Source organism: Woeseia sp. D3-10 (genome assembly GCF_055809415.1).
Genome location: NZ_JBVVTW010000007.1, coordinates 1,210,226 through 1,325,568 on the forward strand (window position 1 = coordinate 1,210,226; position 115,343 = coordinate 1,325,568).

Annotated in this window: 104 protein-coding genes and 1 pseudogene (2 of these 105 running past the window's edge); 43 read left to right on the forward strand and 62 right to left on the reverse strand. The window is 57.9% G+C overall.

Annotated elements, in window-relative coordinates; translation table 11 throughout:
• Together deoC and deoD are read right to left on the reverse strand one after the other, a co-directional pair.
• On the reverse strand, nt 1–367 hold the beginning of the coding sequence (deoC, locus tag AC0L8N_RS06215) for a deoxyribose-phosphate aldolase (RefSeq protein WP_473670061.1). Its footprint begins 545 nt before the window's first position; 367 of the gene's 912 nt are visible here — the first part of the coding sequence; it begins with the start codon at nt 365–367; the stop codon falls past the left edge of the window.
• Nucleotides 368–378: 11 nt separating this feature from the next.
• Nucleotides 379–1,101, reverse strand: a complete 723-nt coding sequence (gene deoD, locus AC0L8N_RS06220; RefSeq protein WP_473666703.1) for a purine-nucleoside phosphorylase — start codon at nt 1,099–1,101, stop codon at nt 379–381.
• A gap of 222 nt (nt 1,102–1,323) precedes the next feature.
• On the opposite strand from deoD, the gene AC0L8N_RS06225 reads away from it, so the two are divergent.
• The 4 genes from AC0L8N_RS06225 to AC0L8N_RS06240 all read left to right on the forward strand — a co-directional run bounded on the left by AC0L8N_RS06225 (nt 1,324) and on the right by AC0L8N_RS06240 (nt 8,963).
• Complete coding sequence (locus tag AC0L8N_RS06225; RefSeq protein ID WP_473666704.1) at nt 1,324–1,707, forward strand: cupin domain-containing protein; 384 nt, start codon at nt 1,324–1,326, stop codon at nt 1,705–1,707.
• Between the two features lie 108 nt (nt 1,708–1,815).
• A complete protein-coding gene (locus AC0L8N_RS06230) occupies nt 1,816–4,035 on the forward strand; it encodes a TonB-dependent receptor (RefSeq protein ID WP_473666705.1) in 2,220 nt (739 codons plus the stop codon).
• A 335-nt stretch (nt 4,036–4,370) separates the two neighbouring features.
• Nucleotides 4,371–5,450 (forward strand): endonuclease/exonuclease/phosphatase family protein, encoded by a 1,080-nt coding sequence (locus tag AC0L8N_RS06235; RefSeq protein WP_473666706.1) that lies wholly within the window; start codon nt 4,371–4,373, stop codon nt 5,448–5,450.
• A 270-nt stretch (nt 5,451–5,720) separates the two neighbouring features.
• Nucleotides 5,721–8,963: a TonB-dependent receptor gene (locus AC0L8N_RS06240; protein WP_473666707.1), complete on the forward strand. Its 3,243-nt coding sequence runs from the start codon at nt 5,721–5,723 to the stop codon at nt 8,961–8,963.
• A 70-nt stretch (nt 8,964–9,033) separates the two neighbouring features.
• On the opposite strand, the gene AC0L8N_RS06245 is transcribed toward AC0L8N_RS06240, so the two are convergent.
• Complete coding sequence (locus AC0L8N_RS06245; protein WP_473666708.1) at nt 9,034–10,635, reverse strand: bifunctional metallophosphatase/5'-nucleotidase; 1,602 nt, start codon at nt 10,633–10,635, stop codon at nt 9,034–9,036.
• 308 nt (nt 10,636–10,943) lie between these two features.
• Between AC0L8N_RS06245 and AC0L8N_RS06250 the strand changes: the two genes are divergently transcribed.
• Together AC0L8N_RS06250 and AC0L8N_RS06255 are read left to right on the forward strand one after the other, a co-directional pair.
• Nucleotides 10,944–11,750, forward strand: a complete 807-nt coding sequence (locus AC0L8N_RS06250) for an HAD family acid phosphatase (protein WP_473666709.1) — start codon at nt 10,944–10,946, stop codon at nt 11,748–11,750.
• On the forward strand, nt 11,747–12,142 hold the full coding sequence (locus tag AC0L8N_RS06255) for a cytidine deaminase (RefSeq protein WP_473666710.1): 396 nt from the start codon (nt 11,747–11,749) through the stop codon (nt 12,140–12,142). Before AC0L8N_RS06250 ends, AC0L8N_RS06255 begins: the two co-directional genes overlap by 4 nt.
• A 3-nt stretch (nt 12,143–12,145) precedes the next feature.
• Here AC0L8N_RS06255 and AC0L8N_RS06260 read toward each other — a convergent pair whose 3' ends face one another.
• The 5 genes from AC0L8N_RS06260 to add all read right to left on the reverse strand — a co-directional run bounded on the left by AC0L8N_RS06260 (nt 12,146) and on the right by add (nt 17,738).
• Entirely contained in the window at nt 12,146–13,006 is an 861-nt protein-coding gene (locus AC0L8N_RS06260) for a ribokinase (RefSeq protein WP_473666711.1), read from the reverse strand.
• A 76-nt stretch (nt 13,007–13,082) separates the two neighbouring features.
• Nucleotides 13,083–14,309, reverse strand: a complete 1,227-nt coding sequence (locus AC0L8N_RS06265; RefSeq protein ID WP_473666712.1) for a NupC/NupG family nucleoside CNT transporter — start codon at nt 14,307–14,309, stop codon at nt 13,083–13,085.
• A 105-nt stretch (nt 14,310–14,414) separates the two neighbouring features.
• Nucleotides 14,415–15,725, reverse strand: coding sequence for a thymidine phosphorylase (gene deoA / locus AC0L8N_RS06270; protein ID WP_473666713.1), 1,311 nt, complete (start codon nt 15,723–15,725; stop codon nt 14,415–14,417).
• 21 nt (nt 15,726–15,746) lie between these two features.
• Nucleotides 15,747–16,649 carry a phytanoyl-CoA dioxygenase family protein gene (locus tag AC0L8N_RS06275; RefSeq protein ID WP_473666714.1) on the reverse strand — a complete coding sequence of 301 codons (903 nt, stop codon included), beginning with the start codon at nt 16,647–16,649 and terminating at the stop codon, nt 15,747–15,749.
• Between the two features lie 93 nt (nt 16,650–16,742).
• Entirely contained in the window at nt 16,743–17,738 is a 996-nt protein-coding gene (gene add, locus AC0L8N_RS06280) for an adenosine deaminase (protein ID WP_473666715.1), read from the reverse strand.
• A 113-nt stretch (nt 17,739–17,851) separates the two neighbouring features.
• On the opposite strand from add, the gene AC0L8N_RS06285 reads away from it, so the two are divergent.
• From AC0L8N_RS06285 to AC0L8N_RS06300, 4 genes are read left to right on the forward strand one after another with little or no spacing between them, the layout of a single operon-like run.
• Nucleotides 17,852–19,342 carry an amidohydrolase family protein gene (locus tag AC0L8N_RS06285; protein WP_473666716.1) on the forward strand — a complete coding sequence of 497 codons (1,491 nt, stop codon included), beginning with the start codon at nt 17,852–17,854 and terminating at the stop codon, nt 19,340–19,342.
• Between the two features lie 60 nt (nt 19,343–19,402).
• On the forward strand, nt 19,403–20,200 hold the full coding sequence (locus tag AC0L8N_RS06290) for a bestrophin-like domain (protein WP_473666717.1): 798 nt from the start codon (nt 19,403–19,405) through the stop codon (nt 20,198–20,200).
• Nucleotides 20,201–20,219: 19 nt separating this feature from the next.
• Nucleotides 20,220–20,591, forward strand: a complete 372-nt coding sequence (locus AC0L8N_RS06295) for a cupin domain-containing protein (protein ID WP_473666718.1) — start codon at nt 20,220–20,222, stop codon at nt 20,589–20,591.
• Nucleotides 20,591–20,920: a hypothetical protein gene (locus AC0L8N_RS06300; protein ID WP_473666719.1), complete on the forward strand. Its 330-nt coding sequence runs from the start codon at nt 20,591–20,593 to the stop codon at nt 20,918–20,920. The genes AC0L8N_RS06295 and AC0L8N_RS06300 overlap by 1 nt, the downstream gene beginning before the upstream one ends.
• A gap of 39 nt (nt 20,921–20,959) precedes the next feature.
• Here AC0L8N_RS06300 and AC0L8N_RS06305 read toward each other — a convergent pair whose 3' ends face one another.
• The 16 genes from AC0L8N_RS06305 to AC0L8N_RS06380 form a co-directional block, all read right to left on the reverse strand.
• Nucleotides 20,960–22,165 (reverse strand): phosphopentomutase, encoded by a 1,206-nt coding sequence (locus AC0L8N_RS06305; protein ID WP_473666720.1) that lies wholly within the window; start codon nt 22,163–22,165, stop codon nt 20,960–20,962.
• A gap of 25 nt (nt 22,166–22,190) precedes the next feature.
• Nucleotides 22,191–23,387: a NupC/NupG family nucleoside CNT transporter gene (locus tag AC0L8N_RS06310; RefSeq protein WP_473670063.1), complete on the reverse strand. Its 1,197-nt coding sequence runs from the start codon at nt 23,385–23,387 to the stop codon at nt 22,191–22,193.
• A 102-nt stretch (nt 23,388–23,489) separates the two neighbouring features.
• A complete protein-coding gene (locus tag AC0L8N_RS06315) occupies nt 23,490–23,834 on the reverse strand; it encodes a cytochrome C oxidase subunit IV family protein (protein WP_473666721.1) in 345 nt (114 codons plus the stop codon).
• Between the two features lie 22 nt (nt 23,835–23,856).
• Nucleotides 23,857–24,534: a heme-copper oxidase subunit III family protein gene (locus tag AC0L8N_RS06320; protein WP_473666722.1), complete on the reverse strand. Its 678-nt coding sequence runs from the start codon at nt 24,532–24,534 to the stop codon at nt 23,857–23,859.
• Nucleotides 24,535–24,547: 13 nt separating this feature from the next.
• A complete protein-coding gene (locus tag AC0L8N_RS06325) occupies nt 24,548–25,213 on the reverse strand; it encodes a cytochrome c oxidase subunit 3 (RefSeq protein WP_473666723.1) in 666 nt (221 codons plus the stop codon).
• A 32-nt stretch (nt 25,214–25,245) separates the two neighbouring features.
• On the reverse strand, nt 25,246–26,997 hold the full coding sequence (locus AC0L8N_RS06330; protein ID WP_473666724.1) for a cytochrome c oxidase subunit I: 1,752 nt from the start codon (nt 26,995–26,997) through the stop codon (nt 25,246–25,248).
• Between the two features lie 59 nt (nt 26,998–27,056).
• Nucleotides 27,057–28,409 carry a c-type cytochrome gene (locus AC0L8N_RS06335; RefSeq protein ID WP_473666725.1) on the reverse strand — a complete coding sequence of 451 codons (1,353 nt, stop codon included), beginning with the start codon at nt 28,407–28,409 and terminating at the stop codon, nt 27,057–27,059.
• A gap of 328 nt (nt 28,410–28,737) precedes the next feature.
• Nucleotides 28,738–29,139, reverse strand: coding sequence for a hypothetical protein (locus AC0L8N_RS06340; protein WP_473666726.1), 402 nt, complete (start codon nt 29,137–29,139; stop codon nt 28,738–28,740).
• Nucleotides 29,132–29,683 (reverse strand): RNA polymerase sigma factor, encoded by a 552-nt coding sequence (locus AC0L8N_RS06345; RefSeq protein ID WP_473666727.1) that lies wholly within the window; start codon nt 29,681–29,683, stop codon nt 29,132–29,134. The genes AC0L8N_RS06340 and AC0L8N_RS06345 overlap by 8 nt, the downstream gene beginning before the upstream one ends.
• A gap of 15 nt (nt 29,684–29,698) precedes the next feature.
• Entirely contained in the window at nt 29,699–30,622 is a 924-nt protein-coding gene (locus tag AC0L8N_RS06350; protein WP_473666728.1) for a hypothetical protein, read from the reverse strand.
• 91 nt (nt 30,623–30,713) lie between these two features.
• The gene (locus AC0L8N_RS06355; protein ID WP_473666730.1) at nt 30,714–32,441 is read right to left on the reverse strand and encodes an amidohydrolase; all 1,728 of its coding nucleotides are present in this window, start codon (nt 32,439–32,441) and stop codon (nt 30,714–30,716) included.
• A gap of 1 nt (nt 32,442) precedes the next feature.
• Complete coding sequence (locus tag AC0L8N_RS06360) at nt 32,443–34,131, reverse strand: amidohydrolase (RefSeq protein ID WP_473666731.1); 1,689 nt, start codon at nt 34,129–34,131, stop codon at nt 32,443–32,445.
• Between the two features lie 217 nt (nt 34,132–34,348).
• Nucleotides 34,349–36,775, reverse strand: a complete 2,427-nt coding sequence (locus AC0L8N_RS06365; protein WP_473666732.1) for a zinc-dependent metalloprotease — start codon at nt 36,773–36,775, stop codon at nt 34,349–34,351.
• Nucleotides 36,776–36,805: 30 nt separating this feature from the next.
• Nucleotides 36,806–38,119 (reverse strand): aspartate aminotransferase family protein, encoded by a 1,314-nt coding sequence (locus tag AC0L8N_RS06370; protein ID WP_473666733.1) that lies wholly within the window; start codon nt 38,117–38,119, stop codon nt 36,806–36,808.
• A 19-nt stretch (nt 38,120–38,138) separates the two neighbouring features.
• Nucleotides 38,139–38,891, reverse strand: a complete 753-nt coding sequence (gene pssA / locus AC0L8N_RS06375) for a CDP-diacylglycerol--serine O-phosphatidyltransferase (RefSeq protein ID WP_473666734.1) — start codon at nt 38,889–38,891, stop codon at nt 38,139–38,141.
• Nucleotides 38,892–39,040: 149 nt separating this feature from the next.
• Nucleotides 39,041–39,886 carry a PDZ domain-containing protein gene (locus AC0L8N_RS06380; RefSeq protein WP_473666735.1) on the reverse strand — a complete coding sequence of 282 codons (846 nt, stop codon included), beginning with the start codon at nt 39,884–39,886 and terminating at the stop codon, nt 39,041–39,043.
• A 704-nt stretch (nt 39,887–40,590) separates the two neighbouring features.
• Between AC0L8N_RS06380 and pepF the strand changes: the two genes are divergently transcribed.
• Complete coding sequence (gene pepF, locus AC0L8N_RS06385) at nt 40,591–42,477, forward strand: oligoendopeptidase F (RefSeq protein WP_473666736.1); 1,887 nt, start codon at nt 40,591–40,593, stop codon at nt 42,475–42,477.
• Between the two features lie 68 nt (nt 42,478–42,545).
• On the opposite strand, the gene AC0L8N_RS06390 is transcribed toward pepF, so the two are convergent.
• Together AC0L8N_RS06390 and AC0L8N_RS06395 are read right to left on the reverse strand one after the other, a co-directional pair.
• A complete protein-coding gene (locus AC0L8N_RS06390) occupies nt 42,546–44,084 on the reverse strand; it encodes a M48 family metalloprotease (protein ID WP_473666737.1) in 1,539 nt (512 codons plus the stop codon).
• 22 nt (nt 44,085–44,106) lie between these two features.
• On the reverse strand, nt 44,107–44,592 hold the full coding sequence (locus AC0L8N_RS06395; protein WP_473666738.1) for a cupin domain-containing protein: 486 nt from the start codon (nt 44,590–44,592) through the stop codon (nt 44,107–44,109).
• A 144-nt stretch (nt 44,593–44,736) separates the two neighbouring features.
• Between AC0L8N_RS06395 and AC0L8N_RS06400 the strand changes: the two genes are divergently transcribed.
• Complete coding sequence (locus AC0L8N_RS06400; RefSeq protein WP_473666739.1) at nt 44,737–45,426, forward strand: endonuclease/exonuclease/phosphatase family protein; 690 nt, start codon at nt 44,737–44,739, stop codon at nt 45,424–45,426.
• Between the two features lie 39 nt (nt 45,427–45,465).
• Nucleotides 45,466–45,879 carry a GNAT family N-acetyltransferase gene (locus AC0L8N_RS06405; RefSeq protein WP_473666741.1) on the forward strand — a complete coding sequence of 138 codons (414 nt, stop codon included), beginning with the start codon at nt 45,466–45,468 and terminating at the stop codon, nt 45,877–45,879.
• Nucleotides 45,880–46,118: 239 nt separating this feature from the next.
• Here AC0L8N_RS06405 and AC0L8N_RS06410 read toward each other — a convergent pair whose 3' ends face one another.
• Together AC0L8N_RS06410 and AC0L8N_RS06415 are read right to left on the reverse strand one after the other, a co-directional pair.
• A complete protein-coding gene (locus AC0L8N_RS06410) occupies nt 46,119–47,870 on the reverse strand; it encodes an amidohydrolase (RefSeq protein WP_473666743.1) in 1,752 nt (583 codons plus the stop codon).
• Nucleotides 47,871–48,076: 206 nt separating this feature from the next.
• Nucleotides 48,077–48,769, reverse strand: a complete 693-nt coding sequence (locus AC0L8N_RS06415; RefSeq protein WP_473666744.1) for a FadR/GntR family transcriptional regulator — start codon at nt 48,767–48,769, stop codon at nt 48,077–48,079.
• Between the two features lie 439 nt (nt 48,770–49,208).
• Here AC0L8N_RS06415 and AC0L8N_RS06420 point away from each other — a divergent pair, with 439 nt between their 5' ends.
• Nucleotides 49,209–50,450 (forward strand): MFS transporter, encoded by a 1,242-nt coding sequence (locus AC0L8N_RS06420; protein WP_473666745.1) that lies wholly within the window; start codon nt 49,209–49,211, stop codon nt 50,448–50,450.
• A 2-nt stretch (nt 50,451–50,452) separates the two neighbouring features.
• Nucleotides 50,453–51,031 carry a thioredoxin family protein gene (locus tag AC0L8N_RS06425; protein ID WP_473666746.1) on the forward strand — a complete coding sequence of 193 codons (579 nt, stop codon included), beginning with the start codon at nt 50,453–50,455 and terminating at the stop codon, nt 51,029–51,031.
• 71 nt (nt 51,032–51,102) lie between these two features.
• Here AC0L8N_RS06425 and AC0L8N_RS06430 read toward each other — a convergent pair whose 3' ends face one another.
• Together AC0L8N_RS06430 and AC0L8N_RS06435 are read right to left on the reverse strand one after the other, a co-directional pair.
• On the reverse strand, nt 51,103–51,303 hold the full coding sequence (locus AC0L8N_RS06430; RefSeq protein WP_473666747.1) for a hypothetical protein: 201 nt from the start codon (nt 51,301–51,303) through the stop codon (nt 51,103–51,105).
• Nucleotides 51,304–51,497: 194 nt separating this feature from the next.
• A complete protein-coding gene (locus AC0L8N_RS06435; protein ID WP_473666748.1) occupies nt 51,498–51,770 on the reverse strand; it encodes a hypothetical protein in 273 nt (90 codons plus the stop codon).
• 103 nt (nt 51,771–51,873) lie between these two features.
• On the opposite strand from AC0L8N_RS06435, the gene AC0L8N_RS06440 reads away from it, so the two are divergent.
• Nucleotides 51,874–52,365 (forward strand): MarR family winged helix-turn-helix transcriptional regulator, encoded by a 492-nt coding sequence (locus AC0L8N_RS06440; RefSeq protein ID WP_473666749.1) that lies wholly within the window; start codon nt 51,874–51,876, stop codon nt 52,363–52,365.
• 19 nt (nt 52,366–52,384) lie between these two features.
• Here AC0L8N_RS06440 and AC0L8N_RS06445 read toward each other — a convergent pair whose 3' ends face one another.
• The 10 genes and pseudogenes from AC0L8N_RS06445 to AC0L8N_RS06490 all read right to left on the reverse strand — a co-directional run bounded on the left by AC0L8N_RS06445 (nt 52,385) and on the right by AC0L8N_RS06490 (nt 63,121).
• The gene (locus AC0L8N_RS06445) at nt 52,385–53,302 is read right to left on the reverse strand and encodes an NAD(P)H-binding protein (RefSeq protein ID WP_473666750.1); all 918 of its coding nucleotides are present in this window, start codon (nt 53,300–53,302) and stop codon (nt 52,385–52,387) included.
• Nucleotides 53,303–53,332: 30 nt separating this feature from the next.
• Complete coding sequence (locus tag AC0L8N_RS06450) at nt 53,333–53,980, reverse strand: cupredoxin domain-containing protein (RefSeq protein ID WP_473666751.1); 648 nt, start codon at nt 53,978–53,980, stop codon at nt 53,333–53,335.
• Nucleotides 53,981–53,985: 5 nt separating this feature from the next.
• Nucleotides 53,986–55,659: a multicopper oxidase domain-containing protein gene (locus AC0L8N_RS06455; RefSeq protein WP_473666752.1), complete on the reverse strand. Its 1,674-nt coding sequence runs from the start codon at nt 55,657–55,659 to the stop codon at nt 53,986–53,988.
• Nucleotides 55,656–56,351 carry a hypothetical protein gene (locus AC0L8N_RS06460; RefSeq protein ID WP_473670249.1) on the reverse strand — a complete coding sequence of 232 codons (696 nt, stop codon included), beginning with the start codon at nt 56,349–56,351 and terminating at the stop codon, nt 55,656–55,658. The genes AC0L8N_RS06455 and AC0L8N_RS06460 overlap by 4 nt, the downstream gene beginning before the upstream one ends.
• Nucleotides 56,290–57,750: a Na+/H+ antiporter NhaC gene (nhaC, locus tag AC0L8N_RS06465; protein ID WP_473666754.1), complete on the reverse strand. Its 1,461-nt coding sequence runs from the start codon at nt 57,748–57,750 to the stop codon at nt 56,290–56,292. The genes AC0L8N_RS06460 and nhaC overlap by 62 nt, the downstream gene beginning before the upstream one ends.
• An 82-nt stretch (nt 57,751–57,832) precedes the next feature.
• Nucleotides 57,833–59,140: a M28 family peptidase gene (locus AC0L8N_RS06470; RefSeq protein WP_473670065.1), complete on the reverse strand. Its 1,308-nt coding sequence runs from the start codon at nt 59,138–59,140 to the stop codon at nt 57,833–57,835.
• A gap of 111 nt (nt 59,141–59,251) precedes the next feature.
• Nucleotides 59,252–59,911, reverse strand: a complete 660-nt coding sequence (locus tag AC0L8N_RS06475; RefSeq protein ID WP_473666755.1) for an SDR family oxidoreductase — start codon at nt 59,909–59,911, stop codon at nt 59,252–59,254.
• Between the two features lie 10 nt (nt 59,912–59,921).
• On the reverse strand, nt 59,922–61,013 hold the full coding sequence (locus AC0L8N_RS06480; RefSeq protein WP_473666756.1) for a PQQ-dependent sugar dehydrogenase: 1,092 nt from the start codon (nt 61,011–61,013) through the stop codon (nt 59,922–59,924).
• A 36-nt stretch (nt 61,014–61,049) separates the two neighbouring features.
• Nucleotides 61,050–61,598 (reverse strand): RidA family protein, encoded by a 549-nt coding sequence (locus tag AC0L8N_RS06485; protein ID WP_473666757.1) that lies wholly within the window; start codon nt 61,596–61,598, stop codon nt 61,050–61,052.
• A gap of 45 nt (nt 61,599–61,643) precedes the next feature.
• Nucleotides 61,644–63,121: pseudogene (locus AC0L8N_RS06490) on the reverse strand (Na+/H+ antiporter NhaC family protein).
• A 276-nt stretch (nt 63,122–63,397) separates the two neighbouring features.
• On the opposite strand from AC0L8N_RS06490, the gene ggt reads away from it, so the two are divergent.
• Nucleotides 63,398–65,110, forward strand: coding sequence for a gamma-glutamyltransferase (gene ggt, locus AC0L8N_RS06495; protein WP_473666758.1), 1,713 nt, complete (start codon nt 63,398–63,400; stop codon nt 65,108–65,110).
• Between the two features lie 46 nt (nt 65,111–65,156).
• On the opposite strand, the gene AC0L8N_RS06500 is transcribed toward ggt, so the two are convergent.
• The 3 genes from AC0L8N_RS06500 to AC0L8N_RS06510 are packed head-to-tail and all read right to left on the reverse strand — an operon-like array spanning nt 65,157 to nt 68,158.
• Nucleotides 65,157–66,797: a M28 family metallopeptidase gene (locus tag AC0L8N_RS06500; protein WP_473666760.1), complete on the reverse strand. Its 1,641-nt coding sequence runs from the start codon at nt 66,795–66,797 to the stop codon at nt 65,157–65,159.
• Between the two features lie 13 nt (nt 66,798–66,810).
• Nucleotides 66,811–67,689, reverse strand: coding sequence for a c-type cytochrome (locus AC0L8N_RS06505; RefSeq protein WP_473666761.1), 879 nt, complete (start codon nt 67,687–67,689; stop codon nt 66,811–66,813).
• Between the two features lie 19 nt (nt 67,690–67,708).
• Complete coding sequence (locus AC0L8N_RS06510) at nt 67,709–68,158, reverse strand: c-type cytochrome (RefSeq protein WP_473666762.1); 450 nt, start codon at nt 68,156–68,158, stop codon at nt 67,709–67,711.
• Nucleotides 68,159–68,342: 184 nt separating this feature from the next.
• Between AC0L8N_RS06510 and AC0L8N_RS06515 the strand changes: the two genes are divergently transcribed.
• The 4 genes from AC0L8N_RS06515 to AC0L8N_RS06530 all read left to right on the forward strand — a co-directional run bounded on the left by AC0L8N_RS06515 (nt 68,343) and on the right by AC0L8N_RS06530 (nt 72,711).
• Nucleotides 68,343–69,635, forward strand: coding sequence for a TPR end-of-group domain-containing protein (locus AC0L8N_RS06515; protein WP_473666763.1), 1,293 nt, complete (start codon nt 68,343–68,345; stop codon nt 69,633–69,635).
• Nucleotides 69,636–69,687: 52 nt separating this feature from the next.
• A complete protein-coding gene (locus AC0L8N_RS06520; protein WP_473666764.1) occupies nt 69,688–70,185 on the forward strand; it encodes a GNAT family N-acetyltransferase in 498 nt (165 codons plus the stop codon).
• Nucleotides 70,186–70,197: 12 nt separating this feature from the next.
• Nucleotides 70,198–71,226 carry a histone deacetylase family protein gene (locus AC0L8N_RS06525; protein ID WP_473666765.1) on the forward strand — a complete coding sequence of 343 codons (1,029 nt, stop codon included), beginning with the start codon at nt 70,198–70,200 and terminating at the stop codon, nt 71,224–71,226.
• 69 nt (nt 71,227–71,295) lie between these two features.
• Entirely contained in the window at nt 71,296–72,711 is a 1,416-nt protein-coding gene (locus AC0L8N_RS06530; RefSeq protein ID WP_473666766.1) for a Na+/H+ antiporter NhaC family protein, read from the forward strand.
• A gap of 374 nt (nt 72,712–73,085) precedes the next feature.
• On the opposite strand, the gene AC0L8N_RS06535 is transcribed toward AC0L8N_RS06530, so the two are convergent.
• From AC0L8N_RS06535 to AC0L8N_RS06545, 3 genes are all read right to left on the reverse strand, one after another.
• Nucleotides 73,086–74,060, reverse strand: a complete 975-nt coding sequence (locus AC0L8N_RS06535; RefSeq protein WP_473666768.1) for a serine hydrolase domain-containing protein — start codon at nt 74,058–74,060, stop codon at nt 73,086–73,088.
• A 134-nt stretch (nt 74,061–74,194) separates the two neighbouring features.
• The gene (gene dapF, locus AC0L8N_RS06540) at nt 74,195–75,034 is read right to left on the reverse strand and encodes a diaminopimelate epimerase (RefSeq protein WP_473666769.1); all 840 of its coding nucleotides are present in this window, start codon (nt 75,032–75,034) and stop codon (nt 74,195–74,197) included.
• Nucleotides 75,027–76,160, reverse strand: coding sequence for an amidohydrolase (locus AC0L8N_RS06545; protein WP_473666770.1), 1,134 nt, complete (start codon nt 76,158–76,160; stop codon nt 75,027–75,029). The genes dapF and AC0L8N_RS06545 overlap by 8 nt, the downstream gene beginning before the upstream one ends.
• A gap of 120 nt (nt 76,161–76,280) precedes the next feature.
• On the opposite strand from AC0L8N_RS06545, the gene AC0L8N_RS06550 reads away from it, so the two are divergent.
• Entirely contained in the window at nt 76,281–76,985 is a 705-nt protein-coding gene (locus AC0L8N_RS06550) for an alanyl-tRNA editing protein (RefSeq protein ID WP_473666772.1), read from the forward strand.
• Nucleotides 76,986–77,128: 143 nt separating this feature from the next.
• Nucleotides 77,129–78,445, forward strand: a complete 1,317-nt coding sequence (locus AC0L8N_RS06555; RefSeq protein ID WP_473666773.1) for a DUF418 domain-containing protein — start codon at nt 77,129–77,131, stop codon at nt 78,443–78,445.
• Nucleotides 78,446–78,493: 48 nt separating this feature from the next.
• On the opposite strand, the gene AC0L8N_RS06560 is transcribed toward AC0L8N_RS06555, so the two are convergent.
• From AC0L8N_RS06560 to AC0L8N_RS06580, 5 genes are all read right to left on the reverse strand, one after another.
• Entirely contained in the window at nt 78,494–79,486 is a 993-nt protein-coding gene (locus AC0L8N_RS06560; protein ID WP_473666774.1) for a DUF1028 domain-containing protein, read from the reverse strand.
• A gap of 45 nt (nt 79,487–79,531) precedes the next feature.
• Complete coding sequence (locus tag AC0L8N_RS06565; protein WP_473666775.1) at nt 79,532–79,906, reverse strand: hypothetical protein; 375 nt, start codon at nt 79,904–79,906, stop codon at nt 79,532–79,534.
• Nucleotides 79,907–79,999: 93 nt separating this feature from the next.
• A complete protein-coding gene (locus tag AC0L8N_RS06570) occupies nt 80,000–80,530 on the reverse strand; it encodes a DUF937 domain-containing protein (RefSeq protein ID WP_473666777.1) in 531 nt (176 codons plus the stop codon).
• 28 nt (nt 80,531–80,558) lie between these two features.
• Complete coding sequence (lysM, locus tag AC0L8N_RS06575) at nt 80,559–81,005, reverse strand: peptidoglycan-binding protein LysM (RefSeq protein ID WP_473666778.1); 447 nt, start codon at nt 81,003–81,005, stop codon at nt 80,559–80,561.
• A 102-nt stretch (nt 81,006–81,107) separates the two neighbouring features.
• Nucleotides 81,108–81,776, reverse strand: a complete 669-nt coding sequence (locus tag AC0L8N_RS06580; protein ID WP_473666779.1) for a 5-formyltetrahydrofolate cyclo-ligase — start codon at nt 81,774–81,776, stop codon at nt 81,108–81,110.
• 327 nt (nt 81,777–82,103) lie between these two features.
• On the opposite strand from AC0L8N_RS06580, the gene AC0L8N_RS06585 reads away from it, so the two are divergent.
• The 10 genes from AC0L8N_RS06585 to mscL all read left to right on the forward strand — a co-directional run bounded on the left by AC0L8N_RS06585 (nt 82,104) and on the right by mscL (nt 89,739).
• On the forward strand, nt 82,104–82,304 hold the full coding sequence (locus tag AC0L8N_RS06585) for a dodecin family protein (RefSeq protein WP_473666780.1): 201 nt from the start codon (nt 82,104–82,106) through the stop codon (nt 82,302–82,304).
• A gap of 183 nt (nt 82,305–82,487) precedes the next feature.
• The gene (locus AC0L8N_RS06590; protein ID WP_473666781.1) at nt 82,488–82,895 is read left to right on the forward strand and encodes a DUF4332 domain-containing protein; all 408 of its coding nucleotides are present in this window, start codon (nt 82,488–82,490) and stop codon (nt 82,893–82,895) included.
• Nucleotides 82,896–82,974: 79 nt separating this feature from the next.
• On the forward strand, nt 82,975–83,301 hold the full coding sequence (locus tag AC0L8N_RS06595) for a hypothetical protein (protein ID WP_473666782.1): 327 nt from the start codon (nt 82,975–82,977) through the stop codon (nt 83,299–83,301).
• A 265-nt stretch (nt 83,302–83,566) separates the two neighbouring features.
• The gene (locus AC0L8N_RS06600) at nt 83,567–83,857 is read left to right on the forward strand and encodes an Hpt domain-containing protein (protein WP_473666783.1); all 291 of its coding nucleotides are present in this window, start codon (nt 83,567–83,569) and stop codon (nt 83,855–83,857) included.
• Between the two features lie 185 nt (nt 83,858–84,042).
• Nucleotides 84,043–84,759 (forward strand): response regulator transcription factor, encoded by a 717-nt coding sequence (locus tag AC0L8N_RS06605; RefSeq protein ID WP_473666784.1) that lies wholly within the window; start codon nt 84,043–84,045, stop codon nt 84,757–84,759.
• A gap of 2 nt (nt 84,760–84,761) precedes the next feature.
• Nucleotides 84,762–85,322, forward strand: coding sequence for a hypothetical protein (locus AC0L8N_RS06610; protein ID WP_473666785.1), 561 nt, complete (start codon nt 84,762–84,764; stop codon nt 85,320–85,322).
• A 25-nt stretch (nt 85,323–85,347) separates the two neighbouring features.
• Nucleotides 85,348–87,051: an OmpA family protein gene (locus AC0L8N_RS06615; protein ID WP_473666786.1), complete on the forward strand. Its 1,704-nt coding sequence runs from the start codon at nt 85,348–85,350 to the stop codon at nt 87,049–87,051.
• Between the two features lie 5 nt (nt 87,052–87,056).
• Complete coding sequence (locus AC0L8N_RS06620; protein WP_473670067.1) at nt 87,057–87,575, forward strand: Rab family GTPase; 519 nt, start codon at nt 87,057–87,059, stop codon at nt 87,573–87,575.
• Nucleotides 87,572–89,131: an ATP-binding response regulator gene (locus tag AC0L8N_RS06625; RefSeq protein ID WP_473666787.1), complete on the forward strand. Its 1,560-nt coding sequence runs from the start codon at nt 87,572–87,574 to the stop codon at nt 89,129–89,131. Before AC0L8N_RS06620 ends, AC0L8N_RS06625 begins: the two co-directional genes overlap by 4 nt.
• Nucleotides 89,132–89,322: 191 nt before the next feature.
• Nucleotides 89,323–89,739, forward strand: coding sequence for a large conductance mechanosensitive channel protein MscL (gene mscL / locus AC0L8N_RS06630; protein ID WP_473666788.1), 417 nt, complete (start codon nt 89,323–89,325; stop codon nt 89,737–89,739).
• 184 nt (nt 89,740–89,923) lie between these two features.
• Here mscL and AC0L8N_RS06635 read toward each other — a convergent pair whose 3' ends face one another.
• A complete protein-coding gene (locus tag AC0L8N_RS06635) occupies nt 89,924–91,012 on the reverse strand; it encodes a GGDEF domain-containing protein (protein ID WP_473666789.1) in 1,089 nt (362 codons plus the stop codon).
• 389 nt (nt 91,013–91,401) lie between these two features.
• Between AC0L8N_RS06635 and AC0L8N_RS06640 the strand changes: the two genes are divergently transcribed.
• The 3 genes from AC0L8N_RS06640 (at nt 91,402) to AC0L8N_RS06650 (ending at nt 94,102) form a co-directional block, all read left to right on the forward strand.
• Nucleotides 91,402–92,700 carry a phosphoribosylglycinamide synthetase C domain-containing protein gene (locus AC0L8N_RS06640; RefSeq protein ID WP_473666791.1) on the forward strand — a complete coding sequence of 433 codons (1,299 nt, stop codon included), beginning with the start codon at nt 91,402–91,404 and terminating at the stop codon, nt 92,698–92,700.
• Between the two features lie 93 nt (nt 92,701–92,793).
• Nucleotides 92,794–93,306 carry an Mpo1 family 2-hydroxy fatty acid dioxygenase gene (locus AC0L8N_RS06645; protein ID WP_473666792.1) on the forward strand — a complete coding sequence of 171 codons (513 nt, stop codon included), beginning with the start codon at nt 92,794–92,796 and terminating at the stop codon, nt 93,304–93,306.
• Nucleotides 93,307–93,376: 70 nt separating this feature from the next.
• Nucleotides 93,377–94,102 (forward strand): DUF4412 domain-containing protein, encoded by a 726-nt coding sequence (locus AC0L8N_RS06650; protein WP_473666793.1) that lies wholly within the window; start codon nt 93,377–93,379, stop codon nt 94,100–94,102.
• Between the two features lie 29 nt (nt 94,103–94,131).
• Here the strand turns inward: AC0L8N_RS06650 and AC0L8N_RS06655 are convergent, their stop codons facing one another.
• From AC0L8N_RS06655 to AC0L8N_RS06670, 4 genes are all read right to left on the reverse strand, one after another.
• Nucleotides 94,132–94,902 carry a hypothetical protein gene (locus AC0L8N_RS06655; protein ID WP_473666794.1) on the reverse strand — a complete coding sequence of 257 codons (771 nt, stop codon included), beginning with the start codon at nt 94,900–94,902 and terminating at the stop codon, nt 94,132–94,134.
• Between the two features lie 214 nt (nt 94,903–95,116).
• A complete protein-coding gene (locus tag AC0L8N_RS06660) occupies nt 95,117–97,180 on the reverse strand; it encodes a peptidase domain-containing ABC transporter (RefSeq protein WP_473666795.1) in 2,064 nt (687 codons plus the stop codon).
• A gap of 44 nt (nt 97,181–97,224) precedes the next feature.
• Nucleotides 97,225–98,472, reverse strand: a complete 1,248-nt coding sequence (locus AC0L8N_RS06665; protein WP_473666797.1) for an HlyD family secretion protein — start codon at nt 98,470–98,472, stop codon at nt 97,225–97,227.
• 189 nt (nt 98,473–98,661) lie between these two features.
• Complete coding sequence (locus AC0L8N_RS06670) at nt 98,662–100,044, reverse strand: M20/M25/M40 family metallo-hydrolase (protein ID WP_473666798.1); 1,383 nt, start codon at nt 100,042–100,044, stop codon at nt 98,662–98,664.
• A 184-nt stretch (nt 100,045–100,228) separates the two neighbouring features.
• On the opposite strand from AC0L8N_RS06670, the gene AC0L8N_RS06675 reads away from it, so the two are divergent.
• Nucleotides 100,229–101,395, forward strand: a complete 1,167-nt coding sequence (locus tag AC0L8N_RS06675) for a type III PLP-dependent enzyme domain-containing protein (RefSeq protein ID WP_473666799.1) — start codon at nt 100,229–100,231, stop codon at nt 101,393–101,395.
• Nucleotides 101,396–101,398: 3 nt separating this feature from the next.
• Nucleotides 101,399–103,984, forward strand: coding sequence for a M16 family metallopeptidase (locus AC0L8N_RS06680; RefSeq protein WP_473666800.1), 2,586 nt, complete (start codon nt 101,399–101,401; stop codon nt 103,982–103,984).
• Nucleotides 103,985–104,034: 50 nt separating this feature from the next.
• Here the strand turns inward: AC0L8N_RS06680 and AC0L8N_RS06685 are convergent, their stop codons facing one another.
• Nucleotides 104,035–106,566 (reverse strand): CehA/McbA family metallohydrolase, encoded by a 2,532-nt coding sequence (locus AC0L8N_RS06685; protein WP_473666801.1) that lies wholly within the window; start codon nt 106,564–106,566, stop codon nt 104,035–104,037.
• Nucleotides 106,567–106,587: 21 nt separating this feature from the next.
• On the reverse strand, nt 106,588–107,517 hold the full coding sequence (kce, locus tag AC0L8N_RS06690) for a 3,5-dioxohexanoate:acetyl-CoA acetone transferase (protein ID WP_473666802.1): 930 nt from the start codon (nt 107,515–107,517) through the stop codon (nt 106,588–106,590).
• A gap of 488 nt (nt 107,518–108,005) precedes the next feature.
• Here kce and AC0L8N_RS06695 point away from each other — a divergent pair, with 488 nt between their 5' ends.
• From AC0L8N_RS06695 to AC0L8N_RS06705, 3 genes are all read left to right on the forward strand, one after another.
• A complete protein-coding gene (locus AC0L8N_RS06695; RefSeq protein ID WP_473666804.1) occupies nt 108,006–108,995 on the forward strand; it encodes a LysR family transcriptional regulator in 990 nt (329 codons plus the stop codon).
• 38 nt (nt 108,996–109,033) lie between these two features.
• Complete coding sequence (locus AC0L8N_RS06700) at nt 109,034–110,365, forward strand: aminotransferase family protein (protein WP_473666805.1); 1,332 nt, start codon at nt 109,034–109,036, stop codon at nt 110,363–110,365.
• An 89-nt stretch (nt 110,366–110,454) separates the two neighbouring features.
• Complete coding sequence (locus AC0L8N_RS06705; RefSeq protein WP_473666806.1) at nt 110,455–111,801, forward strand: metal-dependent hydrolase family protein; 1,347 nt, start codon at nt 110,455–110,457, stop codon at nt 111,799–111,801.
• A gap of 199 nt (nt 111,802–112,000) precedes the next feature.
• Here the strand turns inward: AC0L8N_RS06705 and AC0L8N_RS06710 are convergent, their stop codons facing one another.
• The gene (locus tag AC0L8N_RS06710) at nt 112,001–112,228 is read right to left on the reverse strand and encodes a hypothetical protein (RefSeq protein WP_473666807.1); all 228 of its coding nucleotides are present in this window, start codon (nt 112,226–112,228) and stop codon (nt 112,001–112,003) included.
• 254 nt (nt 112,229–112,482) lie between these two features.
• Between AC0L8N_RS06710 and AC0L8N_RS06715 the strand changes: the two genes are divergently transcribed.
• Nucleotides 112,483–113,199, forward strand: a complete 717-nt coding sequence (locus tag AC0L8N_RS06715; RefSeq protein ID WP_473666808.1) for a hypothetical protein — start codon at nt 112,483–112,485, stop codon at nt 113,197–113,199.
• The gene (locus AC0L8N_RS06720) at nt 113,199–113,429 is read left to right on the forward strand and encodes a helix-turn-helix transcriptional regulator (protein ID WP_473666809.1); all 231 of its coding nucleotides are present in this window, start codon (nt 113,199–113,201) and stop codon (nt 113,427–113,429) included. The genes AC0L8N_RS06715 and AC0L8N_RS06720 overlap by 1 nt, the downstream gene beginning before the upstream one ends.
• Before the next feature lie 73 nt (nt 113,430–113,502).
• On the opposite strand, the gene AC0L8N_RS06725 is transcribed toward AC0L8N_RS06720, so the two are convergent.
• The 3 genes from AC0L8N_RS06725 to AC0L8N_RS06735 form a co-directional block, all read right to left on the reverse strand.
• Complete coding sequence (locus AC0L8N_RS06725) at nt 113,503–114,438, reverse strand: SPFH domain-containing protein (protein WP_473666810.1); 936 nt, start codon at nt 114,436–114,438, stop codon at nt 113,503–113,505.
• Nucleotides 114,439–114,462: 24 nt separating this feature from the next.
• Nucleotides 114,463–114,909 (reverse strand): NfeD family protein, encoded by a 447-nt coding sequence (locus AC0L8N_RS06730; protein ID WP_473666811.1) that lies wholly within the window; start codon nt 114,907–114,909, stop codon nt 114,463–114,465.
• 95 nt (nt 114,910–115,004) lie between these two features.
• A protein-coding gene (locus AC0L8N_RS06735) for a YaiI/YqxD family protein (protein ID WP_473666813.1) crosses the window boundary here: on the reverse strand, nt 115,005–115,343 show its 3' portion. It continues 117 nt past the right edge of the window; the window shows 339 of its 456 coding nt (coding positions 118–456); the start codon falls outside the window, past its right edge; it ends in the stop codon at nt 115,005–115,007.

Sequence of the window (115,343 nt, forward strand, 5' to 3'; positions counted from 1 at the left end):
TGTGCCGCGGTGCCATGCCACTGGGGAACGCCGTCGCAACCGATGCCACGTTAATGCCGCTGTCACCCAGTGCTTTTTTGGCGATGCCTACCATCGTCGGGTAAACACAAATAGCCGCCACGTAGGGCAAACCCGGCAACTGGTCGTGCAAATGCATGGCCTTCTGGCACAACTGACGGACTTTGCCCGGCGTATCCTGACCCTCGAGCGTGGTCAGATCGATCATGCTGAGGATCATTTTCAACGCCGCGTTCTTGGACTCCGTCTTGATCGAGCGGGTCTGGAAGCGAGCGACGCGTTCGTTGACTCCAACTTCATCCACTCGCGTCACCTGACTCAGGTCAGGCAACGGTACCAGCGCCGGCATAGTGGCAACACTCACCGAGGATCTCCACTCATGCGCACCGTTTCCAGGGCCACCGTGATCATCTCGTCAAAGGTGTTCTGGCGCTCGTCAGAGGACAACGCTTCTCCGCTGACGATGTCATCACTCACCGTGCAGATCGCCAGTGCCTCGACGCCATGTTCGGCAGCAATTGGGTAAATTCCGGCCGCTTCCATCTCCACACCGAGCACGTTGTACTTCGCCATCGTTTCGAACATTTCAGGCTGCGGCGTGTAGAAGAGATCGGCCGAAAAAATATTGCCTACGTGATAACGCACTTTATTATCTTCGGCGGCACGAACGGCATTGGCGACCAGCGAAAACGTTGCCAGGGGTGCGAAATCAAAGCCACCGAAGCGCATCCGGTTTACATTCGAATCAGTAGACGCACCCATCGCGATCAGCACATCGCGCAGCTTGACGTCTGGGTGGGTCGTGCCGCAGCTGCCGACGCGGATCAGGCGCTTCACGCCATACTCGGTAACGAGCTCAGTGCAATATATAGAGGCCGACGGTATACCCATGCCATGCGCCATGACCGATACCGGCGTGCCGCGATAACTGCCGGTGTAGCCCCACATGTTGCGCACATCCGTGACGCGGCGTGGTTCGTCCAGCCATTTTTCGGCGATGTACTGCGCGCGTAGTGGGTCGCCCGGCATCAATACCGATGGCGCAAAGTCACCAGGAGCCGCATTCATGTGTTTAGTTGCCATTGCTACTCGCCTGCTTGCCGCGCCGCAAAGCGCGTTCTGTCAAAGATTGGCCGGTGCCAGCCGGATTCGGCGGCGCCGGAGGCAAATCATAGCACCGCCGTGCCCACGACCGACCGCGGCCCGCCACGCGACCGGCAACCTTACGCCGCCGCTGCAGGCATGGGAAGCCCGCGGCGATTCGCATTACCATAGGGCTGATCAGCCGCTCAACGAGAGGATTCAATGACAAACCCACTGCTCCCCGCCAACGCCAGCAGCGAATTCCTCACCCGCGAGCGCTGTTACATCACCGAGCTGCTTAACGTTGCTGACGAACCCCGTCTGTCACTCGCACGCTGCCGCGTTGAGCCCGGCGTAACCACTGAACGGCACAGTCTGGCCGTTGACGAGTGGTATTTCATCGAGCAGGGAACCGGCCGGATGGAAATTGGCGACAGCGCCCCGTTTGCTGTCGGGCCCGGCGACACCGTCGCTATCGACCGGGGTGTCGCACAGAGAATCCACAACAATGGCCGTGCCGACCTCGTATTTCAGTGCATTTGCCTGCCGCGCTTCGAGCCCAAGCACTACCGGCCGCTGGAGGCCGAGAAACCCAGTCGTGGGTAAATAACCACAAGCGAACTGCCGGGCCCGTCAGCCGCAAATGCGCAAAAATATGGCCAAATTACGGATCAGGAAGGCTATACTTCCGCGATCTTTTCAGGGAGATAAACAATGCGTGGTATGAACCCAACAATTGCTCGCCGATCGCTCGCGGGCAGCGCTGCAGCACTTGTTCTGCTGGCCGGAACGGCGGGCCTGAGCCCCGTCGTCGCGCAGGAACGCGCAGACCGGAGCATTCTCGAAGAAATCACGGTAACCGCACAGCGACGTGAAGAGAATTTGCAGGATGTGCCGTTTTCGGTGTCCGCGTTACGCGGCGACCGGTTCCAGACACTGGTTGAGGCCGGCGAAGACATCCGCGCCCTCGCCAACCGCGTCCCCAGCCTGTACGCCGAGTCATCGAACGGCCGTCTCGCGCCCCGCTTCTACATGCGCGGCCTTGGCAATACCGATTTCGATCTCGCAGCATCACAATCGGTTTCGATCATCATGGACGAGGTGGTGCAGGAGAATGTAATCCTGAAGAGCTTCCCGCTGTTTGATATCGAGCGGGTCGAAGTTCTGCGTGGGCCGCAAGGCACACTGTTCGGCCGCAATACCCCGGCGGGTATCGTCAAGTTCGATACCCGCAAGCCAACGAGCGAACTGAATGGCTACGTCAACGCGACGATCGGCAGTCTGGGCACTGCCAACATCGAAGGCGCGGTGGGCGGCAGTCTGACCGAGTCGAACAAGCTCATGGGCCGGTTTTCAGTTATCAATCAGAATCGCGACGACTGGATCAGCAACGGCTTTACCGGCGAAAGCGATGTCATGGGCGGCTACGACGAAACGGCGTGGCGCGCACAACTGCTGTACGAACCCAGCGACAATCTGAGTGCGCTGTTGAACGTGCATGGCCGCAGGTTGAGCAACGCCACAGCGTCAATTTTTCAGGCCAATATCATTGGCCCCGGTGACAACAGTCTGAACGAGAACTTCGTGCGCGACGTGGTGTACTTCGACGAGGGTGACAATAACCCACAGGACGCCGACGCCCTTGGCTTTGGCCTGAAAGTCGACTGGGACTTTGGCAATGACATGGTCCTGACCTCGATCACCTCGCACGAAGAAGTGGAGAACAGCAGTTACGGCGACATCGATGGCGGCAACATGGTCAGCGGCCCCGGCTTCATTCCGTTCCCCTCGCAAACCCGTGACGGACTGGATGATCTGGAACAAATCACCCAGGAATTCCGTCTGGCATCCAACGCCCGCGACAACGTTTTCTGGCAGACCGGGTTCTTCTACTTCAAATCGGATTTCACGGTAAACACCGAACCGTTCTTCGTTCCGGCAACGGAAGTAAGACACAAGAACGAGGCATGGGCCGTGTTCGGTCAGGTTGCGTGGGATCTGTCGGACAGCACAACGCTGACCGCCGGCATTCGTTACACCGACGACGAGAAAGAAATGACCACCGGCTCAACACCCAACCCGCAGCCACTGGTCAAAGTCGGCGATGAGCAGGTGAGCTGGGACATCAGCCTGATGCACGCGATGAACGACAGCGTCAGCGTCTATGCCCGCGTTGCCAACGGCTTCCGCGCACCGTCAATTCAGGGACGCAACATTGCGTTCTTCGATGCGAACCCGTACTCGGTTGCCGATTCCGAAACGATTATCTCGACCGAAGTCGGCTTCAAGTCAGAAGTTAACGACCGTGTCCGTATCAACGGCGCCGTGTACTACTACACGATTGACGATCAACAACTGTCAGCTATCGGTGGCAACACAAATTCCAACGTACTCGTCAATGCAGACAAAGGCGTTGGCATCGGTACGGACATCGACGCCGAGTTTGTCCTGAGTGACAGCTTCGTCATGACCATTGGTGCAAGTTACAACGACACCAAAATCGACGATGCCAACCTCGTCACCGCCGTCTGTGCTCAGTGCACTGTACTGGACCCGCTGGACGGCAACGGCTTTGCCATTCTTGACGGCAATCGTTTTCCGCAGGCACCGGAGTACCAGTTCAACATTACGGCCCGCTACAGCACGCCGGTCGGCGATGATGACGAACTCTACTGGTACGCCGATTACGCCCATCAGGGCGACGCAAACTTTTTCCTCTACGAGTCCGCCGAATTCCGTTCCGGCGACATCTTCGAGGCAGGGTTACGTGCCGGCTATATCGCGAACAATGGCCAATGGGAAGTTGCCGCGTTCGCCCGCAACATCACGGACGAAGAAAACCTGAAGGGCGGCATCGACTTCAACAACAACGCTGGCTACGTCAACGAGCCTCGTATCTTCGGCCTGAACTTCCGAATGAACTTCGGGGAGTAATTTTTCTCGCAGTTATTGAAGCCCGGCAATCGCCGGGCTTTTTTTTGCTCTTTTGCTGCCATGCCAGCAGCAACCGTTGCGCTCTGATCAGCAACGTCTGCATTCATGGCGAGTCACGATCCTCATCATGAGCGGACGCTATTCCACCGTGCTTCGAGTGATCGGCACTCGTCGGCGCCAGTATTGCAGCGACATGCGCTGCGCAGTCGCGGCTGCCTGCGCGCTGTCACACAACGACCGATCATGCGGTCCGCACCGGAAAACTCGCACAACCACTATCTCCGCCGCACTATTTGCGTAGACTATCGCAACCTTGCTTTGCCGTGGAGCTGACCATGAACGCTGCGTACCGACTACTATGCTGCCTCGCGATAACGACAATGCTGGGCGCGTGCCAATCAGTAACGCAACGCACGTCATCGGCGTCCACGCCAGCCGTTACCATCATGACCTTCAATGTCGAGAATCTGTTCGACAACAGCGACGACCCAGGCAAAGACGACGCCACTTATCTGCCGCTGGCCGCAAAGCAAAACGACGCACACCGGCGGGGCTGCGCCACGATCGAAGTCGATCGCTGGCGCGAACAGTGCCTGTACTGGGACTGGAGCGACGAACTGGTCGAGCGCAAGCTCGCCTCTGTCGCGGCTGCAATTCTGCAGGTCGACAACGGCCGCGGTCCGGACATCCTCGCCCTGCAGGAGATCGAGAACATCCGCATACTTGAGCGCCTGCGTACCGAGTACCTGGACGATGCCGGGTACCTGCCTGCCATACTGATTGAAGGCGACGACCTGCGCGGTATCGACGTCGCCTTTCTGAGCCGACTGCCGTTGACCACCGAACCGCAATTGCACCCCATTGCTTTTGATGCTGAATTTGCATCGCGGGTAGCCGATACGCGCGGCATTCTGCAGGCTGATTTTCAACTCCCGGACGGTTCGGTACTTACCGGGTTCGCCGTGCATTTCCCGGCGCCGTTTCACCCAACCGGCATGCGCATCTCGGCCTACAACACGTTGAATGCACTACGCGCCGGGTTACCGGACAATCGCGCAGCATTCGCCGCCGGGGATTTCAACACGACGTCGACGGAGGACGCGCAGGAAAAAATGCTGGATCGTTATGCCCGCCCCCACTGGCAGGTCGCCCACGACCTTGGCTGCGGTGACGACTGCCGCGGCAGCGCGTACTATGCGCGCGACGATACCTGGTCCTTCCTGGACATGCTGCTCTGGTCGCCCGCCGATCGTGGCAAAAACGCAACATGGGGCATTCGCGCGAATTCTGTCAGACTTGCCAACAGGGCCCGCGGTCAACGCCATGATAATGGCACGCCAGCCCGGTTTGATCCGACCGGCGGACCCGGCGTTTCCGACCACTGGCCGCTGCAAATGACTGTAGAACCAAGGTAAAAACAGTGTCTTGCAATGCTTTGATCCAGTGCTGTCAAGGTTCGGCGCGAGCGATACGTATGCCGGCCACAGAATGCCTCACAGCGACAGCGCCGGGCACTTATTGCGCCTCCCGATAGGCTGCGTTAGATTTACAACAAAATCACGTGCCGGGTTCCAACTGCCCGCACTTTTCAATGATCGAGCGATTCGCTTTTAGCGACCTAAATGACATCCGGTTGTAACACTGCAATCGCAAAATCGCGCTCCTTTCACTCTCAGGGATCCAAAATGAAGAATACGTTCAGGCTCTTCGGCTTTGCAGGACGGCTGGCAGCCGGATTATTGCTGCTTGCTGTTGCAATGCCTCTTACCGTGAATGCGCAGGAAACCACTTCCTCCATTCGCGGCAAGGTACGCGACGCCGCCGGTACGCCGGTCGCTGGCGCGTCAGTCGTCGTGCGCAATATGCGTACCGATGTTGTCTACAACTACGAATCAAACAGCAGCGGCACTTTCTTCGCCAGCAACTTGCCCGTTGGTGGACCGTACCTCGTTACGGTTAACGGCGTGCGCAGCATAGAAGTTGCCAGCATTTCTCTGGGTGACATCTACAACCTCGCGGTTGACTTGCCGAGTGGTGGCGCTGTCGAAGAAATCGTTGTAACAGGCCAAGCCGTGCAAGGCGTCGATGTCGCCGCCGGCCCAGCCGCAACCTTTACCAGCTACGACATTGAAACCTCGGTTAACTTCAACCGCGATATCGTCGACGTCTACAGCATCGACCCGCGTCTTAACCTGGACAACCAGGACGACGGTTTCGAAATCAACTGTGGCGGCAAGCACCCACGCTTTAACAGCGTCACGCTGGACGGCATCAGCCAGAACGACCGTTTCGGCCTGAATACCAATGGCTACTCTACTGCTGTTGGCATGCCATTCCCGTTTGATGCAATCGAGCAGGTCGCTGTGGAACTGGCACCGTTCGACGTCACCTACGGCGGTTTCTCGGCTTGTAACATCAATGCCGTTACCAAATCCGGCACCAACGAGTGGCAAGGCAACGTCTTCTACGAGTACACCAGTGACAGCCTGCGCGGCGATACAGTCGTCGTCGACGGCGTCGACCGTGACCTCAGCACGCCGGCCTTCGATCAGACCAAAATTGGCTTCTCAGTGGGCGGCCCGATCCTGAAAGATCGTCTGTTTGTATTTGCCGCTTATGAAGAATCAGAAGACCCACGCTTTCTGGCCCGCGGTTTCGCCGGCTCCGGCGTTGGTGAAGTTCGCGACTGGCTGAGTGAAGACGACTTCAACCGAATCTCCGATATCGCGAATACGGTGTACGGCTATGATCCGGGCGGCATGCCAGGTGACGGCGTTCAGGAAGCCGAGAAATACATGGTACGTCTCGACTGGAACATCAACGACAGTCACAACCTGGCCGTGATCTACAACTATTTTGATGGCTTCCAGGATCGTGATTCCGACGGCGACAGCAGCGAGTTCGAGTTCGCGAACCACTTTTACACCAAGGGCGCCGAATCCAAGACAACCACTGTCAAGCTGTTCTCTCAATGGACGGACGCTTTCTCAACCGAAGTGTTCTTCAGCCAGAATGAGATGAATGACTCGCAGGTTACCGTCGGTCCGCAGGACTTCGGCGACTTCCAGATATCAATCGGCAACGAAACCGTGTATCTCGGCGCGGACGATTCCCGCCAGGCGAACGCGCTCAACACCGATTCCGATTTCTTCAAGATCAGCGGCCAGTTCCTGCTGGGTGACCACGTCATTACCGGCGGTTACGAGCGTGAAGAACTGACGATCTTCAACCAGTTCGTGCAGCATTCACGCGGTGGTGAATGGGACTTCTTCGACGACAGCGGTTTCGCCAACAACCCGGCGGCGTGTGATGCGTTGACAGCGCAAGGTCGATTTGATGACGCCGCTTGTTCAATTTCAGGCATTGATCGTTTCGAACTGGGCCGCCCAAGCCGTATTTACTATGGCAGTGGTGGTGGCACCAACGACCCGGCTGACGCAGCGGCTCTGTTCAGCAATACAACAAACAGCCTGTACCTGCAGGATGAATTCTTCTTTGATGAATTCGACCTGACCGTCGTCGCCGGTGTTCGTTATGACTGGTTCGAAAGCAGCGACCGCCCGAACTTCAACCAGGCCTTTACTGACGCCAACGGCGTACGTAACGACGGTAATATCGACGGCCTCAGCCTGATCATGCCGCGCCTTGGTTTCACCTGGGGTGCACGTGACGACCTGAGCATTCGCGGTGGTGTTGGCCTGTACTCTGGCGGCAACCCGAACGTCTGGCTGTCCAACGCCTGGTCGAATGACGGCCTGACCAACGTGCAGCTGAGCCTGAGCAACTTCGATGCGGCCAACTCCGTACTGGATGGCACCATCCCATTGACCGGAGCCCGTCCGGGTTACGACGTGCCGCAGGCACTGTTTGACCAGGTCGCGGCTGTCACGCCGGCCAATGCCGTAAACCGTGGCCTCGTGCTGATCGACCCGAACTACGATCAGCCCCGCGAATGGAAAGTTGCAATCGGTGCTACGTACGACCTGCCATGGTTTGACATGGTTCTGGATGCCGACTACCTGCACACAGTGCAGAAAAACTCAGCCATCTACGTTGACCTGTCTCAGGAAGTCGTTGGCCAGACCATAACTGGTCAGCCTATTTACGACTTCACCAACGGTCAGGACAACCTGATGCTGACGAACTCCACGGCTGATGGCTCATCCGACGTGTACTCGTTCTCGCTGCGTAAGAACTTCGATTGGGGTCTGGACATGATGTTGGGCTACGCCTACACCGACGCGGAAGACGTCAACCCGATGACGTCATCGGTCGCCGTCTCCAACTTCGAGAATCTGGCAACCAACGACATCAATAACCCGATCGCGGGCACTTCGAACTACGTGGTTCCACATCGCCTGACGTTCCGTGCCAGCTACGCGAACGAGTTCTTTGGCGACAACACCACGCGCTTCACAATGTTCGCGTTTGCCAGCGAAGGCCAGCCGCAAAGTTACGTCATGGGTGGCAGCGGCCTGGAAGGCGACGGCTTCTTCGGCCGCCACTTGCTGTACGTACCAACAGGCCCGACGGACCCGAACGTCCAGTTTGATGCTGGCTTCGATCAGGCGGCATTTTTTGCCTGGGTCAACGACAAAGGTTTGAGCTCAGGTCTGCAGGATCGAAATGCGCAGCATGCCAAGTGGACCACCCGGTTCGACTTCAAGGTTGACCAGGAATTCCCGAGCTTCGGTAACACGCGTGGCCGCATATTCGCCAAGGTCTACAATGTCGGCAATCTGCTGAATGACGAGTGGGGTCGGGTTAATGACGCCCAGTTCTTCTCAGTGCAGATCATCAATTCGGACGTCGATGCTGGCACCGGCCAGTATATTTTCAACACTTTCAACGATCGCACGATCGAAGATGTGTTGGAGAGTCGTTCGCTGTATGAAATCCGTTTCGGTATCGAGATAGACTTCAACTAAAGAGCGGGTGCAAGACGAGAAAGGGCGGCCATTGGCCGCCCTTTTTTTTGCGTCGCGATTTAAGTGTTACTCAATGCAGCCAGCATGCGCTGCGCTCGTCATTGAGAATCACGATACGCGGCTGCTTCGGATCGGGCTCCGAGCCTATCGCCCTGCCCTCCGCCTGCGCGCGGACTATCCCGTCGACAACCAGGTACTTCAGTTCCGAGGCGGCTAGCGATACATTACTGGCGGCTGAAAAATCGTAGCCGTCGCCGCCGTTATACAGGTAGTCAGGAGCCACCAGTGTGTACTCTTGGTCTGGATCAATCTCCTGCCAGCCATTGTCGACGGGTACCTGCAACGAGACCACACGCTCACCTTCCGGACGGCGCCGGTCAGCGCAAATTCGGTAGCCGGATACTTGCGGGAAGTAACCCTTGCTGGGACCAGCACCGCGATAGCCTGCTTCCATCAACGCACGAAAATCCGCACCCGTCATCGTCATGTGGCGAAGAAAAGACGAAAAGCCGAACGTACGACCTACATCCTCGAATGTAATGTCGCCAATGATGTAGTCATCAATACGCAAGGTACCGCCGTTGAGGAACGCCAGATCGGCATGTGGCTCACCGAAAGCAGGCCGCATCTGATCGGCAATGAAAGAGCCCCAGTTACTTTCTTCATTGCGTACCGCCGTCTCGCGGGCATCCAGCGGCACCGCCGCCACGCCGATCTTGGCTTCAAGGTAAGGGATCAATGCCAATAACTCTTTGCGCCATTTGTCCGCGATGGGCTGGTACTCAAGGTCGCTCGCAATGCTGTCATCAACAGCAATTTCACGAGTTACAACGTCAATGCCCTGGTTCGCATTGCGACTAACGTCCACCCGCCAAATAGTGCGCGCGTTTGATGCGCCTTTTATGATGGTCGCGCGATCCGGACTACCCTGCTCAAACTCAGCTTCGTGTTCATGTCCGCCGGCGATGATCTGCAGCTTGGGATGCCTGGCCCGCAGCGCCGCAATATCGCGATCCTGCTCAAGGTTCAGGTGCGTTAGCCCGATGATGATGTCAACGTCCTGCTGTTCCAGCGCGCCCAGCGTGCGTTCGGCCTGAGCAAGGTAGTCGATATCCACCGGCACATAATCCCGTTCGTTGCCGCCGTGCTCTGCGTGCACCGTCAGCGAGAGAAACCCGACCCGTATACCGCTCATCTCGACTACGTAGGACTGGCGCAAGCGCTCATCGACCACCTGATCGCCGGTTTCGAAGCGCAGATTGTCGCCTATCCAGTCGAAGCGCGACTGCCGTACCGCTGCCTTCAGCACGTCCGCACTTCGGTTGTCGAATTCATGATTTCCCGGCACGACGTACATCGGCGCAAGATCGTGCATGAAATTCATCGCCTCTATCATTTGCTCCCCATCCCACAACTGACTCTCGAGCGAGGGGTAGATAAAATCGCCGCCGTGCAGCAGTCGCACATCACGTCCTTCATCGCGCAACTGGCGAATAAGCGTCACAACCCGGCCGAAGCCACCACGATAACCGTCTTCTACCGCATCAATCCGGTAGGTGTCGTTCAGATGCAGAAACGTTATGTGCTCTGACGAGTCATTGCTCGTTTTGGACACGGCACAGGCCGACAAAATCGTCATGGCCATCAATAGAAATACGGCTAATTTTCTCATCTCAGCTCCTGTCAGATCGCTGAATACAATTCCAATAGTCGTGAATTGTGCCCGCGCCCCCGGCGAATAGCGATTGCGTGCCGGAGTAGCGAGTGCAATCCGGCATACGATACGCGTAGCATGACGTGTGAGCGGCGCTGCGTCGGACCCGGGCCACAGGCCTGCGGGATCGCCGCCGGAACAGGCGGCTATTGCAGCACTGACGGTTGCTGGCCGCGCTCGCCAGCGCCATGCTAACCTGAACAACTGCACACCCAACACCGCTTGCACAACCTCGCGTGGAGACCTGCCGCACTATGAGAGAAATAATGAAACGGGCGCTCGCCATAGGCACCGCTGCCATCGTCGCGAGCGGCTGCGCTACCGCACCACTGGCCGAGCCAGAACCGTATTCACACCCAGGCATCTGGTGGGTTCAGCAGTCCGCCGAATTCGAAGCAGTCGCCGCGCAGATTTATCGCAATGCGGGTGACGACCTCGCCGCCAAGGTCAACGACCGTTCCTGGAGCGCGTTGCCCGATCAGACCAACGCCGAAGACCTGCCACCGGCGATTATTTTCGATGTCGATGAAACAGTCGTGACCAATGCGGATTTTCAATTGGTTCTGGTCCCACCGTTCAGCGACGAAAAACTCAATGCGTGGAACGCCGCCAACAGAGCAACTGGCATACCAGGCGTCGCCGAGTTCGCCGCGAAAGCGCGCGCCATGGGTGTGGAACTGTTTTTCGTCACCAATCGACCGTGCATCAGAGACGAGTCCACGGGCGAAGCATGCCCGCAAAAAGCCGTCTCCACCCAGGACGTAGTCGAAGCCGGAATTCCGGTAACAGAAGAATTCGTCATGCTGTCGGATGAAAGGCCTGCCTGGAACAGAGAAAAGAAAAACCGGCGTGATGAAATCGCAAAAAACTACCGCGTCATCATGCTGATCGGAGACGATCTCGGTGACTTCATCCCCTGTTCCCGGCGCCGTGCCGTCAGCCCCTGTACGTCAGGCGCCACCGCACAGAGCCGACAACGCGCGACAGCGCAGCATCGTGAATACTGGGGCAACGGCTGGTACATATTGCCGAACCCGATGCACGGTTCCTGGACCACGGTTCTCTCCCAATGAACGATCAGGACCTGATTGACGCTGCCAGCACGGTTCGGGAACGCGCCTACGCGCCCTATTCCGGTTTCTACGTGGGTGCAGCGCTGCTGGACGAGTCCGGAAAACTGCACGTCGGCTGCAATGTAGAAAACTCGTCTTTCCCGCTCGGCTCCTGCGGCGAAGCAGGTGCTATCAGCGCAATGATTGCAGCCGGTGGCAAGAGCATTGCAGCTATTGCCGCCGTTGGCGGCCGCACTGTACTGGAAACCTGCACGCCATGCGGTGGCTGCCGGCAACGTATCGCCGAGTTTGCCAACGAAGACACCCGCATCCTGCTGTTGGATGAGTCCGGAGACGTCGTCAGTTATTCAATGAGTGAGTTGTTGCCGGCGTCGTTTCGCCTCAACGAATAATTCCTAGCTCGCAAGCAATGCCAGGGCGGCGTCGCGGCTTGGCAATGCGGCCTGCGCACCTTGCCCGGTGGTTGAGACAGCGGCAGCCGCGCATGCGAACCGCAGAGCCTCGCCAGCCTCCCGGCCCTCCGCAAGTCCCAGCGTCAGTGCGGCGGTAAAACAATCGCCGGCGCCTGTGGTATCAATCGGCGTTACCTCTGGCGCTGTCGACGTTGCCACGACCTCTCCTTGACGGTAGAGAACAGCGCCGCGGCTGCCAAGGGTCGTCGCGACCAATCCGCTCAGTCGGCGCAAGAGGTCACCGTAGTGTTTCGCTTCGCCTTCGTTGACCACCATCAAGTCAGCACGCTGCAATACGGCCTCCGGCACTGCCGTCACCGGCGCAAGATTAACGCACAAGAAACCTTCAAAACTGCCCGCAATGGCGGCCAGCGTTTCAACCGGCACCTCCAGCTGACAGATCAGTGCGTCAGCCTTTGGCAGTTGCAGTTTGTCGGCGAACAATCGGCGATTGGCGCCGGGCGCGACGACAATCTGATTCTCGCCGTTGTCGTCAACGGCAATCAACGCAACGCCTGTCGCGTAACTGGAATCAACGATGACGCCAGAGAGATCGACAGCCCCGGCACGCAGCAACGCCAGTGCCTCATCGGCCATGGCGTCATTGCCGACGCAGGCAAGCAGGCTGACATCCGCCCCAAGGCGGCGAGCAGCGAGAGCCTGGTTCGCGCCTTTGCCGCCCGGCGATCGTGCCAGTTGACCGTTGGTTATTGTTTCACCCGCCTTCGGCAAGCGCGCGACACGAGCGATCAGGTCAAGATTCACGGACCCCACAACGACGATCCGCGTAGCTCGCGCACTCATCCGTTGGCGAGCTCAGCAACAGCCACCTGGCCAACGCGGCACCGAAAACGCGAAGTCACCATTTTTTTCATTAATATCAGAAGCTTAAAAGAAGTCCGGCGAGCGCCGCACTGAGCAAATTGGACAGTGACCCGGCAGCAACCGCGCGCAGTCCAAAGCGTGCTATGAGTTCACGCTTTTCCGGTACCAGACTGCCCAAACCTCCGAGCAGGATAGCGATTGACGATAAGTTCGCAAAACCACACAACGCGAAAGTCGTCACCGCTACCGTGCGTTCGCTGGCACCCGCGAGGTAGTCGTTAAGATGACTGAAGGCGACGAATTCGTTGAGTATCAACTTTTCGCCGAACAAGGCCCCCGACAATTCCGCTTCGTCCCACGGCACACTCAACAGGAACATCAGCGGCTGGAACAATTTTCCGAGCAATAGCTGCAGCGTAATGCCCTCGAAACCGAACCAGCCAGCAATGCCGCCGACGATGCCGTTGAACAAAGCAATCAATGCGACAAACGCTACCAACATCGCCCCGATGTTTACGGCGAGTCTCAGCCCGTCACTCGTGCCCACTGCGGCGGCGAGAATGACATTCGCGTGCTTGCTTTCTTCCATTTTCAGCTTGTGGTTGGCGTTGCTTATCGCCGCGTCTTCGGTATCCGGCATCAGAATCTTCGCCATCAGCAAACCACCGGGTGCCGCCATGAAGCTGGCCGCCAACAGGTATTTGAGTTCGGCGCCCATGAACACGTAGCCAGCAAGCACTGTACCGGCGACCGACGCAACGCCGGACACCATGACCGCAAAAAGCTGCGGCTCCGTGAGGTTACGCAAGTACGGCTTGATGACGAGCGGCGCCTCGGTCTGACCAACGAAAATATTGGCCGCCGCGTTGAGTGACTCCACGGGTCCGGTGCCGATTACCCAGCGCAGACCGCCGCCTACCAGCTTTACCACCCACTGCATGATCCGCAGGTGATAGAGCACCGACATCAGGGCAGAGAAGAAAATTATGGTGGGCAAGACGTTGATGGCAAAACTGAAGCCAACCACATCCCCGGCCAGCGGTCCGAACACCATGTCGATACCCGCTTTCGAGTAGTCGATAACGGTCTGTACGCCATCGCTCAGTGTAAGGATAACGAGCTTTCCCCACTCCGAATACAGGACGAAAGCGGCAACGACAATTTGTAGTGCCAGGGCAGCGCCAACAACACGAAAGTTGATCGCGCGCCGGTTAGTGGACAGGAGAACAGCAATCGCCAGAATGAAGACGATGCCCACGATGCCGATCCAGTTCTCTAACATAGCTGCCCCCTGCCAGGTTCGGTCCCGGCTTTGTTAACTATTGTTCCCGGATACCGCCTGACTAACGGGCGGCAGTGAACAGGATAACCGCTGCCGGGTGGCAGGTCATGCCGCGTCGATCGTTCGGCAGACGACCGCTCGGGCCTCGGGTGGTTCCGGTGAAACGACAGCAGCTGCACGTACCTGCTGAATGGCCTGTGCTGCTTTCTCCGCGGTTGACGCATGGACCATCGCGACCGGATGTTCCCTGTCGATGGCGTCACCTATCTGCAGGAAATCGGAAAAGCCGACCGCCAGATCGAGCGCCTCACCCAGCACCCGGCGTCCGCCACCCAGCTCAATGATCGCGTTGCCAATGGCGTGGGTATCCATGCTATGCAGATAGCCTGCCTGCTCGAGATAAACGGGTTGAATAAATGGCGCTGTCGGCAGGTGATGTTCGAACCGGTCAATGAAGTCAGCTGGCCCGCCAAGTTCGGCAACCATGCGCGCGAAGCGTTCGGCGGCCGCACCGGAGCGAATTGCGTCATCGACGCGTTTCACGGCGCTGGCGGCATCATGTTCGACGCCGGTCAGAAGCAACATCTGGGAAGTCAGCGCACGAACAACTTCGTCCAGCCTCGCCTCAGCTCCTTCATTGCGCAGATAGCGTACCGACTCCGCGATTTCCAGCGCATTGCCGGCCGTGTAGCCGAGAACCTCGTTCATGTCGGTGATGACGGCGTGAGTCTTGAGGCCCGCGCGAGCCGCCGTGCCAATTATTGAACGCGACAGCTCTTCCGCGCGCGACATGGACTGCATGAATGCGCCGCTGCCGACCTTGACGTCCATAACCAGACCATCGAGGCCAGCCGCAATTTTCTTGGACAATATCGATGCCGTAATCAATGGCACCGATTCCACCGTGGCCGTGACATCACGAATGGCGTACAAACGTCGATCGGCTGGCGCAAGGTCCGCTGTCTGGCCAATGATCGCGCACCCCACAGACGCCACTACCTTGCGAAACAATGCGAAGTCCGGCGTTGCCTGATAGCCAGGGATACTCTCGGCTTTGTCCGTCGTTCCGCCTGTGTGACCGAGGCCGCGGCCTGAAATCATCGGCACATAGCAACCGCAGGCTGCCGCGATCGGTGCGAGCAGAAAACTGACTTTGTCACCGACACCGCCGGTCGAATGTTTGTCAACTACCGGCCCGTTCAGGCCAGCATCCTGCCACTCAAGCACGCTGCCCGATTGCGCCATCGCAATCGTGAGCAATCCCGCTTCGTCGAATGACATTGAATTCAGAAAGATGGCCATCGCCAGCGCCGAGACCTGCTCTGCCGGCAAAGAACCGTCGGCAAGTCCGTCAACCAGGAACTGAATTTCTTCCGCCGACAATTCGCCGCCGTCGCGTTTTTTTTCGAATGACATTTGTGAATAGCATGAGGTTCCTTAGCGAAAGCCGCGCAACGGCAGAGTTGCCGGGCGCTGCAGCCAGTTGTCTGCGGGATAGTCACAACGCCTGTCAATTGCGTGCAGGGTGTAAGCATGGCGCGACGCTGCGGAATGATTGGGGCCGCTGAGGTGCGGCGCACGACCATCGAAAATAACCAGCGCACCCGCCTTGGCTTCGGCCGGTAGCTTACGCTCTTCCGGCCATGGCGTAGCGTCAAGTGTATCGGTTCTGAGTTGCGTTGCACTTACCCGGAAGTTGCGCTTCTTTAGCGACCCTTTGTGTTCGCCCGGTATAAAGTACATGCAGCCGTTGTCCACAGTAGCGTCTTCAAGTGCAAACCAGAAACCGGTGCAAGACTCGGGCTCTGTGTACAGGTACGTTGAATCCTGGTGACAAACCACTTCCCCACCGATTCGTGGCGGCTTGAAAATATACATCGACTGAATAATGGCCGGGTCGGTCATCCCCAAACTGTCGCTCAACATCGCCAGTTTTTCCGTGTGCGAGAAGCGTTGAAACAACGGATCAAGGTCGTGCATCGCATGCCCCATTTTATTGAGGCAGTGTTCTTTGGCTTGCCGAAGCTGGCCATCTTCGGCAAACGCATCACTCTCCAGGAAGAATCGGATTTTGTCTCCTGAGTCGATAAAAAAGGTGTCATCAAGCTGCGTTTGGTCGGTAGTCGAGAACACGCTGCGGACACTTGCCGGATCAAAGTGTGAAACAAGCTGCAGCGCCCGGTCGCGCAGCTCTGCGCATTGCGTTATCGAAACGAAGTCTTCGAGAATCAAGACGCCTGCCATGCGGTAGGCCGCCAGCATCTCATCGGTCAGGTAGCCATCGACGGGGGCGGTGTAGCGCGGCAATGCACTGATTGTCGATTCAGAGTTCAGGGCCATGGCGCATTAGTATAGGAATCAACTCTGCGGCGCAATAAGCACGCATACGCCATTCGGGGCCGAACACTTGTTGTCGTTGAGGTCATATTGCCGTCAAGCCCGTACCGGTGGCCAGACTGCCGCACGCCGTTCGGCGCTGATAAAACTGGCGGCAGCTGCCTGATCGTTGCACGCCGCAAATTCATCTTCGGTGTACCCGTGCTCCCGGGCTAACAAGCGGTATTCGTGAGTGAGGTCGATACCGAACAGACTTGGGTCATCCGAATTGACCGTGACCTTGATTCCCGCATTCTGCAGCCGTCGGATCGGGTGTTCCGCTGTAGAATTCACCGAGCTCGTCAGCCAATTGCTGGTCGGACAGACCTCAAGCACAACACCGTTGTCACGTACGAGTTGCAGGATGGCAGGATTGTCGATGATGTGAATGCCGTGGCCGATCCTTTCAGCACCGAGCATGTTGATCGAATCCTGCACCTGCTGAGCACTACCGGGCTCTTCGCCCGCATGTACTGTCAGCCGCAACCCAGCGCGTCGGGCGATATCAACCAGCGGCCGATAAGCATCGAGTGGGTGGGTATCGCGATCAGCAAAATCAATTCCGACAAAACTGTTTGCATGCTCAGCCATGAAGGCAACCGTGCGTGCTGCATCCTTTAGCGGCAAAGTTTTCTGCACAATGCCGATAAGTCCTACAGCCAGCGACGGATGCTTAGCACGGGCGAGGCCGCGCAGTATCGCGCCGTGAATCTTATCGAACGTCAAACCCGGCTTGCCGGCCGCGATGAAGTCCGGTGAATAGCGAAACTCCATGATGCGGATATTCTGTGCCCGGGCATCTTCACAAGCCTCGAAGGTAAGTCGCTCAATGACTTCTTCGTTGCACCAGATTCGCTGAATATCGACGAACCGTTCCAGTGCGACCTGCAAATTTTCGAGCGGCCGGGTAAGCAACCAGTCGTTATGAAAACGCTGCGGATCAGTCGGCATGTCGATGCCCAGTGACTTGCCGATCTCCATAACCGTCCGGGTGCGAAAGCAGGCTTCGAGATGGCAATGCAACTCGACTTTCGGAATCTCAGCAACTTTCATCGGGCGCGCATACTCCGCAGGGTGGGTACTGACGCTACCGGGTAGCGCTTCAGGTGGCACGGGTTAGAATACCTTCTTTGCGATCGTCGGCGCACGGCAGTTAGGAATCCACTATGCTTAAGAAGTTCCGATTTAGTAAGACCTTTCAATGGCTTATCCCGATTTCCACAGCATTTATCCTGACCGCCTGTAGTGGTGAAGACCGCAACCAGGCCGCGCCTGCTGAGCAGGTCTCGACTGCACAGACGGCCAGCGACAACGAAAACGCCATCGACCTGATTGTCGCTGGCAAGTACGTAGTCACGATGGATACTGCCGGCACGGTCATTGTCGACGGCGCTGTGGCTGTTGATGACGGAGTCATACTCGCCGTCGGGCCTGCTGCCGACATCGATGCACAATACATTGCCAAAGAGCGTTTGAATGCCGATAACCGGGTCGTCATGCCCGGACTTATCAACGGCCATTCCCATGCCGCAATGACTCTGCTGCGGGGCCTCGCTGATGATCTGGCCTTGATGGACTGGCTGACCAACTACATATTTCCAGCAGAAGTCCAGTTCGTTGATTCCGAATTTGTCCGTATCGGCACCGAGCTTGCCTGCTGGGAAATGATTCGCGGCGGCACAACCACGTTCGTCGATATGTATTACTACCCCGATACGATTGCCGACGTCGTGGATCGCTGCGGCATGCGCGCACTGATTTCGACGACCGTCATCGGCCAGCGCAGCCCGGACGCCGAGGGCGCCAGCGACGGAATCGAAAAAGGCCTGGAATTCGTCAATCGCTGGAAGGACCGCAACGGCCGGATCACACCCATTTTCGGTCCGCACGCGAACTACACGACCAATGCCGAACAATTGCAGGCAACCCGCGCCGCAGCGAACGACGCCGGCGTCGGTATCAGCATCCATTTGTCCGAGTCGCCCTATGAAGTGCAGTACTCCAAGGACACCTACGGAAGCACGAGCATCGAATTTATGGACAGCATCGGCTTTTTTGATGGACCCACTATTGGTGCCCACGTGGTCTGGCCGACAGCCGCGGAAATTCCAATCCTCGCCGAACGGGGTGTTGGCGTAATTCACAACCCGACCTCAAACATGAAGATCGCCTCGGGTATCGCGCCCGTGACCGAGATGCTGCGCGCAGGCGTGCACGTTGGACTCGGTACTGACGGCGCGGCAAGCAATAATGACCTCGACATGTGGGAGGAGATGCGACTGGCCTCGTTCCTGCAAAAAGTGGATCGCATGGATCCCGAGGCGTTGTCAGCAGAAACCGTACTGACGATGGCAACCCGGGGCGGTGCCGAGGCGATCGGCCTTGCCGGCCGCATTGGCGAATTGCGACCGGGCCTGCGCGCAGACCTTATCCAGGTGTCTTTCGATGACGTGCACTTTGTTCCCACTTACGATGTCATATCGCACCTCGTGTTTGTGGCTGACGAACAGGATGTTGTCGCCACGGTGGTCGACGGCCAGGTATTGATGCTCGAGGGCCGCTTTCTGACCCTCGATACGGCACGAATCAAGCGTGAAGCGACGGAGCTTGCAACCCGTATTCAGCAGGCACTTGCAGAGCGGAATGCAAACAAGTAGCCCGGGGCCTGGTGCCATCGATCGTGTCCGCAGCCGTGTAAAATCGGAGCTCACAAAACTATGGATGAACTGATGTACGACCACAGCAGCATTTTGATTTGTCTTCTCTTGCTGGCGGCAATGGTGGTCGGGCTGGAGCTCGGCTTCCGCGGCGGCAATAGATGGCAGGAACGCATAGGCGACGGACAACGAAGCCAGCTGAATGCCGTGCAAGGTTCACTGCTAGGCCTGCTGGCATTGTTACTGGGCTTCACGTTCTCACTGGCTTTGCAGCGCTTTGATGATCGCAGCAAAGCCGTCGTGGATGAAGCCAACGCGATAGGCACAGCCCTGCTACGGGCCAGCGTACTCGATACCGCCGTGTCGGCTGACGCCACTTCCAGCCTGCAGAACTACCTCGAACTGCGGGTACGCTCAGCCGGAATCTCGCTCGACCATCATGACGAACGCGACGAACTGCTCGCCCGCTCCGAACAGGTCCAGGCCGACCTGTGGTCGCAGGTGCAACGTGCCCTGCTGGTTGATGACCGACCTATCACGACAGGCCTGTATCTGCAGTCCTTGAATGAGATGTTCGACTCCTATGGCAGGCGCGACGCGGCTTTGGCCCGCCACGTACCGGAAGCGGTGCTGTTCCTGCTGTTCCTGACTTTTGTCATGGTCAGCACGATCGTCGGCATTACCTCTGGCGCACACGGTGGCCGGCCACCCCTGTCCATGGTTGCCATGGTGACGCTCATTGTCATGCTGGTATTTATCATTATCGACCTTGACCGGCCACGGCGCGGCGTTATCGAAATCGACCAGAGCAGTCTGACCAAACTACTGCAGCCCACCAGCGTGCGCGCGAGCCCCTGATGGGTCAGCAGCAGCCGGTATGACTATGGAGAAATTCGCCCTGCACGAAAAGCTCTCCTGCTTTGATGACGTCTGGTCACCGAAGATCGTTGCCGAAATGAACGGCCAGTACGTCAAGCTGGCGAAGGGGCTGGGTGAACTTGACTGGCACAGTCATGAACACGAAGACGAGTTCTTCATGGTGGTCAGTGGTCATCTGGACATCCACCTGCAGGACCGCGTGGTGGCGCTCGACCCGGGCGAATGCTTTGTTGTCCCACGCGGCGTACTGCACCGGCCCGTTGCTGTTCACGGCGCTGAAATACTTCTGATCGAGCCGAAGAGTACACTGCACACTGGTACGCAGCGGACGGCACAGACCGTTGCAATCGAAGATCAGGAGTGGATCTGATGAAAGCCTTGAGAATAGCCGGGCTCGCCGCAACAGCATTGTTTTCGGCCAGCTGCGCAAGCAACACGACACCGGACGAACCTATCGTGTGGTCTGCAGAATGGTTCCAGTGTGACAGCCGCTTCGAATGCATTGCTGTTCAGGATGCCTATTGCAAACACACCGCCGTCAACTCGAACTATTCGCTGGTGTATCAGGACTGGGCACGACAGCAGGTTGAGAGTATTGGCGAAATCGCACCCTGCGATCGCGACAGCGAACAGGATCGTATGCCTATCCCCGCCGTTTGCCACAACAACACCTGTGAACATCCTGGCCACGTCAAATAGCCATTGTCCGCGGATGAGCAGACGATCAGCAGCGTCCGGCTAAGACTTCAGAAAACTCGTGCCGTAGTCCATTTTCTCGAGATCAAAGAACGTCGCGAGACTCTGACCGATATCAGCAAATGTATCGCGCAGGCCCAGGGAACCGGGCGTTACCGCCGCACCGTAAGCAAGCACGGGAATGTGCTCGCGGGTGTGGTCAGACCCTGGCCAGGCAGGATCGCAGCCATGGTCAGCACAGATGAGCAATAAGTCATCGTCTTTCATTTCAGCCAGCAACTCGGGCAATCGCGCGTCGAAGTACTCCAGCGCTTCCGCGTAACCCTTGGCGTCGCGGCGATGACCATAGAGCATGTCGAAGTCGACGAAGTTGGTAAACACGATCGAACGATCCGACGCCTCCGGCAGAGCCGCCAGGGTCGCATCGAACAATGCCGCGTTGCCAGTCGCCTTGATCTTTTTGGTGATGCCCTGATGCGCGTAGATATCGCTGATCTTGCCGATGCTGATCACTTCACCGCCCGATTCAGCGAGCTTGTCCAGCACTGTCGGCGCTGGTGGCGGCGTGGTCAGATCCCGGCGATTGCCGGTACGGACAAAGTTGCTGCTGTCGGTGCCGATGAACGGCCGGGCGATGATTCGACCGATGTTGTATTCATCAACCAGCTTGCGGGCGATGTCGCACAACGCGTACAAACGCTCGAGACCGAAGCTCTCCTCGTGGGCCGCAATCTGAAACACGCTGTCTGCTGAGGTATAGAAAATCGGCTTGCCGGAGCGCATATGCTCTTCGCCGAGTTCGGCAATGATGGTCGTACCCGAAGAATGGCAATTGCCGAGGTAACCGGGCAGCTCAGCCTGAGCAACCAGCGCATCCAGCAATTCGGTTGGGAAAGTATTCGTCAACTCGGTGAAATAGCCCCATTCGAACAACACGGGTACACCGGCAATCTCCCAGTGCCCGCTTGGCGTGTCTTTGCCACTCGACAGTTCCGCGGCATGGCCGTAGGCGCCAATGATATCGACGTTGGTTTCCGTGCCAGCGGGGAACGCACCGGCACTGTCACGGGCAGCGTGCAGTAAGCCCAGGCGCGCGAGGTTCGGCAGGCGGAGCGCCTTGCCCGTCGTTTCCAAATGGAACTTCGCGATACTTCCCAGTGTATTAGCGCCAACATCGCCGAACTTGTCGGCATCTGCTGTGGCACCAATCCCAAAGGAGTCCAGTACCAGAATGATGGCCCTAGCCATGGTCTCTCCTGTGTTGGCCGCGCGCCTATTGCAGCGAGTAGAACAGACCTGCCAGCGACGCGCTCATCAAGTTGGCTAGTGTACCCCCAATAACCGCACGGAGCCCAAACCGGGCGATGTCACGGCGCCTTGAGGGTACGATACTGCCCAGCCCACCCAGCAATATGGCAATAGACGCCAGATTGGCGAAGCCGCACAAGGCGAAGGTGATTATCACCTGCGTTTGCGCTGAGAGCGTTTCTTTGAGCTGCACGAAATTGGCGTACGCGTAGAATTCGTTGATCACCATTTTCTGGCCGATCAGGCTGCCGGCAACGTTCGCCTCGTCCCAGGGCACGCCCAGCAGATAGGCGATGGGCGCGAACAATTTGCCGAGCAGGAATTGCAGTGTGAGGTCCTCGAACCCGAACCAGCCGCCTATGCCACCCAACAAACCGTTCAACAGGGCAATCATTGCAACGAAAGCCAGCAGCATGGCACCGACGTTGAGCGCCAGTGTCAGCCCGGTTGCAGCTCCGTTGCCGATAGCCTCGAACACGTTAACCGCGCGCTCGTCGTCGCCGGTCTCGGCCGGGTCGAACCGCTCTGCCGCCGCTGACGTTTCCGGCATCATCAACTTGGCCATGAGCAAACCACCGGGCGCAGCCATGAAACTTGCGGTAATCAGGTATTTGAGGTCCACACCCATGGCCGCGTAGCCGGCCATTACGGCACCCGCGATCGTGGCGCAGCCACCGGTCATCACGGCGAACAATTCTGAGTCACTCATTCGCGCGAGATAGGGCTTTACGACCAGCGGCGCTTCTGTATGACCTACGAATATATTGGATACAGCCGACATCGACTCCGTTTCGCTGGTACGGAGCAGTTTGTGCAGCAAACCACCCAGCGTGCCAACGACGCGCTGCATGATGCCAAGGTAATAAAGTAGCGACATTAGCGCTGAGAAAAACACGATGACCGGCAGTACATTCAGAGCGATAGTAAAGCCCAGACTCTCGGCGGTCTTACTGCCGAACACGAAAACGATGCCGTCATTGCCATAGTTAATAACGTGTTGAACACCGTTTACGACCCACTGCAATGCACTGCGCCCTGACGGCACGTACATGATCAGGCCAGCAATGCTGACCTGCAAAAAAAAGGCGATACCTACGGTACGCAGATTGATCGCGCGCCGGTCTGTAGACAACACGACTGCGATCATCAGCAGCGCCACCATGCCAAGTAGTGCTATCAAGTGCTTATCCCCGCTCGGTCAAAAAAAAATCGCCGGACAGCGTAAGCCTGTCCGACGATTTCCATGATACGGCGTCTGGCGCCGTTAGTGGTGCAAACTTTCCGGAACGAAGCTACTTTCACCGAAGAACTCGATGCGGGTAAGGAACGTGTAATCCGCCTCCAGTGACATAAGCCCGATCAACACCAGAATTGCCACCGGCGGTACCAGAATGGCGAGCTGCAATGCCCTTCTCTCCCATTTCATGTGCATGAAAATAGCGGTGATGAAACCCGCCTTGATGAACATGAACACGAGTATCAGTGTCCAGCGCAGGTACCCCTGATAGCCGATGTAGTCGACCATATAGGACAAGGTGCTGACGACGAACAGCAACCCCCATATCCAGAAGTAGATCGCCAGCGGATGTTGTTGATCTTCTTGCGCCATGGAAAACAACTCCTGTCGACAATTACCAGAGATAGAAGAAAGCGAAAATGAATACCCAGACGAGATCAACGAAATGCCAGTACAGCCCGACAATTTCGACGATCTCGTAATTACCGCCACGCTTCTCGTAGAAACCGTTCTTGACCCGGAACGCAATCACCAGCAAATAGATGACTCCGCCAGTAACGTGCAGACCGTGAAAACCCGTGATCATGAAGAAACTCGAGCCGAATTGCGCTGCACCCATGGGGTTGGCCCACGGCCGGACGCCTTCGTCGACAATCAACTTGGTCCACTCGAATGCCTGCATACCAACGAAACTGGCGCCCAGCACTGCGGTTGCAATCATGAGCCAGAAAGTTCGTTTGCGGTCTTTGCGATAGCCCATGTTGACCGCCATCGCCATCGTGCCGCTCGAGGTGATGAGGATGAAGGTCATGATGGCTATCAGGACAAGTGGAATCGGGTCGCCACCGAAACTGAGCGCGAAGACTTCGCTGGGAATCGGCCATGGATCGGCCGCCGACATACGCACAGTCATGTAACCAACGAGGAAGCAACTGAAGATAAACGTATCGGACAGCAGGAATATCCACATCATTGCCTTGCCCCACGGCACGTGGAACGCCTGCTTGTCGGCAGAGAAGTCCTGAACGACTCCTGATCCTTCCGCGGTAGTACTCAACGCAGCTTCCGACATGTTCTATTCCTTATCAGGTTGTTAACAGCAGCCCGAACAGTACGATCCAAACCAGCAACAGGTAGTGCCAGTACACCGTGCAAAGCTCAACACTCAATCTGACACTGTCCGCATCTGCGCCGCCAAACACACGGATCAATGACCGCGCCCAGACCCAGACGCCACCCAGCAGATGAAGCCCGTGCAGTGCCGTCAGCAGATAGAAAAAGGCATTCGCCGGATTGCCATTGACCGTGACACCCGTCGTATAAAGACCGCGCCAGGCAGTGAGTTGTCCGATCAGAAAGAGCAGCGTGAACGTGCCAGCCAAGAGCAGGCCGGGTTTCAGTCGCGCACTGCGGCCTGCCACTGCCGCATTGCGGGTCCAGTGATACGCGATACTCGACAGCACCAGAAAACCTGAGTTGACCCAAAGCAATTGCGGCTCGGTCAGCGGGACCCAGTCAGCGCCCATGCGCATGCGAATCGTGTAGGCACTGATAAACAAGGCAAACAACGATGTCGCCACCGCAAGAAACGTGGTCAGGCCGATGGTCTTGGCGTTGGTTTCCAGCGAGTTGCCGCTGACCGCATCATCTGCGGCACTGGACACCCAGGGTTGCGTACCCAGCGTCTGGCGCAAGAGCCAGCCAATCACGGTTGCCATGATCGCAGCAAGAAAAACCAGTGTAATTGTCATGAGTTCAGGCCTGATTCCGGGTACGTGATTGCTTAGTGTTCAGAGCCAACCGGAACAACGCTGGCCGGCACGTTTTGCGGCGTGAAGTCCTGTTCCTGGCCCGGCACGCTGTAGTCGTAAGCCCAGCGATGCACTTCTGGCAGATCATGCCCCCAGTTACCGTGCTTCGGCGGCGTGTCCGGCGTTTGCCATTCCAGTGTGGTCGCGCCCCACGGATTGCCGCTCGCTTTCTTGCCGTGTTTCAGGCTCCAGAATATGTTGATAAAGAACAGAACCTGGGTCAGCGCAACAATGATCGCCGAGATGGTGATCGCCGCGTTCAGATCGTGCGCAGATTCCGGCATGAAGTCAGTATTGCCCATCGCGAAGTACCGTCGCGGCACACCAAGAAAACCAAGGTAATGCATCGGCAGGTAGATGGAATAGGTACCGAGGAAGGTCAGCCAGAAATGCCAGCGGCCCAGTGTTTCATTGAACATGCGCCCGGTAATCTTCGGGTACCAGTGATAGATCGCGCCGAACACCACGAGAATAGGCGATACGCCCATCACCATATGGAAGTGGGCGACGACGAAGTAAGTGTCCGACAGCGGCAGATCGACAACGACGTTACCCAGGAAAATGCCGGTCAAACCGCCGTGTATGAACGTAAATATAAAGCCGATGGCAAACAGCATTGGCACGCGCAGGTGAATGTTGCCCTGCCACAGCGTCAACACCCAGTTGTAAACCTTGAGCGCCGTAGGCACCGCGATAATCAGCGTAGTGGTTGCAAAGAAGAAACCGAAATACGGATTCATGCCGCTGACGTACATATGATGCGCCCAGACGATAAAGCTCAGCCCGCCGATGGCCAGAATTGCCCAGACCATCATGCGATAGCCGAAGATGTTCTTGCGCGCGTGTGTCGCCAGTAAGTCCGACACGATACCGAAGGCCGGCAGCGCAACGATGTACACCTCCGGATGACCGAAGAACCAGAACAGGTGCTGGAACAGAATCGGCGTCCCACCAGTATGTTCCACCTGCTCGCCAGCCGCGATCATCGCGGGCATGAAGAAACTGGTGAGGATGGTTTTATCCAGCAACATCATCAACGCGCTGACTAAGAGAGCCGGAAACGCCAGCAAGCCAAGTATTGTCGCCATGAAGATGCCCCACACCGACAAGGGCAAACGCATCAGCGTCATGCCGCGGCAGCGTGCCTGCAGCACCGTGGTTATGTAGTTAAGGCCACCCATCGTGAACGCCACGATGAACACCACCAACGACACCAGCATCAGGATGATGCCCCATTCAACACCCGGCGTACCTGCCGATATCGCCTGCGGTGGGTACAAGGTCCAACCCGCACCCGTCGCGCCGCCCGGCACAAAAAAACTGGCGAGCAAGATAATGACGGACAACAGGTACACCCAGAAGCTCAACATGTTGAGGTACGGGAAGACCATGTCGCGCGAACCGACCATTAGCGGAATCAGGTAGTTGCCGAAACCACCGAGGAACAGGGCAGTGAGCAAATAAATCACCATGATCATGCCGTGCATGGTGACGAACTGATAATAGCTTTCAGGCGTAATGAACGAAAAATTATCGGGAAAGCCGAGCTGCAGTCGCATCATTACGGACAGGCAAAGTGCAACCAGGCCGACGAAAACGGCCGTCATACCGTACTGGATGGCAATGACCTTGTGGTCCTGGCTCCAGACGTATTTCGTAATGAAAGTCTGCGGATCGTGGTGCTCGATCTCGTGATCACGATCTGCGATTGCAACGTAAGCCATCTGGCATTCCTCGTAGTGTTTACTTGTTTATCGCTTGCCTGGCATCTGTCTCCGTCTGCTTACAAAGTATTGATGTAAGCAACAACGTCATTCAATTTTTGTTCGTCCTGCAATACCTGTGACATGAAACCCATCTGCATGCCGTAGTAATCCTGCGGATGTCCGCCGCGTACCCCGTTGCGGAAATGCTCCAGCTGTCGCGCGAGGTACCAGTCGCTCATACCGGCGAGGCGTGGCGCGTTCATGGTCTGATAACCCTGCCCGTCCGGGCCATGACAATACGAACAAACGGTGTAGAGTTTTTCGCCGGCAGCCGGGTTGCCTTCAACCGTTGCCGCCGGCGCGGTGTCCGGCAGATTCTGTATGTGCGCGATCACGTTGTTGATGGCCGTATCGTTTGCCAGGATCGCGGCCATCGGCGCCATTTGTCGCCCGTAGACATCGTCTTCATGGCTGCCGCGCAACCCGGCCTTGAATGCCTTGATCTGGCTGCTGAGATACCACGCACTCTGCCCGGCAAGTTTTGGCCCGTTCATCGCGACAACACCCTCGCCTTGCTGACCATGACAGGCGGCGCAAACGGCGTACTGCGCCTGACCCACCGTCGCATTACCCGCTGCAACCGCCAGTGTTTCCGCATAAGTCGGGTGGGTGTCCACCCACGCCAGATAGTCCGCCTTGTCTTCAACGACCACGGCGCCGCGCATCGCGTAATGAGCGATACCGCAAAGCTCTTCACACAACAGTTCGTAACGGCCGTTCACCGTTGGTGTCAGCCACATGTAGGTGATCATGCCCGGCACGAGATCCATTTTGACCCGGAACTGGGCAACTGCGAAATCGTGCAGAACGTCTTTGGAACGCAGATTGAACTTGACCGGGGTACCAACAGGTACATGCACCTCGGCACTCGAAACCAGAATGTCATCGAGTCCGTTGGGGTCATCCGCGTCCATACCAAACGGATTGTCTGCAGTAACGAAGGAATTGTGCACGTTGCCGAACTCGCCATCGTCACCCGGCAGCCGATAACTCCAATGCCATTGCTGACCAATCGCTTCGATCTCAATCGCATTGTCGGGGACTTTGACGAAACTGGCCCAGACGAAGAGTCCGGGCGCCAACATCGCAGCGACCAGCACGGTCGTCACAACTGTCAGTATCCACTCCAGCTTTTGGTTTTCGGGTTCGTAGTTCGCCTTGCTGCCAGCTTTGGCGCGGTACCTGATGACGCACCAGGCCATGAACAGGTTCACGGCAACGAAGACGAATCCGGTAACGACGAAGGTGATATCGATCGTGAAATCGATCGCGCCCCAGTTCGAGGCGAGCGGCGTAAAGGTCCAGGGGCTCAGGAAATGAAAGACGAGCGAACCCACTACTAACAGAATCAACACTACTGCTAAAGGCATACCTGTCGCATCCTTTGTTCGTGACCGTGCGGATTTTTGTGGACGGCAATAGGTGAATGCCGCTCTATCTGGTCAGCGCGCCGTTGTTCTTTGTTCGGTCGTAGTCTTGCTTATCCCCTGTTCGCGGTTGTCTTGGCAAACCGTCATTTGTAATTCCCGGAATGTCTGACTGCCGCGTTCGTATTTGAAACGGACGGACTGATTCCAGCACGCAGAATAGAGGAATCGGAATTTGATTTCCACTGGAAGACTGCACGGTGGGGCAACGCGCGTGAACGGTACGCTTGCGACATCGTCGCGCCCCGATAAAATTCGGCCGAGTTCTTCGCTAAAAGGAGCGCAGCAAATCGCGCTCTATGGACTGCCGGGCCTTTTCAACGTCGGCTTGCAGATTAAGCAGTTCCTGCTGTAACGGTTGGGTCAGGTCCACCGGCTCAACCTCAAGTGGCAACGGCCTGACCGCTTCCTGCGTATACGGCGGCACTGTGGCCAACTGCAGCTCCTCGACTGTGGGTGCGCGCAGGAATACGGTGATGGCGACAACCAGGCCAACCAGACCCGCAACCAGTCCGGCATAACGCACAGCGCGCCATTGTGGTCGCGACCGGTTGGCGGCCGCTGCAGGTCGGGACTCCCGCCACTGCGCATCCAGGCGCTGGCGCCAGGCGTCCGGCAGCTCTGCATCGATGGCTGCCGCATCCTGCGCCAGTTGTTGGTCAAGCTTATCCATAGGCCTCACTCTCGGGGCGTCCCGCCTCCTGTGCCGTCATCGCCGTTCGCAAGCGCCGCCGCGAACGCATGAGGCTGACTTTGGTCCAGGGCAATGTACGTTGCAATGTCCGCGCAATGTCCTTGACCGTCATTCCCTCCACACTGTGCAGCCACAGGGCGGTCACAGCATCTTCACTGAGCAGTCGGCGCGCTGTGCGCCAAAGATTCTCGCGCTCGTCCGCGGCCATGCATGCGGCCAGCGGATCCGCGCTTTCATCGACCTGCTCCTGCTCACCTGCCGCAACGTCACCGCGTTGCCGCGCTGCCCGACGTAGCGCAATACGGTAAAGCCAGGTACTGAATCGCCAGTGCGAATTGTAACTGTGCAGATAACGCCAGGCATCGACGAAGGCCTCCTGCAATGCATCTTCCGCGTCGGCGCGACTGGCGCAACGCGTTTGCAGGAACCGGAACAGGCGTTGCTGATAGCGCGTAACCAGTTCGGCATACGCCTCCGCGTTACCTTGCTGAGCATCGGCCGCCAATTGTTCGTCACTGTGCACCTGCAGCAGTTGCAGTCAGTCCGACAACAATTGCACAAGCAAAGCCGGATCGAACACCGTACTGACGCTCAGCACCGCATCGGCCACGCTCACCTTGGTGTTGCTAATCATGGACTGAATCTGCGGATCGATATCGCTGTTGAATGCCTGCAATCCGATCAGGCCATTGATCACGCTGCTGATCGAGCGTGCCATCATTGCATCGGTCGACTTCAGCTGCGCTTCCACTGCCAGCAAACCGCCTCGATCTGCCACCAGCAAGGCGGCCTGTTCGGTATTGCGGAGGATGTTCGAATTCCAGTCATCATCATCGGTGGCGAAGTGCTCTGCGCGCATCCCTGCCTGCACAAAACTCTTGTCCGCGGTCATCACGAACAACGCGCCTTTGTGGCCGCCACTGCCAACGATCTTGCCACCGCTTTGCAACAGCTCCTGCATCTGACCTTCGGAGGACGACACAAGCACTTTGTTCGGCACCGCAAAACTGAAGAACGCCGCATCCTGAAGGTTGCCAAGCAGGTCACCGGTATTCGGTTCAGCGTCATTGTCGCCAGCGAAAAAGTACGCCTTGCCACGGTGTTCCCGCGGATCGAAATCACCCTGCAACGCCACCATCGCCATGAGCTTGTCTTTGGTCTCCTGGCTGAGCGCGCCTTCGAGCACGATGGTGACACCCGGTCCGACGGCAGAGTATGCCGTCACCCGTTCCAGCTCACGGCCAATATCAATGCCGGTCTCTTCATTGACCTCGACGAATACTTCGCCGTCGAGCCAGCGATACAGTTCGCGGCCGGATTCGCTGCTCCGCATACCGGCCAGATCAGCGTGCAAGTACCAGATCGTGTCGCCCGGCAGGTCGTCGCTGTCGACAGCGGCAACCGGCGAACTGTAAGCCAGGGCAATCGCCAGGAAAGTAAGAAATACCTTGTGGATGGTCATCGTATGTCCCGCAAATGGTGAGTGTCTGCAGGCTTATAGTCTCGCCGGCAGCAAAAGGTTACACCTGCCGGAAAAGAGTTACCCATCCGCTTTATTGCTGCCAGACCACCTCACCGTCCATCAGGGTCAGCAGTACTTCCGTCTTGTGGATCGAATACGGCTCCACTTCGAAAATATTCTGGTCCAGAACAATAAGATCCGCTTTCTTGCCGGTCCGGATCGAACCGACCTCATCATCGATATGCATCTGCTGCGCCGCGTCTATCGTAAAGCCGCGGACCAGTTCGGCGACGCTTAACCGCTCCGACTCCCGAGGCTGTACCGGTGCATCCGGTTCACCGGCACTTTGTCGCGTATGGCCAATCTCGATTTGAAACAGCGGTGACATCCCGAGCATCCCCGCGCCACTCGCCGGGAAGTCGCTGCCAAAACTCAGCGCGACGCCGAGATCAGCGAGACTCTTGAAACGCCAGTAGCGCTGGAACTGGTCTTCGCTGACGAACTGCTCACCGTAGGTATCGTAGGACGCCCAGAGCGGCGTACTCTGCGCGAAGACCCCCAGCTCGGCAAAACGCGGCAGATCCTGATCGGTAATCACCTGAATATGGCAGATGGCATACCGCGACTGGCTGTCGGCATAGCGCTCCTGCGCTACCTCTATCGCATTCAATGCTTCGTGAACGGCACGCTCACCTAACGCATGTATGTGCACATCGATATTGGCTGCGGCAGCACCCACCACCATTTCATTCATCTCGTCCTGGGTGTAAACGGTTTCACCGCTGTTGCCGGGTTCGCCCTGGTAGTCCTCAAACATTGCCGCGGTACGACCTTCAACCGTACCGTCGTCCATGATCTTAAGTCCGCGGTAATGATAGCGCTCACCCTTAATCGTCGCGCCCCACTCTTTCGCCCGGCTTACTGCATCAGCGACGTCCTTGGGGCCACCCGGTCGGTAGACGCCAACAATACGCACCGTCATGTCACCGGCTTTCTCAAGGCGCGACAGTATGTCAGGCAGTTCCTCAGCGTAACCACCAGCGCCCGCGTCGAACACGGAAGTCACGCCGTACTTATTGAGCACATCAAACACGTAGGCTGTCCCTTCGACCACGGTATCGGTCGTTACGGCATTGAGGCCGTCCATCGCCATGCCCGCGGTGCCTTCCAGTAAGTAACCGGTCGCATCTCCGTTCGCATCGCGCTTGTAGTAACTGAAACCGGGCGCCGGGTCCTGGGTATCCTGGGTGATGTTCAGCAACTCGAGCGCCAGGCTGTTGGCCCATGCGCCGTGAAAGCCTTCGTCCATGATCAGCACGGGGCGATCCGGCACCACGCCATCAATCATCTGCCGGGTGGGACCGTTCGGGCCAAATGTGCTGGCAAGAAAACCGTAACCGAAGATCAGCGGTGCATCGGGATTGGCCTCGGCGAATTCGCCGATGGCAGCGACCCATTCGTCGACCTCGCCATAGGTATTCAACGACAACGCTTTGGCGTAAGCCCCGCCACCGATCGGGTGCATGTGCGAATCGATAAAACCTGGCAGCAACAGCTTTCCGGCCAGATCGTGTACTTCAGTCTGCTTCCCGGTCAACGCTTCAGCGCCAGCGTTATCACCAACATAGATGATCCGGTCATCACGGACAGCAACCGCCTCAGCCCACGGTTGCTCATCGTTGACGGTATAGACCCGCGCATTTACGAAAACCCGGTCCGCCGCATCGGGGTCGGTTGCGGCATCACCGCAACCGGCGAGCACCAGAACGGACAGCAAAATGGCAGACAACAAGTAACGGCAGAAATAGCGGTCGGTCATATCAGGCCTCGTACGTGGTACGGCCGCCCATGACCGTACGAATTATGGGTATATCAACTAAACGGCCGGCATCGACCTCGTGCGGATCTTCAGCCAGCAGGACAAAGTCTGCCAGCTTACCGGGCTCAAGCGAGCCTTTGCTGTTTTCCTCGAAAGAGGCGTAGGCACCATGCACCGTACAGATTCGCAACGCCTCGGTCACTGACACGCGTTGATTCGCGCCCCACACTCGACCGCGCGTATCAGTTCGCGTCACCATGCTTTGCAAGGCCATCATCGGCTCGTAGGGACCGGGCGTAAAATCCGAGGCCGGCGCTACGGGAATGCCGGCATCCAGAAAACTGCGGTGCGCAAACATCGACTGCATTTTTTCTTCGCCGTAGTCGAGCCACTTGTTGCCGTGGTAATAAATGTAGGTATAGAAAGGCGCTGGCACGACACCCGTCGAGCGAATTCTTCGCAACAGATCGTCATTAATCAGCGAGCAATGCTCGATACGATGCCGCGGATTCTGACCGGCATGACCGGCAAGCACGCGCTCATATGCTTTTAGCACCATGTCAATCGCGACATCACCGTTCGCATGAATACCAACGCGAAAATCGTGCGCTACCGCGTCATCCACAGCTTCGTCAATCTGCTCCTGGGTCATGGTCAGGATGCCGAAGTTGTCCGGCTGCCCTTGGTACGGCGTGCTCATGCTCATCGTGCGCTCGGACGCCGAACCGTCTGCGGAGTACTTCACCGCACCGATCCGAATCATGTCGTCGCCGAAGCCAGACCGAATGCCTGCCGCTTTCAGACCCTGAAACATTTCGCTGTTGCCGCCCGGCATGAAGGACACGCGGCAGTTCAGTTCACCGGCGGCAAGCGCATCCTGATAGGCACGCATGTTGTCCGCGTTGCCATAGGCGTCAGTGGTCGATGTCAAACCGGACGCCGCCATGTTTGCCGTTGCGACTTTGGCTGACGCCTGACGCACGTCGCGATCCATCGTCGGCCAGGTGCCGACCTTACGAAATACATCGAGCGCGTGTTCCGCGATCTTGCCGCTAAGTTCACCATCCTCACGAAAGTACTTGCCACCGGTCGGGTCCGGCGTATCGATGGTGACGCCTGCAATCTCGAAGGCTTTCGAATTGACGACACCCGTATGCCCGCCACGGTGACCAACAAACACCGGGTGATCGCGCACAACTTCATCGATGTCACGACGATTGAGTGCCCGTTCTTCTTCGAACTTGGTGTCGTCGTACATTACGCCACGCACCCAGTGACCGGGCGGCGTCTTCGCCGCTTGCCTCGCCAGCGCTTCTTTAACATCGGCGATGCGTGGCAGGTTCACGTTGACGCCCAGCGCCTCTTCGCCGAACAAAGGATGACTGTGCGCATCGATGAAGCCGGGCGTAATCGTCAGGCCGCGCGCGTCTATACGTTTTGTCGCGGCGGTTGCATAAGCCAGTATGTCGTCGTTGCTGCCAACTGCCAGCAAGCGATCACCGCGAATCGCGAGAGCTTCGGCACGTGGCTGTGACGAATTCATTGTGTAAATCTTGCCGCCAGTCACAATCAGATCGGCGTTGCCCGCAGGAGCGGCCGCCTGAGCCGCTCTCGTAGCACCCGCAAGCCCGAGTCCGAAAGGCAGCGCGCTACCGGTACCGAGAAACCGTCGTCGTGTGAATTTCGCCATGAATTTCCCCTTCGGATTCAGTGCAACGCGATGCGGTCCTGTCACAGACAACGACCGCAGTAACGTATCGGGCACGCTTCGACCAGCGCTCGGATGCCGCTCGATACTAGACGCGCCGACACTTACTCACAAGGCGGGTCAGGCTGCCTGTCTCACGCAGTGACGAGAGGCTTGAAGCTCGGAAGCGGATCTGCCTGCATTTCATCGACAACCAGATTCAGGAACCAATCGGCGACCCTGGCGGCACAGGAACCGGCGGCAGCTTGCGTATGCTTTGCGGGTCAGCTTCCGCCTGGGCAATACGTGACAACGCCATTCGATAGTGGCCACGCCATGACGCATTGCGCTCGCTGTCCACGCGCGACTCTAACCAGTCGTTCAAGCCTGCCACCGTATCCAGAGCGAGTGCCCGTACAGACGGCGATACACCCTCGTCAACCTGCAGGCGCAGGAGCGAATCCAGCACCAGCAGGTTCGTATTGCGTTGAATTTCTGCCAACTGGCCACTCTCGCGTTCCGCCAACCAGGTGGTTGCCAGCAAGGACCTGAGGACCTCGTCAAAACCTGGCATGTCCGCGTCGAGCGCGTTGGACGCGACGAGTCGGGCAGCTCGGTGGGGTTCCAGCAGGACCTGCAACGTCAATACCACCGAACTGCGTGCGGGACTGAAGGGATCAAAGGTCGGGCCAGTCTCTCGCGGAAATGATTCCCGGCCCAGCGTGTAACCTGGCGGGCGCGGCGGCAGCGTTGCCAGCAACTCCGGCGACAGCGAAAGCACTTCCGGATTAAGTGTCGCAAGCAACGCATCCAGTGCAGCGCGCTGGCGCCCAGCGGCGACTGGGCGGGTCGCTTGCTGACCATCACCGCGTAGTGCGTAACTGAAGTAGTCACCGCCCAGCAACTTGCCGACCGCCTGCAGTTGAAAGCGATGCAACAGGTAAACCGGCACCAGCACTTCTTCAAGCGTAGCCAGCGGACGGCCTTCGCGAATGTTATTGATCGAGAATCTGGCCAGTGCCTGTTCGCGAACAGCCATTAAGTGCTGCAATTCCGCAATTGCATCGGCACCGTTATCCCAGAGATTGCCGTCAGGATGCGCTGTACTGACAGCGCGCGAGTCTTCGTCCGATACGTATTTCAACGTGGCCAGAGTTTCCGCAAGAATGTCCTGGCGCGCGGCGTTCGCGTCAACGTCGTCAGCGAAATCCTGGTAACCGTATAGCACGACGCGTTGATCCCAGGCCGCAACCCCTACGCCGTAGGCATCACTCAGGTCGATATCACCTTCCGCAGTGAGACCAATGACCGGGAACGGGTAGTCCATAACCGACGTGCCACCCTGAGTGCTGGCCGCGAAATTGTGCTCTATACCAATCGTATGGCCGATTTCGTGCGCCGATAGCTGCCGAATACGCGCCAAAGCCATCGCCATCATTGCATCCGGTCGCTCGGCATCGCCGTACGGTGACAGCAGACCTTCGGCAATCAGGTAGTCCTGCCGAACCCGCAGCGAGCCCAGCGTGACATGGCCTTTCATAATTTCGCCGGTGCGCGGATCCAGAACAGACGAACCGTACGACCAGCCGCGCGTTGAGCGATGTACCCACTGTATGACGTTGTAGCGAACGTCCATTGGGTCCGCGCCTTCCGGCATCAGCTCCACGCGGAAGGCATCCTTGTAACCCGCTGCTTCGAAAGCGGCACCCCACCAATTGCCGCCTTCGATCAACGCGCTGCGTATCGGCTCGGGTGCGCCGCGATCAACGTAGTAAATGATCGGCTCGACAGCTTCACTCGTTGCCGCCGATGGGTCTTTTTTCTCCAGACGATGCCGACGCGCATAGCGCACCATCAACTCATCGCCGACCGGTGTGGCGTAATCCGCAAATCCGTCCGTCCCGTAGCTAAGCCCGATCAGCCCGGCACGCGGGTCATACGGCAACGGTTCGTAGTTGTCGTCCGGCAAACGAATGAAGGAATGATGCAGATGCACGGTAATACTGGTCGCATCCGGCGCAACGGTTCGCAGAATGTTGCCACTGGGCTCACCCTTGTACGTGATCACAGCCTCGACTTCGCTGTTGTCGGGGAACGCTTTGGTGCGCGGTGCGTAGATTGCCGAGCGTGCCGCATCCACCGCATACGTCCCTTCGCCGGTGTCTTTCAGGCGCCGCGCCAACTGGTGTGCGTCGCGCAAAAAGAAGTCCGTCGCATCGACGACAATTGCGCCGCTTGCCTGGCCTGCAATTGTGAAGCCCCACAGTACAGAGCGGGCGAATGACGCGGCGATCGCATCGCGTTCATCCGCGCTGTCGCTTTGCGCGCGATAATCCAGATTGTCGGCAACCAGTAATACCTTGTCACCGTGACGCTCGAACTGCACGACGTAGGCATCACCCAACTGACCGCGATCCAGGCCGAGATCGTTGGACCCTACGCCTCTGGCCATTGATGCCTGATAGAGAAACGGCGCGTCGAGTTGCTCGAGTCGCAGGTAGACTTTGCCACCGTCGACATCGTGATAGAGATCGATGAAACCAGGCAGGTGCTGATAGCTGGCCAGCTTTGAATTGAAATCGCTTTCAGTGGCCGGCTGCCCGCAAGCGGCTACCGCCAACAGTGCCAACATCAGTATTTTGCGCATGATTCCCTCGTGCATACTAAGGATTATGGTTCAGTCAGGCGCGGGAAGGGATTCCAGCACACTGGCGAAGTGTTGCAGAAACAGGTCTGCGTTTTCCTTGCTAAAAATCATCGGTGGCCGCAGCTTCAGGATATTGCTGTGCGGACCAATCGTGTTGGTCAGCACACCAAGCTCTTTCAAACCGCGCACAACCGCCCGCGCTGCCGACGTTGCCGGCGCACGTGTGTCCTTGTTGCTAACGAGGTCGACTGCCAGAAACAGGCCGTGGCCACGCACCTCGCCCAGCACGGCATGCTGGCCGGCCAGCGACGCAAGCCCCTTTTTCAGGTACTCACCGACGGCCAGTGCATTGGCTTGCAACTGATCACGCTCCAGCACATCCAGCACAGCAAGTCCGGCCGCTGCTGAAACCGGGTTGCCACCGAAGGTATTGAAGTAACCAGTCCTGCTGGCAAAGCGCTCGAGCAAGTCACGGCGCGCCACGGTGGCGGCCAACGGATGACCATTGCCCATCGGTTTACCCATCGTCACGATGTCAGGCACGACCGTGTCGGCTTCGAAGCCCCAGAAGTGCCGACCGGTCCGCCCGAATCCCGGCTGCACCTCGTCAGCAATGAATACACCACCCGCCGCACGAATTTTCTGCGCGGCAAGGCGCAGGAAGTCAGCGGGCATTTCAATGACGCCGCTCGATGAGGAAATAGTATCGACGATAAAGGCCGCCGGCCGGATACCGCGTGCCGCCAGCTCCGCGAGTGCCGCATCGACATAAGCGGCGTATTGTTCCCCCGCATCCGGGCCGCGGTGCGCGCCGCGGTAAGTATCCGGAAATGGCACCGTCACCACAGAGTCGGGGCGGCGTTCCGGCGGTGTATCTTCTGTCGAGATATCGGCGATCACCTGCGAATTGCCGTGGTAGGAAAACTCCGTGACGATCAGTCCGCTGCCACCTGTAACCAGCCGCGCTATTCGCACCGCGAGTTCGTTGGCTTCGGTCCCGGTACAACTGAACATCGCGGTATCGAGTTCGGCGGGCAACGTCGCCAGCAAGCGTTCGGCGTAGTCGAGTACGTTTTCGTGCAGGTAGCGTGTGTGCGTATTGAGTGTGCCGACCTGCGCGCGTATCGCCTCGACCACCTCTGGCCGGCAGTGGCCAACGTGCGGGACATTGTTGTACATGTCGAGGTAACGACGACCGTCAGCCGCGTACAGCCATACACCCTCTCCGCGAACGATGTGCAGCGGTTCGTCGTAAAACAGGCGGTAAGCCGGGCCAAGCAGGCGTTGCCGGCGTTGCAGCAAATCGCGGGTGGTCGCTGTACCTGCCGGCGATGCTGGCGTCATGACAAGATCGGCTGCAGCCTTAACCGGTGTGAGGCGCGGGATCCGCGGGCCGCTGGCTCAATCGTCCTGCAATGATGCCGCTGATCAAAATAAACAGGGCCATCGCAAAGAGGAACTCGGGGTAACTGCGCGTAATGCCGCAGTAGTAAGTCGCAGCGAAGTTAAAGCCCTGAAAAGTGTTGATCAAAATGTTGTCACGGCGCCGGATCTTCGGGAAGCGGATATTCGAAATCATCGCCAGCGCGAGGACGAACATCAGGACCGGCAAGTAAGCGTGCAACGGCAGGACGGCCGCAAAGTCTTCGTGTTTCGCCAGCAATATGACGATGGTCGATATCAGTCCGCCACCGGCTGCAGTAATTGGAATACCGGAAAACCAGCCGTCACTGGGTTTACCCGACGAGAGATTGAAGCGCGCAAGCCGCATGGCCCCAGCCAGCACAAACACACCCACGGACAAGAGCAACACCCAGTAAGCGTTGCTTTCAAACTGGACACCACCGATTCTCGTACCAGCCTGATAAACCAGCATGCCCGGTGCGACACCGAAGGACACCAGGTCCGCCATGGAATCGAATTCGGCGCCGAAGGTGGAGGTTGCTTTCAGCAACCGTGCGGCGAGACCGTCCAGCACGTCGAGCAAGCCACACCAGACAATCATCCAACCCGCGAGTTCGAGGTGGCCAAGTTGACTGGTAACGATTGAACCGAGCCCCAGCAGCAAGCTCGCGGCTGTGAAACTATTGGGAATGGTGTAGCGAAGAACACTCACGTTGACGGTTGCCCCGCGGCATTACCTTGAACCGGCAAACATTCTGCATGGCGTTGCCGCCGATGACCAGCTTGCATTCAGGCCAATGACCTGCCTAAGCCCGGGTTTGCGAACCCTTCTGCTCACCGATCAGCCCGGATACTGCGCGACTAACGCCGCTGACGCCCCCCCATGATACCGACGGCGCCGCGTGGCAACGTCACCTGCATCGGTATGCCGTCACGCACGATATCGACGAGTACAGTCTGGCCGGGCTGTCCCTGCACTATGGCATCGTTCAGATCCGACATGCTGTAGGTGCGGTTGCCGGCGTAACTGACGATCCTGTCGCCCGCTCGCAAGCCGGCCGTTTGCGCCGGCGAGCCATCCAGCACGCTGGAAACGGTCACACTGGTCGATCGGCCTGTAGCTTCCAGGTAACGCTCGTAGTCCTCTGCCCCCAGTTCGTCTCGAAATGCCTGGGCGCTTTCGTCGCGCGCCTGGCGAAAATCACTGAAGTCACCACTGCGCTGCGCTTCGTAGCGCGCCTCCAGCATGTCCAGTTCCAGTTGTGACTCACGTTGTGCTATCCACTCCGCACGGCTGGGCGAAAAGCCAGCAGCCAGCAGCTGCTCGCTGCGAGGCTCGCGGGAATTGCGGCGAAATGATCGGCGGGGGCCCGGCTCTTCCGCCTCAGCGCTTGATGCTGACGCAATGGATGCGGCGCCGCGATCCGCAACCGGCCGCAAACGATCAATCTCTTCGGTGAGATAAACCAGCTCTTCCTGCAGCAACTGGCGGGCCTGGCGTTCGACGCCCAGCTCGCGTTCCAGCACCGCCAAGCGTTGCTCAACTGGCTGCTGGTCATCGAAGTACACACCCGCGTTGCTTGGCAATGCCGGCGAAGTTACCTGGGTCTCACTGGGCATGAAACGGGCCACAGCGAAGCCTGCCAGCAACATGATCACGGCGAGGGGCGCAGCTCGTAGCACTTTGTCCGTCATAGTTCTGCTCATTGTCATGCTTTGAACGGAACCCGTACCCGCGGTTCCCTGTTTTGCCAGCCCACCTGCCAGCGTCTTACGGGCTCAAGCCGGTATGGTTGCCGGATGTGCACGGTCGACCCCGAACAGGTCTTCTGCATTCGCCACCAGGACTCGCACCTCAGCAGCAGACTGCGAACCCCAAGCCGCCTGTTGCGCGTACGCTGCCCGGGAGCAAACGATATAGCCAGCGACACAGTGAATACCAGTCTGCTGGCAATTCCCGACAAGGTTTTGGCAGGCATCATAATTCCTGAACGGCGGTTGGCTGTGAGTATGGCATTTTACGTCAGCGCGGCGAACCAGCCCATCGCTGCTGGCGTGCGGCCGTACTCAAGGCAGCGCCCCAATTGCTGGCAGGTGGCTCCTTTCGGTAGTGCCGGGTGCGGGCGCAAACGCGCGTGGTGCAGACAGTGTCCGACGCAGTCGACGAGCTCAACGCCGGGCCAGACACCGCTGTGGATGGCGAACAGCAACAACGAAGAGCTGCTGATGCAAAGTCGAATCAGGTGTCGCGCTAGGCGGCATTGGCGGGCCGGGGTCATCGCGACAATGCACACCAAAACTGGCAAAGTACCTGACTTCAGCGGCTTATTAGCTGTTGGCTGGCTATGCTGGCGAACTGATCAGAAGCAGCCTGTCTAAGTCCCTCGATAATGGAAAATGGAGAACTTCCGATGCGAGTATTTCTGCGTACCGCAATGGCCGGAGTATTGTTATGTTTCGCCAGCGTCGGTCTTGCCGATGAAACCGTCGACGACCGCTACACCTGGGATCTCAGCGAAATATTCCCTACGACCGACGCCTGGAACTCAGCTCGCGAGCAGGTGCTCGCCGATCTTGAAAAAATTGAAGCACGTCGCGGCACGCTGGGTGACAGCGCCGAATCGCTCGCTGATACGCTGCAGCTCATATCCAAAACGTCGCGCGACGCGTATCGGGTTTACGCTTATTCAAGCCTTGCCGGCGATGAGGACCTGCGCGATACGGCCAGTCAGGAACGCAATCAGCTTGGCGACATTATGTTTGCGCGTTTCTCGCAAGCAACAGCCTGGGTAGATCCGGAACTCCTGGACGTAGGCAAAGAAGTCATCAACGCCTACCAGAAAGAAGAGCCGCGCCTCGCACCGTTTGCATTCCAGCTTGAAAATACTCTGCGAAACGCACCGCACACACTTGGCGAAGAGGCGGAACAGACACTCGCGTATTTGTCGCAGACCTTTGGCTCGCCGAACAATATCTACAGCCTCGTCGCCAACTCCGACATTCCGTGGCCGGAAATCACCCTATCCAATGGCGAGAAAGACGTCATAGATTCGCAGGGTTACGGACGCTGGAGAAGCAGCGAAAACCGTGCCGACCGCAAGCTGGTGTTCGATACCTTCTGGACAAAATGGAGTGAGTACCGCAACACGGTAGGCTCAATCCTGAACACTCATATGCAGACCCAGGCATCGCTTGCTCAGGCACGCAACTACGACAGCGTGCTGCACCGCGAACTGTTCAACGACAACCTGCCGCCAGAGATCTACCGCACGCTGGTTGCCGAAGTGAACAAAGCCCTTCCAACCCTGCACCGCTACTTCCGGCTGCGAGCGCGCATGCTCGGCATCGAGCAAATGCATTACTACGATATTTATCCGCCGCTGGTCAGCCTCGACAAGAAATTTGATATCGAAACCAGCAAGGAAATCACTTTGGAGGCGATGGAGGTTCTTGGCGACGACTGGGTGGACCTGCAACGCGAGGCGATCAACGAGCGCTGGATGCACGTGTACCCGCAACGCGGCAAACGCTCCGGTGCTTACATGAACCCGATCGCGTTTGACGTACATCCGTACGTGCTGCTCAACCACAATGATGATTACGAATCGCTGTCCACGTTCGCTCACGAATGGGGCCATGCGATGCATTCGATCTATTCGAAACAGGAACAACCATTCGAAACCGCGTTCTACTCGACATTCATCGCCGAAATACCGTCGACGTCACTGGAGTTGATTCTGCAGGACTACATGACGAAAAATGCCAACTCAATCGACGAAAAATTATTCTACCTTGGCTTCGGTCTCGAGAGCATGCGCGGCACGTTCTTCCGGCAAACAATGTTTGCCGAGTTTGAACTCGCACTGTACGAAGCAGCAGAACGCGGTGAAGCGCTGTCCGGTGAACGTATGACAGAGATCTACGGCGACATTCTGAAGCGTTATCACGGCCACGACGAAGGCGTGGTCATCATCGATGACCTGTACACCAACGAGTGGATGTTCGTACCGCACTTCTACTACAACATGTACGTCTATCAGTACGCGACGTCGCAGACAGCAGGTACAGCGCTGTACGAAAAAATCAGAACGGAAGGCAAGGCCGGCGTCGACAACTACAAGAACCTGTTGCGCGCGGGCGGTTCGGACTATCCGTACGAGCTGCTGAAGAATGCCGGTGTCGACATGGCCACGCCCGCCCCCTACCGTGCAGCTGTCGCGAAGATGAATGCCATCATGGACGAGATGGAGCGCCTGCTCGAAGAGCGTGATGCTGGTAAATCACGACCGGCTGACTGACTCCGCGCTGCCAGCGGGGATGCGACCTGGTGTCGCACCCCGCATCGCAGCGTCAGCGCGGCGCACTGCTATTCAGCGACCTGCGCACTGCTGATAACCGCCGGGCAGGCGCTGCCGGCCACGTACGGACCCAGCCCGGTTGCCACACTCGCCACAGCACCGGCCGCCAATGTACCGTTGACACGGCGCTCCATTTGCCGTTGCGAATTACCTTCAGTGTACGCAACCTGTACCACCACATTTCGTAGTGGCAATAGCGTGGCATTGCGTACCGAAACCACCAGGTTGCCGTCGTTACCGGGATCGCATCGCTTCTGCACGTAGTTGCCCGGGTTTGCACCCACGTCCAGGCGCACAAGGTCGCTCTGCGCCTGCTGTGCGACTTCGCCCTCGCCTTGTGCCACGATCCGGTAATGTTCAATAGCCCGGCTACGATCGCCGCGCCGCGCCGCGATCTGTCCCAGGCTCAGGTGCGCCGGTGCAGTCGGTAGCAAGGTCAGGCTTTTCTCCAGATCCGACTCCGCTGCCACGTCGTTACCTGTACGCTCATAGGCGCGACCGCGCTGCAGGTAGTAGTAAAAGAATTCGCTGCGCCGACGAATCGCCGAATCGTAATTGGTGATGGCCATGTCGTATTTCTGTTCGAGCAAACGTGCGTCGCCACGCAGCGCGTAAAAATGTGCTTCGTCGGGCACTTGCTGAATGGCCACTTCCGCTTTTTGCAGTGCGAGCGCCGTGTTCTTGTCGGCGAGCGCCTTGCGGCCTTCCTCGTACGCTTCGTAGGCCGGTATCGCCGCCATCGTTTTGGCCATCGCGCGCCGGTAACGTTCCTCGCCGGACTCACCACCGGCCGGCAGTGTCGCCGCCGTTTTCAGATTGGCTTCGACCCGCTCCTGAGACGGCGGATGACTCGCAAACAGGCCACTCAACCAATCCGTACTGCGACCTTCGCTGAGACGAACGAAGGTCTGTTGCAACGAAACGGCACCTTCCGGGTTATAACCGGCGCGCGACATGTACTGCATACCGTAGTAGTCGGATTCGAGCTCGGCACTGCGGCCGTAGCGGCTGCTGATCAACTGCGCCGCAACACCGGCACCACCGACGGCCATGTTGCCGTAGTCGCTGTCGCTGGTTGCAACGGCTGTCGCAAGCACCAGGCCCTGCAGCAGCATGCCCTGCTCCATCTGCCGCGCGGAGTGCCGGGCCGCAGCGTGGACGATTTCGTGGCCCAGTACTGCAGCCAGTTCGGACTCAGACTTCAATTCCGTCAACAAGCCCCTGTTGATTGCCATTTTCCCGCCGGGTAAGGCCCAGGCATTCGGCACAGAGTTATTGAGAACGACGAATTCGTAGGGCAACTCGCGATCACTAACGGCCGCCAGGCGCTGGCCTACGCCCTGCACATAGTCGGTTAGTAACGGATCGATGTCGTACTCGCCACCTTGCGATTGGCGCATCGGCAGGTAGTTTTGCTCGCCCATTTGAATTTCAGTGGCTTCACCGACCAAGGTCAGTTCCCGCTTGCCGGTCACCGGGTTGACGGAACACGCCGCCAACGCCAACAACACGGCGCTCATCACAATAATTCGTTGCATGGCTTTCATATCTAAATTGACTCCTGCGAAATTACTCGCTTGCGAGCTCGGTTTCACGCATGGACGGGTCTTCGAATCCGGCGACTTCACCGCCGCGCGGCCATACCACAAGAACTCTCACGCCCTCGGGTGATGCGCTGCGATGCACGACCAGATCGGGCTCGCGCACGACCCCAACCATACCCGGATCGAGCAGGTTCGATACGCCGTTAACAATGTGATCCAGCTGACCTTCCAGCACAAAGATAATTTCGAACTCGTGCGGATGAGTTGTGCCGCTATAGTCCGGCGGAAAAAATATCTCGGCCATCTCGACGTCGTCGCTGCCGAGGTTTCGCGATTCCAGCAGAACCTTGATGATGCCCGGTTCGGTTTCGGTATCAAACTCAAACTGCCGCGTGCCAGCCGTGGCCACAGCGTAGTTGTACGTCTCTTTTTCGGCCGTTTCGGTACCGCATGCGGACAGGATGGTGAGCAGGACTACAGCCGTCGATACATTGATCATTCGGATATTCATGGCACTCCAGCGGGGCAAATGGTCGGGATCCCCTGGTCCCGGATGACCGAGTTTACGGCAGAACGGCTGGCATCTCACCGTGACCGAAGCGCGGCGACCACTGACACTGGCAGCAGAGAGCCGGGGACCTGCTACATTATCCCTGTGATCAAGGTCCTCTCATGCAATCTGTTCTCCGGGCGCGCCGACCCGGAGGCACTGGGTGCGCTGATTGATGAGCACAGTGTCGACATCGTCTGCGCTCAGGAATTGTCACCCCTGCACGCCCGCGCGCTGGCGAAACGATTGCCGTATGGCGATCTCGACCATGATCAGATCATCAAGGGCAACGGGATCGCCTGCCGCCGACCGGTCACCAGCCGCCGCATACGTCTGCCCAAGCGTGACGCCTGGGAAGTCACGCTCGCGCCGGAATATTGGCCTCCTCTGCAGGAAACAGTGCAGGTACTTAACGTGCACATCTCGGCTCCCCACTTGTGGCCGTATTTCCCTCACCCGGTGCGCCGTGCTGAACAACTCCGCTTGCTGCTGCAGGACCGCGCCGATTACGACAATACGCCGCATGCTATCTTTGGCGACTTCAACGCATCACCGGCCTGGCCGGTTTATCGTCGTATGCGCGAACGCTATGCAGACGCCACCAGCCTGACAGCGAGCAAAGGCACCGCGACTGCCACCTGGCCGCACGTTCCTTTGCTTGGCATCAATGGCTGGTGGCGCATCGACCATTGCTTTTTGTGGAAGCTCAGCGCTATTAACGTGCAGCGACTGGCAATCGCAGGCAGCGACCATTTCGCACTACTGGCGGAGCTGGAGAACGAACAACCCACTTAACGGCAACATCTGCTTGCCCTCGACCCGGATATTCAGTCAATGGCACGAACACCAATAGTCAGCTTGCGCGATCAGATACAGACCGGGGAAGTCGTCGAGCTTTACCGTGCCAATGGCTGGTCGTCGGCCGACAAACCCGGCGAACTCATGGCGGCGTTGCGCGCTTCGCACGCCCTTGTAACCGCCCGCATAGGGCAGCGGCTGGTAGGTATCGGCAACGCGATATCGGACGGCCACCTCGTTGTCTACTACCCGCACCTGCTGGTACACCCCGACTACCAGCGAGCCGGGGTAGGTCGTCTGATGATGCAGACCCTCAGCGAAAATTACGCGGGCCTGCACCAGCAAATGCTCACCGCCGACGAAGCGTCGGTCAGCTTTTACGAATCACTCGGTTTCGAGCGTGCGGGCAAAACGGTGCCAATGTGGGTTTATGCGGGTGATGAACACTGAGTTGCTCACACCAGCCCGTTGCGGAAATTTCACACGAAATTCCGTCATGCTTGGTTTCGTCGGTACACGTCGCCGCCTTACAGAAAAACCGGAGGTTCCTGTTTGACGGCTGGCGACGAATTACTGGTCGCCGAATCAAGTGTGCTTGCCGGGAGGCGGTTCGCTCCGGCTTCAGGAGCGTACGGCGAAGTGCCGCGGGTTACCCTGCCCCCCTTAAGGGAACGCGGTAACCCGGACGGTCATTGCTCGTAGACGACCTTCCCGCCCACAACGGTCATCAACACCCGACCGTTCAACAGGTCAGCCGGGCTGTCATCGGCAAGAACGAAAGGATCGATATCGAGAACGGTCAGATCCGCCCAGCGGCCTTTTTCGATAATGCCGCTTTCGTCTTCACGAAAACTGGCATAGGCCGACCAGTCGGTGTAACCGCGCACTGCCTCTTCCGCGTTCATGGCCTGTTCGACGTACCAGCCGCCTTCCGGCTGACCGGACTTGTCCTGGCGGGTGATGGCCGAATGCAGGCCATAAAAGATGCTGTGATCAGAGCCCGGATTGTCGGCATTGAAGGTCAATCGCGCGCCTGCCTCGCGCAGGGTTCGCCAAGCATAGGCACCGAGGATACGGTCGGCACCCAGTCGTTCCTCAGCCCAGGTCTTGTCTTCCATGGCATGCGGTGGCTCCATGGACGCAATAAGACCCAGCTTGCTCAGGCGCGGAATGTCATCCGGGTGAATGACCTGAGCGTGTTCTATGCGATGCCGGTTCTTACCCGCGGCCGGGTGCTGCTGAATGATGCCTTCCAGTATGTCTATTGCCTCGCGATTGCCGGCATCACCGATCGCATGGATCGCGACCTGGAAGCCGGCGGCCATCGCTTCGGCCATCAGTTGCTGGTTGAAGCCGTAGTCGCCGCCGCTGACGCCACGGTGTCCGGGCTGATCAGCGTAGTCGTAGAGCAGACGCGCGCCGCGCGAACCGAGTGCACCGTCGTAGTAGGCCTTGATCGTCCGGGTGACTAACATGCTGTCGTTGTCTTTGTCCGGGCCTTTTGCGATCCAGGCGCGCATGAGATCTTCATCACGCAGCGACAACATCGCGTAAACGCGTATTGGCAAACGCCCTTCGGCTTCCAGTTGTTCGAGTACCTGCATCTGCTGGCTATCAAGACCGGCATCGTGCACCGCGGTATAGCCGTCTGCTGCCATCTGCGTCAGACCGGCGAGTATGCGCACCGCCAGGGCTTCGTTTGACGCAACCGGAATCGCGTCGGTCATCATCGGCACAGCACGGTTCAGGAACAGCCCGTTAGGTGCGCCGTCGCTGCCGAGGCGCATTTCACCACCGACCGGCACTGCCGAGTCTTTGCTGATGCCCGCGACCTCGAGTGCTTTTTGATTCGCCCAACCCGCGAAGCCGTGCAGGCTGGCGAGAAAAACCGGGTGATCGGGTACCGCCGCGGAGAGCAATGCTTTGTCCGGGTAGCGGTTCGCCCAGGCACCTTCGTCCCAGCCGTGGCCCAGGATCCACTCGCCCTTCGGCGTTTGGCTGGCACGCTCAACGACCATCGCGACCGCTTCCTCTTCAGTCGCGACCTCTGCCAGATTGACCCGTTCAAGCACCGAGCCAAGTTCAAACGCATGGGTGTGTGAGTCGACAAGGCCCGGCAGCACCGTGGCTCCGGCCATGTCGACCACGCGGGTCTGTTCAGTTTTCAACTTCAGTGCGTCGCTGGTTTTGCCAACGAATGCAATGTGGTCGCCGGCGACAACCACAGCATCGGCATCCGGGTGCCAGCCGAATTCATTGCGCGGCGCATCATCGCCCAGAGACCCGTCTCGCGCCGCCTCATCCCAATCTAGCGTGTAGACGCGTGCATTGACCAATATCAGCGACGCTTCCGCAGCACCACTCTTGTCATCACCGGACTGAGCGCACGCGACCAGTAGTGCGGCAATCGCAATGACCACCAAAGTATTCCGTTGCTTCATGCAGAACTCCCCCAAGAGTTGGCTTGCCGGACGGTACCGCAGCGCGTCGACGAGATCGACTGTGGTTCGCGGGCGAGCAGGTGACCCGCATACAACGCGGCTGCCGATTTTCGAGCGCGGCCAAACTCAACGCGAATACTGCATTCGGCTGCGCAGTCCGCACTGCAGAATTGAATACAGATTACGGGCGTCAGGAACGACAGCGCCTACGCGGTAATCCAGTGTTTAACGTGTTCAACCATTGCATCACGCGCTGCAGCCGCATTTCCGGCTTCGATGAAACGGAACAGTTCCTGATGAACGTCGAGCATTTTTTGCGCCTGGTCGTGATCTGGCCACTGTGCCGGCGGCATCAGAACTTCGCGCATCGCCCGCAACTGCCCGATAAGCACTTCATTGCGCGTCGCCTGCGCAATAGCCATGTGGAATTCTTCACCAAGGACCGCGGACTTCTCGGGATTGTCGAGGTGTTTTTCCGCTTCAATCAGCACCTGGCGAATGCTGTCGATATCCTCATCAGTACCGTGCATGGTCGCCATGGCCACCGTCATACTTTCGATGCCTGCGCGCGCCTGCAGAATTTCCTCGCGAGTAACGCCGATGAGTTTCAGCTGAATTGCCAGCGAATCCGCAAAGCGGTCACCACTGCCAGCCGCGATGGTTGCGCCGCCTTTTGCGCCCATGCGGATATCAACGATGCCCATTGCTTCCAGGCTACGTAGTGCATCGCGTACACTCATACGGCTGACGCCGAAGAGCTTCGCGAGATCAGCTTCAGAGCCGAGCACGTCGCCAGTCTTCAGATCGCCTGCGAACAGGGCATCCCGGATTTGCGCTACGATCTGGCTCGACAACGTCATGCCACGCGACGGTCGAAAAGCGCCGAGGTTAGCTGCCAAAATTACTCCTGCGGACCGAAGGTATTGTTGCCGATGTTATTGATTTAACGGCGTGCGCGTCGGTGTGACGGCGACCCTTCGTAACTCGCTACATGGTATCAACGGCGTTTGTATATTATCAATATTAGACTTTGTTCCAGATGCAACCAGAGTGCTGTACAGAGCGGTTTGTACACTGGCGAATATCCGAGTTATCGCGATGCCAATCGGAGCCGCCAAGTCAACACGGCGAAATTTTACAACACCGAAAGCTCACCGGCATTTTCTTTCACAGCGCTCCCGGCAATTCGCGGGGCGCGCTGCCCTGTTCTTCGCCAACGCGGTGGCCGTTTAGATATCTCTGAATGACCAGTTCGTCCCAGCGGCACCGATTATTCGGGTGCCAGGCACTAAGGATCAACACACTATCGCGGCAGCTTGAGTTACCCTGCGTAACGCCATGAATGCCTCCGCCTTAAGCAATCGCAACTACCTCATTTATTTCATCGGCAACACCCTGTCTCTGCACGGATCATGGGTCTACCGGGTTGCTCTCGGCTGGTTGGCGTGGCAACTGACCGGCTCCGAATTCTGGGTCGGGGTCATTGCCTTCACGCAATTCGCACCTACCGTGCTGTTCGGCCCAATCTTTGGTGTCTTGGCCGATCGCTTCGATCGACGTGCCGCGTCCATTTTGATCAATACGCTCAGCATCCTGAACATGGTGTTATTCGCTTTGTTAACGGCGATAGGCAACACGGACATTTACGTACTGACCGTACTCGCCATGATGCAAGGCATACTCGATGGCGCGCACACGCCGGTGCGCATGGCACTGGTGCCGAACCTCGTTACGGAAGAGCAATTGCAAAGTGCGCTGGCGACGAACTCTATCTCCTTCAATTTGTCGCGTTTCATTGGCCCCGCTATCGCTGGCATTCTGATCGCAACACTTGGCGTCGCTTCGGCGTTTGCCTTCAACGGCATTTCCTACATCGCCATTCTGACCTCCTTGTTGATTGTCCGACTGCGACCATCAAAGCAGACGAACAAAATCAGAGGTGATGTCTGGCAGGAATTAAAAGACGGCGTCCGCTATGTCGCCCGGCATCGCCAGATTCGGGCGCTGCTGGCAGTCATCGCCGCGGGCTCCGTACTCGGACGCGGTCCTCTGGAATTGCTCCCGGCATTCGCGGATGCAGTGTTCAATCGCGGTAGTGTCGGTCTCGCCATTCTGACCTCAGCCATAGGCGGCGGCGCGATCATTGCCGGTCTGATACTGGCAAGAGGTGCTGCCTGGTTGCGGATCGAGGTTGTCGCCGCTGGTATCTTTGTTGCTGGCTTTTTGCTCATGCTGCTTGGCAACAGCGATGAATTCTGGCTAAGCACGGCGGTCGTCGCTGCTCTGGGGTGTACCTTGTCGTTGTGTGGTGTTGGCTCGCAAATACTGCTGCAGACCATTGTCGAAGACAGCGTTCGCGGGCGTGTCAGTAGCCTGTGGGGAATGGTTGCGTTTGGTGGCGTTGCGCTCGGCGGCCTCATCATAGGCAGTCTTTCCAGTGCGTTCGGCTTGCGCGAGGTCACGTTCATAGCCGGCGGCCTGTGCAGCCTGTTCGTAATAGCTATTATGTTGCGACGTCGCAAGCTGATGCGACTGCGCTTACGCGAGCTTGCCGCCCGCAGACTGGAGAGAGAGAACTAACCATGGCCAGAACTGAATCACGCATGCTGCGGCTCGGGACCATCGCGCCGGAGTTTTCGCTACCTGACCCTGACGGTGTTTCGCACTCACTGCCGGAAGCCGGTCAAAAGCGTGCGACTGTTGTTATGTTTATCTGCAATCACTGCCCGTTCGTAAAGCATATCCGTGAGGCATTGGTTGCGCTGGCGGCGGACTACATCCCCCTCGACGTTGCTGTCTTTGCCATTAACAGTAACGATGCCGATTCGTACCCTGAAGACAGCCCCGCCTGCATGCGCACAGAGGCGGAACGCTGGGGTTACTCGTTCCCCTACCTGGTGGACGAAGATCAGTCCGTCGCGAAAGCGTATGAAGCGACCTGTACACCGGATTTCTTCGTCTTCGATTCAGAGCTGGCCTTGCGCTACCGCGGCCAGCTCGACGACAGTCGGCCAGGCAACGGCAAACCAAATGACGGCTACGACCTGCGGTCCGCACTCGATGCGGTGCTGGCAAACACGCCCGTGGCAACGGCGCAAAAACCCAGCATTGGTTGCAATATCAAATGGAAGCCCGGCAATGCACCCGACTGGGCGACTTGAACCTGGCAGCCGAAAAAGACGGCGCGACCGCTCATGCTAACGAGGATCGCGCCGCATTCAGTTACGGCAAATCAGACCTCTGAATGACGCTCGCGGGGCTTGCGCGGCTTGCGCGCAACCTCGGCGCCTTCTATACGCTCGTGCTGCCGACGATGACGCAAAGCGTCGTGACGCTGGCCATGCATAGCCACTTTGCAGAAGCGGCTATCGAGCATGCGGTACGTAAGTTCATCAAGATCTTCAAAATCACTGCCGTAATGTCGTATAGACATCTGTCAGTCCTCAGCAAGTTCACAAATAACGGCAGGCGCTCGTCGTTGTAAACCCGGGTTTCAGGGATGCCTGGCGACTCCCGGAATTCGACTGTATGCGGTCAACGTGCACAAGGGCCACCCATGGGTGTGTCAACGCAATCAGTCGATCCGGAAGCCGCCTGCCTGCTCAAACTCGCCGTTTTCCGGCTGCGTCAGTGAGCGTACTCAGTGCCGTAGCCGTCAACGTCGTAATCATCAAAATCAGCAAGTTCTTCGCGTAAAAAACGATTCTCACGAGACATCTCGATTAACCGCCACACTGGAACATTACCGCCTGGAACGTCTTCCTTTTCGGGGATCGCTTCATCCACTTCTACATCGAGCGCTTCATCGAACTCAAAGTCGTCATCGCTCATCACAGTTTCCATCTCCGTATCGTCCCCGTACCAGTCTGTGTCTGCCTGAATATCAGGTTCTTGCGCCATGTTATTCTCCTCTCGGAGAGTCACTTTGACGTGAAGATAATCGTATTTACTTTTATGTCAAGGTATTTTCTTCGATTTTTTTACGCGACGGTAAGCCACTGAAATGCAAAACGATATGGTCGACGATTTACTCCAGCAATGGGCCGAGGAACGACCTGGCCTGGACGCTTCCGCACTTGGCGTCGTGGTCCGGATTCAGCTCCTGGGAAAACTGCTGGGCAATCGCGCCAACCGTGCACTCAAACAGCACGATCTGAAACACTGGGAGTACGACGTGCTTTCAGTGCTGCGCCGTCAGGGCGAGCCGTTTGCAATGCCCGCCACTGACATCGCACGGGCTGTGCATCTGACCAGCGGCGCCATGACAACCCGTATCGACGGCCTCGAACAGCGCAAGCTGGTGCGCCGCAAACAGAGCAGGAATGACGGCCGCTCAGTCATTGTGAAACTGAGCGCCAAAGGCCGACGCCTCATCGATCAGGCGATGCAAACCCGTTTTGAAGACGCGATTTCTGTAATGAAGAACATCGCTCCGAAAGAACAGCACAATCTGCAAGAACAACTCCGCCGCTTACTGCTTGACCATCAGAACTAACAGGTCGCTATTGCGCGTTCTATTGCAGGTAGCGGAGTTCATCAACGCCCATTCCACGAGTCGTTATCCCGAATATTTTAAATGCCGCGTGTGATTCAACAACGTTGCCTTCCAACAGCATATCCAGTTGATCGCGCGTGATTGGAAACCAGGCAAAGCGATCCAGCAGCACACAGGCAAGTCGGACAAAGATCGCTGGAACCGGTAGCAGCATTTTGCGCTTGCCGCTCGCGCTGGCGATGCGGCGAAGTATCGCCGGCCAGGAGAGTGTTTCGTTTCCGCCGAGGGGGAATACCTGGCCGTCACTTGCAGGGCTTTGCAACGAAGCGACAAAAGCACTGGCCACATCCTCCACATGTACAGGTGACAATCTAAAGCCACCGCGCGCCGGCGATACACCACGGAAAAAGACCGGCGCAGGCAACGGGGGTCTGATCATCTGGTCACGTAACTGCGTGCAGAACTCCATGTAACCGCGCGGATCGCCAAAGATCACCGACGGCCGAAATACAGTGCCGCGCAAGTCACTTTCGGCGAGGTATTGTTCCGCCGCAAACTTGCTGCGCTGATAGTCAGTACCCTCGCCGCAAGCGCCGTTCGCACTCATCAACACAAAATGCGTCACGCCCTGCTCAAGGGCCACGTCCATACAAATGCGCGCGCCGATGTTTTGCATGGCATCAAACGTGATTCCGGCTGACGGCCGCTCACGCAATATTCCGATCAGGTAGATCGTCGCATCGCAATCACGCATGCAGGTTGCCAGAGCCGCCCGGTCCGCGAGACTTCCACTGACCATGGTGCATTTCCCGGCTTCACGCAGCCGATGCTCGCTGCCCGGACGGACCAGCACCACAGGCTGATGACCGGCGGCAAGCAGCGCATCAATGATGTAACTGCCAACAAAACCCGTACCACCGATCAGGGCTACGCGCATCTGATTAACTCCCCGGTGCTCCGCTGACGCTCACCTGCTCCGCCATACTGTTGTGATACCGAATGCGAGCGCTGCGACAAACAGAAACATGACCGTCACTTTCTGTGGGAAATACGAAGAACGACGGAACGAATCAGTGATGCCGGTCACTGCCCACAGGTCACCACCACCTTTACCGACCACCAGTTGGCCGCGCATGCCTTTTTCCATGTGTTGCGCCATGTCGCAATGTATAAGGTAGTTCCTGTCTTCCGCGGGCACGATGAAGGTGCCACTCTGACGCTCGCCACCCATTGCCTCGATGTGAAACATGCCGGCTGGATACAGGTACTTTGGCAGACCGTGCACCATCCATTGATGCCGTGTTTGGTCCTCATTGACGAAGTCGATAGTGACCCGTGCGCACGGCTCAACCCGCACTTCGTGCTGGCTCATCCCGTAAATAATACCTGGTCGATCATTCGCAAATGTCCGGCCCGCGTGAATCTCGAAATGCTGTTCACGACTGATTTTGTCGCAGCCGTTCGGCAAGCGGCTCCGGTTCTCATTCATAACGACACCGGTTCGGGTAACGCTCATGCCGCTGTGCGCATCGTGCCCAGCATGGCCCTCGTGCTGCGCTGCGGCCAGATTACTGGCACCGGCAATGACCAGCAAGAACAGTAGCCTTGCACGCAAGTTGTTCACCGGCGGCGCAAAGCGCCAAAGGCAACGGCCAGCAATGCACCACTGCAGAGAGCAAGCACCAGCAAGCGCATGAACAGTCGCCAGTCGCTACCTGCTTCACCCAGCAAACCGGGAGCGTAGCTGCTCCATACCGGCACTTCACGGCGGTAGTATTCCGCCGTGAAATAGTTGTCCCACGACACACCTTGGGTTTTCGGCCAGCCATCGGCACGAAGATAATCTTCGTAAACTATCGCGCTGATGTTGCCGCCCGGCCCGATACCGTCGTTGGTCACGCCGTTGTTCTGATGATCATGAAACGGCCAGATACCGCGGCCATAGGCATGCAACCCGTCGTTAACGAAACTCAGCGCCAGATCCACACGCTGCGCGGTTGCCAGCCAAACCACGTCCTGTGGCGCCAGGCTTTGTTCCGGCAAAGGCACGCCATCGCGGTGGGTCACCGTGAACTTGTGGCCGTGGGTATGCAGCGCAATGCCCTTGGCGCCACCATTGACGACCCGCAGGCGCACCGTTTCATCCGTATCCGCAATGATCAGCGACTCACGGAAGGTGTACGGAAATGAACGCCCATTCAACGTGAAGTAGTCTGTCGTGGCGTCCGTAATGTCGTAGTCGCGGTGCATCGACTGGGTAACCAGGCGCGGGTCGTTGTCGTGCTGAATACGCTCGCTCAACTGTTGATCGAGGTCCATGTAGTGCAGGTCGTATTCCTGCGAGAACTTCTCCCGGGTTGCTTGCGACGGTGCACGCACCAGCCCCGCTCCGATGTTCATGGTCTGTAACCAGTTGTTCGGCCGGTTCTCTTCCACAACGAACAAGCCTTGCAGCCCCATCATTACGTGCACGTGCGGCTGCACATGGCAGTGGTAGTACATGGTTCCTGCCACCCGCGGCGTGAGTTCGTAACTCCTCGCGTTGCCAGGCATCACCGGCATTTCACTCGTTGTAGGCACACCGTCGTTGCCCTGCCCGCTCGCTGTGACGAACCCGTGATCGGCACCGTGCAGATGCAAGGTATGCGGCATGTAGTGACTGTTCTCCAGCGTAACGGTTACTACATCGCCCTGCTCAACCCGAATGGCCGGCGACGGCAGGCGCAGAGAGAACCGGGCCTGTTGTGATTCAAAGTTCTCGACCGCCATGCCGACAAACTTGGGCGCAAACACCCACATCCCCGGCTCGATTCCGGGCGCTAACGCGTAGCGGGTTACCTTGCTCTTATCGATAGGCGACGCGCCGTTCAGCTCGGCAACCTCGAGGCGTATGTGAATCTCATCGGGATCGCCGTCACCATCAAGATCACGACCTTTCTCGACCGCGTCTGCAGTCAGGCCGCTCGCCAGCAACGTTGCTTCGCTCACATTGTTCGTACCTTTGACGAACGCTGCAACCGTGTACGGATTGTCCGCAACACAGGGTTTGGATTCGGCAATTTCAACACCGTCGATAAGCTGCGCGTCGCGCCAGCCGGACGGATCCGGCGGACAATAGACCTCAGGCGTCAGCTGCGCAGCGGCTTTGGTCGCTGGCAAAGCCCGGTAACCGTCCGCGCCAAACCACGAAGTGAGCGTCAAGCGTACACCCTCCGGATACCACTGCGGCGGCCAGGCAATCAACGCGACGGCAACGATCAACAGCCAAGGGCCGTGCTTGCGCAAGCCACTCATTCCGCAACACTCCGATTCGCGCCGCCGATATGTTTCATCCGATAAAGAAACCCGCCCGCCAGTAACAACGCAACAACGAGCCCGAGCCACCCCCAAGGCACGCCGCTCGCACCAACCTTAAAAGGAAACACTGCGGTGTAGGTGTTCGCGTTACTGGGATGACCTGCCGTAACGATGCCGATATATTCGCCTCGCTCCGCAAACACGTGCTCAACCAGCAAAGTACCGTTGGACTTGATCGCCGGCGGAGCATAGAAGACAGTCGCTGCATCTAGGTCAGCAATCGCGTTTACATCTTTCTCGCGAGCAAACTCCCCTACACCGGTCACGTTGCGGATAATGCGAAAATCAACCGGCACGTCCTTCAGACTGCGGTGCAGGTAGTCCAGCACGAAGACAGTCTTGCCAGTGACCGGCAGGTCCTCGCAAAACTCGGTGTCACCTTTGGCATTTGGTTGATAGGCCGTGAAATGCGCGTCGTAAAAACCGATATTGATTATGCAGGTGTCATTGCTGAGCACGACCCCGCCGCCGGCAAAGGCACTGCCAATTAATGCCAGCCATAGCGCAGCCGTCGCTGTAGCGAGCGACTGTCGCAGGCGGCGCCCGCGTTCGCTAGCGATGAAACACTCAGGCGCTGGCGGTGTCTGGCTCGCCGTTAAGGCGGGTGATCGTGAAGCCCGTGTAGCCATAGATAATAGAGACCAGCGGGTTAATAAGATTGAAGAAAGCAAACGGCAGGTAAGCCAGCGTTGCAACGCCCAAAGTTGCTGCCATGTAAGCACCGCAGGTATTCCAAGGCACCAGTGGTGAGGTCAACGTGCCCGAGTCTTCAACGACGCGAGACAGATTCACTGGGTCCAGATTGCGCTTCTGGAACTCGGCTTTGAACATTTTCCCGGGCAGCACGATGGCGATGTACTGATCCGCAGCAATGATGTTGATTCCGATACAGCTCAATACCACGGTCATGATCAACGAACCGGTCGTCTTAGCGGCGCGCAATGCCGACTCGATCAGGCGCGCCAGCATGCCGGCCTTTTCGAGTACTGCGCCGTAAGACAAAGCCGTCAGAATCAACCAGATTGTGACGAGCATGCTGCTCATCCCGCCGCGTGATAACAGGTCGTCAACGTCACTGACACCTGTGGTGGACACATAGCCATCCGACAGTGCCAGCCAAACGCCTTTGGTCAATGCGAGGCCGACCGGCAGATTGGGTGAATCTGCGAAATCCAGTACCACCTGTGGCTGCAATACGATAGCGACGAAACCACCCAGCAACGCACCGAACAGGATCGTTGGCAATGGCGGCACTTTTTTGTAGGCCATGAAAAAGACAACCAGCAAAGGAATCAGAGCGATTGGTGTGACGTTGAACGCACCGTCCAGCGTCGTCATCAGATCCTGCAACGCAAAATTCTCTGCCGGTACGTCAGCCATAAGCCCGATCACCGAAAAAGTGATCAGCGCCAGAATAATGGACGGCCCGGTCGTCCAGGCCATGTGCCGTATGTGCGTGAACAGATCCGTTTCCACGACCGCTGGCGCGAGGTTGGTGGTATCCGATAGCGGCGACATCTTGTCACCGAAATACGCGCCCGACACGATCGCACCTGCCGTAATCGCTGGCGACAAACCAAGCCCCAGTGCCACGCCGACCAGGGCGACACCGAGTGTTCCGGCCACCGTCCAGGAACTGCCGGTTGCCAGCGCTGCAATGGCGCAAATCAGCAGGCTCGCCGCGTAAAACCACTGCGGGCTCAATAATTCCAGCCCGTAGTAAATCAGTGATGGCACGGTACCGGCCATCAACCAGGTACCGATCAATGCGCCGACGGACAAGAGGATCAGGATCGCGCCCATCGCAGTACTGATTCCCGCGACGATGGCTTTGAGTATTTCCGGCCAGGTGTGGCCATTGCGAATGGCGATGATTGCGGCAATCGCGGCGCCCAGGGTCAATACAATCTGATTAGGTCCGCCCGATGAATCAGAACCGAACAGATAGACAGACAGCGCCAGCATCAGGATCAGTGATATGACGGGAATCAGCGCGTCGACCATAGACGGCTTTTTGAGTTCGCTCATAAGTTCTCGGACCTTTTCCTATAGTCGATCAGTTCTCATTGGTTGCAGCAGCGTGGCACTGTCAGCGCACGAACTGAAGCCGTCAATCGCCAAACGAGCCTGAGCTGCCCGGAAAAACAACCGGTGACTCGGAACCGTCTTTGGCCACACTGGCGACACCAAAGAAGTAGTTATCAATAACCGTACTCTCCAGCGTGTAGCTGTCCACCAGGCCGACATAGCGACTATGGGTCCACTGCGCATCCGTGGTAAGCCGCCAATACACCTTGTAACCAGCCAGATTCTGCGCGATCACGCCGGTCGGCAATGCCCAGCTCAGCGTTGTATGCGGCTGCACTGCGCCAGCGATCGTCACGTCACTCGGGAACGGCGGAGCTGCCGCAAGACCGGCAAGGGATACCGCATTTAACGCCGTAAGCTTGCGTGCGTAATCGAAATTGACACCCTCAATAACGTCGCCGTAATTAATACCGTCTTCGCTGCGCAGATCCTGGTGCTGGCGGTGGTAGTGTTCGTGCGTCTCCATGATACGCACACCCGGCATACCCGCTTCATTGAAGGGCCGGTGATGGCCGCCGCGCGCAAACCGGTCCAGTCGGTAGATCATCATGACATCGAGATTTTCAATGTAGTCGTCAGCCATGCGATCGATGTAACGCGCGAGGTTGCGTGACGCTGAATCGACCTCACCGCCGCGCGAGCGACGCTCAGCTGCTTCTTCCGCGGTTTCTGTGTAACGAGTACCTTCGGAGAACACGCGCGCCGTCGCATTGTCGATGACGCCATCGATGCCTTCGATATTGCCGATCATGTCGTTATTCAGTACCGCTTTGATGCGCCAGCCATTGCGCAACGCATGCGCGGCCAGTATCCGGCCACCGAACAAACCCTGCTCTTCGCCGGACAATGCGGCATAAACAATACTGCCGGCGAATTGGTGCTTTGACAGGACCCGTGCCGCTTCGAGAACACCGGCAAGGCCGCTCGCATTGTCGTTAGCGCCGGGTGAGTCATCTGTGAAGTTCATTGGATCACTGATGCGCGAATCAATATCGCCGGCCATCAGCACCATTCGATCGGGATCGAGCTTACCGCGTTGAATAGCGATGACGCTGACCACTTCCACCGGATCAGGAATGCGCGGTTCGCCGGAGATCGTATCGCCAACGGTGATGACCTGCAGACAGCCACCACACTCGGCCGAGATGTGCTGGAATTCGCGTTCCACCCAACGCCGCGCTGCACCGATGCCGCGCGTGTCAGACGTGGTATCCGACAGCGTGTGCCGCGTGCCGAAGCTGACCAGTTGACGAATATCCGCTTCGATTCGTGCCGCCGAAACGCTGGCCGCAATTTCCGGACGCAAGTCATCCGCCGCGGCAGACAGCATTGGCGCAAATAACGCCAGCAGCGTCAGTCCGGCCAAATTACGGGTGCTCTCGGTCTGCTTGCTCATTGCCCCCCCCCTCGTGAACTCAGACGTCGCAGGTAGCGCAGCAGCCTACCACGGCAGACGCTCGCCATTGGCATGCCAGAAGCCGCCAGTGGACGCCAGTGTAAGCTCATCCATGCGCGCGATCAGTCCTGCCGCCGCGTCAGCAGCAGGAATTCCTCTGCCACCGGTCATGTCTGTGGCTACCAGTCCCGGGTGCAACAAGGCAACGGCAATGCCTTTCGGTTTGAGGTCGTGACTAAGATTAGTCCCAATCATGTTCACCGCTGCCTTGGAGGCGCGATAACCGTAGTTGTTGCCGGATTCATTGTCGGCAATGGACCCTACCCGACTGGACACGATGCCCACCTTGGCGCCCGCGGCCAAATTGTTTAGCAGGCCATGCACGACGCGCAGCGGCCCGAGGGTATTGACGTTGTATTGTTCCAGCAGGTCATCGAAATCGAGCGTTTCGAAGGTGTCGCTACGCAAAATGCCGGCGTTGTGCAAGAGGATTTCGAATGACATGTCAGCGACGCTTGCGGCGAGTGTTGCAATGTCCTCAGCGTTGCTGACGTCTATGCCGTCGATGACGGTCACGCCAAGATTGTCGATGTCGGCGTTGCCCGCCCGGCACACTGCAAAGACTTGTGCGCCACGTGCCTGGTATTGCCGCGCAAGCTCAAGTCCGATGCCTCGATTTGCGCCGGTTATCAGTACTTTGTTCAATCTGAGTTCCCTAGTTCGCCGGAGTGAGCTTCAGCAATCGGCCGCGACCACCGTCTTCCAGCATCCAGATAGCACCATCAGGACCTTCCACGACGGCACGCATGCGTACGTTCATATCGAAACGCTCCGCCTCGCTCGCAGAATCACCACTAAATGCGATCCGCACCAGAGACCGGGATGACAGTCCGCTGATAAAGCCGTCGCCGCGCCACTCCGGAAACAGCTCACCACCATAAATCATGAAGCCGGACGGCGAGATGACGGGCGTCCACCAGGCCGCAGGTTTGGCAAATTCAGGATGCGTGTCGTGGTCCGGAATTTCTTCGCCGCTGTAGTGGTCACCGTTCGAAACTACTGGGTAACCGTAGTTTTGCCCGCGAATGACGAGGTTTAGCTCATCACCGCCTCTGGGTCCCATTTCGTGATTCCATAAGCGGCCTTTGGCGTCAAATGCCAGACCCAGCGGGTTGCGGTGACCCAGTGACCATATCTGCGCGGTAACGCCGCCTTTTGCCGCGTACGGGTTATCCGTCGGCACACTGCCATCGTCGTTGAGCCGCAGAATTTTGCCAAGATTGGCGGCCATGTCCTGCGCCGGCGTGAACTTCTGCCGGTCGCCTGACGACACAAACAAATGGCCGTCGGCCGAAAACAGCAAGCGGTGACCGTAGTGTCCGCGGCCACTGACTTTGGGCACCTGGCGCCAGATGACCTGAACGTTGGTCAGCGCCGGTTTGGCCGTCAGGTCCAGCTCTGCCCGCGCTACAGCAGCGCCGCGGGTGTTGCCGCTACCGGACTCTGCATAGCTGAGATACACAACGTGATTGTTTGCAAAATCGGGGTGCAAGGCGATGTCACCCAGCCCGCCCTGACCACCGAAATCAACCTCCGGCACGCCATCGACGGCGACGGCCGTGCCATCGTCCGGCGACAGTAGCCACAAACGACCACCCTGTTCAGTAATCAACAATTGCCCGTCGGGCGTAAAGACCATCGCCCAGGGACGCGCGAGCGTCTTCACGGCAGTGACCTCGAACGGCAGTTCCGTTTCAGCGCAGGCCAACAAAGGAACAAGTACAACTAGTGCGAAAAGACGCTTCATGAATATTCTCGGGTTACTTGTTTAACGCGACTACGATCAGGGCCGTATTTCAAAAACGGATTCAATCTCTACGGCCGCGTTTAGCGGCAAAGAATTCGTGCCCAGCGCCGCGCGTGCTGCCAGACCGTCTTCGCCGAAGACGTCGCGAAACAATTCGGACGCACCATTCATGACGGTAGATTGCTCGGTAAAATCGTGAGCGCAATTGACGAAACCGCGTAGCTGGACACATTGCACAACCCGGTCGAGATCACCGCCACAAGCAGCTCTCAGTTGCGCAAGAATCCGAAGGCCAACGAGACGTGCCGCCGCATAGCCTTCGTCAACGGTAAGGTCGGTGCCCAGCTTGCCGAAGGTTGGCGTTGCCGCATTGGCCGGAGGAATCTGGCCGGCAATGAAGACCTGCCTGCCGCTGATTCTGTAGGGCACGTAAACCGCCAGAGACGGCGCTGGATTTTCAAGCTCAATACCCAGCTCCCGTAATTTGTCATCGACCTTACGCGATTTCGCCTGGGCGCCGCTGGTCGACAAGCCGAGAGCAACGGATGCCGTGCCCAACAATTCGAAGAATGTTCGTCTGTTCATGGTGGCACTGCCCTCGGCTTCTGATTGTTTTGGTACGCACTTACTCTATCGAACGGTCTTTGGCATTGCCAGAACGCGCCGCAGCGCGAGCATTAGCGATATTTGTACTGCAACGGCCGCCGCGGCAATCCAGCTTACGGCAAGATGGCCCGCGATTACGAACGCCACTATTGAAATGCCACCATTCACAACGGCGTAAGGCATTTGTGTCCGAAAGTGTTCCAACGGTGTCGTGCCGGCGCCAGTCGACGACAATATGGTTGTTTCCGAAACTGGCGAAGAGTGATCGCCAAACAAGCCGCCCGACAAGACCGCACCGATAACGACCGGCAACGCTGCATCAACCGCCACCGCAGACGGAATTGCCAAAGGCATCATGATGACGATTGTTCCCCAGGACGATCCGGTTGCGAATGAAATGACGGCGGCAAGGACAAACACGACTGCCGCTAGGTAACCGCTGGTCACGCCTTCGCGTGCAAGCGCCGCGACGTAGCTGCCGGTACCGAGATCAGTGCTGATGTCGCCCAAAGCCCATGCAAGCACCAGTGTCGCAGCGATGGACATCATTCCGCTCATACCCGTAATGTAGTTGGCGAACGCAGTTGCAGCCGTCTGCACGCGGCTGATCAGCAATAACGCAAACAGCACGAACGCGGCGAAAAAGTAGGCCGCGGACAGCGCTGCACGGAAATCACTGCCGGCGACCTGCTGCTGCGGAAAACCCAGCTGCAGCAGAACAGCAAACAACACCGCACCCAGCACCAGCAGCGGCAACCAGACCAGCACCGGTTTGGCGCGCGGGTCGTCTGCGGCCTGGCTAACAAGTCCTGCGGGCCCGGTCGAACTCTGCGCGCTACGCATGGGGCCGAAGTCGAAATCGAGCACAGCAAGTACCGGCGCGAGCGTGATCGCCAGCCACGCATAAACCTGATAGGGAATCGCAGCGACAAATGCAGACCACTCGGACTCGGCGATGCCATTGGCCGCAAAGGCATCGGCAATCACACTCATAATGAAGACACCCAACCGATGAACGGCACCAGGATCGCTACTGGCGAGGAGGTGGAATCGAGTATGAATGCCAGTTTCTGGCGCGAGACATTCAAGCGGTCAGCCAGCGGCTGAAAAACGGGACCAATGATCAGTGGCGTGCCAAGGTCGGAGAAGAAAATCACAACGCCACCGAACCACGCGGCAAGTTGGGTGCGGGTTCGGTTAACGACCCAGCGCGCGGCACTGCGCGCGAACGCGGCGCCGCCACCGGAACGCTCGATGAGTTTGACGAAGCCACCAATGAACGCCAGCAGCACCAGCACACTCGCGTTGTAGCTGTCCGCCACTTCCGAAACCAGCCGGTCTTTGACCAGTGACGGCACGAAGCCCAGCAAGGTCGCATCACTGGTCATCAAGGCGCCACAAGTGACTCCGGCAAACAAGCCAACCAGGACATTGCGCAAGGTCAGCGCAATCAGCAAGGTAACGATAACGGGTAGCAGCGAGGCCATGCCGGGTTCATTCATGGCCTGACTATACTATGCGGCCCGGGATCACAGGGTTTCGACGAGCTCGGCGCAGCTGTCACTCGCTGTGCGAGCAATGTGCGGGCCCGCAGCTAGCGAGTTAGCAATATCGACAGTCATGACTTAGTCACTCCAACCGTTCGTGCGCGGCCTGAATAACAAGTTTCCCCGCAAACCTTTTGGCTAATGTGACGCCGATTCGTACTGTGTAGAATGCGGCGATTATCGGGCTAATCCTGACTACCTGTTCTGGTAGTGACCGAACTGGGGGACACAATGCAGTTTTCGGATCTTCGCAATTTACTGGCCACAGCGGCCGGTGTCGTTTTAATCGCTCATGCGAGCATCGTCGATGCGGCAGGAAGAGCTCCTGTGCGCGGCATGAACGGCATTGTAGCCAGCTCGTCCGCACACGCCTCGGAAGTAGGCGTGCAGGTGTTGCGCGACGGTGGCAATGCGGTTGATGCCGCCATTGCCACAGCCTTCGCCATGGCCGTCACCTGGCCTACCGCCGGCAACATCGGTGGTGGCGGGTTTCTGGTTTATCACGGCGCCGACGGCACAACGACAACGTTCGACTTCCGCGAGAAAGCACCGCTCGCCGCCAGCGAAGACATGTACCTCGACGAGAACGGCGAGATCCAGGACAACATCAATCACGACAGCATCCTGGCCGTTGGCGTACCCGGCACCGTCGCCGGACTGGAGCTGGCCCATCAACGCCTGGGCTCAATGCCGTGGCGGAACCTGGTGGCACCGGCCGTCAAACTCGCCCGCGAGGGCATCCCTATCAGCTGGCAATTGCACGACTCTTTCAAGGGCCGCAAGTCGCGCTGGGATCGTTACCCGAGCTCGGCCAAAGTATTCCTGAAGCGTGACGGCTCCTTCTACCAGCCGGGCGATATCTGGAAACAACCGGACCTGGCGAAGACCCTGAAACGCATTGAACGCGAAGGTGCAGATGGTTTTTACAAAGGCCGCACCGCCAGCCTCATTGCCGATCACATGTCGGCAAACGGTGGGCTGATCACACTGGAAGACCTTGCAAAGTATGAAGCGGTGGAACGTGCACCGATCATCGGCAGCTATCGCGGCTATGAAGTCGTCAGCATGCCGCCGCCGAGCTCGGGTGGCGTCACCATGGTCGAAATGCTGAATATACTGGAAGGCTTCGACCTGGCCGGCATGGGACACAACTCCGCGCAATACCTGCACGTGCTGACTGAAGCCATGCGTCGCGCTTACGCCGATCGCGCTAACTACCTGGGTGACCCGGACTTCAACGAAGACATGCCGCTGGAGCGACTTACCTCCAAAGAGCACGCGGCGGATTTGCGCGGCAGTATCAGTCTGACCTCGGCATCAGCCAGCGACCCGGCACAGTTCGCGCAAGTGTACGAATCAAATGAGACCACGCACTTTTCGGTAGTGGATAAGGACGGCAACATGGTGTCGCTGACTTACACGCTCGAATGGGGCTATGGTTCACACATCGTTGTGGAAGGTGCCGGCTTTTTGCTGAACAACGAAATGGGCGACTTCAACGCTCAGCCCGGCATCACCGACGAGCGCGGCCGCATCGGCACAGCCGCCAACCGTATACGACCGGAAAAGCGCATGCTCTCCAGCATGACACCGACGATTGTCGCGAAAGATGGCGTGCCGCTGTTCGCCACCGGCAGCCCTGGCGGCAAGACGATCATCAATACCTCAATGCAAACCGTGCTCAACGTGATCGATCACGGCATGAACATCGCTGAAGCCATCGAAGCGCCACGCATACATCACCAATGGTTACCTGACCTGACGGTCTTCGAACGCAGCGGCATCTCGCCTGACACTCGCAAGTTATACGAAGCGTTTGGCCACAAGATACGTGAAGTGCGGGGTATCGGCAGTGCGATGGGTGTCTACCGTGATCCGGAAACCGGGATCCTGTACGGCGGTGCTGACAGTCGCGCCGAAGACGGTGGCGCAGCCGCGTATTGAGTGTCGACAGGGAGCGGTTACCGACCGGTAGCCGCTCCCGCTGTATTTAGCGCGCGAACATATCGCCGAAAAAGTCGCCCTTGTTCCACACCGGCCGCTCGTCCTGATCGGCCACGATCAATCCCAGCAACAACGCCGTTCGTGCGAACCGCTCGGCGCCGACTTCGCTCCACGGCAGGTTCAGATCATCACTCGCCCGGTGGTAGTGATTCTTGAGAAAGTCATCCAGCGCTGTCGCGCCGTCTATGGCGGGATCCGACGACTGACTGCCGGCTTTAAACGCCAGCGCCGGAACACCTTCCTGCACGAACGAGAACTGATCTGAACGCACGAAGCGAACCTCGGCTGGCAGCGGATCAGGCGTAAGCTCTATATCCATCGCCTCCGTTGCCGCGCTGACGGCCGCGTACAAGGTGGAGTGCTCGGCACCGAACGCATGAATGTCGGCTACCGGAAAACCAAGGTACGGCATATCGATGTTAATATTCGCCACCAGCTGTTCGACCGGAACTGGCGGATTTTTCGCAAAGTAGCTGGACCCCTGCAGGCCCTTTTCCTCAGCCGTTACCAAAGCAAAGATCACCGAACGCCTCGGTGCCTCGGGCATTGCCGCCATCGCTGCGGCAATTTCCAGCACCGTTCCAATCCCGGCAGCATTGTCGTAAGCACCGTTGTGAATCTCGTCGCCGGTCTCCGACGGCCGAATGCCGATGTGATCGAGATGCGCCGAATAAACGACATACTCGTTCGTCAGCACAGGGTCACTGCCACGTAACACCGCGACCACATTGGCTGACGGCACAATGCGCTGTGTTGAGACCCGCGCCAGAGCGGCACTCACACCCAGATCAAAGCTGCCAGTCTCACCTTTCGCGTGCTTGTCAAAAATCGCGGCAAGGTCATAACCAGCAAGCGCGAACAATTTGTCGGCGCCCGTTTCAGACAGGGTTGCAGTGCCCGCGAGCTCCGGGTTTCCGCGGAAAGGTCGACCGTGGTCGTCCAACCAGCGCATGCCCGGGGAGCCGATACCCGGCAAGAACCGCGCCCACGGTCGGCGCGCCTGATCAACCGGCGTACGTATACTGACTATACCGACGGCCCCTAGCTCGACGGCGCGTTCAGCCTTGCCTAAGCTCGACGAATAAAAAGCCCGTTGGTCGGTGTCGAATCCAGGTGGCGCACCGGACAACATGACCAGGATCTTGCCCTCGACATCCACACCGAGGTAGTCGTCATGGTCGTACTCAGGAGCGACGATGCCGTGCCCGACGAATACCAGTGGCGCCTCAATTTGTTCGCGCGCTTTGCCGTAGCCGCCACTGCGAATAAAGTCGGCGGGAAACTCCAGCGCCAGCGATTCGCCATCCTTGCTCAGAGACAGTGTTGCCGATTCCGGTATCAACCGGGTTTCGGAAAATTCGATACCCTGAAAGTAGCTGCCGTCGTCGCCAAGCGGCTCGAGTCCGTAGTCACGAAGTTGACCGGCAACGTAGTCAGCGGCGACCTCGTAGCCCGCGGTGCCTGCCTCCCGGCCTTGCATCGCGTCTGCCGCCAGCACTTCCATGTGTGTGCGGACATTCTTGCCAAGAACCGCGTCAATGGCTGCTTCGTTACGTTCGGTGTTGTCGCTGTCAGAACAGGCAGCGGCACAGGTCGCCAGTACGATGGCGATCAGACAATTGCGCACGGTAATCTCCTGGTCAGTCTTGGTCGGCAAGCGCCGGCAACGACTTCAGGTAAGTCGCTATAGCCAGGCGGTCTTCGCGAGTCAGCTTACTCGTATTGTCATTGATGACGGCGCCCATGGAGCTGCCGCTGAAATCACCGTCGGGTAACATCCCCGTGTCCAGAAAATATTCAATGTCGCTGCGTGACCAGCCACCGATGCCATCGTCTTTATGCGGCGTAATATTGGGAATACGTTCGTTGTCGGCCCCGTCAGGATTACCGGCTAGTTCCCGATCGCCGTTAACGGCGCCCAGGGCCTTGCGCGGCGTATGGCATTCTCCGCAATGACCCAGGTGGCGGACGAGGTAAGCGCCACGATTCCACTCGGCACTCTGTTCTACATCGTTTTCAAATCGTTGTGACTCGAAATACAAGCTACGCCAAACTTTGGCCGCCAGCCGGGTCGACATGTAGAACGGCAGATCGTGATCGCGATTGTGTTGCTCTACCGGTGCAAGGCTGAACAAATAGGCCTTTACGTCGAGAACATCGCGACGACTCATGCCGGTATAGGAGGTATACGGAAACGCGGGGAAATAACTCGCGCCATCCGGATTCAAACCGTCGTGGACGGCCCGGACGAAGTCGTCATCGGACCAGCCGCCGATTCCGGTTTCCTGGTGCGGCGTTATATTGGGCGAATAGAAAGTACCGAAGGGTGACACCAGCGCGCGACCGCCAGCCAGAGGTTGCGCATCATCACTGTCAGCGGTGTGACAGGTAATACAGCCGCCGGCATGGACGAGGTATTCGCCGCGCGAAAGTCTGTCATCCTGCGCAGCTGCCGACAAAGGCAGCGCGGTGGAAAACAGAACTATCGCGCGAACGGTCGCACGTAACCCTGGTATCACCAGCGAAAACCGCGCTGTATTAATGAGCTACGCGGAAATCGTCGTGGCAGCCGCCGCAGCTCTTGCCGAGATCACGGAATGCTGAGCCAGCGTCACCGCCGTCAGCAACTACGTTTAAAAAGTTTTCGCTGGCTTTTTCAGCTGCGTCCAGTGCTGCCGCGAATTTTTCCGGCTGCGCCCAGATTGCCGGCAGTGCTTCACTGTCGTCGACAACTGAACCTTCCTGAAACACCCGGTGCAGTTCAGCCACACCATTCGCAAGACCTTCCGCGTGCTCGATCAAGTGCCCGTCATCTTCGACGAGACCACGCACGATCATGGATGCTGCGCCGATATGTCCGCGCAACACGGTCATCAACGACGCCCGGTATTTAAACGCATCTTCTGCCGACGGTTCGGCGCTGGCAGTAAAAGAAAACGCACTGGCAATAGTGACGGTCAGGATTGCAGCTACGAGTTTACGGGGCATTGCGAATCTCCTAAGGAGTGTTTATCAGATTTCTGAACGGACAAGAGTAGCAATAGCCAACGCCATCGCACAATCACCTGAACAAGCCATTCGCCAATGCCTGACAAAATTTGACTCAGTAACGCGCGGAACTATTCGTTCGTATCCGGGACGAACATACGATAATGTCGCCGGAGCGCCTGTTATGTCCGCCTATCGCCGATACCCTGTCACGATCCTGTTTACATGGCTTGCCGCGCTTCTGCTGCCCTGCAGCAGCTTTGCTCAGACTGGCGTCGGCGATTCTCAACAACATTTGCGCGCGGCCAACGCAGCGTACAGCGCTGGCGACTTTCAGAAATACACCGACGAACTGGCAGCCGCGCACGAACTCAACCCCGACAGTCTTTACACGCGCTACAACCTGGCGTGCGGTTATGCGCTCACCGGACAAACGGAACGGGCGCTCGCCATGCTTACCTGGCTCACCGAGGCACGCGTTGACTTCAATATGGCCGACGATCCGGATCTCGCCAGCCTCGCGGGCGATCCGCGATTCAAAGAGCTTGTCGCACGCACTGCGGCCAATACGCAACCAGTCAGCAACAGCCGGCACAACTTCACGCTGTCTCGACTCGACCTGTTGCCCGAAGGCATCGCCTGGGATCCGGCTGGCGAGCGGTTTTTTCTCGGCAGCATGCGCAGTGGAGAAATTTTTGCCACTGACAGCCACGGGCAGCACACGCTGTTCGCGACAGTGGCAAAGGACGGGCCGCTGTCAGCGATCGGCATGACCGTTGATACGGCCCGCAATCTGCTGTGGGTTATCGGTACCCGGACAAATTTACTGGAGGAGTTTGCAAGCGATGCGCCGGTAGTCAGTGGCGTATTCGCTTTCGCGCTGGACAGCGGGGAGCTGAAGAACACCTATGCACGCGACGACGTTGGCTTCGGTTTTAACGACGTGACGCTAGCTCCCAATGGTGACATCTATCTTAGCGGCGCCGTTCTCGGCTACATACCTGCAGCAGGCGGTGATCTGGAGATTCTGGAAAGCAGCGAACCGGTGTACGGCAGCAATGGCATTGTCGTCACACCGGATGGCAAGAACCTGATTACTTCCTCCTATCCAGCCGGCATTGCCGTCATTCGTATCAGCGATGGTCAGACCACGTTCCTGCAAGCACCAGAACATGTACCGCTCTACGGCGTTGACGGCCTGTACCTGCACAAGGGTGATTTGATTGCGGTGCAACAAGGTGCGCGCCCGTGGCGATTGATGCGTTTCTCACTGGACGCCGGGCTAAACCGGATTACCGGCGCGCGTACGATTGAATTTGGCAACAAGAACGTAACCGCTACTACCGGAGCACTGGTCGGCAATGAAATTCACTACATTGGACAGGGCAGCGCGCCGGAATCGATACCCACGCACATACCGGAGCACCTGCACGAACTGATCGGCGCCACCATCGTGATGACAGCGCCGCTGGACTGACTTACCCTGTGTGATTCGATCACCGTCTCACACAACAGCGCCAGGGGGCGTCATGGGCGACGCCAATATCATCATTCGCCGAGCGAATAAGAATGACGCGGGAACCATCGCGCAACTCATCGCGCAGCTCGCACAGGCAACTGGCCAAAGCAACAAAATGAGCAGCACTGAAGCCGACTTTGCGCACTTCGGATTTGGTGCTGTGCCAGCGTTCAATGTGCTACTGGCCGAAGCATCCGGCATTGCGGTTGGCCTGTCGTTGTGGTTCTACAATTTTTCCAGCTGGCGGGGCGAGTTGGGCGCTTACCTGCAGGACCTGTACGTGGATGACAGCCAGCGCGGCACAGGACTTGGCCGCCGCTTGCTCGTTGAAACTGCCAGTGTCGCCCGCACCGATGGCGCCACGCACTTGCGACTGTCCGTTGATGCCGACAACACCGGCGCGCAGGATTTTTATAAGCATCTCGGCTTCAAAGCGCGCGATGACGAACACATTTACCAGGTTTCGGACCAAGCCTTCCTCACGCTGGCAGACAGCCGTAACAACTAAGGAATACATGCAATGAAAGTTGTTTTTGCGGACGCGCAAAAGAAGCACGACCCGAAGTCCTTTCTGTCCTCTGGCGCGCCCCAGGCAAACCCGGAAGTACCGGAACGGGCAATGCGGCTTCTGTCAGCAGCCAAGCAATCCGGTCTCAAACTGGAAACTCCAGACGACTACGGACTGCAATTCATCGCGCAGGTCCATTCTCCCGAGTACCTGCACTATTTGCAGAACATACACACCCGCTGGTCACGCATCGAAGGCGCTGCTGCCGAGGTCACGCCGAACATTCACCCGGATCGGCGCGACGGTGGCTACCCGCTGTCGGCGGTCGGTCAAGTGGGTTGGCATCACTACGATACGTCCGCACCGATTACGGCGAACACCTGGGAAAGTGCACGCTGGAGTGCCCACAGCGCGGCTCACGCCGCCATGCTGGTCGTCGAAGGAGCCGCCGCGAGTTATGCGCTGTGCCGGCCGCCCGGACACCACGCGAGCCGCGAGATTGCCGGCGGGTTTTGCTACTTAAGCAATGCCGCGATCGCGGCCGAAGCATTGCTAATGCAACACATGCGCGTGGCCATACTCGACATCGACGTGCATCACGGCAACGGTACGCAAAGCGTTTTTTACGGTCGCGATGACGTACTGACCGTATCGCTGCATGCCGATCCGGTGCGTTTCTACCCGTTCTTCTGGGGCCACCGCGACGAACGTGGTGAAGGCGCCGGGCTCGGCTACAACCTGAACATTCCTCTGGCACGCGGCACCGCCGATGACGACTACCTGCGTGCGCTCGACGGCGCACTCGCGCGCATTGCGGCATTTGAGCCCGGCGCACTGGTCATTGCACTTGGTCTCGATGCCCACGAAGCGGATCCGTTTGAGGGCCTCGCAATCACCACGCCCGGCTTCGGCCGGATAGGTCAGGCCATCGGTGGCTGTGCCGTACCAACGGTGCTGGTGCAGGAAGGCGGCTACCTGTCCGAGTCATTAGGCCCCAACCTGTCTGCGTTTCTGGGTGGTTTCACCAAAGCACACGGTTAGTGATTCGCAAGAATGCGGACAAACCGTTAGAGTTGATCGACACCAATAACAAGGCAGACAGTTTACTCCATGACTGATCCCGGCTGGCTTTCCGTACTTCCACCGTTGCTTGCTATCGCGCTCGCCATCTGGAGCAAGCAGGTCATTCTGTCGTTGTTCGCTGGCATCTGGATGGGTTTTCTCATCCTGAACGGATTCAACCCTTTGCTGGGCGTGACCGCCGGACTGGACGGCGTCATGAACGTCTTCACCGATCCGGGCGACACCCGGGTACTGGTGTTCACGCTCCTGATCGGCTCACTCATTGCCACAATTGAAGAATCCGGTGGCGTACGCGGCTTCGTACACTTTCTTGAATCGCGGCGCTTTGTTCACAACCGGGTACGTGCGCAAGTACTGGCATGGATGACCGGCATCGTCATTTTCATTGAGTCGAACATCACTTTGCTGGTTGCCGGCGCTGTCAGCCGTCCGTTGTTTGATCGCTACCGGATTTCCCGCGAAAAACTCGCCTATCTGATCGATGCCACCTCAGCACCGGTGTGCGTGATGATTCCACTTAATGCCTGGGGCGCAGTCATCATCGGTCTGGTTGCCGCTACCGGCATCGAAGACCCGCTGCCAGTGTTTATCGCTTCAATTCCGTACAACCTGTACGCGATCACGGCGATCATTCTTTCCGCCATCGTCATCTGGAAGAACATCAATATCGGGCCGATGAAGGCAGCGGAAGAACGCACTGCGCGCGGCGAATTCCTCTGGCCCGACGCCACGCCAATGGTTGACGTGTCGGCTGAACAGGACGCCGGGCACGAAGGCGAACCGCCGCCGCCGGCTTACCTCATGATGGTGCCAATACTCGCCATGATTCTCATGATGCCGGTTGGCCTCTATATCACCGGCAATGGCAGCATTATTGAAGGCTCAGGTTCAGAGTCCATTCTATGGTCGATCTGTTTCGCCATTCTGGTGAGTTGGGTACTGATGCTCGCGCGCGGCCAGAGCACGATCAACGAACTCATGCGCGTGTTTATGAAAGGCGCAGGCGCACTGCTGCCAATCGCGACCATCCTGCTGCTCGCATTGGCGCTCGGCGATGTCGCCAAACTGCTGGGCACCGGGCCGTACGTTGCCGGCGTGGTCGGTGCAGCCGTTCCTGAGCCGATGCTCGCGCCGCTGGTGTTCCTGACCTCTGCCTTCATCGCGTTTTCGGTAGGCTCGAGCTGGGGCACGTTTGCCATCATGATTCCGATCGCCATCCCCATTGCCACGACGCTGGGGCTGCCGGTGCCGTTGATGCTGGGAGCGGCGATTTCAGGCGCCATATTCGGTGACCACGCATCACCCATCAGCGATACGACCGTTGTGGCCTCCATGGCCTCGGCCACGGATCACATCGACCATGTGCGGACCCAGTTGCCCTACGCCCTGCTCGCCGCGGCTATCTCGGCAGTCGGCTTCTTCCTGCTGGGTGTATTCGCCTGACACACGCTCCGGGCAACCGCCCAGGTCGGTAGAAAACGTGTCGAATTCCGAGTAACTAGTTGTTTTCTATGGATTCGAAGGCGGCCTTCAATTGCCGCAATCACGGGCTGAACGCCGCTCCGGAACACAACGGCATCGCGGCAGGCTGAGCGCGGCTATCGCCAGCCAGTCTCCCACCCGACATTGAGCAGCCTATTGTTAACGATTGTTGCAAATGGGAGGGTCGGCGGATTTCGACGCTAGACTGGCTTTCGTAGACATTGAGTTCGGACCCCCGGATTTACCGGACTCAATTCACGCGTCAGATCGGGCTCGAAGTTGGATCGAGACCGTTTGGGCAAAACCGGCGATCGCTTGGCGATCGCCGGTTTTTTTTATGGCAGATACAGAGCGGCAACGGCCTCTGCAAGCGGCTTGGCATCCGGACCGCGCCGATTGGTGAGTACCAGCACTGTCAGTTTGTCGTCCGGGTAGCGAATAACGTAGTTGCGGAAACCACTGGTGCTTCCGTCATGATGCAGTCGTCGGTGGCCGTTCTTGCTGTCGACCCGCCAGCCGAGCCCGTAGTCGCCGAAATTGCCGGTCCACATTTGTTGCAACGATTCCTGGGACAGAAGCCGCTCCGTGTACAGCGCCTGATCCCATTTGTAGTAATCCCGCAGCGAGGTGTAGATACCGCCATCGCCCAGTACAGCACTCGTGGTACTTTGGTCGGAGTAGCGGACCTCGCCGTCTTCAACTGTGTAGCCATAGGCGCGATTGGCAACCGTTGAGACGCCTTTCTGGTACGCCACCGTATTGTCCATACCCAGCGGTTCAAAAATATGCTCCTGCAAGAACCGGGCGAATGGCTTTCCCGAAGTGTCTTCAATCAGCATTGCCAACATCGCGTACGCCGTATTGCTGTAGCGGTATTCCGTCCCTGGTGGGAAATAGGTTTCGCTGACCTCGTACATGGAACGCAATGCGTCGCGGTCTGAAACCTGCCCATCGTAGTCGTCGGGAATCATTCCTTCGTAGTCGATCAGACCCGAATTGTGCTGCAGCAAATGACGTAGCGTAATTTCGCTGCCATAGGCGGGAAATCCGGCAAACGATTCAGTCAGTGTGTCATCGAGACTTAACTTGCCCTGCTCAACCAGCAACATGATGCTGCTCGCGGTGAATTGCTTGGTAATGGACGCCAGCCGGAAATTGGTCGTCGGGCCAACGGCGATACCGTCTTCGAGGTTGGCCATGCCATACGACTTTTCCAGAAGTACATCGCCGTCGCGTATGACCATGACCGCAGCGCCAGGCAGGTCATCTCCCTGGTAGTCACTGAAAATACTGTCCACGTCCACCGCCACGTTGCTCCCTCCCGTACCTGCACTACAGGCTGCAATAGCCAGAAACGCGGGAAGAAAAGTCCGTTTCAAAAGTCCGTTCACTGGTGTACCTCATTGAATTGCTCTTGCGGTTCAGTGGGATCCTTCGGCGGAATTCAGACGTCGTACAACATTCCGGAAAAGCTGAATTCCACAGGCCCTGTCATCACAGCCACATCATCATCGCGAATTTCGATTTGTACGTCGCCCCCCGGCAGGCTCACGTTGACTTGCGAGGCGGCTGTCAGACCGCGCGCTCTCGCAGCGTATACGGCGGCACATGCGCCACTGCCGCACGCCATGGTCAGCCCGGCGCCACGTTCGAACACCACGAGACGAATGCGGTCCTGCCCAAGCAATTCCGCGACACCAATATTCGCCTGCTGCGGAAATACCGGGTTCTGCTGTATCTGCGGTCCCAGTGTTTTGATATCGACGGCGTCCAGATCATCAACAAAGAACACCGCATGCGGATTGCCCACATTAACGGCCGCCGGGTCCTGAAGCTCACCCGCACCTATGCCGAGATGCAAAGTATCCTGCGCTGCCGCGAGCGGGATACGCTGCCAGTCCATACTCACCTTGCCCATTTCGCACCGCACCTGCTGATCTCCGGCACGCTCACAACGCAACACGCCTGCCCGCGTTTCGAGTAGCACGCTGTCATTGCCCGACTCTTCAAGGAGCAGCCAAGCGACGCACCGCGTCGCGTTGCCGCACGCTTCCGCTTCCCGCCCATCGGTATTCAGGATGCGCATGAATGCCCGTGCTGATTCTGATGACTCTATGAGTATGAGCTGATCCGCACCAACGCCGGTTTGCACATCGCAAATACGAATAATTTCGTCGACGCCCGGTGACCACGCATCCTGACGCACATCCACTATTACAAAGTGATTGCGCAACCCATGCATTTTCGTGAACGGCCAGCCGGTGCGCCTGGCGGACTTAGTCATGGTTGTTACTGCCGAGGCATACATCAATAATATTCAGAAACACATCCGCACCCTGCTGAATCAAAGCATCAGGAAAATCGTAATCGTCATTGTGCAATGCCGGCATCGATTCACCGGCGCCGAGGCCAAAGAATGCACCATTGCCGAGCTGCGTATACCGGCCAAAATCTTCCGACCAGCGAAACGGCTCCATCACTTCGGCCAATGACAACCCGGTGGCTGCTTGCCTGACAATGTTCACGGCTGCTGCTGAATTGACGGTCGCATCGAATACGTCCTGGTAGTGGATGTCGTATAGCAGTCTGCAGCGCTCGGCCTCGTGCTGCACAAGTGCTTCAAAATGCTGGACCAGTAAACTCATTGTCGCGTCCGTTTCAGCGCGCAATGTTACGCAGACTTCGGCCTCCCCGGGTGCCATCCCGAAATTCGGGCCGCCCATACTGACTCCGACCACCGTCGCAAGAACGAGCTCATCCGTTGCGAGTGCAGACGCTATGTTCTCGCTGGCATCGAGTAGCCGGGATACCGCAGCACCCGGACTGACACCGGTTTCCGGCTGGGCGGCATGTGCGGCCTTGCCGGTCAGGCGCACGATCATGCCGCGCGATGCGCAGGAGAAAGTGCCGTCACGCACGATGATCTGGCCCAACGGGAAACCCGGCACGTTGTGCAGACCAAAAATAAGATCGGGGCGTATCCGGGAAAACTGCGGGTCAGAGGTGACCTGTCGTGCGCCAACCCCGGTTTCCTCCGCTGGCTGGTACAACAGTACAACCCGACCCTTCACCGGACGCTGTCTGGCGAGTCGCTCGCCAACCATCGCCAGAATAGCCATGTGACCGTCATGACCGCACTTGTGGGATACGCCCTCGCGCATCGAACACCATGGCAGAGCAACAGACTCCTGCACTGGCAGCGCATCCAGTTCACAACGCAACATGAGCGTGTCGCCCGCCACTCCGGAATCAAACCCGAATGCGACGCCGCTGCCGCCGAGTTCGCTGACCACTGTATCCGGCTCAAGTGGCGCGAAGAACTCGCGGATGCGCGCAGCCGTTGCCTGCTCAGCACCCGACAAATCCGGGCAGGCATGCAGTGCGTGGCGCAATTCCAGTGCGTTAGTCATGGCCGCGGATGATGTCAGGATGCGTGCCCGCTGTCAGCTGCCAGCATCAGCCGGCGTTGCCCTTGTCGCTGTCGAGAGAGTAAATTGTTTCGGAAATCCACTGCGTACGGGAAGCCTGAGATGAGCATGACGGAAACCTTATTTCGTGACGACGCCTATCTTCGCGACTGCGAAGCCACTGTGCTGGATGTCGAAGGCGGAGCGGTCATACTGGACCGAACCGTGTTCTATGCCATGGGCGGCGGACAGCCCGGCGATACCGGCATCTTGCGCTGGGACGGTGGCGAAGCCGCGGTCATCGACACCCGTTACGGCGACCGCGGCGCTATTCGGCATATCCTCGAGAACGAAGCGGACGCGCCGCCAGCCGGCATAGGAATAAAAGCGATCGTGGACTGGGATCGCCGCTACCGCCATATGCGCATGCACACGGCGCTGCACCTGCTGGGGACGGTACTCCGGTACGGAGTGACTGGCGGCAATATCGGCGCGGACCGCAGCCGACTCGACTTCGACATGCAGGACACCGTGGACAAAGACGAGGTCACCGCCAAACTGCAAGCCCTGGTGGATGCCGACACGCCCGTCACTTCGCGCTGGATCACCGATGAAGAATTGGCCGAGCAACCGGAGCTGGTACGGACCATGTCGGTGAAGCCGCCGCAAGGCGCCGGCAAGATACGCCTGCTGGATATCGAGGGCATCGACTTGCAGCCGTGCGGCGGCACGCACCTGCGTTCAACCGGCGAGGTCGGCACGATAGTCGTTGGCAAAGTGGAGAAAAAAGGCAGCCGAAACCGTCGGGTGTATATCGAACTTCCCTAGACCACACTCGCTGGCTGCCCCTCTGGCGGTGAGGGACGACAGTTTCTGCGGACCAGCGGCGGGCAGACAGACCCGGACCGGTCAGTCCGTGGCAACAATTCGGCTATGCTCCGCCTCCGCCTGACAACAACGCGAGAACGACAATGAGCGACGAACTCACCTCAGCGGTACCGGATCAGTTAGCCGGCCCTGTGACCCAGGCGGAACGATTCGGCACTATCGATACTTTGCGCGGCGTTGCGGTGCTCGGCATCCTGATCATGAACATCTACGGCTTTGCGATGCCTTTCGCGGCCTACAGTAATCCGCTCGTGATGGGTGGACTTGAGTGGTACAACATCGGCGCCTGGTTCGCGACCCACGTCATCGCCGACCAAAAGTTCATGAGCATCTTCTCGATGTTGTTCGGTGCAGGCATTGTGCTCATGTGGGAACGGGCCAAAGCCCGCGACGCGAAATTCGGCCGAATTTACTACCGACGCATGTTCTGGTTGCTCATGATCGGGCTGATCCACGGCTACCTGGTCTGGTTTGGCGACATCCTGTTTCACTACGCATTGATGGGTATGCTCATCTACCCGATGCGCAAGTTGAAGGCACGCACGCTGATCATCGTGGCCTGCCTGCTCCTGCCAGTCGCACTGCTGTTGAATCATGGCGGCTTCATCTACCTGTCCGACCTGCAAAGCCGCACCGCCAACATCACGGCCATGCAACAAGCCGGCGAGGCGATTAGCGAAGAGCAGCAAGCCAGCCTCGACGAATGGGCAGAAATTGGCGCCTTCCTGGAACCCAGTGACGAAACGCTGCAAGAAGACCTGGACGCGTATCTTGGTACGTACGGGGATGCCGTCAGCCACCGGGCTCCGATCCTGTTATCCATGCAGATCAACATGACGATCTGGTTTGCCGTGTGGCGCATCGGCGCACTGATGCTGATCGGCATGGCACTGATGAAACTCGGGGTGTTTTCCGGGAGCCGCAGTCCCGGCTATTACTCAAGACTGATGCTGGTCGGCTACGGCATCGGCCTGCCACTGTCGATATACAGCGCGATGGACCTGTCCGCCCACGACTTCAGCGGCCTGTACATGATGCAGCGCGGCGGTATCGCGAACTACATCGGCAGCATCCTGGTTGCGTTGGGCCATATCGGCCTCGTCATAAGCATCGTTAAGAAAGGCGCGCTGCAAAAGCTGAGCGCGCGGTTCGCGGCAGTGGGCCGCATGGCATTCAGCAACTACCTCATGCACTCCATCGTGATGACCACGTTGTTCTACGGGTACGGAATGGGCTTGTATGGCAGCATTCCCCGCGCCGCGCAGATGCTGTTTGTCGCCGGCATGCTGGGCCTGCAACTGCTGCTCAGTCCCTGGTGGCTGGCACGGTTCCGCTTCGGGCCGGCGGAGTGGCTGTGGCGCTCGCTGACCTACTGGCAACGGCAACCGATGAAAGTATGAGCGCTGACGCGCGCTACATCGTTGAGCTGCGCCGCCGTCAGATTTGGGTTATTGAACCGCCAGAATACGTTGCATCAAGGCCGGGTCGTCAGGCAGTAAATCCGACGCTGGCAAGCGTTGTACCAGTTCCCGCCACATCGGCCACATCGCAAAAGCCTCGCTGAACAACGGCAAGGACTCGTCCACTTTGCCATCGGCCGCGAGCGTTGCGGCGTGCCAGAAAATCATCTCGTGACTGCCAGGCACCAGCGCTGACGCTGCACGGTAAGCTACAGTCGCGCGCTCAGTGTCACCGTTAGCCATGTATTCATCGCCGTCGTTCATCAAGCGGTAAGCTCGCGCCATCACCAGCAAGCGGCGAAGCTCGACCAGCGGTTCAGCATGGTCTTCGATGCGCAAATCGAACAGGCGCCCGCCCCAGGCCGGTTGCGAGGCGTCACCACTGACCACCAACAATGCGGCTGACTGCTGACCTCGAATGTCACCACCGTCAGCCTGTGCTGCTTCGAGCGCCGCCAGCATCCGCTCGGCAAGATCACCTGTCGATGCGAGATAGGCGCGCTGCATCGCCGCACATACCGTCGGTTGCCACATCAGGTTGGCCTGCACGGTGTAGCCGTCACCGGCCGCATCGCAATGTGCGTCGATCGCTTTCTCACCAGTGTGTGTCGCGACCACACCATTCGCATCAACCATGCCGATCTGACGTACGTCAGCGTTGCCATCGGCTGCCAGCAATGCTTTCAGCGCCTGCTCCGAGGATTTTCCGGCACGCATCAGCTGCAGGCCGAGCGGTCCGTAATTCGGGTCGACAAACGATTGAGTGGCCACGGCACCGACGCCCGGCTGCGCCCATGACACGATGGAGCCGACGGAGAACCAGTGCGATTGCACCGCGACCCCGAGCTCACCGGTAGCCGAATCGCGAGCAACGATTGAATAGGTATGCACCGGCCGCAGCGAGCTGCTGTCGGCAAGAGCGAGTGGAGCGCAGTTCAGTGCAACGATTCCAACGAGTGCAATACGGGCAAGTATGTTCATCGTGACCTCGTCAGGTGGCAACTGAATGGGAGTCTGGCAAATCCGTTACCGTGGCTTGTACAGCTCGGCTTCTTCCCGCGTAAGCTCTTCGACTTTCAAGTCCCAGCGAGCCAGTGTCGAGCTGATTCTGAAGCGGTATCGTCCACTTTCGCGAAACAGGCGGACACCATTGCCGGGGCGCTTGGTTTGCAGGATCAGTCCCTTGTGAAAACCGGTACCGCCGTCAATCAATGAGACCTCGATGGCCATTGACCCCTGAAATTCGCTGTTCACACGCCAGTCCAGTATCCACGGTGCCGTAACATCGAACTCGGCCGTGGTGAACGAACCGCTTCCTGAATACTGTGCGACTTGTTCTTTGCTCGAGACACTCAGGCTGAGTGCGATGCCCAGAACGATGGCAATTAGCCTTCTTGTCATCTCGTTTCCTGTCTCCAAAACGGCGTCTGGCGGCCACCATGGCCGCCAGCAATACCGGCACTGTAGCAAAGGCGCCGCAACAGGGAAAACGGGTCAGAAGAACTTGCGCGCAAGCCCGATAACGTCGCCCAGCGGATTACCTTTGTTGTCGCCACCGAGCAGACTCGTCAGAGCCGCAAGCCCACCTGAACTACCGTCAGACTTCTCTTCGGTTGCACGTCCCATCGCGCCCATCGCCAGACTGGCAATCAACGGCAATGCTTTCTTGATAAGACCGGTATCGAATCCGGTTTGTTCCGCCGCGTTTGCCGCCACATTTCGGCTGACATCCTTGCTGCCGAACAAGTGACCGAGAATGCGATTGCCATCTTCGCGGGTCTCTTCTTTTTCGAGTAACTCCGGGTTCTTCAGATAACGCTCGTGCCCGCCATTGGCAAGCGCCTTCTGCAAGCTCGCCAATCCGCCCGCAGACGCTGCCTGTTTCTGCATACCGCCCTGCAGCGCAGGCCCCAGCGCGGCAATCAGCTTCTGCGCATCCGATGTCGACGACAGGCCCAGTTGGCCGGCGAGTTTCTCAACTCCGGCGTCACCGCCGGCACTCGACAATAGTTTTAATAAATCCATCGTAATTTCCTGGTTGGTATTCGGTTGTTCAGTCCAACGGAATGCGAATCTTCTGACCGGGATAGATGCGGTCCGGGTTTTCAATTACATCGCGGTTAGCCTCGAAAATACGCATGTATTTTCCGGCACTTCCGTAGAACTGTTTGGCAATTTTGCCGAGCGTGTCACCGCTCTTGATCTCGTAAAACTCGTCTTTTGACACCGGTTCTTCCGGTTTCGGCGCAGGTGCTGTCAGGCCATCCGCAACGACTTTCTCAACACCTTTGACGTTGCCTGCTATCAGAATCGCCATTTCGCGGGTTTTCTGACTGTCACAATCGCCACACACGGTGGCCACGCCATCATCGAAGTCGACCGTTATGTTCTTGATTCCAGTCGTTTTGACTTCGAGGTGTTGTTTGATGTTGTCGGCGGCCTCTGAGTCCGTATCGAACAGCTGGCGGCCAACATCTTTCGCGAAATCGAACAAACCCATAGATTTCCCCTTGTGTGTTTACTTCAGTTGATAACTTTAGCCCCATTGCGGGTCTTGTGCAGTGAACAATTGTTACATCGTTAAGCAGTGTGACTGGCGACGCTACGCACGGCTGGCGAACTCCTGTACCCCCTGCTCCGTAACAACAGCGTTCATCGGAATATCGTGCGGCTGCGGATAAATACTGCGCAACGCACCGAAATGGTGACCGACCGCGATCAACTGCGGCAATCGCGCCATGGCTGGCAAACTGCGGTCATAGTAGCCGCCGCCATTGCCCAGCCGGTAACCGTAACGGTCGTAGCCGACAAACGGCGTAATTATCACGTCAGGCACGACCTCCTCCTGTTTGGCCGGCGCCGGAATGTTCAGCAAATCCGGCTGTAATGTATCGCCCGGATGCCAGCGGCGAAAGCGGAGCGCCGCGTTGCGCTCTACAACCACGGGTAAAGCCAACCGCCAGCCTCGCCCGGCCGCCCGCGAATACCAGCTTCGGAGGTCCGGCTCGCCCCGGATCGGCCAGTAGACAGCGATGATCGGCCGCTGACCGGGGCCGACCAGGCGCTGCAGGTACTGATCCAGGTACGCCATGATCGACTCCTCGTGGAGCCGGCGTTGCGAGGCCTCCAACGCACAGCGCAGTCCCAATAAGCGAGCTCGTTCATTGCCACGCCAGCTCGCCACATCGTCCGCGACTGAAGCCTGTTCTCCGGCTTGCCAGTCCTGCAGGGAACAGGGTGGCGAGGCGTACTCTTTTTTGTCGTCATTCATCGGTTTCAGGCCGCTAACTTGTCAACGGTGTATCGGCAAGGCCGCCACGCGGCCGTGCCGAACACATCCCACAGATCATTGAACGCCTGCCGTAGCGCGTCAAGTTACGCCACAAACCATGCGCAGCGATAGTCGGCGTTCGTCGGGAATTGACCTGTATCTGTTCAACGGCGGTACTGCTGTTGCAAATTTGCCCGAGCCGAGTAGCGTAACCAATGTTCACATTCAAGAGCAGGACCGCCTGTTATTGTGCGTCACGATAATGTGCGGACACGCACTACATACTATGGTGGCAATTGCCACAAACCCGAAATCAGGAGAAATGCAATGTCAGTAGCACGCGTCACGGAGCTTACTTCGTCGTCCAAAAAGAGTTTTGAAGATGCCATCGAGAACGGCATCAAACGTGCCAGCGAAACGCTGGATAACATCGAAGGCGCCTGGGTCAAGGACATGAAGGTTACCTGCAAGAACGGTAAGATTGACGAGTACCGCGTCAACATGAAGGTAACGTTCGTCCTGCGCTAAGCAACCTGATCGCCGACCGGCGTGGCTTGCCACCCGGTCGACGCTATAGGCCGGCGCTTTGTGAAATATTGTCAACAAACACGTCACGCGAAGAAATCGGCTTAAACTGCAAATCGAAGGAAGAACATCTCACTCAGTCGCAACAGCGGCTGTGTTTCAACATCAAAAATATTGGAGCTGGAAATGGCAAAGAGGATCGAAGACATCGAGGGCATCGGCCCCAAAACGGGAGCGATTCTTCGTAAGAACGGCGTCAGCAGCGTCGACAAGCTGCTGAAAGCGGGTAGCGACAAGAAAGGTCGGGCGAAACTCGCAGAACAGACCCAGCTTAGCGAGTCGCTGATTCTGAAATGCGTCAACATGGCTGACCTGTTTCGCATCAAAGGCGTCGCAAGCCAGTACGCTGAGCTTCTGGAAGGCGCTGGCGTGGACACCGTCAAGGAGCTGAAGCACCGCAACGCTGAAAACCTCGCTGCAAAAATGGAAGAAGTGAACAAGGCCAAGCGGCTGGTACGCAAAGTTCCTTCAGAGAAGGTGATTGCGTCCTGGATTGAACAGGCCAAGACGTTACCTGCAACGATCACCCACTAAGGCTTTCGTATAAGCGTTTCCGGCACGTTTACACCCGCGTTGCCGGCGACGCAACGAACGCTGAGAACTGAGAATTCCTATGAGAACTGCAACAAAGCTACTGCCCGCTCTGAGCCTGGTTCTGATAGCCACGGCATGCAGCAAAAACAACGACGACTCTGCAATCCGCATGGACATGGAGAAAGCGGCTGAAGCCGTGAAGGAGAAAGGCGTCGAAATGGGCACGGCTGCGCAGGACATGGCGAAATCTGCTGCCAGTGACATGCAATCGGCGGCGGCGGATATGCGCGATGATGCCGCCGAGTTGGCAGACCAGACGATGGAGGCGGCCAGAGACGCAGGACAGGCCACGCGTAACAAAGCAAACGAACTGACAGAAGCCGCCAAACAGAAATTAAACCCATAGAAACCCGGAACGGTACAAGACGCGCCAGCGACCAGGGGCCTTGCCCGCGGCACCGTTAGCGCCGTCAGCGAAGCCGGGTTCACGGGCCAGGAATGGAAACGATGGATGCAATGGACGCAATGGACGTAATGGACAGGCTCATTGAGAGCCGAATACGATGCAATCCCCGGCGACGGATCGCCACCTGCCATTGTGCGCGGCAACGAGCAGCTTCCCTCTGTGACACGGCGAACGGCTATGCCGCGTATCCGGGAGGTTTGCTGGCATGACGACCGTCGACATTGCGGACCCTTTTGCCCGGCAATTGATGGCTCGCTACCTGAGCCATCGCCAGCAGGACCTTATCGAGATGCGCCACGCCGTGGCAGAGGACGATTTCGACAAGATCAAATTGACTGGCCATAACATGCACGGTTCCGGCAGCGCCTACGGCCTGGATCGCATCTCTGAGCTCGGTGCGGGCCTTGAATCTGCGGCAATCGAGCAGGATCGGCAGGTTATTTCCGGCCTGATTGACGATCTCGAGCACTTTGTCCGGGAACTGAGCATCGCCTGATATAGCAGGCCCCAGGCCAGCAAACGGCCCCTTTTCGCTCGAAACTCACCAACAACAGCCTGCAGTTAGCGTTCTATCCCCCGACGGATGCCGGTAACATCAGCACTGCTGAGGCCCGCCTGGCAGCAGAATAATCAGAAGAACCGGGCCTTAACGTTGGTTGAAAACGCGGCGGAGAGGGAATATTGCGCATCGCACTACTTGAAGACGACCCGGATCAGGTCGCTATTCTGAGTCTGTGGCTTGAAGCTTCAGAACACACCGTCACCGCCTTCGGCAATGGCACCGATTTCCTGCGCAACGTCCGTCGGGACAGCTACGACCTGTACATACTGGACTGGTTGCTACCGGACATGTCCGGCCTGGACGTGTTGGCACGCCTGCGCACCGAGCTCAAGAATTTCACGCCAGTACTGATCGCGACCGTCAAGAACGAAGAACGCAATGTAGTGCAGGCACTCGAAACCGGCGCGGATGACTATCTGGTCAAACCAATGCGCCAGCGCGAGCTGCTGGCCAGAGTCAATGCTCTGCTGCGACGCGCTGGCGGCGGGCGCCCACCGGAAGAGTCGCTGCGCGTAGAGCCGTACCTGCTAAACACCCAGAAAAAACAGGCAGCACTGAACGGCGAGAGCATTGCTCTGACCAGTCGCGAGTTCGACCTCGCAACGTTTTTCTTCCGAAACGCCGGGCGCGTCGTGTCACGCGCACATATACTGGAAGCCATCTGGGGCATAGAAAACTCGGACGTTACAACCAGAACGGTCGACACGCACATCAGTCGTTTGCGTAAAAAAATGCAGTTAAACGAAGCAAACGGCTGGAAATTATCGGCTATTTATCAGCACGGCTATCGGCTTGAGAGAACCGATATCACCGAACAACAGCAAGAGGCACACTGACCATGCCCAAGAAAGCCAGTCAGGGAAATAAAGCGGACGCAACCGAAGAAGCGAACGCCAATGTCGACAAAATCCGGGATATTTTGTTCGGCGGTCAAATGCGTGATTACGAGCAGCGTTTCACGACGCTCGAAAAACGCCTTACTCAAAATATTGAGAACGTCGGGAATGACCTCGAACGGCGGATAGAGCGGCTCGACAACTTTGCGAAGCGTGAGTTCGAAAAGCTGTCTGAACAACTCAAGACCGAACGCAAAGACCGCATCGCGGACGCGAAGCAAGGCTCGGGAGAGTTGAATGAATTTTCCAATCAGGTCGAGAGCTGGTTCGCCGAAGTCGAAGAAAAACTCACTGAGGAAGTTAAGGACATACGCGAAGCTGCCATTGAGCAGAGCAACGAACTGACCGCATTGCTGCGGCAGACTCAGGAACAGCTGCAAGCCAGCCTCGATCGTGAAACGGGCGAACTGAGCGACAGCAAGGTGGCCAGGGAGGACCTCGCGGCATTGCTGACTGAGGTTGCATTGCGCCTCAACAAGGACTTCAAGCTGCCGAAGGCATGAGCCTTGCGGCTGGCGGGAATCGCCCGTGAATGACCTCGACGAACTGAAGAATCTGCTGTTCGGCGCCGAAAGGCAGGTACTTGATTCCATCAAGGACCGCGTGCAGATCCCGGAAGCACGGGCGGCTGACATCGCGGCCGTCCTGCCGGAAGCGGTTCGTATCAGCCACCAGAAGGACGGTCAGCTGGTCGAGACGCTGAAAGACCCTGTGGAACAGGTCTTGCGCGAGTCATTTCGCGAATCACCGCAAGAGTTTGGCGATGCACTCTATCCGGTTATGGGCCCGGCCATTCGCAAGTCCATCGCGCATACGCTCAAGGCCTTCGCACAGCAGATCAACCAGACACTGGAGTACAGCCTTACCCTGAAAGGGCTGAGCTGGCGTTTCCGGGCCGCGCGGGCCGGCGTTCCGTTCGCCAGCTACATTATCCAGCAATCCCTGCAATACCGGGTTGAACAGGCCTACCTGATCAGCCGCGAGAATGGCTTGCTCATGGGCCATGTCCACCACGATGCCTCGCGTATAAAAGACAGCGATGCAGTATCTGCGATGTTCACGGCAATTCAGGACTTTGTGAAAGAGTCCTTTTCACCAGACCGCAGCGGGCGACTCGAAACCGCCGACATGGGCGAGTTCACGTTGTGGGCAGTACACGGTCCACACGCGCTGCTGGTCTGCGTGATTCGTGGTGTGCCGCCGCAAAGTCTTAGAAGTGACCTGAGCGCCATTCTGGAACGGCTGCATTTTCGCTACGGTGATGTCATCAGGCACTATAGCGGCGAAACGGCAACAATCAGTGGTGTTGAAGAGGAGCTGCGGCGTTGCCTGCAATTCGAAGCAGCAAGGCCAGCAAAGAAACGTAAACGCAAGATTGCCTGGCCGCTCGTGCTGCTACTGCTGGGGCTTGTGGCGGCGGCCGCGTACGCGGCCTGGACCGGTTGGCAGCATGCGCAGCGCCAGCAACAATTGCTCGCTGCCATCGATGCAACACCCGGGCTGTACGTCGGCAACATCCGGCGCGATGGCGATCGCTATACCCTTAGTGGACTTCATGACCCGCTGGCAGACAGTCTGGACGACGTCGCGGCGCGCGCAGGACTCCAGCCCGAACAGTTGCAGGGAGACCTGCGACCGTACCAGTCCCTGGACCCCGATATGCGCCTGCGGCGCGCGACGAAACTCTTTGCGCCGCCGGACGGAGTGAACATGCGGGTGCAAGGCAACGCCCTTGTATTCAGCGGCACCGCCAGCAGTGCGTGGATTGCGGCGGCTCGCAACAAGGCCGCGGTCACCGATACCGGCTGGGACATTCAGTTCGCCAGCGTGCAAGCGGCGGAATGGAATGAATTGACGACCCAGGTCGAGGCACTCAACAACCGACGTTTTCATTTCGAGACGAATGCCGAGTTGCTCCCTGAGGATGCCAACGAGCTTGGTCAATACGCGACAGCGATGAGCGAACTGGTCAAGCTGGCCGGGCGCGCTGGCGCGACGATCAACATTACCGTTACCGGTCACACTGATGGTCTGGGTACCGTTCCGTTTAACAATGCTCTCGCTGCTGAACGAACAGACCGGGTGATCGCGGCGCTGCAGGCAGCGGGCATAGACTCCACCCGCTTACAACGGGCCAGCGACATCGCCAAACCGGCACCCGGCGCCCTCGATCCTGAAAAGCGGCGTGTGGATGTCAGCATCGCACTTACTTCTCCGGAGTTTCCGTTGTGAGTGCAATGACCGTCAAAGTCTGCGTTATCGGTGACTTCGCTGTTGGCAAGACCAGCAGTGTTGAGCGCTTCGTCAATCAGCAATTCTCCGAAAAATACCTGACCACCGTCGGCGTAAAAATCGACGCCAAAGAGATCCGGCTCGCGACCCTGAACAGCGATGTGAAACTGGTTATCTGGGATGTTGCGGGGACGGAGCGATTCGGTGCGCTTGAATTTTCCTACCTGCGAGGCGCTGCCGGTTATCTGCTGGTCGCCGATGGGAGCCGCAGCCGGACCGTCCAGTCTGCTCTGCGGCTGAAGCAACAGATCGAAGAGCGCTACGGTGACTTGCCGTTTGTCTTCATGCTGAACAAAGCCGACCTGCGCGATTCATGGGAAGTCAAAAACAACTCGCTTGAGGAACTTGCGAGCAGTTTCCCTGACCTGTTTCTCACCAGCGCAAAAACCGGCCAGGAAGTCGAAGCAGCCATCGAAAAGCTCGCTTTCCGCATTGCCGAACGCGAGCTGTCCGAATCGAAATGACACTGGCCGACGACATCGCCGGCTATCTGCAGGACGCGTTCGTACAACGCCACAGGCCGTTTTGTATTTGTGTGGATTCGCAGTTAAACCTTACTGACTGGTGGGGAAGTGGCGCCGAGTTTGGCTTTATCGATTTGCAGCGCGGTCAGAATATGCTCTCGCAGGCACCGTTTCTGCACGGCCAACTCGACGACGAAGTAACCATTCTGCCCTATGTGTCAACTCCTCGAACGGGGCCGGTCGAGGTGCACATCATGCCGCGCGCCGATGACCACATTGTCCTGCTGCTTTCCCAGGATAAGGAGCATGCTGCCACCCAGGTTCGGCAACAATCGGTGAACGAAGTGCGTCTGCTGCATGCTCACCAGCAAAAACTCATAGGCCGGCAACGCGAACTGATCGCCGAGTTGATTGAAACCAGGGCTGAACTTGATCACCGCCGGCAAGAAGCAGAACGAGCCAACATGGCGAAGAGCCGCTTCATTGCAATGATGTCGCACGAATTCCGTACGCCATTGGCCGCCATTGCCAGTTACGCAGACCGTATCCTCGAGCCCGACAACATTCCCGCAGCGGCACTTGATTGCGGCCGGGCCATTTCCCGAGCGTCCAGGCACATGCTCGACATGATCAATTCGGTGCTCGACGATGCACGTCTCGAGGCTGGACGGACCACTCTGAATATCAGGGTCCTCGATATTCGAACTCTGATCGATGACCTGACCGCGATCATCGCACCGCTCGCTGGCGAAAAAGCCTTGTCATTTGCCGCCCGACTGACCGAACAGGTACCCGAGTGTGTGACGGTCGACGATGGCCGCCTGCGTCAGATCCTGCTCAATTTGCTCGGCAATGCCGTCAAGTTCACGGACGACGGATTGGTCAACCTCGTTATAGACTGGAAGGATCAGCATTTGATTGCCACTGTCGCTGACAACGGACCCGGTATTGCGCCGGCCGATCAGGAGCGCTTGTTCCGGGCGTTCGAACGGGGCGTTCAGGATGACAGCACGATCGAGGGCAGTGGCCTTGGCCTGTCGATATCGGCACGGCTGGCGAACATCATGGAAGGTCGCCTTGCAATGGATTCGGATGTCGGTCGCGGCTGCACGGTCACGTTAACGGTTCCGGCAGCCGCCGCCGAACGACCCAGCGAAGAGCATACGGCGCTCGCCCCCCCGGCAGCTCGCCTGCAGGCACGCCGACCAGCGGTCATTCTGATTTGCGATGACGATCCCGACATGCGTGCCATACACGAGTACTACCTCACTCGCGCCGGTTACGAGTTACTGACGGCGAGTGACAGCCGGACGGCCGTTGATCTCGCTCTCAGTGAACAACCCAATCTGGTCTTGCTGGATATCAACACACCGGGTATGAGCGGCGTCGAAGCCGCGCAAATGTTACGTCGCGAAGGCTACACAGCCCCGGTGGTCGCGCTCACCGCGTCGGACGCCAGCAAACTTGACCCGACACTGTTCACCGAGCGACTCCGCAAGCCCTTGCGCATGCCTGAATTGCTCGATGTTTTAAACACATTGATACAGGAACCATGAAGACTCATAGACTGTACACCCGCCCTGAACCAGCGGCGAATGTAAAAGATTGTGGCATGGTAGCCTGTGCCGGTCCGCACTCTTATACAATCCGGCACAGTTCGGACAGACGGAAAGAACAATAGACATGCCACCCCGGCGTAGAACGAGATCGTCGGCAAGCGGTAGTACTGAAAACCAAGGGGAAAAAAATGCTAAATGAGTTCAAGAAATTTGCCATGCGTGGCAACGTAGTAGACATGGCCGTCGGTATTATCATCGGTGGCGCTTTCGGCAAGATCATCGCTTCCATGGTCAACGATATTCTGATGCCGCCAATCGGCCTGTTGTTGGGCAATGTTGATTTCAGCCAGCTGTATGTCAACCTGACTGACCAGCCTTACGAATCGCTCGCCGCCGCGCAGGAAGCCGGAGCAGCAACGATTAACTACGGCGTTTTCATCAATGAGACCGTTAATTTCATCATCGTCGCTTTCGCGATCTTCATGATGATCAAAGCCATGAACTCGATGAAGAAAAAGGAAGAAGAGAAGCCGGCAGAGCCAGCGAAGCCTTCCGCTGAAGTCGAGCTGCTGACTGAGATTCGTGACTCACTGAAGAGTCGCTAGTACATCGCGCCGCTCGGCATATAAGAAAAACCCCGCCATCGTGCGGGGTTTTTTTTGCCGAGGAGATGCTGACGCGCAGAAGATCTGCAAAGCAGAATTGCAAACTGCCGATCATCAGAATCTTGGTGAAGTGTTGCAGTATCTTGTTGCTACACAGAAGGGGTGACGCTGCGGCAACAGGTTGTCAGTCGAGAGTTTTTGCAGACCGGATAAACTGTCTGCCAGTAACTCCCAGAGGGCTCTTGGCAAACATTTTGCGAATACGCTGCGTGTCTGCAGTCCCGGTACGCGGATCGACAACGTGCACTTGGTTACGACCAGCATTCTTGGCCGCATAACAGGCCGCGTCAGCCAACCTGAACAATGACCCCATATCCTGCACCGCACTGGTCGGCGCCACGCCTACACTGATACCCACCGAGTAATACGTACGACCCCAGGCCAGCCTATACCCGGATACGCAATTGCGAATACTCTCCGCGACCTGGCGCGCATGCTCCATCGTGCAATCGTTAAGGAAAACACAGAACTCGTCTCCGCCGAGACGACCGACGATGCCATAGCCCTCGGTACACTCGCCAATGATCCGCGCGATGTCAGCAAGCAATTTGTCACCAGCGGCGTGACCGGCGTCATCATTGACTTGCTTGAATAGATCCAGATCACAAAACAGCAATACATGACCGTCGTGATTCCGATCGAGGATCCTCTCAACGGACATTTCGGTTTCGGCGCGATTCAACAAGCCAGTCAACACATCAATGCTTGCCTGGTACTTGAGTTGCTGCTTCGCTTTATGCAACGAGTTAAGCAATACGCCGACGTACGGAGGAATCAGCGCAAGCAGCAGCAGAATGTTGATACTCAGCGTTAACTGACCATGCCAGTATTCACTGGTCAGGAACACGGCGCCGAAACTGCAAATTGAGAGGAAGGCGCTGGTGTACAGATAGACGTTGCCGTAACGGAAGCCGTTACCCAGAACAACCCACAGATAGATAGCGGCTACACCACTCGCAGCGCTTTCCCCCAGGTACAGGGAAGCTGAGATGGCGGCGATATCGTGCAGCATGCCAATGATCCGACGAAGGATTGAAGCAGCTGGATCGAGCAGCAGTGCAATGAGTAGACCAACAGTAATGACTATCGATACACAAGACCCCAAACGCGCGAAGTGGACGAAATCGGGGTTGCTTGAATTCAGTGCGAAATAGTCGGAAAAAAAGTAGCTGGTTGCGATAATGGAGATTAAGACCCGGAGAATCGCTGGCACGTTCTCCCCATCCGGCCGTTTACCTAACCGGCTGCGTATACTCTGCAGGAATGCCCCTGCCGTCATCAGCCCTGCCCCGATACGTCGACGGGCGAAGGACGTAGATGCGATGAGCGATCGGTACGGTTCTTGTTCATTTTCGGGGCTGTACTGCGTTGTTCAGTCAGCCAATAATACGGACTTCGCATGGTGATTTTAGTGGTCTGGCGCACGTTTTTGGCAATGAGCGGTCCGATTGCCCGCCCTGATTCGGATTTTGGTTGACTCGGTGCCACAATCGGCCTGACAGTCGCGGCCCGACCACGCGCCGGGGCACTGTATCGCCGACCCGGATGGTCGTATATGGTTGATAACTGGCAAGGTCCCGCCCTGTGGACACGAGGTCCCTTATGACAGCAGCACCCCGCAAATTTCTGTTTGTCTCCATTGATGCCCTGATCAGCGATATCGCCTGGACAGTGGCACGTGAAGGCAACGATGTTCGCTATTACATTGCCAATGAAAGTGAACGCAGCATTGGCGATGGCTTCGTGCCCAAAGTGGACGACTGGGAATCCCATGTCGACTGGGCAGACGTCATCGTTTTTGATGACGTGCTCGGACAAGGTGACCACGCCGAACGATTGCGCGCGGCAGGGCACGCCGTCGTTGGTGGTACCGCCTATACCGACCGGCTTGAGGACGACCGCTCATTCGGCCAGGAAGAACTCAAGAAGCACGGTGTATCGATCATTCCGTTTCAGGACTTCACGGATTTCGATACAGCTATCGCCCACGTTGAGAAAAACCCGGGGCCATACGTCATCAAACCGAGTGGCGAGGCACAAAACATCAAACGCCTGTTGTTCGTGGGGCAGGAAGACGATGGCAAAGACATCATTCACGTACTGCAGTCTTACAAGGCCGTCTACTCTGACACGGTGAAGCAGTTCCAGCTGCAGAAGCGAGTGCGCGGCGTGGAAGTTGCCGTTGGCGCGTTTTTCAATGGCAATACGTTCATGCAGCCAATCAACGTAAATTTCGAACACAAGTTGCTGTTCCCTGGCGATATTGGACCCGCAACCGGCGAAATGGGCACTTGCATGTACTGGAGCGGACCCAACCGAATATTCAGGGCGACGCTCGCGAAGCTCGAAGCTCGCCTTGCCGAGGAAGGCTACGTCGGCTATATCGACGTCAACTGTATCGTCAACGGCCAGGGTATATACCCCCTCGAGTTCACCGCGCGATTTGGCTACCCGACGATCAGCATTCAGGCTGACGGCCTGTCGTTACCGGTTGGCGACTTCCTCTATGGCATGACAACCGGAACCCTGACGCAGTTCAAGACGAAGCGCGGCTTTCAAATCGGCTTGCGCGTGGTCGTGCCGCCATTCCCTTACAACGACCCGAAAACCTTCGAGGCAAACTCCAAGGATCGCGTGGTCATCTTCCGAAAACCGAATTACGAAGGCATCCACATTGAAGATGTGAAACTCGTGAACGGCGAATGGCTGATTACGGGACACACCGGTGTTGTATTGATCGTGACAGGACAGGGCGTATCGGTGAAGCAAGCACAGGCACAGGCCTATCAACGGGTAAAGAACATCCTGATTCCCAACATGTACTACCGCAAAGATATCGGCGATCGCTGGTTCGAAGATCACGACAAGCTGCACTCGTGGGGCTATTTGCGAGAGACTTGAGCGCGGCGGACACGGTTTCCGCGTGCTAAATTCATTACCTCTAACAGCCAGCATTACGGTGGAGCATACCGAGTGAAAAAACAGTCCCGGCTAATGGAAATGCTGACCGGCTACGCGGCAGCCCATCAGCACCCGGTTAATATCGCGGTGCACATGTTGGGAATTCCGGCCATTATGTTTGGCGCACTGGTTGCACTGGGCTGGGTCTCGTTCGACCTTGGCCAGCACTCGCTGAATCTGGCCTGGTTGCTGGTGGCCGGCTTTTTCGCCTTCTACCTGACGCTGGACACCCTCTTCGCCCTGGTCTTTCTGCTGCTTGCGGGCATTCTTACGGTCCTGGCGCTGCAAGTCAGCGCCCTGCCCACAGCTACTTCCGTGACGGTTGCGGCCGTTTTCTTTTTCGGGGGCTATCTCGCCCAGTTCATTGGTCACGCGATTGAAAAATCGCAACCGGTACTGCTAAAACACCCGGTACAGGCGCAGCTTGCTGCCCCATTTTTTACCGTCGTCGAAGCATTCAAGCTGCTCGGCCTGCGCGATGAATTGTTTCAGGCGGTTCAGACCCGCGTCGCCGAACGCCGCGCTAGCACGGCTGACAACAGCTAACAGCCGTCTAGAGCTCAAACCACCCTTTCATGGTCTCGTACTTATTGTCGTAAACCGGAGCAAACATCACATGCGTCTACAAATACTGCTGGTGCTGCTCGCCCTGAACTCGCCTGCCTTTGCTGACATCGAATTGCAGTTTGATGATGGCTCTGTCGGGCTGGTGCGCGACAATATGGTTCTGTTTGGCGACGACCAAAGCGCGATACTTTTTAACAGCCGCAATGATGAACTCACCATCATTAGCAGAGACGACCGCTCCTGGATGCGGGTAGAAGCCGATTTTGTCAAAGCCATTGCGGCACAGATGGAAAAGGAACTGGAGCAAATACTGGCCAGCGTTCCACCTGAACAACGTGCCATGGTTGAAGAACAAATGCAGGGCATGATGCCGCAGGTGCCCAATACGACACCGAGTATCGACGTGCGCCGCACCGGCGGAACAGACAGAGTCGCAGGCTACGATTGCCACGAAGCTGAAGTGATCATTGATGGCAACAACGATGCGGAACTCATGTGCATTGCCACCGCGGACGAACTCGGCATCAATCAGGCGGACTACGCTACGTTAAATTCTGCGATGCGCAGAATCGCTGAAATTACCGCAATGAACCCGAATGCCGGGGCCAGTGCAGATTTCGCGAAATTGGGCGGCATCCCGATCCGCACGCACAATGTTGTCCAGGATTACCGCACAGCGCTGACAGCGATCCTGCATGAACCCATCGACACTGCACGCCTTGCTGTGCCCGCGGACTTCACAGAGACAACGCTGGCAGAAATGCTGGCTCAGTAGTTCAGCAGAATCGCGGAAGCCCGTTCTGACTAGCTGCAACGGTGCAATAAGTTCCACAACAGTTGGTCGGCCGCGACCTGCCAGTTCAGTGGCGCACCCGGTATATCGTCGCGACGTTCGGAATGCAGAACGCGATTCAGTTGTTCGTCATCGATGTCCTTGCCGGCTTCCAGCACCTGGATCCAAAAAGGCGCGTCGCTGCCGATGATGCCTTCAGCGCCGGCGCATAACGCAACGCCATTTTGGTCAAAAACGACGCCACTCAATTGCAACACCTCAATCGGCTTATCAATCGCACTGAGTACCCGCACCCGATCTTCGTGATGCGTACCCAGTACAACTTTCTTGCCAAAGTAGCCTTTGTCGGACTTTGGGTACTGGACGAAATCGAGCTGCGTGGCGACAACTCGCAATGCACCTTCCCGCGACGCAACAGCGCGCATTTCCGCTTTCCATTCCGGGCCTGGCCGTGCGAAGTGTACGATCATTGGAGGGTATTTTTCGTGGTCCTCACGAACGTCCTGAGCTTCGAACGGCGCGGTCTCGCCTTCGGAGCTGCCAACGTACAGCCAGGGCGCTTTGGTCGCTGCAATGCCTTCATCGACCAGATGACAACAAGGGCGAGAAGCCAGGTACGAATTGATCGCCAGTTGCAACTGCTCAAGTCTTCGGCCGGCACTCGCATCGACCCGCAATGGCAACACGACCGCCGGCTCGGGTTCACCAGCGCCTCTACGGTAGGTCTTGTAGAAAGGTGCGGCGGACAATCGGTCCGTGCGCGCAACGGATGCCTCATCCATTGCTGCACAACCGGCGGTTAGTAGTGGCAACAGGAAGCAGAACAGCGGAAGTGGCGTGTATGATTTGTGGCTAACGTGCGAACGCGGACAGCGGTATCTGGCAGTCATGGCATAGCCTTGCGTCAAGACCTGACCTCATGTGTCATTGCGCGGCATCATGCGCCTCGAATGGCTTTCCCGCAAGCCTCACCATTGGGGTTTTTTTGTTTATTTTTCAGTTACTTATCAACCCTCCCTGCAGGCGTATTTGCCGGTCAGCGTGACGGACAGTCTCGGCCCTGTGCGCAACCACAACGCGAGTGATAGCCAACCGGCTTAGCCGCACATTGATGCGCGCCTCGCTGGCGGCATCAAGGTGACTCGTGAATTCATCGAGAAACAGTATCCTGGGTCGCCGATACAGAGCGCGGGCCAGCAAAAGTCGCTGCCGTTGCCCGCCCGACAATGCTACCCCCATGTCCCCGACAGCCGAAAAATACTGCATAGGTAAGCGCTCGATAGTGTCCGCCAGATCTGCGAACCGTGCGCACGCTTTAGCGTGTGGCACATCGACGTTTGCATCGAAAAAGCTGATGTTGTCCAGAATGCTGCCGCAAAAAAGCCGATCTTCCTGCATCACCGATGCAATCTGCCGGCGATATCGCAGTACACCGTAACCTGCCAGCGACCGGCCGTTGACTTCGAGCTCACCGGACGTTGGCGGCAGCAAGCCCATCAGAATTTTAATCAACGTCGTCTTGCCACAGCCGGACGGTCCGGCCAGAACAACGTGCTCTCCTGCGTGAATATGGAATGAGACCTGCCTGAGAACATCCGCGTCACAATCGGCGTAACGAAAACCGAGATTGGACGCTCGTATCGACAAACGCGAATCCGGCCGCCGAAGGCTTGGAACCGACGATGAGTACGCCAGCTCGCGGTCTGTTTGCACGATATCCGCGAGCCGGTCGAGCAGAACCCGAGCCAGTCGAAACTCCAGCAAACGATCTATTAGAGCCGCTGCCCGCTCGGTGAACAAAGCGCGGTAGGCAAGGAACGCTACCAGCATGCCAGTCGTAAAACGGTTATCCAGTATCGCCAACGCGGCGAGCCAGACAACGACGACGAACTGCACACCGAACAAGAGTTGATTGATACCGAGTTGCCAGATCTGCAGGCGGCTGCCGCGAATGGCAGGGTTGCAGGCGTCAGCAAGGTGGTTCCGATAGCCAAGGTCACGCTGCCATTCCTGGCACGAGCTCTTGATCGTCAGCAAGCCGCGCACACTTTCCAGAAAATGGCTGTCACGGTGCGCGGCCAGCACCTGTGCCTCCTGCGAGGCGCTGTGCAGTGATGGCACCATGAACGCCCGCGCGACAAGATAAATAGCGACCGACCCCAAAACCACGCTCGCAAGGCGATAGTCATAAGTGAACATCACCGCCAAGGTAGTGACCGCCATCAGGCCGTCGACCGCTGCTTCAACGAACTGGCGAGTTATGAGTTGCTGTAGAGCGCCAGCTGCCGCGAAGCGCGACTGCACATCACCGAGATGGCGTTTTTCAAAATAGGACAAAGGCAGACGAAGCAGGTGACTGAAAACGCGACTGGCCAGCTGAAAATTGAAACGCGTGCTCAGCGTAACCACCACCCAGGACCGCAGCATCGCAATGGTGGTTTGCAGCAGAATCAGCAAGGCGCAGGCGATCGCGAGCAAGGTCAGAAGATCACGATCACCGCTTAGTACCACATCGTCGATCACGAGCTGACTATAGAATGGCATCAACAGTGCCAGGAACTGCAGGGCCAGCGACAACACGAACACCATCGCAAGTCCCGCCAGCAAACCGCGCGTATCGGCCACCAGTTGCCGGAAACGCAGCCGGCTTGAACCGTCGCTGGCCGCAAACGCCGGCGCCGGCACAAACTCGACCGCCACACCGGAGAACGCACGGCCGAGGTCCCGAATACTAACGCGGCGTCGGCCAAGCGCCGGATCGACTATTGCGGCTCCGCGCCTGTCAAGCTTCTCCAGCACCACGAAATGATCGAGGTTCCAGTGCAACATGCAAGGCAGCTGCAATCGGTCGAGTTCGTCGGGGTCCGCCCGTACAGGTCGCGATGCCAGCGACAATGTCTCGGCCAGTTGCAGGAGGCGAGTCAGGCTTGTGCCTTGCAATGACGCGGAACATTGTTGCCGCAATGTCGGCAGCCCAATTCGCTTGCCGTAATACGACGCGATCATGGCCAGGCAAGACAAACCGCACTCAGCCGCTTCACTTTGCATTACGACCGGCATGCGTCGTCTCTTCCAGAATCGCAGGTCAAGTGCTGGAGCTGGCATCAGCTAATACGGCCGGCTACCGCCTCCAGTGGCGCAAGCATCCAGTCAATTAGCTGGCGCGTTTCACCCAGTACATCTGCGCTCACAGCCATGCCCGCCTCCAGTAATGGGGAGTCGCGCTGCAACGCACCGTGTGCTGCAACAAACTGCACTTTGACCAGATAGACGGGCTCCCGAACATCGAGTGGCACGCGCAAGTCGGCCGGCATTGCCAGCGAGCCGGACACGGCCGAGACAACACCTTCTACGACCCCGAATTTCTGGAACGGCAGCGCATCGACGCGCAAGCGAACAACATCACCTTTGTTCACGAAGGCGATGGCCCGGTCGGGCACCAGCAATTCCACGTAGTAGCGCGCATTTTCAGGAAGTATCGACAGCAGCGCATGTTGCGCACGAACGGTATCGCCGTGCCGAACAAGCATGCCGCTGACCGTACCGGCAATCGGCGCCGGGACCACGAACTCGGTATCAGCCGTTGCATTAACGATGCGCTGCTCCAGCTGCTCGCCGGCAATACGGAGTTCAGCAAGCTGCTGCGCGAAAATGAGCGGCAGGTCGGCCAGCTCTCGTGCCAGCCGCTTGTTAGCTGCCTGCAGGACACCCAGTCGCCGCTCCAGTTCGGCCCGGGCCAGATTGTGGTCCAGCAATTGCAAACGGCGACGCTCCACGTCCAGTGTCGCGACATGGCCTTGCGCTGCTACCGCTGCATGGGCGGCCAGCTCGCGCGCGAGGATGTCGAGTCGCTGATCGGCAACTGCCAATTGTAGTTTCAGGAGGCTGGCTTCCTGCTCGCCGTTTTCAAGCTGTTCCTGCAACAGGGACATTGCTGACGTATGCAAACGCCCCGCTCTCTCTGCTTTTTCTGCGACTACCGTCTTTTCTTCGAACAGCGATTCGAGCAAGGTCTCATCCGTATTGCTCACTGCAGTCGTTCTCGCGACCGAAACGCGTAGTAACGGCGCGCCCTCCGCAATGCTGGCGCCGTCCTGGACCAGGATTGCCGTCACGACACCACTGCGCTGAGCAAAAACCGGCACGTTACCTGCCGTCGTCGTCACGTAACCACGCACAGTATCGCGGGCCGTGTAGCGCCCCAGGATCAGCAAGGCCGCGACAGCGAGTAACAACGTGCCGAACACAGCGGTCAGTACGCACTGCGAAAGTGGCGGCAGCTGCATACATCGGCCGTGCAAACTGTCGAAACGCGCGTTCACGGCTTCTGGCCGATAAAGTGGCTCAGCCATGCTGCGACCGTTGGTCGCCTGCACGCATGCGATGCGCGGCTATACGCATATCGACACTCCCTGTCGCTACGGCACGATACCGGTGGTTCCGGTCCCTGAGTTGCAGCGTAGGGATTGAGCGCTACCGGGAATAGCGCTCAATCCGGCCGATATACCAACCTTTGCGGCTTGTGTTGCGCGGGTTTGCTTCTAGCCGCCAGCCAATACTCGCAGTAGTCGATACCAGTACTGCAAGGCATCATTGAATGACGCGACCGAAATTCGCTCATCCTGACCGTGCGCGCGCTGCTCATCGGGTTCTTCTGCAATGGCAGAAACGCCGTAGACCGGAATACCCACACTGCGGATAAACAAACCGTCAGTTGCACCGGTGCTCATTTCCGGCTCAACTTCGATACCCGGCCACATCTCGCTGGCCACACTCGCGATTGGCTGCATGATGGATTCCGTCAGCGGTGACAACGGCGACGGTCGGGCTACATCGATCTGCTCCAGCGTAACGTCGTAAGGCGCGACAATATCCGTCAACGTTTGTTTGACGAGCTCAACGCTCATCTGCGGCAATACGCGGCAGTTGATCACGGCCGTCGCCGTTTGCGGCAATGCATTCTCCGCGTGCCCGCCCTCTATTCCGGTGGCGACACAGGTCGTTCGCGCCTGCGCATTGAAATAGCTGTACGCAGGCAAGTCGGCCAACTGTGCTTCGTTTAGTTCGTTATTGACCAGCGCGTCCAGAAGTAGCTGTTCGTCGCCCTCAGTCTCCGTTGCGCGCGCCGCAAAAAAAGCGCGCGTCGTATCATTCAGGTCGACGGGAAACTCGTGCTGCTGCTGTGCAGCCAGTGCACGAGCCATTCTGTAAATCGGGTTATCTTCGCGCGGCAGCGAGCTATGACCACCCGGGTCCAGCGCCTGCAGTCGAAAGCTTACATACACCTTCTCGCTGGTCTGGACGATGAATGCGGTGCGCTGGCCGCCGCTGATGTTGACGAAACCGGCATCAGTATTCAGCGCAAATTCCGCGTCAATCAAATCGCGACCTTTCGTCGCAAGCCAGTCAGCGCCAGCGCCAGTGGTTTCCTCATCACCGGTCAGCATGGCGATCAGGTCCCGGTTTGGCTGGAAGCCTTCACGCTTCATGCGGATAAAGTTGGCAACGATGATCGCTGCACCCGCTTTGTTATCAACCGTGCCACGGCCGTAGAAATAGCCGTCTTTCTCGATCATCGTGTACGGATCAACTGACCAGTCTTCACGCAATGCCTCAACCACATCCAGGTGCGCCATCATCAGTATGGGCTTCTGGGTTGGCTGCGGACTCCGGTAACGAACAACCAGATTGGCCGCACCACCGTTCGGAGATACAACGGTCAGGTCATCGTCCGAGAAACCGGCATCACGAAGTCGTTTGGTGAGCGCAGCGATTGCGCCGCTCATGTCATTGCCGCCGCTGGGCGCCGTGTTGCTGTCAATCAGTTCTTTGAATATCTGTTGCGCGAGCACTTCATCGGCGTGAGCCGGCAGGCCCGGTAACAGGCAACACAACAACAGGGAGACTAAAGCGGTATTTCGCATGGTGAAACTCCGGATACTGTTTGACGTTACTCCAGTGTATGCCGGGTATTCCGCGCGGTCACGACGAATTGCCGCCACAGGTCCATTCCCGGTACTGTGGTCGCTATAACGCAGCACAATCTATCGACTTCACGCCAACTTAAACTATTCTCGGCACAGCGCGAATGGAACCTCAGGACTTCACATGCCTTACGACACCCGACAATACGCCGAAATCCGCGACGTCATTACTGACCTGAACCCGGGTGAACCGGTTTACTGTATTTACCCACGCTTGCTGCATAGCGATGTCAAACAGTTTGTCAGTGGCTTCCCCGGCCGGGTGATGTACGCGGTGAAAGCAAACCCGGATCCACGCATCGTGGAACAGGTACTGGCCGCTGGCGTTCGTGATGTTGACGCGGCATCCATTGAGGAAATGGAGCTCGTGCACGCCATTGATCCATCGATACGTTGCTACTTCATGGCGCCGGTGCGTTTGCGCGGCGCGGTCGAACGCGCGTATACCGCGCACAACGTTCGCGACTTCGTGGTCGATCATCATGATGAGTTACTGCGCGTGACTGCGGAGCTGCCACAGAAGGACGTTACGGTGTTCGTGCGTATGGCAACCGACAACCCGGATGCCACCTACAATCTCTCGGAAAAGTTCGGCGCGAGTCACGCTGACACTGTCGCTTTGCTACGTGAGGTCGCCAGTCTGGGTTTCGAACCTGCTCTCGCTTTTAATACCGGCTCACTGGTCCGGCGGCCGGGCGCTTACGTCGCTGCACTAAAGCAATGCCAGGTCATACTGGAGGAAGCCGGCGTCGCGGTTCGGCAGATTGACGTTGGCGGCGGCTTTCCGAGCGACTATCCCGGCATGAAGAGCGAACCCTGGGACTCTTTCTTCAAGGCCATCGATGAAACCCGGCAATCACTGCCGTTACTCCGCAACGTCGAACTGCACGCAGAACCGGGACGTGCATTGATCGCGAAAGGCATGTCACTTCTTACCCAGGTATTGCATCGCGCCGGCGACCGCCTGTTCATCAACGACGGCGTATGGGGCAGCATGGTTGAACCCATGCTCTCAAAAGGCGAGCTGCGTTATCCGTCGCGCGCATTCCGTGGTACGACGCCGGTGACCGGCGAGGATCAAAACTACGAAGTGTTCGGACCGACCTGTGATTCAATGGATCGCTTGCCCGCACCGTTGCCGTTACCTTGCGATCTCGCCGCCGGCGACTGGATAGAGTTCGGCACAATGGGTGCTTACAGCCTGAGCAATCGCACGCATTTCAACGGCTTCTTCCCTGACAACTTTGTCGAGATCGTTGGCGACAACAGCGCACCACCCGCCGTAGGCTAGTTCATGTTATCGCGACTACCCTTGCTCGCGTTTGCCCTGCTGCTCGGTCAACCCGCGACCGCGGAACTGAACCTGGCAGGCGCCAGCCAGCACACCCTCGACAACGGGCTCACCGTTCTGATTCTTGAGGAACACAGCTTCCCGCTGGTCAGCGTTCAGATGCTCTACCGCGCGGGTGCACGCGACGAAGTGCCCGGCCGCACGGGGCTCGCACATTTTCTTGAACACATGGCATTTCGCGGCAGCGAACACTTTCCGGATACCGGGCTTGTCAGTTCCATCTACGCGGCAGGCGGCGAGTGGCACGGCTATACGTGGATCGACCAGACCACCTACTTTGCTACTGCGCCGGTCGCAGAGCTCGGCTTGCTGCTCGACATCGAAGCCGATCGCATGGCACGTCTGGACATATCGGCCGCAGACATTCCCGCCGAGCGCGGCGCCGTACTGGCCGAGATGAACGGTTACGACAACGACATTTCCGCGGTACTGCACGACGCTAGTATATTCGCGGCATTGGTAGCCCACCCCTATCGGAACAACACTATCGGCTGGGCCAGCGACGTGCGCGCGATAACGCACGACGATGTCAGCGCTTTTTACGCGCAGCACTATCACCCGGGCAACGCGGTACTGGCGATCGTCGGCGATATAGACACCAGCACAGTGCTCAAGTCCGTTGAGCAACGCTTTGCCGGGTTACCGGGTCGTGATTCGACACCACTGCCAGTGACCGTCGAGCCGCTGCAACAAGGCGAACGGCGGGTACGCCTGGAACGCCCGGCAGCACGCAAACATTTTCAGCTCGTATGGCAGGCACCGTCCGCTGTGAGCGCTGACTACGCGGCATTTTTGTTATTGCAGGAATTACTCGGCGCGAGTTCCGGCGTGAACTTTCTGCAGAATGAATGGGGTACACCTGCGCGGCCCGGCTCATTGCTGTATGGCATCAGCGACGACATCAAGAGCTGGTTCATACCTACGGCACAACCCTACGTGTTTACCATCAGCGGCAGCATCGCGAACGACGGCAATGAAACGGAACTGGAAGACGCGACTGATGCCGCGTTGGTCACCGCTGCAGAACAGCCTATGGATGCAGCGCAATTCGCTGCTGCCCGACAAAGGCTACTGGACCAACTGCTGCTGGACGTGCAAACCACCGAGGATGCCGCCCATCAACTCGCTTTCTTCTCCGGCATCGACGCACTGGACACCTTGCTCTCATTGCCAACCCGCATCGCGGCGCTTGAACCGGTCGATGTTCAGCGAATCGCGAAACGTTACTTATCAGCACCGCAACGAACCATCGCATGGAGTGTTGATGGGGTGGGCCCTCGATCGCCACGCGTAGCAGCACCGGCAGAAAAACTGGCGGTAGAAAGGGTTGCGATTGACAGCATAGCGGCGCCCGCAGCACGCATTCTGCATTTGCGCAATGGAACGCCAGTGATCGTGCAGGAATCCGGATTGTCACCCACACTGCACCTGACAGCGATCTTGCGCGGTCGATACACAAGCGACTATTCCGCGCTGAGCAGTGACTCCCCTATCAGTGGCCGCAGTGCCTTCAGCCTGACCACAACGAACCGGGAGCAACACGCATTGATCCAGCGTGCCGCTACTGCGCTGCGAACTGCGCGACCTGAATCTGCCTCGATATCACACGCCAACGACCCTTACCTGCGCATGGAGCAGATATTCACACGCGTCATAGGCACGCGACAGCCGAGCCTTGCCGATGCGCTGGCTGTCCCGGAGCTATTGGTCGTTGCAGGTCGCATCGACACCGCCAGCCTGCTCGACCAGCTGAACGATGAATTCGTCACGAAAAAGAACAACACTCGAAGCCCGACTGATGTTCCAGCTGCCGGCACAACCACACACGCTGCGAATGCAGTCTCAGCTGAATCCGTCGAGCCTCCGCGAGCCAGTCCCCCGGGGCCGCGTGGGCAATCCGGTAACGGCTCAGCGGCACCTATGGATCGGCAAGAACCCTCCGGGTTTTTAACCGGACCTCCCCGCGGCATTCGCGAACACATAGACCTGCCGCTGGCGCAGGCCCGAACGGGCTACATCGTTACCGCACCCGGCCCGCAGGACCCGGCGCTGGACGCATGGCGTGCGGCCCTGTACATCCTCAGTCACGAATACGGAGGCCGGCTCGGCAAGGAAGCGATTTCGCGGCGCGGTCTCGTTTATTACATCGACAGCGGCTATCACTCGGACGGCGCGCGCGGCTGGATTACCTTGTCGGCAGGTGTCGACCCGCAGAAGCAGGCGGACTTCCGTTCGTTGTTGGAAGCCGAACTCGACCGCCTGGTCAGCGAACCACCAAGCGCTGCAGAAGTAGCGGAGGCCCTGCAGCACCGAACAGGCCGCGCGCTGAGTGAACAGCAAAGCAATCAGGAGCTCGCTGACGGTCTTGCCCGGCAGTGGTTGTGGCTAGGTCAGCTTGAGCGCCCGGCGGAGTTAAGAGCAAGACTCGCGCGCGTCAGTCGCGACGACATCCTGCGCGTGCTGCAGGATTTTGTCTCCGGCACGCTCGTCGAGGTTACAGTTCGCGGGACTGCTGACCCGGCATTGTGATCTGCGACTGAAAGATCACAAGCCCGACTACAGGCTCATGCCAGCGACCTCTAGCGGCGCTCCAGAAAAACCGCGCGTGCTGCAGCAATATGCTCTAACACCGTGCGACGCTCCTGCTCCGTGTTGTAGTCCGGGTGTTCGGCAGTGTTGTCGCGCAGATCGTCCAGCCACGCAATAAAATAGTCTGCGTTATTGCCGCAGGCCAGTTCGCTGTCTGCAACGTCGGTGAACACTGCGTTGGTTGTTGCATAAGGGTACAGATCAAACACGTCGGGCGAAGGCTCGTCGTTCCATGCCCGTAACACCAACCAGCCATCGTCTTGAACCGAGACACTGCCTTCGATATCGGCGCGCATGCCGTTCTCGCTGATCTGGAAACGTCGAATAACCTCGCCATTTTGCACCAGCTCCAGATGATCGATGGGCACCAGCGAGCGCAGGTAACCCTTGAAACTCAGCTCCCCGCCGCCGGCCGGCACACTGATGTTCTCGCCCGGTGCATGGCCGTCAACAGACAGATTGAGTAGCGGTCCATTGGTGGCAATGGTCCGCCCGGCTCGCAATGCCGCGAGCCACGCGGCACGACGTTCCTCCGGGGTCGCCGGATTGCCGCTGATCTCGGCGTAGGTACGGTTGATACCGACCGGACCACGCAATGAAGCGTAGTTGGCCATCGCATCCGTGCCGCCGGCCGCGGCGAGCGGCATGCCACAATTGAGCAAGCGGTACCAAACCTCAGCCGAGGTACGGTGATCCGCAAAACCAACAACTTCGTAGTAGTCGGCCGTGCCGAGTGCTGCGTCGACAGGCAATGCATTGCTGAGCGATTCGTTCGCGGGATCAGGAATACTCAGGTAGGGATGCACATAGCCAACCAGTGCATTTTGCGCATGAGCGAGTTGGCCCACCGTGGTGTTATCCGGAAACGGACTGGCCAGCCCGGTATTCGCATAGGTCGTGTAACCCGGCAACAGGAAATGCTCATCGAGACCGAGCAGACCGAGGTGACCCCAGTAGCTGGTGTGAAACTCTTGACCGTGCAGCAATAACGTAGCTGCGGTCGACGCCGTATCGGGCGTCGTCGAAAACGCGTGAATGTCCGGTATGCGCTGTTCTTTGTTGACGACCAGGTTGAAGACAACATCAAGGTCTTCCGCAGCCGCCTGCTGCACCAGTCGCGCCGGCGTATTGCGATAGTGACCGCCGTAGTTCATGTGCACGTGGACGTCCGCACTGATCTGCTGCTGCCATTCCTCAGGCAGGTTGAGCGGCTCAAGTTGTATGTCGATCTGGCGAGTCCCGTCTTTCTGCACATCGACTGTGCGCCGCGCGATGTGGTGCTCAAGGCCACGCCAGACGACGATGCGGGCCTCGCCCGCAGGCAGTGACACGCTGGCGACACCGTCGCTGTGGAAATACTGCGGCTCAAAGCGGGCGGCCTGCCGGTCGAAGCCGTCATCCGCATGCAGCCAGGCATCATCCGGCGCGTAACGCCGCCCGTCCGCGCCGCTAACCATCACCCGCGCGGCGACAGGCTTGCCGTTGGCACCCAGAGTTCGAACCACGACAGTGCCGCGTGGTTGCAACCAGTCACGCTCGTCAATCGCGAGTGTCATTACTGCGCCAGCCGTAACGTCCTGCACGCGAATTTCAAGGTCTCCGTCTTCGTTGGCAAGGTAGGCAATCCGCTCACCGTCCGGGGACCAGCGTGCCGCCGTAACGTCGTAATCGCCGTAACTGAGCGGTACCGGATCACCACCGCCCGCTGCCGTTGTCAGCCACAGCTGATGCCATTGCCGGCCCAGATAAGACGAATAGATGACACGTTTGCCATCCGGTGCCCAATCCGGCTGCGCGCGCCAGGTGGTTTCTTCCAGCCGAACCGGCACGGTTTCACCGCTGCCGAGATCACGGCGCCAGATCGCGCCGCTGCCATAGATAACTTCCGGGTTGCTGACGTAGAGCAGTGACTTGCCATCCGGTGACCAGCTCGGACTCAGTTCGTGATCGAATTCGCCGTAGTAGTAACGCGGTGTACGGCTGGCCCGCTCCGGCAGCATCGGCGCGCTCTCGAGCCCCTGCTCCGTGAACGAACCGATGTACACATGGAAACGACCGTTCGTGCGGGTCGAGACCCATGCAAGGCGTTTGCCATCCGGCGCGAAGCGCGGCTCCAGATTGACGTTGCCGTCGCTGGTCAATGCGCGAACCTTGCCGCTGGCAAGATCGAGGGCGTGCAGTTCGAGCGCGTCGCCGTCATAACGCGCGAACACCACCGTTCGACCATCGGGCGAAACATCGGGCTGATAGTCGTAGCCCGGATCACTCGTCAGCTGCCGAGCCCGATTCGAGTCCAGGCGCTGTAGCCACAGACTGCCCTGCATCGAGTAGACCAGCGACTGGCTGTCCGGCAGCCACGCCAGCGAACTTGGCCCGCTGGTGAGCTGCGGCAGGTACATCTCCCGGAAGTAGTAGTCATGCGGCACTTTGATTTGCGACAGGACCGGCGTGCGTTCCGCCGCAACGGCTATCGCGACAGGCAGCATGCATACGAGCAGGAACAACCGCGTGTAGCGAATCACAGGCATTTCTCCGTTGACTGTTTAGAAAGCGACGGCGTCCACGCCTTTCAGCTGCAACATCTTGCGCGCATCGTCTGCCGTTGCAATTTCGTAACCCAATTCTTCGAGGATGCGGCGGATTTTAAGCACTTGCGCTGCATTGCTCGGCGCCAGCTCTCCCTTGGCGATGGTCAAACTGTCTTCGAGGCCAACTCGCACATTGCCGCCGAGGATCGCACCCATGGTCGCCAGCTTCATCTGTTTGCCGCCGGCTGCGAGAACCGAGAACAGATAATTGTCACCCAGCAATCGATCAGCCGTTGCTTTCATGTGTGCAAGGTTTTCCGGTGAGGCGCCGACGCCACCCAGCACGCCGAGGACAAACTGCACGTACAACGGCGCTTTCACTCGTCCCTGCTTGAGGTAGTAGGCAAGGGTCTCGATATGACCGACGTCGTAGCACTCGAATTCAAAGCGCGCATCGTGATTGCCGCCAAGATCATCAACGATCATTTCAATGTCAGCGAACGTGTTCTTGAATATGCGCTCGTGTGTCGCGCCCAATAACTCGGGTTCCCAGTTGTATTTCCACTCGGTGTACTGGTCTTTGAGCGGGAAAATACCGAAATTCATCGAGCCCATGTTTAACGAACACATCTCGGGGCTCGCTGCCCGCGCGGGTGCCAGACGATCATCGAGACTCATCAGCGAACTGCCGCCGGTGGAAACATTCAGCACGGCATCACAGTGCTCTTTTATGACGGGCATGAACTGCAGAAAATGCTTCGGATCGGCACTGGGGTAACCGTTGTCGGGATTGCGTGCATGCAGATGAATAATCGCCGCACCCGCCTCTGCTGCCTCAATAGAGGCAGTGGCGATTTCCGCTGGCGTCACCGGCAAGTGCGGACTCATTGTCGGTGTGTGTATTGATCCTGTGACGGCACAGGTGATGATGACTTTGTTTTTCACTGACTGCCTCTGGCCTCCCGGCGAGACGACTGACTTCGCTTACCCGGGATGGGGTCGCGCCCCGAAGTTAAGATGAAAGCCGTAGCATCCGGCCGTGCTCACTAACGACTTCTGCTACGACCGTTAAGATCGCGGACGGTGTTGCGCTGTTCGTGCGTACCCGCCGCGCTGCGGCGAAAGATCATCATTGACTGAAAGCTGCCATTCCACAACTGCCTATCGATGAATCTGTTTATTGATTTACGGAATGACGACAGCGGAAGACCGACGGCAAAAACCGCACCGTTCGACGGCAATCCACCCGCTGGTCGCCGCCATTGACCGACCCCCCTCCGTGGCGCGCACCGCGACGTCGGCACCGCTCGAATCTCGGGCAAGCAGCGCTCCGGGATGCGCAAACGACGCTGTAGCGCCAGCCCTCGCGACTGGTATATCATTCCTCACGCTCATATTAGCCAAACGTTTCATAGAAAAACGGAATATAAAATATGACTCAGGCACCCCCGGATCCGCACCTGTCAGCAACCGACCCGGAGCATCTCGTCTGGCAGCTCGACTGGAATCTGCTGCGGACGTTCACCGTCATCGTGCAGGCAGGCGGTATAACCGCTGCGGCGAACAAGCTCAGGCTCAAACAACCCACGGTCAGCAACGCCCTCAGGCGCCTCGAAGAAAGTCTGGGGCAACGCCTGGTTGAGCGCGGACCGCGCGCGTTTCGCGTCACCCGGCAAGGCCAGGCACTTTACCGCGAGAGCGTGGATATATTTGGCAGCGTCAACCGCCTGTCCATTGCCTTGCGCGACATTCCCGACGATGTGCAGGGTAAGGTCAGCATCCACGTGGCCAGCCACGTCGTCTGCCCGCTGGTCGATCAGGCGCTCAGCGAATTTCACGAACGGCACCCGCAAGCCGTCGTATCCGTGTCGGTCAGTGCCAGCACAGCGGCGGTCGAGGCCGTACTGGAAAAGCGTTGTGCCATGGCAATCTGCCTTGCCAACGAACAACACGACAGCCTCGAGTACACGGTGCTCTACCGCGAACACTTTGGCTTTTTCTGCGGCCCGCGGCACCCCTTGTTCGGCAAGACCGGATTGACGATGGCGGACCTGCGGGGCGAGTACAGCGTGTCGTTCGGCGCTGACCAGCTGGATGGCGTGCTAAGGCCAATCGCGCTGTTGCGCGAGCAGGCGGAGTTGCACTCGCATATCAGCGGCGTAAGCAGCAATCTGGAAGAAGTGCGCAGGATGATCATCGCCAATTTGGGCATAGGCCCGCTACCCATCCACGTGGTTGAGCGCGATGTGCGTGACGGTTTGCTGTGGCGCCTGCCACCGTATGACAACCCGCCGGAGGTTCCGATTTTTGTGGTTCGGAATCCAAAGGCAAGATTAAATCGCGCTGAAGAACGCTTCAGCGAAATTCTCCTTGAGAAAGTAGCCGTAACGCCGCTCGACGAACGCACCTACGGCCTGGAATAACAAAGCGGCGGCACACATTGGTCGCCAGAGAATCTGCCATGCAAAAAAATGCACCATCGCATGTCTTTTATCAGACGCGCTTACACAGACCGCGTCTTGACCGGGCCGAAGGCTGCTACCTGTGGGACGTCGACGGCAAACAGTACTTCGACGGCTGCAGCGGCGCGATGGTTTCCAACGTCGGGCACAGCAATCCTCGGGTACTGGAAGCCATGCGCCGGCAGATGGAAAAATCCACGTTCGGCTATCGTCTGCATTTCGAGAACGATGCTGCCGAAGAACTTGCGCGCCGTGTTGCTGAACTGTCGCCGGCACCGCTTGATCGCGTGTTTTACGTTTCTGGCGGTTCCGAGGCTGTTGAGAGTTGTATAAAGATGGCGCGCCAGTACGCCATTGCCCGCGGCGAACCGCAACGCTATCAGGTGATCTCCCGCCACCCCTCGTATCACGGCTCAACGCTCGGTGCGCTGGCTATAACGGGGTACGACACGCTGACAGAACCGTTCGCGCCGATGCTGCGAACGATGCCGAAAATACCGGCACCAACCTGTTACCTAGATCGCGACGATTTGTCCAACGAGGAACGGGGCCTGCGTTACGCCAATATGCTGGCTGACAAGATTGAAGAACTGGGTCCCTCGACCGTCCTGGCCTTTATCGTTGAACCGATCGGCGGCGCCTCAACCGGTGCACTGGTCGCGCCCGACAGTTACCTGCCACGGATTCGCGAAATCTGTGACCAGTACGGCATCCTGCTGATCGCCGATGAAGTCATGACCGGTGCCGGACGTACCGGGGAGTTTCTCGGCTGTGATCACTGGCAAGTGGTGCCTGACATCGCCGCGCTGGCGAAAGGTTTCGGCGCAGGCTACGTACCGCTGGGCGCGATGTTGACGCGCGCGGATATCGTGGATGCGGTACTTGACCACAATGCGTTTCAACACGGCTTCACCTCGGCCGGCAATCCACTGGCCTGCGCAACGGGCCTTGCCGTGGTCAACGAGATCTGCGAACAGGACCTGATAGCAAACACCAGCACGGTCGGCGCCGCACTCAAATCAGCATTAACGGAATTGATGGACGAATTTCCGTTCGTCGGTGATGTCCGCGGCAAAGGCCTGCTGCTCGCTATGGAACTGGTCAAGGATCGCGAAACAATGCAGGTACTCCCGCCCGCCATGAACGCGGCGAACCGGATTGTCGACATTGCCTATGACCGCGGGCTGATTGTGTATGCCCGACGCACCCGTGGCGGCAATAGCGGCGACCACATTATGGTCTGCCCGCCGATGATCACCACCCTGCAACAGGTCGACGAAATTCTGCAAAAGTTGCGCGCAAGTCTGCAGCAGTTCAGCAACGAGCTGTAGCAGCAATGAAAGGTCTCGAACACCCGGTGCTGCATTAGGTGGACACTGGCAAATTCCAGACTACACGTTTTTGTTCAATTGGAGGATGCATGAAAAAGCAGGTCGCTATCGGTTCGTCACTCGCGGTGCTGTGGTTACTCAGCGCCTGCGCATCCACACCTCCAGCACGGGTTGCTGACGCACCTTTTCAACCGAACAGCGGCAATATTCTGCTGCGTTGCGGCTCGCTCATCGACGGTATCAGCGAGCATGCACGCCAACATCAGGACGTGTTGATTCAGGACGGCGTCATTGCAGCAATCGGTACACGACTCGCCACGCCAGCCAATACGAAAGTACTCGAGCTGCCCGATCACACCTGCATGCCAGGTTTGATCGACATGCACACGCACGTGGTCGAATCACAGCAGGACACCAACGACCTGTACGTTTACCTCACTCGCAGCGAGACCGAAACGCTGGACCTTGCGCGTCCGCTTGCGCGAATAACCTTGATGGCCGGCTTTACGACGGTCCGCAATGTCGGCGTTTACTACGGCTGGACCAGCCGCAGTCTGCGCGACGAAATCAATCGTGGCGCAACGATCGGACCGCGCATGGACGTAGCGGGCTTTTACCTGACGATTCCGGGCGGCGGCGGCGACCTGCTGCTGCCGAATCTGGAAGAAAGTGACATCCCTGCTCACCTGCGACTTGGCGTCGCACGCGGTGCTGACGCCTTTCGGCAGAAAGCACTGGATGCTATTGCAGGCGGCGCAGACGTTATCAAAGTCATCGCGTCCGGTGCCGTACTCGCCTACGGCGGCGTGCCGGGTGCACCGGAGATGACGCCGGACGAACTGCGCGCCGTGGTCGAAGTAGCAAAGAAGGCGGGCGTACCGGTCACTGCGCATGCCCACGGCGCTCAGTCCATTAAAGACGCCATCCTCGCGGGCGTGAATACCATCGAACACGCGTCATTGATTGATGATGAAGGCATTCGTCTGGCCATCGAGCACAACGTTGCATTGTCGATGGATGTTTTCAATGGCGACTGGATAGCGACAGAAGGACGTCGCATGCAATGGCCCGAAGAGTTTCTCCGCAAGAACGATGAAACCACCCTGATTCAGAGACAGAATTTCCGCAAGGCACATGCTGCGGGCGTTACTGTCGTATTCGGCTCGGATTCCGGCGTTTACCCGCACGGCATGAACCCGAAGCAGTTTGCCTACATGGTCGAATGGGGCATGAGCCCGATGGAAGCGATTAAGGCCGCCACTTCAGTTGCCGCACGTTACCTCAGGAACGGATCGCGCGTGGGCGCGATCGAACGCGGGCGGCTGGGAGACGTTGTCGCTGTCGCCGGTGACCCCTTGCGTGACATCAACATCATGGAGAACGTAGACACGGTTGTTATGGGTGGCCTGTTGTTCAAGGCGCCTGCGACTGAGTAACTGGCCGGTACCGACGTTGTCCGTCTCATCAGACCGAACGCTCGCGGCCACTTCCCGGTCGCGGACACCGAAGAACCGTTGACGGTGCTTCGCCCTGTTGCTGCCAGGGCCGGAGGGGTACTTGGAATCCGAGTCGCTCTTGGCGCTGTGCGACCTTGGCCGCGCAACAAACTCACAGCCTGGAAAGGCCCGGTGGCCCTCAGTCTGCCGGAGTGGTCGGGTCGGAGGCTGCTCGCGCGGCGCGCCTGATGCTGGTACGTAAACGGGCAACGCTTATTCCGCCGCCGATGCAAACGAGACCAAGAACAAAGTACACGAGCGTTCCGTAACTGTGAGCGTCGATGTAATACACGCCGCCCACAAACAGGACGCCGATCAACACATAGGCCCACGGTAGAGATTCGTACAGGCGGGATGGCAACCACATGGGAAGCAGCCTCCTAGTCAATTCCTGATAGCTGTCCAGCATGCGCTTCCAGCACGGCCCATTCTCTGCCGCACTTCACATTTGTCAATAAAGTCAGACGCTTGAAGACCGACCGGTCGCGCCATACAGAACCGATAGCACGCTGCCATCAAAGTCACGTAAACATTACCTAATGTAATATAAATTTGACATCTCGCCAATGTAATGTTTATCTAACACCTTATCTTTGGCCCAACACCTCACTGGAGCTCACGATGACCGCATTTTCGTCAATATCGCTGATCGTTGCCGCCCTCTGGTTCAGCACGGCCATCGCTGTCGCCGTCTTCATATACCGGCAAAAGGGCGCCCGGCACCTGCGTCCCGAACTCGGGTTTGCGTTGGGTGGCGCCGGACTGCTGGCACTGGCACCTTGCACCTACCTGGCGACACAGTTCATTACCGGCACACCCGTGTTGTTCGGCAGTGTCGTGCAATGCGTGGGCGCAGGACTGCTGTTCTTCGCGGCCGCCCAAGCGCGCAGGAGCCGGCTCAACCCGGAATCGGCAGGCAGCACGCGCTCAATTTCCGAGAAGAGCGCGCTGCTGACACTCGCGGCGGTGCTGCTGGTATTCGCTTTGTACTTCGTGGACACAGTGGGCAGCTCGCCAGAGGGCGCCATAGCTGCCTTCGTCAATGCCGTGATCCTGCTGGTCGTAATTATGGCCGCCGGGCACATCGCCATTGCCCTTTTCCACTCACCGCACGGTGAGCTGGACAACCCTGCCGACGAACGTGACCGCGAGATTTCGAGGCGCAGTCTGCGCAACGCCTACTACGCCCTCGCGGCGGGCTTCTGGTGCATGCCGGTACTGATTGCCTTGCCATTGCCAACGCAACTGGCCCTGCAGTGCTGGTTGCTGCTGCTGGTCATCGCCGAAGTGGTATACCAGGGGTCGATCATCCGTTACTACCGCGCAGGCATTCTCTGATGGCGAAAAAGAAGAGCAATGTCAGCAATCGAGTGCGGGAACTGCGCTTTCAGCATGGCGAAATGACCCAGCAAGAACTCGCCGCTCGCATAGGAGTCGCACGGCAAACCGTTATTGCCATTGAACAGGGAAAGTTTTGCCCGTCACTGGAAAGTGCACTGCGGATGGCGGTAGCTTTCAACACCACCGTCAATGAGATCTTTGCGCTGGATGAAGCGAATACCGGCTGAACGACAGATCAAAGGAAAGCAAAAAAAAAGCCCGCAATCGCGGGCTTTCTTGCGTGTTGTCAGCGCCTGACCGCTAGGCACCCGAGGCCGATTTGCGTGGCACGTCTTTGGCGATGTTGGTCGCCAGCGCGATCATTGACGAAATATCCGCCAGGTTCGCCGGTATCACCAAAGTGTTGCCGGACTTGGCGAGATTGCCGAACTCATCAATATACTGCTGCGCTACACGTAGTTGCATGGCTTCGTGACCGCCATCATCAACCAACGCTGCAGCAACCTGTCGCAGGCCGTCCGCCGTTGCAGTGGCGACGGCCAGAATGGCTGCTGCCTCGCCTTCCGCTTCGTTGATCTGTTGTTGTTTGGCGGCCTCGGATTCTTTAATGACGCGTTGCTTCTCGCCCTCTGCCTTGTTGATTTTCGCATCTCTATCACCTTCGGAATTGAGAATCACTGCGCGCTTCTCACGCTCCGCCCGCATCTGCTTTTCCATTGCGCCCAATACATCCTGCGGTGGATTGATGTTCTTGATCTCGTAGCGCATGACTTTCACGCCCCACGGATCGGATGCCTTATCGAGTTCATCAACGACATTGGAATTAATGGTGCCGCGTTCTTCAAAAGTTCGATCGAGTTCGATCTTGCCGATTTCACTACGCAAGGTTGTTTGGGCCAGTTGCGAAATAGCGAACATGTAGTCGCCAATGCCGTACGACGCCCGCCCTGGATCCAGCACCTGCATGTAAAGCACACCATCAACGCCGACTTGCACGTTGTCGCGCGTAATACAGACTTGTTCTGCAATATCGATAGCCTGTTCTTTCAAAGTATGTCGATAGGCGATGCGCTCCATGAACGGCACGAGAATATGAAAGCCGGCTTTTAAAATGCGGCTGAATTTGCCGAACCGTTCCACAACGTAAGCGTTTTGCTGAGGTACGACCACCGCCGTCTTCGCGATGACGAAAATAACCAGAGCGGCGATAGCAAGTGACACATACAGTGAGTTCATCGCGTTTACCCTTTGATGGAATGGTTACTGCGTTGGAGCAGTATCAGCGCTGACGTACAAGGTCAGCCCCTCGTTGCGCGTGATCATGACGCGGGTGCCAGCCGCAATGGCCGTTGCTCCACTGTTCACAACAGTCCAGTCGGTGCCTCTGAACTGTGTTCGGCCGTGTGCACCGGCAGCCAGTTCAGAATCGATGACGATGTGCTCACCCTCGATACCTTCTTTAAACCCTGGCACGTTACCGCGAATTTTTTCGTACAACTTGCGCCGAAAGGTGAACATCGAACCCAGCGCGAGACCCGCGAAAATCAGCCATTGCACCCATTCGGGCGCCGCCAGTCCCAGCAAACCGAGCACACCCACCAGAGCCGCCGACAGCCCGATAAAAATGAGGTAGAACTGCGCATCGACTGCAAGCATTTCTGCGCCGAACAGAACGGCACCCAGAATCATCCATGCCCACCATGCCATACCCGATCTCCCGGTTTTTTCGTTCTGGAACTATACCTCAGTTGCTACCGCGGACCGCAGGCAACAATCGTTGCCAATCGGTTTCAGCAAAATGCTTATGACGAGTCCTTCGCTGCCTGCAACCAGCGATCAAGATGGCCGGCGAAGGCCTTGCGATCGCTTTGGCTTAGCGCCGGCGGGCCGCCGGTATCGACACCGCTGGCGCGCATCGTGTCCAGAAAATCACGCATGTTCAAACGCCCACGGATGTTCTCCGGGCTGTACATTTCACCGCGGGGATTCAGTGCCTGTGCGCCCTTGTCTATCGCCTCCGACGCCAGTGGAATATCGGCGGTGATCACCAGATCACCGGGCTGCAGGCGCTTGACGATTTCATTGTCCGCCACATCGAAGCCGGAAGGGACTTGCAGCGTACTTATGAATTTTGAGGTCGG

What these genes read in the sequence shown, in the direction of transcription:
- deoD (WP_473666703.1), bottom strand. Translation starts at nt 1,101, where the DNA reads ATGGCAACTAAACACATGAATGCGGCTCCTGGTGACTTTGCGCCATCG.
- AC0L8N_RS06225 (WP_473666704.1), top strand. Translation starts at nt 1,324, where the DNA reads ATGACAAACCCACTGCTCCCCGCCAACGCCAGCAGCGAATTCCTCACC.
- AC0L8N_RS06230 (WP_473666705.1), top strand. Translation starts at nt 1,816, where the DNA reads ATGCGTGGTATGAACCCAACAATTGCTCGCCGATCGCTCGCGGGCAGC.
- AC0L8N_RS06235 (WP_473666706.1), top strand. Translation starts at nt 4,371, where the DNA reads ATGAACGCTGCGTACCGACTACTATGCTGCCTCGCGATAACGACAATG.
- AC0L8N_RS06240 (WP_473666707.1), top strand. Translation starts at nt 5,721, where the DNA reads ATGAAGAATACGTTCAGGCTCTTCGGCTTTGCAGGACGGCTGGCAGCC.
- AC0L8N_RS06245 (WP_473666708.1), bottom strand. Translation starts at nt 10,635, where the DNA reads ATGAGAAAATTAGCCGTATTTCTATTGATGGCCATGACGATTTTGTCG.
- AC0L8N_RS06250 (WP_473666709.1), top strand. Translation starts at nt 10,944, where the DNA reads ATGAAACGGGCGCTCGCCATAGGCACCGCTGCCATCGTCGCGAGCGGC.
- AC0L8N_RS06255 (WP_473666710.1), top strand. Translation starts at nt 11,747, where the DNA reads ATGAACGATCAGGACCTGATTGACGCTGCCAGCACGGTTCGGGAACGC.
- AC0L8N_RS06260 (WP_473666711.1), bottom strand. Translation starts at nt 13,006, where the DNA reads ATGAGTGCGCGAGCTACGCGGATCGTCGTTGTGGGGTCCGTGAATCTT.
- AC0L8N_RS06265 (WP_473666712.1), bottom strand. Translation starts at nt 14,309, where the DNA reads ATGTTAGAGAACTGGATCGGCATCGTGGGCATCGTCTTCATTCTGGCG.
- deoA (WP_473666713.1), bottom strand. Translation starts at nt 15,725, where the DNA reads ATGTCATTCGAAAAAAAACGCGACGGCGGCGAATTGTCGGCGGAAGAA.
- AC0L8N_RS06275 (WP_473666714.1), bottom strand. Translation starts at nt 16,649, where the DNA reads ATGGCCCTGAACTCTGAATCGACAATCAGTGCATTGCCGCGCTACACC.
- add (WP_473666715.1), bottom strand. Translation starts at nt 17,738, where the DNA reads ATGAAAGTTGCTGAGATTCCGAAAGTCGAGTTGCATTGCCATCTCGAA.
- AC0L8N_RS06285 (WP_473666716.1), top strand. Translation starts at nt 17,852, where the DNA reads ATGCTTAAGAAGTTCCGATTTAGTAAGACCTTTCAATGGCTTATCCCG.
- AC0L8N_RS06290 (WP_473666717.1), top strand. Translation starts at nt 19,403, where the DNA reads ATGGATGAACTGATGTACGACCACAGCAGCATTTTGATTTGTCTTCTC.
- AC0L8N_RS06295 (WP_473666718.1), top strand. Translation starts at nt 20,220, where the DNA reads ATGACTATGGAGAAATTCGCCCTGCACGAAAAGCTCTCCTGCTTTGAT.
- AC0L8N_RS06300 (WP_473666719.1), top strand. Translation starts at nt 20,591, where the DNA reads ATGAAAGCCTTGAGAATAGCCGGGCTCGCCGCAACAGCATTGTTTTCG.
- AC0L8N_RS06305 (WP_473666720.1), bottom strand. Translation starts at nt 22,165, where the DNA reads ATGGCTAGGGCCATCATTCTGGTACTGGACTCCTTTGGGATTGGTGCC.
- AC0L8N_RS06310 (WP_473670063.1), bottom strand. Translation starts at nt 23,387, where the DNA reads ATGGTGGCGCTGCTGATGATCGCAGTCGTGTTGTCTACAGACCGGCGC.
- AC0L8N_RS06315 (WP_473666721.1), bottom strand. Translation starts at nt 23,834, where the DNA reads ATGGCGCAAGAAGATCAACAACATCCGCTGGCGATCTACTTCTGGATA.
- AC0L8N_RS06320 (WP_473666722.1), bottom strand. Translation starts at nt 24,534, where the DNA reads ATGTCGGAAGCTGCGTTGAGTACTACCGCGGAAGGATCAGGAGTCGTT.
- AC0L8N_RS06325 (WP_473666723.1), bottom strand. Translation starts at nt 25,213, where the DNA reads ATGACAATTACACTGGTTTTTCTTGCTGCGATCATGGCAACCGTGATT.
- AC0L8N_RS06330 (WP_473666724.1), bottom strand. Translation starts at nt 26,997, where the DNA reads ATGGCTTACGTTGCAATCGCAGATCGTGATCACGAGATCGAGCACCAC.
- AC0L8N_RS06335 (WP_473666725.1), bottom strand. Translation starts at nt 28,409, where the DNA reads ATGCCTTTAGCAGTAGTGTTGATTCTGTTAGTAGTGGGTTCGCTCGTC.
- AC0L8N_RS06340 (WP_473666726.1), bottom strand. Translation starts at nt 29,139, where the DNA reads ATGGATAAGCTTGACCAACAACTGGCGCAGGATGCGGCAGCCATCGAT.
- AC0L8N_RS06350 (WP_473666728.1), bottom strand. Translation starts at nt 30,622, where the DNA reads ATGACCATCCACAAGGTATTTCTTACTTTCCTGGCGATTGCCCTGGCT.
- AC0L8N_RS06355 (WP_473666730.1), bottom strand. Translation starts at nt 32,441, where the DNA reads ATGACCGACCGCTATTTCTGCCGTTACTTGTTGTCTGCCATTTTGCTG.
- AC0L8N_RS06360 (WP_473666731.1), bottom strand. Translation starts at nt 34,131, where the DNA reads ATGGCGAAATTCACACGACGACGGTTTCTCGGTACCGGTAGCGCGCTG.
- AC0L8N_RS06365 (WP_473666732.1), bottom strand. Translation starts at nt 36,775, where the DNA reads ATGCGCAAAATACTGATGTTGGCACTGTTGGCGGTAGCCGCTTGCGGG.
- AC0L8N_RS06370 (WP_473666733.1), bottom strand. Translation starts at nt 38,119, where the DNA reads ATGACGCCAGCATCGCCGGCAGGTACAGCGACCACCCGCGATTTGCTG.
- AC0L8N_RS06380 (WP_473666735.1), bottom strand. Translation starts at nt 39,886, where the DNA reads ATGAGCAGAACTATGACGGACAAAGTGCTACGAGCTGCGCCCCTCGCC.
- pepF (WP_473666736.1), top strand. Translation starts at nt 40,591, where the DNA reads ATGCGAGTATTTCTGCGTACCGCAATGGCCGGAGTATTGTTATGTTTC.
- AC0L8N_RS06390 (WP_473666737.1), bottom strand. Translation starts at nt 44,084, where the DNA reads ATGAAAGCCATGCAACGAATTATTGTGATGAGCGCCGTGTTGTTGGCG.
- AC0L8N_RS06395 (WP_473666738.1), bottom strand. Translation starts at nt 44,592, where the DNA reads ATGAATATCCGAATGATCAATGTATCGACGGCTGTAGTCCTGCTCACC.
- AC0L8N_RS06405 (WP_473666741.1), top strand. Translation starts at nt 45,466, where the DNA reads ATGGCACGAACACCAATAGTCAGCTTGCGCGATCAGATACAGACCGGG.
- AC0L8N_RS06410 (WP_473666743.1), bottom strand. Translation starts at nt 47,870, where the DNA reads ATGAAGCAACGGAATACTTTGGTGGTCATTGCGATTGCCGCACTACTG.
- AC0L8N_RS06420 (WP_473666745.1), top strand. Translation starts at nt 49,209, where the DNA reads ATGAATGCCTCCGCCTTAAGCAATCGCAACTACCTCATTTATTTCATC.
- AC0L8N_RS06425 (WP_473666746.1), top strand. Translation starts at nt 50,453, where the DNA reads ATGGCCAGAACTGAATCACGCATGCTGCGGCTCGGGACCATCGCGCCG.
- AC0L8N_RS06430 (WP_473666747.1), bottom strand. Translation starts at nt 51,303, where the DNA reads ATGTCTATACGACATTACGGCAGTGATTTTGAAGATCTTGATGAACTT.
- AC0L8N_RS06435 (WP_473666748.1), bottom strand. Translation starts at nt 51,770, where the DNA reads ATGGCGCAAGAACCTGATATTCAGGCAGACACAGACTGGTACGGGGAC.
- AC0L8N_RS06440 (WP_473666749.1), top strand. Translation starts at nt 51,874, where the DNA reads ATGCAAAACGATATGGTCGACGATTTACTCCAGCAATGGGCCGAGGAA.
- AC0L8N_RS06445 (WP_473666750.1), bottom strand. Translation starts at nt 53,302, where the DNA reads ATGCGCGTAGCCCTGATCGGTGGTACGGGTTTTGTTGGCAGTTACATC.
- AC0L8N_RS06455 (WP_473666752.1), bottom strand. Translation starts at nt 55,659, where the DNA reads ATGAGTGGCTTGCGCAAGCACGGCCCTTGGCTGTTGATCGTTGCCGTC.
- AC0L8N_RS06460 (WP_473670249.1), bottom strand. Translation starts at nt 56,351, where the DNA reads ATGGCTACACGGGCTTCACGATCACCCGCCTTAACGGCGAGCCAGACA.
- nhaC (WP_473666754.1), bottom strand. Translation starts at nt 57,750, where the DNA reads ATGAGCGAACTCAAAAAGCCGTCTATGGTCGACGCGCTGATTCCCGTC.
- AC0L8N_RS06470 (WP_473670065.1), bottom strand. Translation starts at nt 59,140, where the DNA reads ATGCTGTCTGCCGCGGCGGATGACTTGCGTCCGGAAATTGCGGCCAGC.
- AC0L8N_RS06480 (WP_473666756.1), bottom strand. Translation starts at nt 61,013, where the DNA reads ATGAAGCGTCTTTTCGCACTAGTTGTACTTGTTCCTTTGTTGGCCTGC.
- AC0L8N_RS06485 (WP_473666757.1), bottom strand. Translation starts at nt 61,598, where the DNA reads ATGAACAGACGAACATTCTTCGAATTGTTGGGCACGGCATCCGTTGCT.
- ggt (WP_473666758.1), top strand. Translation starts at nt 63,398, where the DNA reads ATGCAGTTTTCGGATCTTCGCAATTTACTGGCCACAGCGGCCGGTGTC.
- AC0L8N_RS06510 (WP_473666762.1), bottom strand. Translation starts at nt 68,158, where the DNA reads ATGCCCCGTAAACTCGTAGCTGCAATCCTGACCGTCACTATTGCCAGT.
- AC0L8N_RS06515 (WP_473666763.1), top strand. Translation starts at nt 68,343, where the DNA reads ATGTCCGCCTATCGCCGATACCCTGTCACGATCCTGTTTACATGGCTT.
- AC0L8N_RS06520 (WP_473666764.1), top strand. Translation starts at nt 69,688, where the DNA reads ATGGGCGACGCCAATATCATCATTCGCCGAGCGAATAAGAATGACGCG.
- AC0L8N_RS06525 (WP_473666765.1), top strand. Translation starts at nt 70,198, where the DNA reads ATGAAAGTTGTTTTTGCGGACGCGCAAAAGAAGCACGACCCGAAGTCC.
- AC0L8N_RS06530 (WP_473666766.1), top strand. Translation starts at nt 71,296, where the DNA reads ATGACTGATCCCGGCTGGCTTTCCGTACTTCCACCGTTGCTTGCTATC.
- dapF (WP_473666769.1), bottom strand. Translation starts at nt 75,034, where the DNA reads ATGACTAAGTCCGCCAGGCGCACCGGCTGGCCGTTCACGAAAATGCAT.
- AC0L8N_RS06545 (WP_473666770.1), bottom strand. Translation starts at nt 76,160, where the DNA reads ATGACTAACGCACTGGAATTGCGCCACGCACTGCATGCCTGCCCGGAT.
- AC0L8N_RS06550 (WP_473666772.1), top strand. Translation starts at nt 76,281, where the DNA reads ATGAGCATGACGGAAACCTTATTTCGTGACGACGCCTATCTTCGCGAC.
- AC0L8N_RS06555 (WP_473666773.1), top strand. Translation starts at nt 77,129, where the DNA reads ATGAGCGACGAACTCACCTCAGCGGTACCGGATCAGTTAGCCGGCCCT.
- AC0L8N_RS06560 (WP_473666774.1), bottom strand. Translation starts at nt 79,486, where the DNA reads ATGAACATACTTGCCCGTATTGCACTCGTTGGAATCGTTGCACTGAAC.
- AC0L8N_RS06565 (WP_473666775.1), bottom strand. Translation starts at nt 79,906, where the DNA reads ATGACAAGAAGGCTAATTGCCATCGTTCTGGGCATCGCACTCAGCCTG.
- AC0L8N_RS06570 (WP_473666777.1), bottom strand. Translation starts at nt 80,530, where the DNA reads ATGGATTTATTAAAACTATTGTCGAGTGCCGGCGGTGACGCCGGAGTT.
- lysM (WP_473666778.1), bottom strand. Translation starts at nt 81,005, where the DNA reads ATGGGTTTGTTCGATTTCGCGAAAGATGTTGGCCGCCAGCTGTTCGAT.
- AC0L8N_RS06580 (WP_473666779.1), bottom strand. Translation starts at nt 81,776, where the DNA reads ATGAATGACGACAAAAAAGAGTACGCCTCGCCACCCTGTTCCCTGCAG.
- AC0L8N_RS06585 (WP_473666780.1), top strand. Translation starts at nt 82,104, where the DNA reads ATGTCAGTAGCACGCGTCACGGAGCTTACTTCGTCGTCCAAAAAGAGT.
- AC0L8N_RS06590 (WP_473666781.1), top strand. Translation starts at nt 82,488, where the DNA reads ATGGCAAAGAGGATCGAAGACATCGAGGGCATCGGCCCCAAAACGGGA.
- AC0L8N_RS06595 (WP_473666782.1), top strand. Translation starts at nt 82,975, where the DNA reads ATGAGAACTGCAACAAAGCTACTGCCCGCTCTGAGCCTGGTTCTGATA.
- AC0L8N_RS06600 (WP_473666783.1), top strand. Translation starts at nt 83,567, where the DNA reads ATGACGACCGTCGACATTGCGGACCCTTTTGCCCGGCAATTGATGGCT.
- AC0L8N_RS06610 (WP_473666785.1), top strand. Translation starts at nt 84,762, where the DNA reads ATGCCCAAGAAAGCCAGTCAGGGAAATAAAGCGGACGCAACCGAAGAA.
- AC0L8N_RS06620 (WP_473670067.1), top strand. Translation starts at nt 87,057, where the DNA reads ATGACCGTCAAAGTCTGCGTTATCGGTGACTTCGCTGTTGGCAAGACC.
- AC0L8N_RS06625 (WP_473666787.1), top strand. Translation starts at nt 87,572, where the DNA reads ATGACACTGGCCGACGACATCGCCGGCTATCTGCAGGACGCGTTCGTA.
- mscL (WP_473666788.1), top strand. Translation starts at nt 89,323, where the DNA reads ATGCTAAATGAGTTCAAGAAATTTGCCATGCGTGGCAACGTAGTAGAC.
- AC0L8N_RS06640 (WP_473666791.1), top strand. Translation starts at nt 91,402, where the DNA reads ATGACAGCAGCACCCCGCAAATTTCTGTTTGTCTCCATTGATGCCCTG.
- AC0L8N_RS06645 (WP_473666792.1), top strand. Translation starts at nt 92,794, where the DNA reads ATGGAAATGCTGACCGGCTACGCGGCAGCCCATCAGCACCCGGTTAAT.
- AC0L8N_RS06650 (WP_473666793.1), top strand. Translation starts at nt 93,377, where the DNA reads ATGCGTCTACAAATACTGCTGGTGCTGCTCGCCCTGAACTCGCCTGCC.
- AC0L8N_RS06655 (WP_473666794.1), bottom strand. Translation starts at nt 94,902, where the DNA reads ATGGATGAGGCATCCGTTGCGCGCACGGACCGATTGTCCGCCGCACCT.
- AC0L8N_RS06660 (WP_473666795.1), bottom strand. Translation starts at nt 97,180, where the DNA reads ATGCCGGTCGTAATGCAAAGTGAAGCGGCTGAGTGCGGTTTGTCTTGC.
- AC0L8N_RS06665 (WP_473666797.1), bottom strand. Translation starts at nt 98,472, where the DNA reads ATGGCTGAGCCACTTTATCGGCCAGAAGCCGTGAACGCGCGTTTCGAC.
- AC0L8N_RS06670 (WP_473666798.1), bottom strand. Translation starts at nt 100,044, where the DNA reads ATGCGAAATACCGCTTTAGTCTCCCTGTTGTTGTGTTGCCTGTTACCG.
- AC0L8N_RS06675 (WP_473666799.1), top strand. Translation starts at nt 100,229, where the DNA reads ATGCCTTACGACACCCGACAATACGCCGAAATCCGCGACGTCATTACT.
- AC0L8N_RS06680 (WP_473666800.1), top strand. Translation starts at nt 101,399, where the DNA reads ATGTTATCGCGACTACCCTTGCTCGCGTTTGCCCTGCTGCTCGGTCAA.
- AC0L8N_RS06695 (WP_473666804.1), top strand. Translation starts at nt 108,006, where the DNA reads ATGACTCAGGCACCCCCGGATCCGCACCTGTCAGCAACCGACCCGGAG.
- AC0L8N_RS06700 (WP_473666805.1), top strand. Translation starts at nt 109,034, where the DNA reads ATGCAAAAAAATGCACCATCGCATGTCTTTTATCAGACGCGCTTACAC.
- AC0L8N_RS06705 (WP_473666806.1), top strand. Translation starts at nt 110,455, where the DNA reads ATGAAAAAGCAGGTCGCTATCGGTTCGTCACTCGCGGTGCTGTGGTTA.
- AC0L8N_RS06710 (WP_473666807.1), bottom strand. Translation starts at nt 112,228, where the DNA reads ATGTGGTTGCCATCCCGCCTGTACGAATCTCTACCGTGGGCCTATGTG.
- AC0L8N_RS06715 (WP_473666808.1), top strand. Translation starts at nt 112,483, where the DNA reads ATGACCGCATTTTCGTCAATATCGCTGATCGTTGCCGCCCTCTGGTTC.
- AC0L8N_RS06720 (WP_473666809.1), top strand. Translation starts at nt 113,199, where the DNA reads ATGGCGAAAAAGAAGAGCAATGTCAGCAATCGAGTGCGGGAACTGCGC.
- AC0L8N_RS06725 (WP_473666810.1), bottom strand. Translation starts at nt 114,438, where the DNA reads ATGAACTCACTGTATGTGTCACTTGCTATCGCCGCTCTGGTTATTTTC.
- AC0L8N_RS06730 (WP_473666811.1), bottom strand. Translation starts at nt 114,909, where the DNA reads ATGGCATGGTGGGCATGGATGATTCTGGGTGCCGTTCTGTTCGGCGCA.